Raw genomic sequence first — 111,792 nt, 5'->3', positions numbered from 1 at the left:
CCATCATCAACCTCGCATGATGCAGACGGGTCGATTTCAGATACTGGATCGGCGAGCTTTGAGTGACAGTTTTAAAATGCGCATGAAAAGTTGCCACGCTCATTCCCACCTCGCCAGCCAGATCCGCAACTTCCAGATGTTCGGCAAAACGGTTTTGCATAATATGCAGCGCCCGTGCGATCTGCGCAAAATATCCCTGCTGCGCCAGTGCCGCCCGCAGAGTTGCGCCCTGCCCGCCAACCAGCACGCGGTAATAGATTTCACGCAGCAACCCCGCACCCAGAACTTCCGTCTCCTGCCGGGAGTGGAGAACTTCCAGCAACCGGATAACGCTGTCGCCCAGCGCATCATCCAGCGGGGTAGAGAGCATACTCATCGGTTCACTGTGACGCACAACGGGTAATTTTAGGGTCAGCAACAGTGCTGCCAGCACCTTAAAATCCAGCCGCAGAGCTACCGCCAGCATAGGTTCATCAACAGAAGCTTCCGTCTGGCTGATAAACGGCAGCGGAACGGCCACGACCAGGCAGTGTTGTGCATCATAAATATATTCCCGATCGCCCAGAAAACCGCGCTTACGTCCCTGGCAGACGATAACGATCGAAGGCTCGTAGAGAACCGGCGTCTCGTCCAGCGGGATATCAGAACGCAGGAAACGCACATCCTCCAGCGCGGACTGAGTGTAGCCAGTGTTTGGCGCAAGAGGAGTAATCAGCGAGGCCATCTTACGGCGACGGGCTTCAGTCCGGGTGTCTGCGTTTTCTGCAGGGTGCTGTTCTGAGGGATTCTCTCCAAAGTCGGGCCTCTTATGCTCAGAGTCTGGAGTGATGTCCTCTGTTTTTTTAGCCATGCGATCCCCCGGTAAGCCTCAAACGCTGTTTCAGCTGATTGCGCGAATCCGTCAGTATCTGCTCTGCCTTAACCTCATCCTTAACCGCTCTGGCCAGCGCCATCGCCCCGATCATCTCGGCCTGCGCCGAGGTGGCCAACGCTTCTGGCCGCTCCTGGCCCATTGCCTTAAGTGAACGGGAGATCAGGCCGTGCATATCCTCAATGCCCAGCGTAAAGCGGTTTCTGGCCTCTTCCGGCAAACGGCTCGCCTCCCCACACAGAGAAGGCATTGGACAGCTCTGTTCTGGGGCATTCCGTGCTTCAGAAGAAAGGTAAACATCAATCAGACGGGAAAGGCGCTCTTCCCCTTCAGGCAGAGAAGAATAAGCCTGTAGTCGTTCCCTCGTCTCAATAAACATGCGATCGACAACGTTGGCCACCAGATCATCGCGCGAAGCAAAGTGCGCATAGAAACCACCGTGCGTCAGCCCCACCCGTTTCATCAAGGCGGCAACACCAATTCCTTCCGTACCGACCACCCGCATAATGGCTGCGGCTTCCTCAAGGATCCGCTGGCGGGTGCGCTCTTTATGGGTAATGAGTTCTGACATGGTGCCTCCTGAATGCGCTTTGACCTCTGACAGGGTGCCGCCGGGTGCGTAATAACTTCTGACAGGGTGCCCTTAAAAGGTGTCGAAGCCACCTCAGCCTTCGACAGAATATGACTATCATAATAATTATTATAGTCGTCATATACAAGGTGAGAGCTAATGCTCAATGGCTATCTGATTGATCTCTATATGATGTATCGAGAGGTCACTTTTACGAAATGAGCCTGAATGCAGTCCTTATGTCTTCCGCCGAAACAGAGAGGCTTGACAGCAAATATGATGGTCATCATATTAAACCCACGCACAGATGATAACCATCATATTTAAACGGCTCAGAACGCCAGCCTCATAGTCAGGAGAACCACATGTCTGCATTAACAGCTTCGAAAGGTACTGCAATGATTACCGGTGCATCCGCAGGAATTGGCGCTGTATACGCACAGCGCCTTGCTGAACAGGGCTACGACCTGTTACTGGTAGCACGCGATCAAACCAAACTGGATGCACTGGCCTCCAGACTCTCCAGCGAATATGGCGTACACAGCGAAGTGCTGGCAGCCGATTTGATCAACAAAGAGGATTTACGCCGTGTGGAACAACGGCTGGCGACGGACTCCACCCTCACCTTACTGGTTAATAATGCCGGGATGAGCGTAGCGGGTGACTTCCTGGAAAACGACATCGACAGCGTTGAAAATATGATACTGCTTAACGTGCTCGCCCCCACCCGTCTGGCTCAGGCTGCGGGCAATGCTTTTAAAGGGCGTGGCGCAGGCACCCTTATCAACATCGCTTCCGTATTGGGGCTGGTGCATGAAATGGGCAATGGCGCCTATAACGGCACTAAATCCTTTGTCCTGAACTTCAGCCGTTCGCTGGAAGCCTCATTAAAACCGTACGGTGTACGAGTCCAGGCCGTGTTGCCAGGCCTGACCCGCACTGAGATCTTTGAACGCTCTGGCCGCTCAGTCGACGAGCTCCCTGCCCATATGGTGATGGAAGTGGAAACCATGGTCGATGCTGCCCTGGCCGGCCTGGCGCTGGGCGAAAGCGTGACCATTCCTTCGCTTGAGAAATATGAAAACTGGGAAGCTTTCGATACTGCCCGCGCCGCGCTGCTCCCTGACCTGTCACTGAGCCAGTCTGCTTCGCGTTATCGTTAAGGGCTGGCGGCAGGCATTAAGCGGAAGAGTTTGTTATTCAAATGGTTGTGTTGGGTGACAACTGTGGAAAAAACGGGCAATCGGTTGATAACTGCTGGATTGCACCCCCGAGTTACATTATAATCCTGCGCCGCAGGCCCCTTAGCTCAGTTGGTTAGAGCACGCGACTCATAATCGCTTGGTCACTGGTTCAAGTCCAGTAGGGGCCACCAAATTTTACCTGTGAAATCAGGATATTAAGCCACCTTTCAAAGGGTGGCTTTTTTGTTGGCGTTTTTCAGTGGCGATGAAATGGCGATAGGTTTTTCTCACGCTTTAAGGCTACAGGCATAAAAAAACCCGCGTTCGCGGGCTTGTGAGCGTAGCTTGATTAATGAAGTAGTGAAGGTTGCTGCTCGTTATGAGTAAAGATTGGCACTCTGCTAACTTGACCTGGTGAAACGATCATTCCCGCTATGCTTTCGTGCGTTTTGAAAGTGCAGCTGCAATTGATGTTTTGGCACTGGTGATAGCGCTCTTTTGTTTCTTTGGAAATGTAGCGACTGCTTTTGGCATGGGCAGCGGTCTGGCAAAGCGGGCAATGCATCATTTTTTTCTTTCTCCCTGAAGACACCAGGCTTTAATACATGAATTTCACAAAAAGGGCAAAGAAATTCACTTATTGTGAATAATCTTTTTCTGAATCTTCCTCTGCTTCATATTCCACACTCGACAGCAACACCTCAAAATCAAGCGCCGTCGTGTAGCCGCTGCCGCTCAGGCTGTGCGTCACCTTACTGATAAGCCACGGCTGCGCATCGATCACCGCCTTGAACCCGCTGACCCTGACCGGCGTTTCCGGGAAGAGATCCGCCCGGCCCATCGCCAGCGTCAGCGAGAACTCGGCAACACCCCGCTGCAGCTTGTCCCATTTAGCCTTTGCAGCGCGCATCGCGGCGGCTTTGGTGGCGTAAACCGTGGTCAGTGTAAACACGTTATCTTCGGTGCCGGCAAGATAATCCCCCTCGCGTGCTTCCGGCGTTTTCGTAGCCGCCTTTTTCTTTTTCGCCGCCGGGTGCTCCAGAGCGCGCAGGTGTTTTTCTCGCGGCTTGCGTTTGACCTTCACCTTTTTCGGCTTCGGATCTCGGGTATGCAGCCAGCTGGCCGTCACGCCGGTATATGCGCCCCGGTCAGCGATGCTGAAGGTGTGGCGGTCGCCGTCCTGTCGTGTAATCGTCAGCTGTGGAATGGGTTTACCGCTGGCCGTGACGCCGCTCCCCGGACGCAGAAACAGCAGGCGACCGGCCTTGATGGCTGCCACCGCACCGTACAGCGAGGCAAGCCGCGTCAGAAACTTCGTGTCGGTTTCCTGCGTCTGGTCGATGTGACTGACCGGCAGCGTGGCAAAGCCTGCGGCCAGCATTGCCTTCAGGTTGTTGCGCTCAGCAATCTGCGTCACCACCGCGCCCAGGGTGGTGTCGTGATAAGAGACCTCACGCCGGGAGTTCAGCGTGCCGCGAAAATCCACGCTGCGCGCCCGGATGGTCATGGTGTCAGGTGCGCCGTGGTGCTCCACCTCGTCAACCGTGAATTCACCTTTGCCGATAAGCGTCTGGCCTTTCCAGCCCAGAAACAGCTTAATCACCGCCCCGCGCACCGGCATCGCCAGCTGTCCGTCGGCGTCGTCCAGCTCAAGATCAAGCTGGTCAGCGTCAAAGCCCCGGTTATCGGTCAGCGTCAGCGAAATCAGCCGGTCGCGGATATTGTCCGTCACGTCTTTTGCGTTCACGGTAAGCATAAAGTCAGGCTGTATCTGCGCGCCTGCCTGCACGGGTAATCCGGTAATCGTCATCCCGGCAGCCCGCCCACGGTGGAGATAATGCCGCTGGCGGCGGTTTTCGCGCTGCTGATGGCCGACGTGACCTGGCCCGGCAGGTTGTTTGCGCCGCTGACGAGCCCGTCAGCCTGCTTTTTCAGATCGCCAAACATCGAGGTTAACGACTCGTCAACGCGCTTGAGGCTCAGGGTAAACAGGATTTTTTGCGCGCTGCCGTTGCTCAGAAACTCGCTGTGCGTCGCCGAAAAGCTTTCCGCCACGTACATCCCGTAAATGGTGCCGTTGCCGCCAATCAGCGGCCATGCCCGTCCCTCGTCGGCCATCACCTTGAGCGTCAGCAGCGAAATGGCACCGCCCGTCACCTCCGGGCGCAGCTCGCCGGTCAGGGTTATTTTTTCATCCCCCACGCCGATAAACTGCGCCGACGCCCGTTGCCCGACGCGGCTGTTAGTGGGCCAGCGGTAATCCACGCTCTGCTGCAGTTCAGAGTAAGGCAGCGTCTGGCGCATAAACGACATCATGCCGTAAATCATCATCATTGTTATTCCCATCCCATTTTGCTGCGGTTCTGTGCCTGCCGGTTGCGGTCGTTGCGCGCCTGCTGCTGTGCAATCAGCGCCAGCGCGTCATCTTTGGTCATACCCGGATGCATGTGAATGTCGTACTGATAGCTGTTCTGGCTTTTGTCCTGATACCCGCCGTTCGCCGCCGGTGACGATACGGGCTGATAAGCCGGGCCGGTGTCGGCGAGGCTCCACGGCAGGCCGTTCGGTGCCACCGGATCGTGCTCAGGCACTTTGTGCTTCAACCCGTCAGACTTGCTGTCGATAACGCCGAGCTTATCCAGCACCCAGCGGATCCCGCCCATCAGCTGATCCAGCGCCTCACCCGGAATTTTCAGCCCTTCGGCCAGCGCGTTGCCGAACGCCTTACCCATATCTCCGGCATTTTTCAGTTCGGTCTGGGTGGATTTCACCGGCTCCAGCAGCTTTTTAAACCAGTTCCACAGGTCTTTCACCTTATCGGTCAGCCAGTTAAAGCCGGGCTGCAGCGAGATAAAGGCATCGCTTATCGGGCCTGCGGCGGCGGTAAAGCCCTCGGCGACGCCGGAAATAAACGCCTTTACCGGCTCCCAGTACTTGCGGATAAGCAGCGCACCGGCAACCACGGCGGCGACCACGGCCACCACCGGCCAGGTGATCGCACCCAGCGCCGCCACAATGGTGCTGCCCGCCACGCTGAATACGCTGCCCAGCAGGCCCGCGCCCGCAATAAGCGCATTCACTCCGGCCATCACCGGCCAGGCAACCAGTCCGATCGCACCCAGCGCGCCCACAAAAATCAGGCCCGCCATCGCCGCCTTGGCAATGCCCGCTGACAGCGCCGGATTTTTCTGTATCCAGTTATCCACGGTCAGCAAAAATTTCGTGCTGTCCTGGGTCAGCTTTCGCAGGCTTTCATCAAGTTCGTCGTACAGGTCGGTGCCGATGGCCTCCTGCGCCGACTGCAGCTCTTTAAGGTCGCCGCCGAGGTTGTCCTGCTGCACCTTGACCAGCTTCGCCGTGCTGCCGTCCGATCCCTGAAAGGTGCGGGTCAGGTCGTCAAGCAGCCCACTGGTGGCACCCTTCATCAGCGTCACCGCCGAGGAAGCGGCCTCTTCGCCGAAGATGGTTTTCAGGTACTCCGCCTGCTGCGCGGTGCCGAGCTTGTTTTTCTCAAAGGATTTCTGCATTTCCTTCAGGATGGTGAAGAACGGGCGCATATTGCCTTTGCTGTCAGCCGTTTTGACGCCCAGCTCTTTAATCGCCTTGAACGCCTCGCCAGTCGGTGCCTGCACGCGCAGCAGCATGGCGCGTACGCCCGTTCCGGCCATGCTGCCGGTGGTGCCTTCTTTTGCCAGCGCACCGATCATGGCCGTGGTCTGCTCCACGCTCACGCCCGCATTTTTGGCAACCGGCGCGATGTAGGTCAACGCATCGTTCAGCCCGTCAAAGTCGGCGGCGGTTTTGTTCAGCGTCGCCGAGATAACATCACCCAGGTGCGCGACCTGACTGTTAGCCAGTCCGAAAGCGTTCTTTGTGCTCATTAACAGCTTTGCGCTTTCTTCCATTGAACGGTTATTTGCCAGCGACATATCCAGCGTTACCGGCGTGGCAGCTTTGATGTCATCCACCGAGCCGCCCGATTTGGCGATAATGATCTGCGCCTGCGCGGCATCGTTCGCCGATGCAGCGGTATTGTCGCCGATGCTGCGCGCCTGGGTTCTCAGCGACTGAAAGTCAGCCGAGTTTTTATCAAGGCCGAGCGTTGCCTGCAGCGTGGAGTTCGCCAGCGCAAAGTCGTAGCCGGGGCGCAACACGGAAGTGGCCGCAATCGCGCCGACGGTTGCCGCCCCCACACCGGCCGCACCGGCATTACGCACCCGGCCCGATAATTCCTGGCCTTTGCGGTAGCGCTCGCTGATGTGGTTAAGCCGCTCCTGCTGCTGACCGAGGCGCTGCAGTTCGGTTTTCTGACGGCTCAGGCTGATAGTTGCCTGCGCAGACGCGGCTTTCAGCCGCTGCTGTTCGCTGCTCAGGCTTTTGGTGGAAATCCCCGCCGCGTTCAGCGCCTCGCGCTGCTGCTGCACGGACAGGCGGAGAGAATTGCTTTTGGTCTGCAGCTCGTTTGCCGCCTGCCGGGCTTTTTCCAGCGCGCGGGCCTGCGCCGTGGTGGGCTTTTCGGTGTTGCGAAACTGCACGGCCAGCGCGGCCGCTTCGGTTTTGGCGTCTTTCAGCTTCTGCTGCGTGACGGCAAGCTGGCCGCTGACCTTGCGGAAACCGTCAATCTTCGCCGCCTGAGCGTCGAGCACCTTAATGCTGTCCCGCGTTTCGCGGATATCGCCGGAAAGTTTGCGGGTCTGGTTCTGGATGGCTTTAAAGGGGCGTGTCGCCTGGTCTACCGCCTTAAGCAGCACCTGTAATTTCAGGTTGTTACTCATCGGTTTTTACTCCGCTGCGGATCATCGCCTTGTGCCGCCAGTCGATAAGCTCGGTCAGCGGCATGTCATACATTTCAGAGGGGGGCCAGTGGAACACGGTGGCGATATCGGCCATCAGGTCATTGACGGTCATCCCACCGGGCCAGCTTACTCGTCCGACTTCGGCGACAAAAAACCGATCACCTTACCGGCCAGCGCAATCAAATCGACCGGATCGAGGTTCAGGCATTCCGCCTTTGTCAGCGCGGGAAACGTGATGCGCGGCAGCACGGTAATCAGCGCATCCACGTCAGATCCTGCAATATCTGCGAGGCGGGTACCGCGCAGCGCGCCGGAATTGGGCTTAATCACCTCAACTGTGGTAATGGTCTGTTCGCCGCGCACTACCGGCGTTTCCAGGGTAACGGTGTTTTCTTTGTTTTCCATGTTTTTTCTCTGCGTAAAGTCGGGATAAGGCCAGCGCCGGGCGCTGGCTCCGGGGGTTAAACGAGGCCGATATTTTTACGGCGCTGCTCCAGACGGTCGGTGCCGTTGACCTTCTCCACCATGTTGATGGTGTCGATTTCAATCAGCTCTTTGCCGTTAAAGGTCATCTTGTAGTAAGTACATTTGGTGGTGATTTTGGTTTCGGTGTCCTCGCCCTGCTTGGCTTCACCAAAATCAAACGCCTGGTGTTTGCCGCGCACCTCAATCTCTACCGCGATTTCCTCGCCGGTATCATCGCGCTGATAAGAGCCGGTAAAGCGCAGCGGTACGGATGCGGCTCCCCACTGCGTCAGTACCAATTCATCCATGCCGCCGATGCTCCACTCCATATCCAGCGCGTCGTCGTCAAGACCCATATCAATATGCGCCGCGCCGCTCATACCACCGCCCCTGAACGGGTCAAGCTTGCGGGACAGCTTCGGCAGCGTGACGCTGGTCACGACGCCCTGATAGCTGTTGGCGTCGTTAAAGAGGTTCATCCCCTTGAGTTTTCTTGGCAGTGCCATTGTTCAGTCCTCAGCTGTTTACGGACGCGGCGAAGTTCGCCAGATAGGTGTCGGTGATGCGCTGGCGCAGCGTTAAATCTTCCAGCGGCGGTACCGGCGTGTAGTCATAGTCAATCGACAGTTTGCCCGCCTTCAGGGTCTCTTTGTCGTTGGCCGTTTCGTCGTACCAGCACGTTGCGCCCAGCAGATAACCGGCGCTGACCAGCTCGCGGAATTTGGCGTTGATACCCGCGATAATCTCGCGCACCAGTACCGGCGTCAGCGGCTTGTCATTGGCCCACATATGCGCTTCGGCCATCGTGTCGGCCAGCACCTGCGCGGTACGGGTGTAGTTCTCAAACGCAAACAGCGGATCGTCGCTGCAGGTGCGGTTACCCCAGAAGCGAAAGCCGTCCTTGCGGATAAGCGTGGTCACGCAGGCTTCATTGAGTAAATCGGCGTCGGTGCCGGTTTGCTGCAGATCCCAGAACACCCCGGCAGAAATGCCGGTCACGCCGTTCACGCCGACGTTAGAGAGCGTTTTGTGCCAGCCGGTGTCGTTGTCGATTTTTGCACGCAGACCCAGCGCACGAGCCGTGGCATACGCGGTTTCGGCGGCGTTGGCCGTGGTGTTCCAGGCGATGAAATCGGGCCAGATAACCATGATTTCGCGCTGGCTGAAGTTCTCGCGGTACTTCATCGCGTCGGAGACGGTTTTGCAGTTCCAGGCGGAGACGTAGCAGAAGGCACGCAGCTGCTGCGCGATACTGGCAAGTGCGGTCGCCACTTCCAGCGAGTCGAGGCCCGGCACGCCGAGAATGCGCGGCTTGACGTCGAGCTGCGTCTGCGCGCTCAGCAGCGCCTTCATGCCGGTATACTGGCCGTTCTCGTCGGTGGTACCGATGATATTGGAGATGGTTTCCGCTTCGGTCGTGCCTTCGGCCACGCGCACCACGACGGTGACGGGTTTAGCCTGATCGGCAATGGCCTGCAGGGATGCGGCCAGCGTGCCTTTTTTACCGGCTTTGGCGATACCGGCCTGCACGTTGGTTAACAGTACCGGCGTGTTCAGCGGGAACGCGGTGGCGTCGGCATCTTCGGCGGTACAGACCAGCCCGACGATTGCCGTTGATACGGTGGAAATGGTGCGCGTGCCGTCGTTAATTTCGACGACGCGGACACCGTGATGATAATCAGACATCTGATGCACTCCGTGTTATGGGTGCGCTCAGATTGCCCGCTCAGGCGGAAGGGTGCATTCTTTCAGGGTTTACTGGTCGGTGACAGGACAGAATCACGAAACACTGCGGCTTTTGGGCAGAAATGCAGAAACATTCCTGCCCTGGAAAACGGGCTAACGGATATCAATCAGTACCGGCTCGCCGCTTTCACCCGCGCCGAGCTGTTTTCCTTCGGGGATCTCCTGAGTTGTAAAAAACCAGTTGTCATCAGGGAGTTCAACCGCGCCGGTTATGTCATGAACGCCTGGTAGTACCTCGGTAAGAGATGCCGGATTAAAATATCGCACAGTAAACTCCTGATTAATTTGGTGGGCAGTAAAGCTGCCATGAAAAGCCATTACTTGACTGTTCGCCGCTTGCCATCTGGCAGCGGGCCTTAAATCCGGTAGTGGTGACCGTGTCGTCAAGGATCATCGAAGTATGCATGCGCTGTACCGATGCACCTGCATCTGTGGAAAGTCTTTCTGCGATAGAGATATAGCGAACGATCCTGGGTATGGATATCGGGAAAACAACCGTTGCCAGCCCGCTGGTAATGGTCGGGTTGTGACCGCTCATTTCTATCGCGCCATCTGACCAGATACTCCAGATGCCGTTAACGTTGCTGCCCCGACTGGTGACATATTTTGCATCGCCTAAACCCAGGCTTCTAAGAAACGCCGGGACGCTCTGAATATCGCTGCCGTTTTTCGCGATATCCATTTTTCCGGCCAGCGCATTCAGTACCGTTGCCGAAAAATTCGGATCGTTACCCAGCGCGGCGGCCAGTTCGTTCAGGGTGTCCAGCGCCGCCGGTGCCGAACCCGTCAGCGCGGCCAGCGCAGCAGCCACGAAAGCGGTGTTAGCCAGCTGCTGTGAGTTATCACCGGCGGCGGCCGTCGGCGCTTTCGGGATACCGGTAAAAACGGGGCTTTTCTTTGGGGCATACTGCGTATGCGGATCCGCTGCGGCAAGATGGCCCGCCATCACTTTATCGGTATAGGCTTTAACCTCAATCACTGCATCATCAACATATTTACGCGTTGCCAGCACCACTGACGGGTCAATCTTCAGCGTCACGGCGTCCGTACTGCTGACGATAATGATCATACGCACGGTCTGCGTGCGACCGCTCCCTTCCTGCAGCTGCGGCTTGTAGGTTTCCGCGCAGTTGGCAACGGCAATCATCACACCGTCAGCGTCAAACAGGCCAATCTCGCGTATCCAGAAACCGCCGTCGGTCTCCGGGATAATCTGCTCGGCGATAATCTGGCTGCTGTTGGCGGCGTCAATGCTCAGCTGATTCAGCGGGGCGCGGCGCTGCTCATTAATCAGCGCCGTCTGGCTGGCGTTGGGCGTGGGTAACGCGCCGCCGCCGTCACCGACGGCCATCTGCGTAATCTGCAGTCTGGTGCCGAGGGCAGCGGCGTTTGCCAGCTTTGCCGCGCCCAGATTGGTCAGCAGCGCATAATATTTTACGGTCATGCGTTCACTCTCAGGTTATCAATAATATGAACCGCCGCACCGGAATAACCCGGCCCGCTGACGGTGATGGTTTCAGGGGTATAGGGGTAAACGGTCAGCTCGTCGCCGGTATAACAGGCGGCGGCCACCGGCAGCACGCCGCTGGCGTCCAGGTTGACAGACAGACCGATCAGATGGCGGCTACACGGTTTCGCATCCGCTATCAGGCGCTCCAGCTCGTTATACATTTCCTCAGTGATGCCGGTATCCAGTACTCCCACATCAAGGCGGAACGTGCCTGGCTCCTCGTTTGTCTGCCACCACTCAACGATGCGGATCAGATAGCCGAGCGGTTCCACGACGCGACGGATCGAGCCGAGCGTCCCCTTGTGTTTATGCACGTACTGTGAGGCAGAAACGACGGCGCGCTTGGTTGACTCACTCCAGCCAGAATCCCAGCGGTCTACCGACCACGCCCACGCAAGATAGGGCAGCAGCTCCACCGGGCAGTCGGCAGCGCTCCAGAGCTTACGCAGCGGCACCGGCATGCTTTCGATTTGTGCGCAGGCTTCAGCGGCGGCAACTTCCAGCACTGACGAACCGACCGGCAGCAGGCGATCATTCATCCGACCCCCGACCGTAATCGCCCAGCCGGTGCAGTACGCGGCCTGCGTTTTATCCAGCACCACGTCAGCGGCAGGCTCCGCCAGCTCCACACGCTGCACGCCCTCAACATGCAGGGCCGCATATAAAGCCGACTTACGGATATCCCGGCCCAGACGCGCCTGGGTGCTGACGAACGCGGCAAGCTTTTCCTCAGCTGCGGCGCGTATTGGCTCAGCTTCCGGCCCCGGATAGAGATACAGGACGGCATCCACGGCGTAATCCACAATCTCCGCCGTCTGCACCGTGACCCGGTCGGCTACCGGGCGCACGTCTTCATCATTAAGCGCCGCATCCACCACGGCCAGCAGGTCGGCAGCGGCCACGCCATTTCCTTCCCGCGACAGCACGGTGACGGTCACGCAGGCAGGCGACGGGCTGATCGCTGACGCATCGGCCACGCGTCCGTCGGCGCTTTTTGCATGGAACTCATAAGCGCCGGACGGCCCGGCCACGCTCAGCCCCTCAAAGGCGGCAGCAATACGCAAACGAAAATCATCGTCGCTTTCCATCACGGCAGCGGTGGGCGGGATCGTGGTTTCATCCGCCGCCGTCAGCGTCAGACGGGTTACGCCGCTGTTTGCGCCGAGCTGGTCTAAATCATCCGCCAGGGCATACGCCACCATGACGGCGCTGGCCGCTTCGTTGACGCGCTGGCGCAGGATAACTTCGCGGTACGCGTTTTCCTGTATCAGCTTCACCACCGGTTCAGACTCCAGCGCCAGCGTGCGGGCGACGGCATCCTGCTGTTCAGCCGGATAAAGCGAAATCAGCGTGGCTTTGCGTTCAGCCAGAAGCGTTTCATAGTCCAGTATTTCCACCACGTCGGGCGCGGGTAGCTGGCTCAGGTCGATAGTTGCCATAGTTTCAGCTCACAGGGATGGTCAGGGAAAAATCCTGCGCGTTATCAGCGCGGGTGCCGGTGAGTTCAACCACCATGCCGCCATTAAACGCGGATTCGTAACTGATGCCGGTCAGCTTTACGCGGGGTTCCCACTGCAGGATCGCCATATAGCAGGCCGACATAATCTGCAGGCGCAGCGACTCGTTTTGCGGCTGGTCAATAAGTGCAGAAAGCAGTGAGCCATAGTTCCGGCGCATCACCCTGGTACCGAGGGGTGTCATCAGAATGTCACGCACCGACTGACGGATGTGATCGAGGTCGGTCAGCGCCCCGCCGGTTTCCCGGTTCATACCGGTATATTTTGCTGCTGTCATTGTGGGCCGTCCGTTCTGCTGCTGCCGCGCTGCACGCCACCGTGATTATGATCGTCAACGACAACGCCGTTAGAGCTGAAGCTGCCGCCGCTGTGCTTAACGCTGCCTTTCATCGTGCCGCCCTGGGTCACTTCCAGCGTGGCGGTTTTCAGCAGCGCCGAGCACTCAACCTCCGGCGAGTCCAGCAGGATTTTTACCGCTGCCTGAATGGTCGCGGTCTGGATGCCGGTTGCCTTCAGCGCACCGCTTTCCGGCTCGTACTCAATTACCGCACCGTCAGGAAATGACCAGTGCAGCGCATCGGCAGACGCCGACGGAGCCGGGTTATCGTCAGAGAACACGCCCGGCAGCACAAAGCCGGTATCAAGCTCACCGCCCAGGCACAAAACCAGCACCTGCTCGCCGACAGAAGGCGCATTCCATGAGCGGGTGCGACCGGCACGGGCGGTCAGCCAGTGCAGCCAGTTGGTGGTGTTGCTGCCGGTATCCACGCGACAAAGACCGTCTTCCAGATTGATAGCGGAAACGGTGCCGATGCGGATCAGGTTGCGCAGCAGGCGCAGGATTTCTGGGATTTGTGAGTTCATGCGAGGCATTTCACCTCGTATTGAAGCTGGCGACAATCAACAGCCGCCCGCTCAAAGATGGGCAAACAGATTTCAATAAACTTTTTTGATAATGTCCATCGCTGCTTTATGAGCTTCTTTCAAAGTCTCAAATTCTTTATTATAAAAATGGAAAAAAGCCACTTTGAATTTTGGAAGCTCCAAAAATATCAACTCGCCACTTTTATGAAAGAAATGCATATCAGGATTGGAGGTTTCAAAAACAACTAGGGAATTAGCCTCATAGATTTTTTGTTTTTTCATTAATCGTCGCCGAGCTTGCCTTACACCAAGGAGAATTCTATAAGGTGATTCCTCCCCTCCTCTGCGCATTATGCCTAATGGATAATCAGCTAAGAAAGGTATGTAAGGGCCATTTTTAGGTTTAATAAATTTCTGTCTTAGATCTAATACCTGCAACTTGAAACCAATCAACTCTAGCCACCATATAATCAAATCACATTCACTAAAATCATAATCACCGGGTTTTTTAGCCTGCAAAATACTTATTATTTTATCTTCAACTGAACTCAGCAGTACATTGTTACATCGGGCGCAGGCAGGAATAGTTGATTTGATATAAGACTGAGGGATATCATTTATGGTTGCGCTAAAAAATTTCTCAGGCTTCTTTTCAAAAACCCACTGAGGAATCATATGCTCCCTTGTAAGGCCATCTTCTACGCCACAAAAAAAACAAATATTTATATTATGATCAGCAAGAAACTTATCCATCACTACTTTCTGACTATCTCTGATTTTTTTCTCAACTCTCGCAGATAAAGCTCCATTATAGTTACGGCTCCAGCTAAAGGTTACTAAGGATAATATCTTCTACAATCTTTATGTCAGATTCTGAAAATCCTAGCAATGGTCTAGCCTCATACTGCACATCCTTTCCACCACGGGCTGGCCGGTCGCGCAGCCCGTAGTGATGCACGCGGGCCATGCGCTGCACGTTGCCGGTAAACTCAATAATGGCATCATCAGCGGTGCCTTTCGCCTTCAGGTATTTTGCTGTGCGCATTTTGGCGAACATCTCACGTTTTACCCGGCCTTTCTTTTTGCGCGCCGGTGCCTTACGCGGCTTAAACGGCGTGCCGTCCGGTGCCTGCTGGCGTTTGATATTTTGCTGCTGACCGGCACGCAGACGCTCTGCAATGGTGCGGGCCATCTCTTTGCGCGCCGCCGGTGACAGGTTGTTAATCAGCGCACCCAGCCGTTCGTCGAACGCCTGCAGCCCGTTCACGGCAGTAACTCGCCGATCAGCTCACCCTTAACGTACAGCTGCACCGGACGAGCATCGTTTTCCGGCAGGGAATTCTCGCCCACATGGGTGACGTGCAGCGCAGCGCCCTCCTGTTTCACTATCACGCGCTCTGTCAGCTGCAGGTCAATGCTGATATCGCACAGCGTGTCGCTCAGCACATCGGCTTTAAAGGTGAAGCCGGTGCGGCGTTTTTCTTCGGTTGCCATAATGTCGGGCTGATTCTCGCGCAGCCAGGCCAGCAGCGGCACCATCAGCAAATCAAGATTATCTCCGTAGTCAGTCACCACCAGATTCAGCTGATACTGGTATTCAAACGACAGCGAGCTGGCGAGCGTGGAAGCAATGCGCCCCCCGTCGATAAACATATTCAGGCTGTCAGGGTTTCGCTGTAGCAGCGGCACGCTGTCGGTCAGCGCCTGACGTAGCTGTTTCGGTTTCTGCATCGTGCTGCTCCTGACACTCTTTGATGATTTCAACCTGCAGCCCGCATGATGCAAGCGCAGCCTCTAACTGGCGGTTATCCGCCGCCAGATCGCCCTGAACCTGCAGGCTGTTGCCCGGCAGCGGGCAGCTTGTCACGCGCGGACAGCCAGTCCAGATAATCTCTGGCGTTATTGAACGCGGGCCGTGACTGCAGCCGGATAACATCAGCAGGCAAAGCAGCAGCAGACCAGTCACGCAGGGTCGGATTTGCATCGGTTTCTCTCTGTATGGTCAGTTCACGGTTAAGGGCAGCCGTACCGGCTCGCCCCTGCAGCAGTCGCAGCGTGGCTTCGCGCTTTGCTCCCTCCCGCGCTTCATCATTCAGGCGGGTAATCGCCTTGTCGCGGCTTTCAATCCCGGCGGACAGCGTGCCGATGATGCGCTGCGCACGGGTGAGATCGTCATTTACCGCATTCAGTCGCCAGCCAGTAAAGCCCAGCGCCATCAGTGCAGTGGCCAGCGCGAACGCAAACAGGCGCATCATGACGCCCCCTTTAAGCACCAGGCTTTTTCACGGGCGCGGCGGTTTTCTATCCCTTTGTTTCTGACGCCGTTCACGTACACCCAGCGGTCAAGCTGATCGCATGCCTGCCACCACTGATGGCGTTTGAGGTAACCGACAAGCGTTGACCGGCAGGCCGCACCGGCACCGACGTTAAACGAAAAGCTGACCAGCGCGTCATACACCGGCGCGGGCATTTCCACCGGTACGCAGATATCAAGCTGGCGCTCCACGCGCATCACGTCATAGACCAGATTAACCGCCGCCTGCCGTTCGCTGACCTGGCTTTGCGGCGTCACGCCTGCAGTGTGACCGATGCCGTTCGTCCAGACCCCGGCGCTGCACTGGTAAGGCGAGGTGCGGCACCCCTCGGCATCGGCGATAAGCTGCAATCCGCCTTCGGAAATCTTCAGCGTTTTAAACTGTGGCAGCAGCGCGGCGATTGCCACCACGGCCACCACGGCGCAACGCTTAGCGGCCTTCATCGCTCACCCCCTGCACATTCTGCCGCTGCAGCTCAAACGTTTTACGGCGGTAATGCCAGTTGATAAAAAACGTCGCCACGTTGATCACAAGCGTGACCACGGCAACCCCGGAACCCACCATAAAGGCGATATCCTGCGGCGTATGGCGGCCAAACCACATCAGCACAAGCCCGATCAGGTAGTTGATCAGCGAGTTGATTTTCTCCATCTTTTTCAGTCCCACAGGTTGACGGTTTCATCCGCAGACGTGGCGGGCAGATCCGGCAGCGTCACCTCGCAGCCGTGCATCAGTACCGGCCCGCTTTCAGCCAGCCCCGGATTGGCGGCATAGACCAGTTCGACGGCCTGCTGCGTGCGCCCGTACCAGCGCCAGCAAATCTGATCCACGGTGTCGCCCTGCTGCGCGTAAATAATCACAGCAGGCTCACAATGCAGCCGGAACGCCCGGCAATGCGGCTGATACTGAAACGGGCGTCGCGCCAGTATTCATCCGCGCTCGCCTCAACTTCAGCCCCTTTCTTGCCGCTGGCGTCATAGCCGCGATAGCGCTCGACGATAGTTGCGGCGGTAATGGCCGAAACGGCGGCGAAGTAGTGCGCAACCTTTTCACTTTCGCCGTCAAAGCTTTCCGCCGGGACGTCAGGCAGGGCTTTAAAGCCCGCCGCCATCTGCTCGGCCCGCCAGTCGTACAGCTCGGCGTTCACTTCTGAAATCGCCGTTTTCACCGCAAGGCGCAGGCGCTGCGCGGTCACGGTACCCTCATAACGCAGCGTGTCGCGCAGCTGCTGCAAATCCACATCAGGCCAGAAAAAGGTGTTCTTTACCGGCGGCTCGGCAGCATCTGCCGGTCGCGGGGCGGGTATCACAAGCATGTTCATAGTCGGCCTTAAAATAGGTGGGCGGTGGAGAGCCGCGCAGGCATTAAAAATGCGTTGCAGCTCTGCCGCCCGGCGCGGGGCGCGTTCGGTCAGCGGCGGGCAATGGCCTGCTTTTTCAGTTCAGTTGCCAGCCGCTCAATGTCTTTTTTGACGCCGCAGCCCTCGTGCAGCTGCAACGCCCTCGTTAAATGCTCCATCGCATCCAGAGTCCTGCCCGCATCGCGAAGAACGTACCCGGTAATTTTGTGCAGCTTGGCGCGCACCTGATCGGGCATGTCTTCGGATTTCGTCAGCTCAATCGTCGCCAGCAGCGGCCCGGTATCAACGGGCGCTTTCAGCGTCCAGGCGCGGGTCGCGGCTTCAGCAACTTCTTCAGCCAGCAGATAGCCCGTTGCGTCGCGCTTGAAGCCGGACGGCGGCACCAGACCGTGCGCCAGCGCGTACCGGGCAATCTCCAGCGCGCCCGGCACGTCGCCCGCATCCAGCCGCCAGATCATGACGGTCATCAGCACGGCATCCTGTGCGCCTTTTCCTTTAGCGAGCACGCCCGCCACCCACGGCAGATACTCCGGCAGCATGTCGCGCTTGAGTTCTGCCTTACGCTCTTTCGAGCGCACTTTCTTCAGGCGGCGCTTGTCGTCGTTAAGCTTCAGCAGCATCAGCTCATAGCCGTTCGCGTGGCGCAGCGGGTTACTGGCCTGCTGCGAGGCGGCAACCGCCTGCTGGCGCATAAGGTGACGTCGGGCAGGACTTAACATGCGTTATGCCTCCGGGGTTTCCGTTTCCGTTTCCGCTTCAGCGTCCGCCGGGGCTGTCGCTTTCTTTTCTTCCGGCAGATCCGACAGGGTGATTTTTTCGACCAGGCAACCGGCGGCGTAATCCTCAACCACGTAATCCTCGTTAATGGATTCGTAGTTTTCGATGCGGTCACGCTTCGCCACTTCGTCAATCAGGCGACGGTGCGTGCCTTCCTGGAAGTAAATTGACAGGTTATCCAGACGGGTGATCAGCAGCGCATCCGCCGGGAAATACGGCACGCGCACCGCTGGCAGGTTGCCGATACGTTTCTGGCTGACAATCAGATCGCCCGCCAGCGCTTCGGTGTTGGCCTGCGTCTGGTTAACCAGCGGGAAATACTTGTCGGCCAGCAGCTGGCGACCGCAGACAACGACCAGTTCCGGATCTTCCTGATACCACGGCTCGATCAGCTGATTGGTCGCATCCATCACCAGCGCGTCAAGGTTTACCCAGGTGCGGCCTTTCCCGACCAGCACGCCGTCGGTTACCGTGCCGTCTTCGTGCGTGGTGGTATTCATTACGCGTTCCGGCGCGTTGTTGCGGTACTTCTGCAGCCAGCCCACGGCCACGTCCTGCAGCATCGGATTTTTGGCGCGGTTAGAGGTTTTGGCACGGGACACACCATTAAAACCGATCATGATGCGGTCAAGGCTCTGGCGCTTGATAATGGCGTCACGCAGGCGGGCCTGAAAATCTTCATAGCGCGCCCACAGGTCGAGCGTGTTGTAGCGAATGTGGAAATCGTAGTTAACCTGCACACACTCATAGCCTTCACTGTCCAGCGCGGCAAAATCAGCGGTTTCGCGCTCGTCGCCGCCCGCCGTGTCGGTGGTGCTGGCAATCGAACCGGACACGCCAACGCCGATTTTTTCGCCCTTCATCTCGGACACCGGCACGATGTTGATGCGGGTCAGGAAATCAGAAGATTCTTGCACGCGGTTCATCAGCGTCTGCGTCACCGAGGGCTCAACGGTGAATTTCTTATTCATGTCGCCGGTTTCGACGTTGTTCAGCTCGGCCAGGCGGGTCATGAAAGCGTTAAATTTAAAGCGGGTGTTCTGGCGCATTTGCGCTCCTGTATACGGTTAAATGTTTTAATCAGCAGTCGGTCTGCACGCTGGCCTTGTTATCGCCGCCGGTTGAGGCCGGGCGGCGGTAAAAGCCGCCGTCGGTTTTACCCAGCTGCGACTCAAGCGCAGTAAAGGCGGAACGGTCTTCACCGGCCTGCAGCTCCAGCGCGTCGAGTCGCTCAGTCAGGGCCAGCTCCAGCGCCGACAGCTTTTGCGTCTGCTCGTCGCTGTTCTGCTGCACCTGCTCGGCAACGGCGGTCACGGCTGCGCCCATGTCGGCAAAAAGTTCGTTATCGGTTTTCTTTTTGCGGGAAAAAAGGCCGGTGACGTAGTTCAGTACGGACGGGGCCGGATCGGCTTCCTCGGTAAACTCAATCAGCGTTTCTTCGGCGGCGGTAAACAGGTTGTCTTTATGCTGCTTGCGGGAGGCCAGCGGGTTCGCTGACGCCCTGGCGCTGAAGCTAAGAATTTCCGTACCGAGGCTCGCCGGGTCGTCGGTAATCGCCAGGCCAATCAGGTACGCCTCGCCGGTGTCGGCAAACTCCGGGCGCACCTCAATGGAGGTGTAGATTTTCTGGCGGGCTTTGGTCAGTTCGACCAGCTCCGGGGTCGGGCTGATGTCAGCGTACAGCGCCAGCTTGCCTTTCAGCGGGCCGTCAGCGATTTCTTCCGCGCTCAGGGCGGTAACGTCGCCATAACGGCGGAACGGGCTGTCAGGGGTGTAACCCTTGATGTGCTCCATATTGATGCGGGCACCGTACATCGCCGGGTCATAGTTCGCGGCCATCTGTGAAATCCAGTCACGGGAAATCGTGCGGCCGTCAGTGGTTGCGCCTTCAGTTGCGATACGAAAACGCTTTGCTTTAAGTGTTGCCATTAACAGGCTCCGGTCAGTGAGTTGGTTCAGGTCGGGGCCAGTTTCACCGCCCCGGCCTGTCCGCTCAACGAAAGCCAGCCCGCTCAGCCATCAGCAAACAGGGACAGCAGGCGCGGCCATTTGCGCCCCGGTAGCCTTGTTGGCATGAATATGACACCGACCACCACCATCAGCGATCCGCGCCGTCAGGCTGCACTGCTTTACTGGCAGGGTTACTCCGTGCGCCAGATTGCGGAGACGCTTAACCAGAAAACACCGACCGTGCAGAGCTGGAAGCTCCGCGATGCGTGGGAAGACATTGCGCCCATCAGTCGCGTTGAGGCCAGCATGGAGGCGCGGTTAATCCAGCTCATCATGAAAGAGGTGAAAGGCAACGGGGATTACAAGGAGATAGACGCGCTGGGCCGTCAGATAGAACGCCTGGCCCGCGTGGAGCGCTACCGCAGTTCGGGTAACGAGGCGGATTTAAACCCCAACGTGCGCAACCGCAACAAGGGCGAGCGCCAGCCGATGATTAAAAACGTCTTCAGCGAGGAACAGACCGACAGGCTGACCGGCCTGTTTATGGATAACTGCTTTGAATACCAGCTCAACTGGCACAAGGCCGGGCTGACGCACCGCATCCGCAATATTCTGAAGTCCCGCCAGATTGGCGCGACGTTCTACTTTGCCCGCGAAGCACTGATTGATGCGCTGACCACCGGGCGCAACCAGATATTTTTATCGGCCAGTAAGGCCCAGGCGCACGTCTTCAAAAACTACATCATCGACTTTGCCCGGCAGGTTGACGTTGACCTGAAAGGCGATCCGATTGTGCTGCCGAACGGCGCACGCCTGATTTTTCTGGGAACCAACGTGCGCACCGCGCAGAGCTACACCGGCAACCTGTATCTGGATGAATATTTCTGGATCCCGAAATTCCAGGAGCTGCGCAAGGTCGCCAGCGGTATGTCACTGCACAAGAAATGGCGTACCACCTATTTCTCCACGCCGTCGAGCCTCTCGCACAGCGCCTATCCGTTCTGGTCGGGCGAGCTGTTCAATAAGGGACGCCGCAGTAAGGTCGACCGCATTGAGCTGGATTTGTCACACTCGCATCTGGCAAAAGGCGCGTTGTGCGGTGACGGCCAGTGGCGGCAGATTGTCACTGTTGAGGATGCGCTGACCGGCGGCTGTAACCTGTTTGACCTGGATCAGCTGTCGCTGGAATACAGCCCGTCGGAATACCAGAACCTGCTGATGTGTGAGTTTGTCGACGATGAAGCCAGCGTGTTTCCGTTCGCCGAGCTGCAGACCTGCATGATCGACAGTCTGGAAGAATGGACGGACTTTAACCCCTACGCGTTGCGCCCGTTTGATTACCGCCCGGTATGGATTGGCTATGACCCGTCGCACACCGGCGACAGTGCGGGCTGCGCCGTGATTGCGCCGCCGCTGGTTGCGGGCGGCAAGTTCCGCGTGCTGGAGCATCACCAGTGGCGGGGCATGGACTTTGCCGCACAGGCGAAATCCATTGAGGACTTAACGAAAAAATACTGCGTGGAATATATCGGCGTGGATGCAACCGGCATCGGCCAGGGCGTTTTTCAGCTGGTACGCCAGTTCTACCCGGCAGCACGGGAGATCCGTTACTCGCCGGAAGTGAAAACCGGGATGGTCCTGAAGGCAAAAGACACCATCGGCAGCGGGCGGCTTGAGTATGACGCCGGAAGCACGGATATCACGCAGTCATTTATGGCTATCCGCAAAACCATGACCGCCAGCGGTAACCGCTCAACCTACGAGGCGAGCCGCAGCGAGGACGCCAGCCACGCCGATGTTGCCTGGGCAATCATGCACGCACTGTTAAACGAACCGCTTACCGCAGCCAGCGGCGGCGCTAACCCTTCAATTCTGGAATTTTACTGATGAACAAACGCAGCCGTAAGGCATTTAAAGCACAGCCCCAGACCGTACCGGCTGCACCTCAGCAGGTTGAGGCGTTCACTTTCGGCGATCCGACGCCAGTGATGGATAAGCGCGACATTCTGGATTATGCCGAATGCATCGGTAACGGTCGCTGGTATGAGCCGCCGGTCAGCTTTCACGGGCTGGCGAAAAGCCTGCGCTCGGCGGTGCATCACAGTTCGCCGATTTACGTTAAGCGCAACATTCTGGCCTCAACCTTTATCCCGCACCCGATGATGAGCCAGCAGGAGTTCAGCAAGTTTGCACTGGATTATCTGGTTTTTGGCAATGCGTTTGCCGAACTGCGCCGCAACAGTCTGGGCAAGCCGTTCAGACTGGAAACCACCCCGGCAAAGTTTACCCGCAAGGGGGTTAAAGACGGTGAATACTGGTTTATCAATGACTGGAAGGAGCCGCACCAGTTTGCAGCCGGCAGCGTGTTTCATTTGATTGAGCCCGACATTAATCAGGAGCTGTACGGCCTGCCGGAATACCTCAGCGCGCTTAACTCCGCCTGGCTGAACGAGGCGGCCACGCTGTTTCGCCGCAAGTATTACCAGAATGGGGCGCACGCCGGTTACATCCTGTATATGACCGACGCGGCGCAGAGTTCCAGCGACGTTGACCGCATGCGTCAGGCGATGCGCGACACGAAGGGCCTGGGCAACTTTCGTAACCTGTTTATGTACGCGCCCAACGGTAAGCCGGACGGCATCAAGATTTTGCCGCTCAGCGAGGTGGCAACGAAAGATGATTTCTTTAACATTAAAAAGGCGAGCCGCGACGACCTGTTAAGCGCACACCGCGTGCCGCCGCAAATGATGGGAATTATTCCGGACAACTCCGGCGGGTTCGGGGATGCGGTGAAAGCGTCACAGGTGTTTGTACGTAATGAACTGACACCTCTACAGGAGCGCTTGAAGGAGATTAACGACTGGATGGGGGAAGAGGTGATAAATTTCAGCAAATACGAATTATGATGACCTCTTAAAAGCGGCCATCATGAAAAATTAAATTAATTTTAATAATTCTTCTGCAGATGGTTCTCTTTTATGCACATCATCATGACAGACGTTGCACAGTGTGATGAGGTTCTCTGCCGTATTTTCACCACCTTTAGCATGATGCTTGATATGGTGAAGTTCTAAGAGATGTCGGCGATCGTGAGGCCTGACGTCCTGATAACTCCAATTGCACATTTTGCAGCAATGGTTGTCTCTGTCCAGAACATCGATTCTAACTTTATCAGGGATTTTTCTGTCATGAGGCTCAGCCTGCTTATCTTCTTCTAATATGTAGGCGCCTACCGGCAAATCAGGTCTTCCAGAGCTTTTAGTTGCAATAGGCCAACCTTCTTCTGTCCTTAATTCTCTGCAGCGACGAGCCCATTCACTATTGCCATTAGCTAAGTATGCAATCTCTTCGCCAGTCACCACTTTACCGACATTTTTCCTGAAATATTCAATAATTTTTTCTTTCATGCCCACTTTTTTCTTGCGGATTTCGTTTGCAAGATTCCAGCGATGAGCTGCGTCCCTATCCTCTTCAATAGCCATCAAAACATAAGTATCAGTTTTTAATGAATTTAATGAGACAGCCTTGATCTCATCAAGCTTAATATCCCCTTCCTCAGCCATATCTTTAAGTACAGCACCGCTTAAAATTTGCCACCCAAACTGCACACGCAGTTCACGAATCCTGCGTGCATATTCACTAATTCCAGCGACAACCATTAATTCATCACCATGAATTAAGATTCTTGAATAGCGCAATAAATAAGCAAGAATTCTGTCTCTGGCTGAATTAACTTCTTCATCCCGAATTAAAGATCCACCTAAATCTCTTAAGGTATGGTTCGCGGGCACGAGAGCAAGGACCTGCTCCCTTAGTGCCCCCTCTTTCAACTTACTCTCGAAGGCTTCAATAAGTTGTAGCAACTCTTTACGCAGCTGTTCTGGATCTTTCCGTTTTGCTCTTCTGGCCATTGTTAGCTCTTAAATCCATTAAGTGTTTTACAAAGAGGGCGATATGTTCTGCAAGCTTCGGCGGCACGGCATTACCAATCTGCCGAGCAATTTCAGTTTTAGTCCCCAAGAAAATAAAATCATCAGGGAAGCTCATAAGCCGGGCAGCCTCACGATGAGTTATAGGCCGATGCTGGTCAGGATGAAGATAACGTCCTTTCTCCGGCTTGAAAAATTCAGTTCTGATAGTAACTGAAGGGCGATGCCACCATAAGCGGCCAAACAGATCCGTACCACCGGAAGTTTTCTTGATCCAACATGCGGGGGTTATATCCGGTCTGGCCTTTTGTAAGTCAAACCGGTTCCCTCCTAAAGGCACAACCTTATAACGCTCAAGCGATAGCGCCGTAGGATTTCTGCCAAAATGTAAATTTAGAGGAGGCAGCTCGTCCCTGATTTCTGTCCCAACAGGTTCAGGCAAATCTGAGATGAAATCTTTAACAGTTAGCCAGGCTGGTAAATCACCACCCTTTTCGGGCGCCTTATGAGTTGGATGCGGAGGAAACTCAGGTAAGTTTTCAACGACGAAATTGCTTTTTTTAACGCCAATAGCGATGGTTCGTTTTCGCGTTTGGGGGACGCCATAATCAGCTGTGTTAAGCACTTTAGGGTTAAGCAGAATAAAGCCAAGTTGCTCAGCTCTCTCATTGATACTAATGAATTCTTCGCTAGTAAGCAGGCCTGGAACGTTTTCCATAACAAAGATCGAAGCGCCAGATTTTTCTATAAAATCCATGTAGGGTTCCCAAAGCGCTCTACGAATATCTCCGGTACGGTTTTTGTTTAACAAACTAAATCCCTGGCAAGGCGGCCCGCCGATCACTACATCAGCAGCAGGAACTTCATGCTCAGTGAGCCACTCTTCAATGTTGACAGCAATGCCATGATCACCAAAGTTGGCGTTATAGGTCTTTATAGCGGCAGAATCATTATCAATCGCTAAGATACCTTCGAAAACATCTCCAGCCTGTCCTTTGAAAAAGCCCGTCGATAAGCCTCCCGCACCACAGAATAGATCTATTACTTTGATTTTTTTGCTTTTTATCATTGCGGGAAGCTCAGCTGTTAGCACTCATGAATGTATCAGTTACAAGCCTAATGCTGTATGAATTCACATGCAAGTCTTGACGTGCGAAAGTAGCAATCCATATCAATACAGTGAATGTATTAGCAATAAGTTAAAAAAGCCATAATCCCATCTGAGCCATCGTAGTAAATACTATTCATATCAACAAGTTAGATTGATTTTTCCGAAAAAAACCATATAAGAATTTATTTTTTATTCAGATATCAATAAAATAATATTAGTAAAAAACAACCTATCACCTTAACCAAATGCAATGGTTTACACAACCATCGTATCAAATCAAATCAGCCAACTTAGAAGAAAAAATACCAAGACCTAACGTCAGAATTAAATTAAATGCCATTTTACAATAATTTCTCTTTTTCTTCTTAACGTATTCTTCAATTAATCTCTCATCGCCTTTATTAAGTTTTAAATATGAAAGAGGAACATACCTATCAATTACGCCCTCAATATTTGAACCAAGAAACCTTGCAACTGAGGAGAAAATAAAAAAGCATGAAAAGAAAATAATTGAAAATTTTGCAATTTTTTCTGGTGATGCGCTTTCATTAACAAAAAGTTCAACGGAATTCATAGCCAGTAAAACTATTGACAAAGAAAATATAAACTTAAAAAAAGATGGTATGTAATGAGAAATAAACTGCAACTTATTCATTAAATTAAATGAGTTAGAGGCCCTTGAGCAACCCTCAGTCCATTCTTTAAAGGCTTCAATGAAAGTACGAGCAACGACATAGTCGGCGTACTCTACATCTATTTCTGCTGCATCTGCAAGCATGAAGGATATGAATCTCCCTCTCATAAATGGTGGGGCATCTTCCTCCATTTGCTTTTGCCATGCTATTCTTGAGTTAATTTTTAGAGTTACTGTGTATTGATTTGGCGTAACACGTCCAGTAGGTAAGATTGCAAAATTATATTTTAAAATAACATTTAAGGTCGGACTGGTAGTACTGCTGTTATAAATCTCAAATTTTTCGAAAGAGGTAAATTGCTCCTTCCTTTCTTTGGCATGAAAAACAGTAACTGTTTCGTTTTGAGCAATAATATTATGAATATTGCGAAGTTGGTTTATTTTAAAATGAAGCTGCTTAATTTCCTGCATATCGATTAGGAGGTTATCTGAGCAAATCTGCTTCATGTTTTCACTACGACCAGTGATATGTTGATACATTTGCTGATAAATTTGAAGGCTACTATTTATATCTCGGGAATTTGTTAATCCACCATTTTCATTATCCGATTCGCCAGAGTTGTCGATAACTATGCTCATTGTATTAATACCTGTAGGGTGACTTAAGAATATTCTTAAACAATTCTGAACATTAAGCAATAGCTCTACAAATATTATGTTTCTTTACGTTGCGCGCAATGCTATCCCCGCCACGCCTGCCCGCTTTGTGCATCACTTTTAATGCAGTTGCATGACCCAGCTGGAACCACGCCAGCTCAGGCCTTCAAAGGGATCCACCGACGGGATCAATGCATGCAAAACCATGCACCTTATGCATGCATGGCTGCTTACCTGTTTTGCTGACAGTTACCTAAAGCTATTTTTGACAAGGAACGGTCGAAAAAGCGACCGAAAAATTTCTATCTGAAAGCGTATTGTTAGCTGCGATCTCGGCAATCAGGTTTAATGCAATCTCTCTGTCCCGCTCTTTACAGACGCCCTCCGTAGTCAGCCGAGCTATCAACTCTACACGCTCAATCATTACCCGTTCTTGTAATTCATCCGCCATTTTACCCTCCCCAACGCTAAATACTGTACATAAATACAGTATAATTTTTCTGACAAATTGTGAACCACTTTTTACTTTTTCATAGGATTAATCTGGCAAAATCATTTCATTAAAGATGTTATGGACCAACAGTTTATAAATTTTTGGTTGCCGATTTTTGCTGGATAGCCGAAGTTAAATTGATTCCAAGCCCCCTCTGCTAGGAGAAGTAATCACTTTATCAAGAGTGTCAAAACTACTGCTGCCAATAGTCATCCTCCTGCAATCGTCCACTCCGGTAAAAAAGTCGCATTTTTGCTCCTGCATCCAGGCTACGGCCACTTACGAGCAGCCTGATTTCATCTTCACTCCCCTCAAAACCTCTCGTTTTAAGTTCCAGCTCTAATCGTCGGCGCTGTAGCCCCGTACAGTTATTGACAGAACTCCAAGGGGCGGCAGAGCCGCCATGAAAAGCAGCCTCCGCTGGCGCATCGGCCAGTTTGGCGACCTTTTCCCACTTGACCAGACGCGTGAGAACTTCTGAACCGGCAATGAATGGCGAGTAGATACCGTTAACACGCTGTACGTCTTCCGCATATTCATTCCCCATTTCGGTGATTTCATAGCAAAGGCGTATCACTAAATCGTCACGCGCAACCAGCGGGCCTCCCTGCGCCATAGTGTAAGAAGCCCAGCAGCTTGCGACAGAGGCGGACGCCAGCACGGCATCCATCTTGCTGTCAGGCAGACTGGCATCTTTGAGGCGACGCAATTCACGCCACACCGTGACCGGCGCACCGCCGATTTGCTGAAACTGGCGTATAGACCAGCGCGACGCCCAGGCTGAAACGGCTTTCGCCATATCACGCATGTTTGCACCGGTTTCATCGTCTTTCTCGCCGTCCATCGCGTAACCGTCAATGTTCTTTGAGATGTATTTAGCGATATAGCCCGTGGCGCTGCCCTTTGTCGGGTCAATAGCTTCAGCATGAAAACGTGCCTTACGTGCTTCAGGGGTAGTCATCTCGTGCGCATCTTCTGCACGCGCATAGCGGGCCATAATGTCGTACACGCGTTGTTTATGTTCAGGCTCCATAAACAGCAGCATGTGCCAGTGCGGAGTACCATCATGATGCGGCTCCACTACACGAAAACCGAACAGGTGAATGCCTTCACGCGAAAGTGCCGCGCGGATTTTTGACCAGACATTACACAGGTAACGCTGCGTGTCTTTCGGGCTTGATCCGTTCCACTGAGAGATAAAACCGCCCTGACTGTAAACCGCATGATATTTTGATGGTGCAGTCAGCGTATAGAACTCGCCCACGCAACCAGTTTCATTCGCAACATCCTCAAAGCCACGCATACGCGTCATAAGTTCACGACGGCGTATCGCCGGGTTAGCGACGCTGCGGTTAACCATTTCATCCAGCGCAATGCGATCCCCTTCTTTGTTGATCAAATCGAAGCGCTTAAAGAAATCCCGGTTGCGTTTCTTCTGCTCTATCCATTCGGCCAGGGTACTGCGCGATACATAGGGAGAGGCGGATTTCTGCACCTGCCCCACTGCTATTGCCATGTGCTCACGCTGTAAATCACGCATCTTTTTAAGGCGACCCCGCCACCACTCCGGGGCCATCATACGCAAGAGCCCTGACTGCGCTTTACGCAGAGCAAGCACACCCTTACCCGCCTGAAATTCAGACCAGTAAGGCGGAACAGTACCCGTCAGCGCGGTGAGTTGAGCAATATAGCGGTAGGCTGTCAGGGTAATGACTTCTTCATCAGCATCATCGGGAAGGGTTACAGCAGAGGTAAAATCAGCCACGTTTTGAGCCATAAACATGCCAACTTTATATGCCAGATCGCGGATATCCTGACGAGCCAGCATGGGGAGGCGTTGCAGTTGCTTAACAAATGGCAGTTCAAATGTGGCGGATTCAGAGAGCTTGTATCGCTCCTGAACCAGTTGCAGGCGTGGCAATACACTTTTGCCAATAGTCTGGCGTAAAAATGTATTGGCCCGACGGCGACCCTGCTTTTCATTTCCCAGCAGTCTGGCATAGCGTTCACCAAAATAACCAGCCAGAAAATCCGGCATGTCGTGCAGGTATTGGCTGCGCCAGTTATGGTCTGCGGCATCTTTGTGCCACAGCTTCAGCTCGGTCAGGGTGATATCTTTCGGCGCGCCGGACGCAAAAAACTCACGCCGCATATGGTTAACGGCGTGATATTCACCCTGCATTGGATTCAGCACGGTATCAGTCATGTGTGCCTTTTAAACCGGCAAGCGCCAGCTCTGTCAGCTCTGCCAGCCTGCGGGTTTCTGCGACATAGCTGCTGATGGTCTTCATGCCCTTACGCAGCACTTCATGCCCAATAGCGTCAGAGACCAGATCACGGGTCAGCATCACCTCATTGTCATACAGGGCCATGACGTCAAAAACCTGTTTGCGAACACCATCCACATCGCGCCAGGCGGATTTTTCCAGGGCAATAAGCCGGGGCTTGCCCGGCTGTTTTTGCTGCTGCACCGAAATGGCGTAACGGCCATCAATAACCTGCTTCAGACTCATTCCGAACCACCTTTGTGATACTGCTCTAAACGCTCCGCCATTTGCTGACACGCAACACAACGGGTAACGCCCTGAACGGCACGGCGGCGCGCTTCAGGGATCGGTGCGTCGCAGTCTTCACAGAAAGAGGCACTGACCGTAACCAGACGGTGAGTGACCTGAGCAATGTTGCGTGCAAGCATTTCTTCGGTGCGCTGCTGTACCAGGTCCATTGAATCGGCCATTAGTGCAGCTCCTGCGATTCATTGGTGTAACGCTCAGCTTCACGGCGGATAAGTTCGGCGGCCTCGGTACCGTTCATATCCTGCTGATGAATATGTACGGCCAGCTCAATCAGACGATCGGAAACGGCCAGCGCGCGGTCTTTACGTTCTTCAATACGGGCCTTGTTTAGCAGCGCGGTCAGGGCTTCTGTTTCACTGTCAAAATTACGGGTTTCGATATTTCTCATTTCTCTTTTTCCTGAACTCGGGCAAAGGGATGCCCGACGGGTTAACGTCATTTACTGAAGGGGTTATTTAATTAGGTAGAGTTAATCGTTTGGGAAATAAACTCACGACTGCACGAAAATGGTTCATAGCACGGACAAGCGCGTTTCTTTCATCAGTAGTCAGCTCATTGAAATCAAGCTCGTGGCGTTCTGTTTTAATGTGAGCCAGATAAAAAATTGCACTTAACGCCCGTTTGTTTTCCTGATAATTAATGTCCCTTACATCACGCATATCATCCAAAAAGCGGGAAATATCTTTTTCGCTGTTGTCACCCCAAAATCTGGAACGAACCTCAGCTACATGATTCAGCCCGGCAGCTCTGGCACCCATACTCATTGCAACCAGTGCGGAGTCAGCTTCAATAGCCATGTTTTACCTCTCTTACTTTCTTGATCGTTAAAAGCAGATTTATTTTCACTCAGTACAGGATGCCAGCGCTTACCACCCTCACCCATGATCCAGCCGTGACCATATGACGCTGATGGGCTTTGACGTTTAAGCAGAGAAGCCATTGAGATTGCCGTCATGTTTTCAGCTCAGCCCAATAGTTGCGCCGATACCGCTAATCGCATCTACCGTAGAAGCCATTGCAGGGTTGGCGTGGATACGAGCCTGAACTGTGAGAGCGGCAAGGGTAAGGCAACGAATGCCGGTATTTGCGTTCTGCATCAGGCTACGCTTGCAGCTATTAGAAAAAGTCTCAGCAGAGATCGCACTGGCCGCGAGTTGTCCTACTTCTGCAGTTGCCTTCATGACATAAACTGGCAACTTTTCGTTAGCTACTTCATTTACCGGCACGCACGGCAAGCACTGCAGCTGGGCCAACATGCCATCGATCAAAGTCGCATCTTCTGTAATGTCAGTCAGCAGCAAAATTTCCGTGATTGTTAGCTGATGTAGCTGCTCTGGGTTCAGTTTATTTCGCAAAGTTTGCACACGCATATCAGCGCTCTTTGCCAGTTCAGCCATGTTGTGAGCTAGCGCGAAACGGCGGCAGGCTTCATCGAAGTGTTTGTGTGTGGAAACCCGAAAATCAAACATATCCATATTTTCCCTATTCACTTAAAGTGAACTAAGCACCCACGATGATTTGAAAACGGGAATGTCCTAAGGCTTTACGCACCTGTGCTTCTTTCCACTGTAAGTACAGGATACGAACCTTACCGCCAGCACGTTGACATCCAGGACGGATCACACGTCTTTCGATGGGTAAGCGCGGGCTGTTGCCAGTCGTCCAACGGTAGACAGTTGCCATTGAAACGCGCTCAAGCAGTGCAAACTCTTTGGGATAAACAACTTCAGAAGGGATTTTGATAATTGTAATTTCGTTAGCCATAAAGCATCATTCCCATTTTGTTTAACATTGTCATCAATGCTCAAGGTTTATCAGGCATTGTCATTGATGCTCACTCAATATTGGCAATCTACCACCAATATTGGTTGCAATCAACATATCAAACCAAAAATGGTCACCATAAAATGTTAGATGAAACCAATTTCGACAATGAAAAACTGCTGGATCGTATCTGTACCGTTTACGGATTTTCACAGAAAAGCCAGTTAGCTAACCATTTTGGTATCGCAGCCAGTACCCTGCAAAACCGCTACAAGCGAGGCAATATGTCCTATGACTTTGCCGTGCATTGCTCACTGGAAACGGGCGCAGACATACGCTGGCTAATGACAGGACAAGGCGATCCTAAAGTGGGAACCGTGCCTGCGAGAGAAAACCAAATTGAAATTCACTCATTCACATTAAGTGAAGGTAAACTTTCAGAAATGGGTGTTTTGAGCATGAGCGGTAATTTCTTTACTAAAAAACCCGCTAACGCACAGTGTGTACGCGATGGTTCAGACGCCTACATAATTGAAAAAAGTGCCTCTTTATCAGACGGCACATGGCTTATCAAAATTGATGACGCTGTAAGCATCAGAGAGCTAACCGTGCTTCCGGGCAAACGCCTTCATGTTGCCGGAGGTAAGGTCCCGTTTGAATGTACTGTTGATGAGATAAGTATGCTTGGCCGGGTAGTGGGAATTTATAACGAGGTTAACTAATGTCGATCCGTAAGCTGCCTGCGGGCGGCTGGCTTAGTGAGCTATACCCTAATGGTGCAGGCGGAAAGCGCATCAGGAAGAAGTTTGCGACGAAGGGTGAAGCTCTGGCCTATGAGCAACACATGATCCAAACGCCCTGGTCGGAAGAAAAAGAAGACCGTAGGACCCTTAAAGACCTTGCTGATGCCTGGTATAGCGCCCACGGCATAACTCTTAAGGATGGCCTGCGACGTCAGGGCGCAATGCACCATGCTTTTGAATGTATGGGAGAACCACTTGCGAGGGATTTCGATGCTCAGATGTTCTCACGTTACAGAGAGAAAAGGCTTAAAGGTGATTATGCACGTTCAAACAGAGTTAAAGAGGTTTCACCTCGTACCCTGAATCTTGAATTATCATATTTTCGAGCAGTTTTTAATGAGCTAAACCGCCTGGGTGAATGGAAAGGCGAAAATCCGCTTAGAAATATGCGTCCGTTCAGAACGGAAGAATCAGAGATGGCTTTTCTCACTCTTGAGCAAATAGCCAGGTTATTGCAAGAGTGTGAACATAATGTAGACCTGAGCGGCGTGGTAAAAATTTGTTTGGCCACAGGCGCACGCTGGTCAGAAGCACAGGATCTAAAACCTAGCCAGTTGACCGAGTACAAAATCACCTTTACTAAAACTAAAGGCAGAAAGAATCGTACTGTGCCGATTAGCCATAATCTTTATGAACAATTACCCAAAGGCAAAAGGAAACTTTTCAACCCTTGCTATAATGCCTTTCGTACTGCGCTTAAACGGACCGGGGTCGAACTGCCTGCAGGACAACTTACCCACGTATTACGCCATACCTTTGCATCACACTTTATGATGAATGGCGGGAATATACTCGTGTTGCAACGAGTACTCGGCCATACAGATATCAAAATGACAATGCGCTATGCGCACTTCGCTCCTGACCATTTAGAAGAGGCTTTAAGGCTGAATCCACTTGATGGGAGTGGCGATAAAATGGCGATAGAAATGAATAACCCTGATAAAACTTGATAATTTATGACAATCTAACAGGTTGTTTTTTATAATAAATCATTGATTTTATTGATTAGCAGAACCTTCTCATAATCGCTTGGTCACTGGTTCAAGTCCAGTAGGGGCCACCAAATTTTACCTGTTAAATCAGGATATTAAGCCACCTTTGAACGGGTGGCTTTTTTAATGGCGCCAGGCTGGCAGGCAACGAGATGGCGGCAGATTTTTTGATGCCTACAAAAAACCGCCTGAGAAAATGTTCAAGTCTATATAGGCAATTCACGATGCAGGTGAAGTTCTCAAACTGGAAAAGAAGCTTGCCACACAGGGAGTGCAAATCCCGAAATCGAAGGCCATCATTGCGGATAAATTTGGTGATATCGTTTAGTTTTAATAGCTTCACAACCGTGCCCGTATCAGGAAATTATTGAATACATCCCCTGAAATGACGCTTCAGTAACAATTCCCATAGAGTGAAGCTATTTATCTATCCAGTACCCAGCTTCAGCAGCAGCAATCAACATCCCAACTGTCAAAGGGGCCGGGGAATGATGTTCGGTGCGGAGGTATTTTGGCAGAATCGCATTAGGGAGAAACCGAATCCCTTCATTGGGAAAATATCGGTTAAAACTGAACCCGGTCATATCCACACTCAACGTTTCAGCATATTCATTCAGAAACTCTTCGGCATCCTCAGGTAGTACTGGCATCTTCCCGGTGGTTAAACAGGCTTCATCTGGCATTTCCCAGAAGTGCTTACGTATCAGCACCCTCACACTCTCAGCTTTATCCATGATTGCGTTACTCCTTTTTGCCGGTAATCAACCTGAAGCGGTTGATCACGTTTCTGGTGATTATAGAGAGATCATAAACTGTCAGAACTGCCCCAACCCATGGAAGCCAGCGCCCCACATAAGCCGCCAGGCTGGTTGTATATGCCCACCGCCCACGCACCAACTGCCCCCAGGTAATAGTTTTTTGTCTGCTCTTGAATCTGTGCTTAATGAGTGAGCGGGTAGCCAGAGACAGCGGGCTGGTGCCACTGGTAGTGCTTATAGCATCTAATTTACCCCTGACGGGGATCACAGGAAGACTCAGTAACATTGAGGATACGGCCATAATATCTGTAATGCCGGAGAATGTTTTCCTGAACTCATCCAGAATTAACCAGAATATAAGTTCATCCTCATCAACACTCATTCCCTCAAAAAAATATTTACCATTAAGCTGTTCTACTGTATCCATACCGACTCCCTGTCTTTAGTGGAAAACTATCCTATCGCCGGACCAGAAAGCAGTCCAGATTCATATATATTTTCTGAGAAATAGTGATTAAGCCTGGGAATGGCAACAGCTTTTAATTGATCGCACAACGGCCCGTACAGCCCAGAGGTATAGTGGCAAGCTTTACTAAACCCATAAAAAAAGCAGCCCCAAAGAGCTGCCTTTTTATGCTAAGTCCATTTACCCACCCTTAAGTGCCTCAATCAGCTTTCAGGATGGTTCTTCCCTTCTTCAATAAACTCTTCATCTATCTCATCGGCGTTTTCACGGTTGTCGCGGCCGGAAAGGAGATTCCAGCAGGCGATAAACATCGCTGCAATCAGCGGGCCGATAACGAAACCGTTTATGCCGTAAATTTCCATGCCGCCCAGCGTGGCGATAAGGATCAGGTAATCTGGCATTTTGGTGTCTTTGCCCACCAACAGCGGGCGAAGGATGTTATCGACCAGGCCTATCACCACCACAAAGAATCCGACAATAAACAGTCCTTTCCACACCACGCCTGAAGCGAAGAAGAAGATGGCTGCCGGTACCCAGATAATCGCTGAACCTACAGCCGGAATCAGGGAGAGCAAGGCAATCAATGCGCCCCATAACAGAATGCCTTCAATGCCAGTGATCCAGAATGCCAGCGCACCCAATGCACCCTGCACCACGGCTACCACTACGGTACCTTTGACGGTCGCACGGGATACCGCAGCAAACTTCATAAACAGGTGATGTTTAACATAGCTGGATAACGGCAGCGCTTCGAGGATCAGGTTAACCAGATAGGATCCATCCTTTAACAGGAAGAACAGCAGGTAAAGCATGATGCCGGCGCCAACCACAAAGCTGAACGTCCCCTTGCCGATCAGGAATACGCTGCCTGCTACATACTGGCTGCCCTGCAGGGCAAACTGGGAAAGCTTCTGCTGAATGTTAGTAGCGGTATCCAGATGATGTTCTGACAGGAAGCTTCGTGCCCAGTCGGGCAAATGCTGCATCACATCTGCCAAAATCACCGGAAGCTGCGTGTTGTTGTTTTGGAGTTTGGTGTAAACAACGTTGAATTCAATCGCCATGGAGGAGGCAAGGACCACCAAGGGTGTGAAAACAATGAGGCAAATTATCAACAGTGTTAAGAATGACGCCAGCCCGTTTCTTTCGCCGGTCATTTCTCTTAATTTGGTTTTCATTGGATGGAAGATGACTGCCAGGATAGCTGCCCACAGTACAGAAGAGTAATAGGGCCCCAAAACATCCAGAAAAGCCACTGTCACAATAAAAAGGATCAGGATAAAAAATCCCTTTGTCAGGCCATTAAATCTCATTTCAGTCCCTCTACAGCGCAATTTTGCACCCGAAGCATAGAACGACTTCACCCTTTTGCAAAAAAGAGTTTTCTGGTACAGAAACCAGTGGATCTGATTTTCAGGACTGGAAGGCAATAAAGAAGGTGCTGCTGGATCATGCTGCAACATCCAACAGGCGGGAACAACTCCCGCCGTTGGGTTGCTTAACCTTGCGGCTTCGTTAGCCAGGCTAACTATGTTTTGCCAGGCATCAGGGCTGGCCTCACTCAGATTAACTTCAGATGGGCCTTTCTCTTTCTGTCGCTTATGCCAGTTTCACCGGCCACTGATTCAGGACAATCCCGCGTTTACGTGCGCCCTCGCCAAAATCCTTCAGCACGGCTTTAACATCCGGATCGATGTATTCGGCATTGTCATTTTCCACAATCACCACGCTGTTTTCCGGAATTTCAGCCAGCAACCCTTTCAGCCGCGGGTTATGCATAAAGGTGAGGTTTTGCTGGAAGCGCAGAACGAAGTGATCTTCATGACGCGTCAACAGCATGGCGCCACGATGGCTTTTATAGATGCTGAACAGGATCTGCGTTGCCAGACCAATCCCGATACCGGCCAGCATACCAAACACCAGGATGCCGCCAATGGTCGCCAGGAAAGGGACATACTGCTGGGTGCCCTGACGGAAATGCTCTACAAACAGGCGCGGTGCCGCCAGCTTGTAACCGGTATGCAGCAGTACAGCAGCCAGACTGGCGAGCGGGATGGCGTTCAGCAGCGTGCTGAAGTAAAGACCACAGATCAGCAAAAGCGCACCGTGGATCAGGATCGAGAGTTTAGTCTGCGCGCCGGCGCTGACGTTGACGGAGCTGCGCACGATCACGGCGGTGATCGGCAGTCCCCCCAGGAAGCCACTCAGCAGGTTACCAATACCCTGAGCACGCATCTCTTTATCCGGAGACGGGGCCGGCGTCTGTGAGCGCAGCTTTTTTAGCGCTTCCTGACTCAGCAAGGTTTCCAGGCTGGCAACAATGGCCAGCGTCACAGCAACCATATACACCGCGGGATTCTGCCAGGCGTTCCAGTCCGGACGTTCCAGCTCGCCGGTCAGCGCCTGAAGACTGTCAAAAGCAGGCAGGGAGATACGCGACAGGCTGCTGATAATCTCCGGGAACATTCTGCCGCCGACCAGGGTAGCCAGGCAGCCAACCAGCACGGCCACCAGAGGGCCCGGCATCCAGCTTAGCGCTTTGATGTTTTTCACGGTTGGCGTGGACCAGAACCAGAGAATAAACAGGCCAACCCCTGAGACGACAATAGCCGGGATGGAGACGCTGAACGCGCCACCGGTCACCCATGTCCCGAGGTCGCTCCCTTCCGCTGCGCCCAGCGCCACGGGGATCTGCTGGATAATAAGCAGGAGACCAATAGCTGCCAGCATTCCTTTAATCACGGTTCCCGGCACCAGGGTAATAAACCGCCCTGCCCGCATCACGCCCAGCAGGAACTGCAAAACGCCTGCGATCATCAGCGCGAACAGCAACGCCGAAAACGTCCCCAACGTTTCCATTGCGCCGGTAACAATGGTCACCAGGCCAGCCGCCGGGCCGCTGACCGCAAATTTAGACGGGCTGAAAGTGGTGACCACCAGCCCGCCAATCACACCGGTCAGCAGGCCAACAAAGGGCGGAAGACCGCTGGCCTGCGCAATTCCCAGACACAGCGGTAAGGCGACCAGAAACACGACCAGACCAGCCGGGATATCCCGACGAAGAGTATTCAGGTTCATGGCGATTTTTCCTCTGCACTTTGCTGGCTTAACTCTTTCAGATGCACGGAATGCAGGTTATACACGCAGCCGGAAACATCCAGTTCAACGCCGCGCTGCAAAGCCCAACTCCGGTTTTTTGCTAACTGGGGTTTTAGTGTCGTCAAAATACAGTCTCTCTTTCAGGACAACAGGAATAAACCTGGGCGCCAAATAAATGGAAATAAGTGTTAACAGAGAAGACACCTCCGCACTCAGTATGTACATAACGGCTGTAACAAGTTATGACATTTTAGCCCGACATTACTTATTAAGATTATTCCTGGCAAGAACGCCTGAATAGAAATGTAATTTTTATTAAATAAATCCTGACAGCATTGATTTTTATGTGATTGCTATTTCAGTTTACTAAATTTGAAAATGAATACTTATTAACCCATACATATCATATAGATAAAATCATGATGTGCTATTGATAAAATATCCGTCATAAGTATTTATTATATTTACGCCAGCGTAATAAAAAGACAGATGTCTCTTTTAAACACGGCGTTCTCATTCATTTAGCAGGCCTGAAAATTAATTAAGGGCGATACGGACTGGAAAGTTATTTATTTCTACCGGGACAAATGAGCGGGATAGTAATAACGCGGATTATCAAGAATCGTCAGAAATGGCTGGAAATTTTTATAAATCTTTACACATACTTCTGCTATTAATGATTTCGGATGAAGTGAGTTTAAAACCTGAATCTTTCATTCAAGGCCGGGTTTTACCCTAAAACCCGGCTCAGAAAAGCTGAATCAGTGAATGATGGCGTTGAGGATCAGGACGCCGCCCAGGCCCAGGAACGAAATTAACGTTTCCATAACCGTCCAGGTTTTCAGCGTTTCCACCACGGTCAGGTTGAAATAGCCTTTGAACAACCAGAAGCCGGGATCGTTAACATGCGAGGCAATAACGCTTCCGGAACCCACCGCCAGCACCATCAGCGCCGGATCGGTATGGGTGATGGCAATGATCGGCGTGACAATCCCGGCGGTAGTGATCGCCGCGACGGTCGCCGATCCAAGCGCAACCCTCAGCATGGCCGCTACGGTCCAGCACATCAGCAACGGCGACAGGGAGGACCCTTTCATCAGATCGGCGATGTAGTTGCCCACGCCACTGTCTACCAGCACCTGCTTGAATGCACCGCCACCGGCAATAATAAAGACGATCATGGCTATAGCGGCTATCGAGCTGCCGCACATCTCCATCACCTCTTCCATCTTGCGTCCGTTGCGCAGCCCCAGAGTCAGTACCGCCACCACTACCGAGATAAACAGCGCTACCGCCGGATTACCGACGAACTCGAAGAACTGACGCAGGGCATTTTCTTTCGGCATCGTCAGTTCGCATATGGCGGCGAGCGCCATCAGGATCACCGGGATCACTGCGGCAAAGATGCTGATCCAGAAACCCGGCATCTCGTGTTCTTCAAAGATTTTCGGATTGAACAACCCTTCCGGGGGTTCACGCTCGAAGCTTTTCAGGAAGCGGGAGAAGATGGGACCGGCGACAATCACCGTAGGGATAGTAATAATCAGGCCATAGAGCAGAGTGGTGCCGATATTAGCGCCAAAGATAGTCGCTATGGCCGTAGGGCCGGGATGCGGTGGCAGGAAGCAGTGAGTGACGGAGAGCGCAGCCACCATAGGCACACCGACATACAGCAGCGGCATTTGCGCCGCCGCCACAACGGTGAACACCAGCGGCAGCAGCAGCACGAAGCCCACTTCGTAAAACATCGCCAGCCCGACGATTAACCCGGTGACAACCAGCGCCCACTGCAGGTACTTTCTACCAAAGGCGGCAATCAGGGTGGTGGCGACGCGTTGTGCGGCACCGGTATCGGAGACTAACCTGCCGAGCATCGCCCCAAAACCCAGGATCAGCGCCAGGGTGCCCAGCGTGCCGCCGATCCCTTTTTGAATAGAAGCCACGACCGCCAGCGGCGTCATCCCTTCCGCCACGCCAACCACGGCCGAGACAAACACCAGCGCTATAAAGCCGTTCACTTTGAAGACGATCATCAGCACCAGAAGCAGGATCACGCCAACCGCTATGATGGTTACAGGCATTGTATTTCCTTGAGATAAGAGTCAGAGGATGAATTAGGTGTAGTTGCTTCTGGCCGCCCACGCCGCTTGTGAGCGCAAATACCTGGCGGCACATCACACTCCGGTTATCAGCACTTTGCGGATGGGCTTTTCATCGCTAAAGTAGAACTCATCCGACCACTTACTTTCAGGGTCCTATGTCGATTTCCTTGTTCTCTCCTCTTGATCTGGGCTTTACCCAGTTGAAAAATCGCGTGCTGATGGGATCGATGCACACCGGGCTGGAAGAGCATCCGGATGGGCCGCGTCGGCTGGCGGCCTTTTATGCCGAACGGGCAGCGGCAGGCGTGGCGCTGATTGTCACCGGGGGAATAGCGCCTTCGCCGGAAGGTGTGGTGATGGCTGGCGCTTCCGTGCTGGATCGCCGGGATCGGCTGGATCATCATCGTCTGGTAACCGAAGCCGTTCATCAGGCGGGCGGAAAGATTGCGCTGCAAATTCTCCATGCCGGGCGCTACAGCTATCAGCCCGGGCTGGTTGCGCCCTCGCCGCTTCAGGCGCCGATCAATCCTTTTAAGCCGCATGAGCTCAGAGAGGAGGAGATTTTCAGACTGGTCAGCGATTTTGCCCGCTGTGCTTCGCTGGCGAAAGAGGCGGGTTATGACGGCGTGGAGATCATGGGGTCGGAAGGCTATCTGATTAATCAGTTTCTCGCCGCGCGAACCAACCAGCGTCAGGATCGGTGGGGTGGCGATGAAACACGTCGTATGCGCTTTGCCGTTGAGATCGTCACTGCAGTGCGGGAAGCGGTGGGCCGTGAGTTTATTATTATTTTCCGGCTGTCGATGATCGATCTGGTGGAGCAAGGCAATACCTTGCCACAGACGATAGCGCTGGCCAGAGCTGTTGAGCAGGCAGGTGCCACGCTGATCAATACCGGCATCGGCTGGCATGAAGCCCGGATCCCGACTATTGCGACCTCTGTACCACGCGCTGCGTTTGGCTGGGTGACAAAACACCTTCGCCAGCACCTTAGCGTGCCGCTGATCGCCACCAACCGCATTAATCATCCTGATGTGGCACAGGCGCTGCTGGATGAAGGCTGTGCTGATATGGTGTCGATGGCTCGCCCTTTCCTGGCCGATGCCGGATTTGTAGCCAAAGCGCAGCAGGGCCGCAGCGATGAAATCAATACCTGCATCGGCTGCAATCAGGCCTGTCTGGATCAGATCTTCGCCGGGAAAATCACCTCCTGCCTGGTGAATCCCCGTGCCTGCCACGAAACGGAAATGCCTGTTCTGCCAGTTCAGCGCGTTAAGCGTCTGGCGGTGGTTGGAGCCGGTCCGGCGGGCCTGGCATTCGCGGTGAATGCGGCTTCGCGTGGCCATCAGGTCACCCTGTTCGATCGCGCAGGAGAGATTGGTGGACAGTTCACTGTTGCCCGGCAGATCCCTGGTAAAGAGGAGTTCAGCGAAACGCTGCGATACTTCCGCCGCCAGCTGATGCTGACAGGGGTGACGCTGCATCTGAATACCGGGGTGACGGCTTCGCAGCTGGCAGAGTTTGACGAGGTGGTGCTGGCCACCGGCGTGCTGCCAAGAACGCCAGAAATACCCGGCATCGATCACCCTTCGGTGCTGAGTTATCTGGAAGTGATCCGCGACAAAAAACCGGTGGGTCAGCGGGTCGCGCTGATTGGCGCAGGCGGCATAGGGTTTGATACCGCCGAATATCTCAGCCAGCATGGCCCTGCCACCAGCCTGAGCATTGCGGCCTTTTGCCTGGAGTGGGGAATTGACCAGACGCTGGAGCAGCCTGGCGGGCTGGTGCCACCGGTAAGGCCGGAAGCTGAACGCCAGCTCTGGCTGCTGCAACGTAAACCCGGCAAGCCGGGCGCGGGGCTGGGCAAAACCACCGGCTGGATCCACCGCGCCAGTCTGCAAATGCGCTCGGTGAAGATGTGGGGGGGCGTGCAGTATCTGAAAATTGACGATCGCGGGCTGCATATCCTGCGTGATGGCGAGCCAGTGTTGCTGGAGGTGGATAACGTGGTGATCTGTGCCGGACAGGAGCCAAACCGGGAACTGGCCGGTTCGCTGAAGCAGGCCGGTAAGCCTGTGCATATTATTGGCGGAGCAGATGTGGCGATGGAGCTGGATGCGCGGCGGGCTATTGCACAGGGTACCAGGCTGGCGCTGGCGATTTGAGAAGTGGAAAGGCCGAATTAACGTCTTTAAAAATTAACTTCTCCTCCGTAAAGTGGAGGCATTGTTCGCCCTACCGTAAAAAGGACCGGATCATGCCGCAAACCTGGCGCTCTCCCCTGCTCTCTTCTCTGCCCTGGCTCGATCACGCCTTCCTGCCTGCCGGGGTCCGTCCTCCTGAAGAGAGCCTGTATAATCACCAGCGTCACAGCCCTGACGTGGTGCTGGATACCGCTGCGCTGCCGGTCAAAAGCCGCGAGGCAGATGGTTTGATTGGCACCGGTACGCGCCCGGTTTCGGTCTATACCGCCGATTGCCTGCCGGTTCTGATTGCCGATACCCGCACAAAGCAGGTCGCCGCCGTGCATGCGGGCCTGAATGGCGCGCTGGCTGGCGTGCTGATCAATACGATCCGCCTGCTGTGCGAACGTGGCGCCACGCCAGAGAGTCTGTTTATCGCCATCGGGCCAGCGATTGGTCCCTGCTGCTATGAACTCGGCCTTGAGCGAATTGAGCGCATTCATCAGGAAAACCCCAATGACCTTGCCGGGCTGATCGCCTTCTCATCAGTGCAAGCGACCAACCCGCAGGCAGTTCGCGCGCAGGCGGTGGGTACGACTCAGGGCGTATGGTTTGATTTGCCGTTGCTGGCGAAAAGAATGGCGATGCGGGAAGGCGTGCCGGACGCACAGATAGAGTTGAGCCAGCTCTGTACCTACTGCATGGCAGAAGAGCAGGCCAGCTATCGCCGCAACAGCCATTTTGATCACGGTTATCAGCAGCGCTTTTCCTGGATCGGACGACGCAGCTGATCTCCTGCTTATGTGCATACCGCCTTATCAGAAGGCGACTCAGGTGCCTTAAAGCTGATAATAAAAAGGCCAGTCGTTTTCACGACCGGCCTCAAATTGCTGACGAACCCTAAAGCGATGGGAGCCTGCACTATGTCAATAACCCAAAGCCAGTCGTCTACACGACCGGCCTTTTCCCTGTCTTTCAGCGGAGGTGCTTAACGCAGTTTCACCGAGCGCAGGATCACAAACTTCTGGTTTGAAGCCACGGTGGTGCAGTTACCGAACAGCTTCTTCATTTTGCGGTAGTAATCCAGATGACGGTTACCCACGATGCGCAGCTCACCCCCGTACTGCAGGCAGCGACGTGCATCACGGAACATCTGCCAGGCGATGTAATCGGTCAGGGTGTTCTGCTGATGGAACGGCGGGTTACACAGCACCGCGCTGAAACTCTCAGACGGGAAACCAGCCAGCGAGTTGTTCACTGAGAACTGGCAGCGGTCGAGATCGTCCGGCCTGTTCACTTCCACATTCATCTCGCTGGAAGCCACCGCCATCCATGACTCATCAATAAAATGCACCTGCGCCGCCGGGTTCTGATCCAGTGTGGTCAGGCCGATAACGCCGTTACCACACCCCAGGTCGGCGATCTCGCCTTCAAGGTTGTCTGGCAGGTTAGCCATAAAGAAGCGCGCCCCGACATCCAGACCGCTGCGGGAGAAGACGTTGGCGTGGTTATGGATCTCGTAAGGGGTATCATCCAGCGGCCAGATTGAGGTCAGCGGCGCATCGGCCAGCGCTGGCAGCGTAGGCTGGCAGAAAATCAGCCGGGCTTTTTTCACCGCCAGAGAGGTGGTGGTGACGCCTAACACTCGCTCAAAAAGATTCAGCGTGGAGGTGTGGATATCCTTAGCTTTACCGGCAGCGATAATCTGCGTTTCCGGCGTCACAACACTGCGCAGGGAACGCAGCTGGTGCTCCAGCAGAGCCAGCGTTTTAGGGATTTTGATCAGTACGCGGGCTGGCGTGACTGGCAGTGGCGAGAGGCTGTTGATAAACTTCACGTCGCCTTCATCCATCGCATTTGCATTCAGGTTCTGGCGGGTGCCCAGCTCGCCCATCAGCGAGTCGCTGATGCTGTAAAGGTCTTCGCCAAACAGGCCGCAGGCCAGGGCGCCAAAGGTATCATTGAAGATAAAAGTCGGGCCGTTGACCTGGCTCTCCGCCACGTGTTGCAGCAGATATTCATCAGCGGCATCCCACGCCTGTAGCGGGCTCTCTTCGCGCGTCTGGGGAAAACGGTGCAGCGTCAGCGTGCGGTGGCTCAGTTCAAGTTCGCTCATGGGATCTCCGGCGTGGTAAAATTCCCGCGATTTATCCCCTAAAACGGGCTAACAGTAAACTTTTTTCTTTCCCGGAGTCAGCATGTCATCGCTTATTTACCTGCAGGGTTACCCTGAGTCCCTGCTGTCACAGGTGCAAACGCTGATTGAACAGCAGCGTCTGGCAGAGGTGCTGCAAAAGCGTTACCCCACCAGCCACACCATCACCAGCGACAAAGCGCTGTACGATTACGCCCTGACGCTGAAGAATCTTTCACTCAGAAATGCCCCACCGCTGAACAAAGTGATTTATGACAGTAAAATAAAAGTGATGAAGCACGCGCTAGGGCTGCATACCGCCATTTCGCGCGTGCAGGGCGGCAAGCTGAAGGCCAAAGCTGAAATCCGCGTGGCGACCATTTTTAAGCAGGCTCCGGAAGCTTTTCTGCGGATGATCGTGGTTCATGAGCTGGCGCACATTAAAGAGAAAGATCACAACAAAGCTTTCTACCAGCTCTGCTGCCATATGGAGCCGGACTACCATCAGCTGGAGTTCGATACCCGCCTGTGGCTTACCGAGCAGGCTCTGCGGGGACGCGAGGGATAGACGCTGGCAAAATAACAGCAGTGATGAAAATGCGGGAGGCGCGGTAACGCTCCCCCCGGTTTCAGAGGAAATCTTTGGCTTTCTGAATCAGGCTGGTTTTGGTTAACGCGCCGAGATACTTCTTCTCCAGCGGATTGTTCAGCACCGGCAGGCGCTCCAGCGTGACTCTGGCAAACGCTTCCCATCCTTCCGTGATAGTCTGATTTTCAAAAATATAGGGGAAGGAATCATCCATCACGCAGCTTACCGGCGAGTCCAGAGTGATCTCCTTATCCAGCACTTTTCGTGAGATATCGTGCATTGAGACGGCGCCCATAAACCTGCCGGTCTCGTTGATAACATAGACAAAACGCTCCCGCTTCAATGAGCTGACCGCCAGCGCTTTCCCCACCGTGTCCTCCGGCCTCAGCGCCGCGCCGGAGACGATAAACTGCGAGATAATGCCGTTATCGAAATCGAATTTCGCATCGGAGCGGCTGAAGTGATTCTTGATCACCGGATAGGTGCTGCTGGATTGCAGACGATAGACGGTCATTGAGGCCAGCACGCAGGCAATCATCGTCGGGAACAGCAGGCTGCTGTTCAGCGTCATCTCCAGCACCATCAGCATCGCCATCAGCGGGGCCTGGCTGACCGAGGCGAGCACTGCGCCCATCCCTACCGCAGCAAATACCAGCGTGTTGCTGACCGGCCAGCCAGCGAGGCTGGCCAGCGTTGCCACCACCACGCCAAGCACCGCGCCAATCAGCAACGACGGCGTGAAAAGCCCCCCTACCGCATTAGATCCCACTGAAACCGCTGTAGCGATCATCTTCAGTGCCAGCAGAATAAGCAGCCCCTTGAGCACAAAGCTCCCCGCCATGATCTCCACGATCACTTCGTAGCCGTTTCCCAGAATATTGGTGCTGCCCGTCGCCATTGTCCCCACGATCGCGCCGCCCAGCCCCAGCCGCAAAGGCAGGCTTTTTATCCGGCCAAAACGCTGCCGGCTCTGGTTGATCAGCCAGATCATCGCCCAGCCCACCAGGCCGGCCAGCAGCCCGACGATAATGGTCAGCAAAATATTACCCGGCGTCAGGTCAAACTGGGCATGAGAGAAGGGGTAGATCGCGGAGCGGTAGCCCAGCGTCCACATGGTCAGTACGGCTACCCCGGAGGAGATAATTAACGGGATCAGGCGCTGTAATGCCGAGATGCCGAAGGCAATCTCCGCCACAAAAATCGCCGAAGCCAGCGGCGCGTGATAAACAGAGGAAAGCCCCGCCGCGGCGGCCATTGCCACAATATCGCTGTTTTTCAGCGCCAGATTGCGGAAGCAGAGCCGCCCCATCAGGCTGCCGCTCAGCGCCGAGAGCTGCACCATCGGCCCCTCTTTACCGATTGAGGCACCGCTGCTGATACTGGCAATGGAGGAGAGCGCACGGAACAGCGAGGTTTTGGTCGGAACCGCATCCAGCCGGGCATTGATCACTTCCAGATAATCGGTGCGAACCGTCTCTTTCTGCTCTATCGCTGTGGCGTAGCGCAGGAAGAAACCCGCGATCAGCCCGCCGGTCCCGACAATCAGCGGCCAGAAATACCAGGAATAGACGCCAATAGCCTGGGTCACATCCTGCCGCGATCCAAACACGGCGGCGTTGATCAGTTCAATAGTCTGGCGAAATCCCAGCGTCACCAGCGTGGCCACCAGCCCCACCGGGATCGCTACCAGGATGCTGGTCCAGTTCAGTGCGTGTTTACTGCCCGTGCTCATTGTGTCTGCTCACCCCTGAGTGGCCGCCTTTTCTCTTATCGTGAAAGAGGATGCGTTAAAAATCAAACGCCATGATGCCGCATCCCGCCCCACAACGCCGGTGATAATCGTCATACTCAACCACTTTTTTTAGGCATTGCCCGTGCTGACTCTCGTGCTACTCTGATCAATAACGCCGTGGGCAGGCTAATGCACTGCCCTGACCCGTCCTGACCTGTGGAGACTGAAACCCGCCATGATCCGCTTCGCTATCGTAGGGACCAACTGGATCACCCGCCAGTTTGTCGACGCCGCGCATGAAACCGGCAAAATGAAGCTCACCGCCGTCTACTCCCGCTCGCTCGACCAGGCCCAGTCCTTCAGCAAAGATTATCGCGTCGAACATCTGTTTACTTCGCTGGAACAGATGGCGCAGTCGGAGGATGTTGATGCGGTCTATATCGCCAGCCCCAACGCCCTGCATTGCCAGCAGGCGCTGCTGTTTCTCCAGCATAAAAAACATGTGATCTGCGAAAAGCCCCTCGCCTCCAACCTGCGTGAAGTGGAAGCGATGATTGCCTGCGCGCGGGACAATCAGGTGGTGTTATTTGAAGCGTTCAAAACCGCCAGCCTGCCCAATTTTCTGATTCTGCAGCAGTCGCTGCCAAAAGTCGGCAAATTGCGTAAAGCGTTGATTAATTACTGTCAGTACTCTTCCCGCTATCAGCGTTATCTGGATGGTGAGAACCCAAATACCTTTAATCCGGCCTGGTCCAACGGCTCGATTATGGATATCGGCTACTACTGTCTGGCCACGGCGGTCAGCCTCTGGGGCGAACCTTATAAAGTGACCGCCACCGCTTCCCTGCTTGAAAGCGGCGTGGATGCTCACGGCACCGTGGTGATGGATTACGGCGATTTTGACGTCACGCTGCTGCACTCCAAAGTGAGCCAGTCCGTGGTGCCCAGCGAAATTCAGGGAGAGGAGGGATCGCTGGTCATTGAGCAGGTTTCTGAATGCCAGCGCGTCAGCTTTATGCCCCGCGGAGCCAGGGTGCAGGATCTCAGTCATCCTCAGCATATCAATACCATGCTTTACGAAGCTGAGACGTTTGCCAGGCTGGTGGAGAACCACGAGATTAACCATGCCGGGCTGGGGACCTCACGCGCTACGGCAAAACTGCTGACCGAAATACGTCAGCAGACGGGTGTCGTCTTCCCGGCTGATGGGCTGCCCGACGACGTCGCTGTGTAAATATTTCTAAATATTTCCAGTTATGATTGACCTGTGTCGCGCCGGACCGTATCTTCTGGCGCAGCATAGGGGAGTAACTTCAATGCCGATTGATCGTCAGCACGGTATCAGGTGATACCCGGTCGTCGGGCAACAGGGATCAACCCTGCTGTAAGTGAGACCTGGCTTGTTTCCGAAACGTCCGTTGATCCTCTGAGAGGTACAGCGACCGTTCCGGCCAGCCATTTTTCATCTTTACAGGATACTTCTATGCACTCTGTTGGCACGCCTCTGCTGTGGGGCAGCTTTGCCGTTATCGTGGTCATTATGCTGGCTATCGATCTCTTCCTTCAGGGCCGCCGCGGCTCGCAAACCATGTCAATGAAACAGGCTGCGCTCTGGTCATTGCTGTGGGTCACCCTTTCCCTGCTGTTCGCTGCCGGTTTCTGGTGGTATCTCGACGGCAATATCAGCCGCGAAGTCGCCAATACGCAGACCCTGGCTTTCCTGACCGGTTACGTGCTGGAAAAAGCGCTGGCGGTGGATAACGTCTTTGTCTGGCTGATGCTGTTCAGCTATTTTTCCGTGCCGCCTGCTATCCAGCGTCGCGTCCTGATCTACGGAATTCTGGGCGCATTTGTGCTGCGTACCATGATGATCTTCGCCGGCAGCTGGCTGGTCTCTGAGTTCAGCTGGATCCTGTATATCTTCGGTGCCTTCCTGATTTTCACCGGCATCAAAATGGGTATGGAAGGCAGCAGTGACGAAGCAGGCAGTATCGGAGATAAACCGATGGTGCGTTGGCTGCGCGGCCATCTGCGGATGACTGAAACGATGGAGGGCGAGAAGTTCTTCGTCCGCCGCAACGGCATTCTGTTCGCTACCCCGCTGTTGCTGGTGTTGATTATGGTGGAGCTGAGCGACGTGATTTTCGCCGTCGACAGCATCCCGGCGATCTTTGCCGTTACCACCGATCCCTTTATCGTGCTGACCTCTAATCTGTTCGCCATCCTCGGCCTGCGTGCGATGTACTTCCTGCTGGCTAACGTGGCGGAGCGTTTCCATATGCTGAAATATGGTCTGGCCGTGGTGCTGGTGTTTATTGGTGTGAAGATGCTGATAGTCGATTTCTACCATATTCCGGTCTCCATCTCGCTCGCGACAGTTGGCAGCATTCTCGGCATTACCCTGCTGGTTAACGCGTGGGTTAACTACCGCAACGACCAGAAGCAGCTGAGCAAGTAAAACCCGTGTTGATCAGGACTGGTGCCAGCCAGTCCTGGTTGACTCAGGTCACACCCTTTTTCATCAGCCCCGGATAAAAAGCAGCTGGGGCAGTTTTTCGCGACTTTTTCCTTCCCCTGACATCACATTTCCTTATACTCACCCGCGCAAACACACCGGTGTCGCATCTTTCAGCGCAACTGACGCTGAGGCACACCGCTATTTATAATTAAACTGGTTTTTAACTATGAGTATGGAAAAAAGTCGTCCCGGGCTGCTGCAGCGTCTGATGCAGGGAAGCCTGGTCACCCAGATTATGATTGGGCTGGCTGCGGGCATTGCCCTGGCGTGGTTCTCCAGAGACACCGCGCAATCCGTTGCCCTGCTGGGTACCCTTTTTGTCAGCGCGCTGAAATCGGTTGCGCCTCTGTTGGTCATGGTGCTGGTCATCTCCTCCATCGCTAACCATCAGCACGGCACCAAAACCAGTATCCGGCCGATTGTGATCCTCTATTTACTGAGCACCTTTTTTGCTGCGGTGGTCGCTGTGGTCTGCAGTCATCTGCTGCCGCAAACCCTGACACTGACCGATGCCAGCCAGGCTATCACCCCACCTTCAGGTATTCTGGAAGTGCTGAACGGCCTGCTGATGAGCATGGTTTCCAACCCGATAGACGCGCTGATCCATGCAAACTATATCGGGATTCTGGTCTGGGCCATTGGTCTTGGCTTTGCCTTCCGCCACAGTAGCGATACGACGCGTGCCTTCCTGAATGATGCTTCCGATGCCGTGACTTATCTGGTGCGGATTGTCATCCGTCTGGCACCAATTGGTATCTTCGGCCTGGTCGCATCGATACTTGCCACCACCGGCTTCTCGGCATTGTGGGATTATGCGCATCTGCTGGGGCTGCTGCTGGGTTGTATGCTGCTGATGGCGCTGGTCTTTAATCCAATCCTGGTGTACTGGAAGATTCGCCGTAATCCCTATCCGCTGGTGTTTACCTGCCTGCGTGAAAGCGGCGTGACGGCTTTCTTCACCCGCAGCTCTGCCGCCAATATTCCGGTGAACATGGCACTGGCGAAGAAGCTCAATCTTGATGAAGACACCTACTCGGTTTCGATTCCGGTGGGCGCCAATATCAGTATGGCGGGCGCATCAATAACCATTACCGTTCTGACGCTGGCAGCGGTGAATACGTTGGGGATTCATGTGGATATCAGCACGGCGATCCTGCTGAGTCTGGTGGCTTCAATCTGTGCCTGTGGCGCATCCGGCGTGGCGGGAGGTTCCCTGCTGCTGATCCCGGTGGCCTGTAATATGTTTGGCATCCCTAACGAGGTGGCAATGCAGGTTGTTGCGGTGGGCTTTATTATTGGCGTACTGCAGGACTCGGCAGAAACGGCGCTGAATTCCTCTGCCGATATTCTGTTTACGGCGGCTGCCTGTATGGCTGAAGAGCGCCGCGAAGAGCAACGCATCTGAATCTGACAGCAGTAACAGGCTCGCCACATTGCCGTGGCGAGCCTGATCCTTCCCTTCCCTACAGCGTCACGCCGCTTTTAAAAATCGCCAGCTCACGAAAATCATTGATCTCATTTCTGGTCTGACGGCCATTGGCGATCTCCACCAGCGTGTCGACGAAACTGTCCAGCAAGGCTGGCATCTCAGTGCCCTTGATCAACGCACCGGCGTCAAAATCAATCCAGTGGGGCTTTTTCGCCGCCAGCTCGCTGTTTGTAGCCAGTTTGACCGTCGGCACAAATCCGCCGTAAGGCGTGCCCCGCCCGGTACTGAACAGCACCATATGGCAGCCTGCGCCCGCCAGCGCACTGGTTGCCACTGCATCATTGCCCGGCGCGCTGAGCAGGTTCAGGCCCGGCTGACGCAGCCGCTCGCCGTACTTCAGCACATCCACCACCTGGCTTTGTCCGGCTTTCTGCGTGCAGCCCAGTGATTTTTCCTCCAGCGTGGTGATGCCTCCGGCTTTATTGCCCGGCGAAGGATTTTCATAGATCGGCTGATGGTGATCGATAAAGTAGCGTTTGAAGTCGTTGATCATACTGACCGTTTTCTCAAACGTCGCTTCATCCCGGCAGCGGCTCATCAGGATGCGTTCGGCGCCAAACATCTCGGGTACTTCAGTCAGTACGGTAGTGCCGCCATTGGCGATCATCCGATCGGAAAAACGGCCCAGCAGCGGATTTGCGGTGATCCCTGACAGGCCATCCGATCCGCCACACTCCAGACCAAATTTCAGCTCGCTCAGACGCCCCGGTTCACGCTGGTCGTGACGCATCACCTCATACAGACGGCGCAGATGCTCAAGCCCCGCTTCCACTTCATCATCGTGCTGCTGAAGCGCCATAAAAGCGGTGCGGTCAGCATCGTAGTCGCCCAGAGTTTCGCGGAACACATTCACCTGGTTGTTTTCACATCCCAGTCCAATCACCAGTACCGCGCCCGCATTGGGGTGTCGCGCCATATTTTGCAGCATGGTGCGGGTGTTTTCATGATCCTGCCCAAGCTGCGAGCAGCCAAACGGGTGGGTGAACAGATGCACGCCATCAATACCTTCGGCCTCGTTGCTCTCTTTCAGAAAGCGGTTCACCATCTGCTTCGCGATGCCGTTCACGCAGCCTACCGTAGGCAAAATCCACAGCTCGTTACGGATGCCGACATCGCCGTTACGGCGCCGGAAAATCTGCACTTCGCGGTCGCCGGCCTGCGGCGGAAGCGTGGCAAAATCGGGTTGATAGCTGTATTCATCCAGGTCGCTGAGATTAGTGCGGGTATTATGTGAATGCAGCGTTTCCCCGGCGGCTACCGGCGCTGTGGCATGTCCGATCGGCAAGCCGTATTTCAGCACCAGATCGCCCACTGCCAGAGGCTGAAGGGCAAATTTATGCCCACGTTCCATCACCTGCTTTAGCACCACATCCTGTTCCGGAAACACCACCGTTTCGCCCTCATCCAGATCCGCAAGCGCCACTGCCACATTGTCATCGGGATGAATTTTTATGTATCGCTGCATAGTTATTTCCTCAGTTTACGCGGCGCAAAGCTTCGCGCAGGCCATCGCCAACGATCCGTTGCAGGTGTTCGGTGACGGCGGCAGTTAATCCGGTGATGTGGTTAAGATCGCGTCCCCAGTGCTGAACGTCGCCCAGCACGGTTTCTACCAGTTGCTGTGGGGCGATGTTCCCGCACTCAACCTGAGACCAGAGCTGGCTGAAACGCTGTAGCCAGTGGGCATCGTCTTCCAGCAGATATTCTCCTTCGGCACGTTTACCACGATAGAACGCCAGCAGGGCTGCAAAGGCAAAGGTGAGACGGACCGGAGGGAGGCCCGGTCGCTGCGAGCAGGTCAGAGTTTGCGGCAGCAAGCGGGTGCGGAATTTGGTCATACTGTTCAGTGCAATGGCCTGAAGCTGATGCTGAATAAAAGGGTTACGGAACCGGTTCAGAACAGCATCGGCGAAAGCGTTCAGCTCCCCGGCAGGCAGATCCAGCGTGGGGATGATCTCCTGGCGTATTAATGCGTCGATATAGCCTGAGATCTCCCGATCCTGCATCGCTTCACCCACCGTATCCAGCCCGGCCAGAAAAGCGACCGGCACCATCGCCGTGTGCGCCCCGTTAAGGATCGCCACCTTCTGCTCCTTGAAAGGCCTGATATCCTCAACGATCCGCACATTCAGCGGGCAACGATCCAGGCATAGTTCCTGCTCCAGCCAGGCTGGCCCCTGAATCACCAGAAGATAGTAGACCTCCCCCGTCACCAGATAGTTATCCTGATAGCCCAACTGCTGTTCAATCTCTCCGGCATCCTGCGGATACCCGGTGACAATGCGATCGACCAGCGTCGAACAGAAGGTGTTGTGCTGCTCAACCCACCCGGCGAAAGCTGAGGGCAGATCCCACTCCCGTGCGTAGCGAAGGACCAGCGCTTTTAACGCCTCGCCGTTATTATCTATCAGTTCGCAGGGCAGGATGACCCAGCCTTTATCGCTGCTTCCGGCAAAATGCTGCCAGCGTTCCCACAGCAGGCGGGTGAGTTTGGCAGGGAATGAGGCAGGCGGCATCGCCTCCAGGCTATCTCCTTCGGCATATTGAATTCCGGCTTCGGTGGTATTGGAGAAAACAAAACGGATAGCTTCATTCCGCGCCAGGGCAAGAAACGCATCAAATTGCTGATAAGGATGGATTTCCCGGTTGACTGACCGAATCAGCCTTGGCTCGCTCACCACTTCTCCCCTGGCATCGATACCCCGAATCAGCGTGGTGTAAAGGCCATCCTGACTGTTCAGCGTCCTCGTGGTCTGGCTGTTACGGGGGCGAACTACCACCACGCCAGCATCCAGATCGGTTTGTTCGTTCAGCAGATCGAGTTGCCAGTCGATAAAAGCACGAAGAAAATTGCCTTCACCAAACTGAATTATACGGTCCGGATGATCCCGCCCTGGAAAATCCCTGCGATTCAGCAACAACATGGCTTCATCCTTAACCTGAAGTAAGAGGAAAAATCAGCGCTTAAGCTGCGGCTGATTGACTTCCTCCTGTTTAAAAGTTAACGCGCCAACTGTCCCTGCTGCCGCAGGGTAATTGCAATTCAGATCACAGAATCAGGGTTTAATACTGTATAAAAAACCGGGCTGCCCATTATTTCGCCAGGCTCTTTTTCCGCCTGACACAGTTTGTTGCCGTAAATACCCCTGTGAGTCCGGATTTTCCTCTAAAGCCGGATAAATGGACTTTTTCCTGCAATATCAGCGGGTCAGCTCAGCAGGAAAAAGTGGCAATTATGTCAGCCTGTGTAAAACTTCTTTGCGTGGACCTGCTGCCCCTGTAAAACATCGAAGGCACCCTGTTTCCGCTGTCTCCTTAACCGCAATTTTGTTACAGTTAAGCGGCTTTTTTTACCCTTTGAGACGGCATTAAGCTTAGCGTGCCATTTTTTGTTTTACCCTGAAGAAACCGTCCGTGTTCAGAGTCAGACCCGCACAAATAATAACGATTAACTCTCCGTGCAGGCCTTGTTCAGAACACCGCTAACAATGATGTTCGGGAACACCCAATGGATATTTTTAAAACCCTGGTCCAAGCGTTGTGGCACCAAGACTTCGCCACCCTGTCCGATCCCACACTTGTCTGGGCTATCTACTTTGTCCTGTTCATGATCCTCTTTCTGGAAAATGGCCTGCTTCCGGCCGCTTTCCTGCCGGGTGACAGCCTGCTGATTCTGGTTGGCGTGCTGATTGCCAAAGGCACTCTGGCTTTCCCAATGACGTTATTTATCCTGACCACTGCCGCCAGCCTGGGCTGCTGGGTCAGTTATATTCAGGGTAAATGGCTGGGGAACACTCCCACGGTGCAAAAGTGGTTATCGCATTTGCCTGCCCAATACCATCAGCGGGCGTATCATCTGTTCCACAAACACGGCCTTTCCGCGCTGCTCATTGGCCGCTTTATCGCCTTTGTCAGAACCCTGCTGCCAACTATCGCTGGCCTTTCAGGCCTGAGTAATGCCCGCTTCCAGTTCTTTAACTGGATGAGCGCACTGCTGTGGGTGCTGATCCTGACGGTGATCGGTTTTGCGCTTGGGAAGACCCCCCTGTTTCGTAAATACGAAGATCAGCTGATGTTTTGCCTGATGATGCTGCCGCTGGTGCTGCTGGTCTTTGGTTTGTTTGGCTCACTGTTCGTGCTCTGGCGCAAAAAGCGCAGCGTGGACAATGAGAAAGGAAACTCATAATGTCGGCTTTACTTAAAAAATATTACTCCACGCGGATGCTTTGTATCCTGCTGGTCTGTCTCTCCGCGCTGATGATGGTGGCGTTTTTACCCGGCATCTTTCGCAATGAGACGGCGCTTCAAATCCGCGTTTCCCGCCAGGGAACGTCGCTGCCGGACGGTTTTTATGTTTATCAGCGCCTGAATGCTGAAGGGATCCGTATTAAAAGCATCACGCCAGATAACGACTCACTGGTGATCCGTTTTGATACTCAGGAGCAGAGCACCGCGGCAGAGAAGGTGTTACACCAGCTGCTGCCCTACGGGTTTGATATCGGTCAGATGGATCCGTCCGGTTCTTCACAGTTAATGAACCGGCTCACTCTTCGCAAGCAATCTGTGGGTTAACTTCCCTGGGGTTGTCCAGGCTATCCCTAAGAATCTTCTCTCTTTTTGAGCTTTTCGGGATTTCTGACTATGCTTACTTAGCCAGAGAACCCGGTTAGCGTTTTTTCAGGATATCGGGTCGTCCCGCGGCCCAACACAATGGAAGGTAACGATGATGAAATACCGCACTCTTCTCGGACTGAGCCTGTTCACTCTGGCCACTTTTGCCCAGGCGGCGGATTCTCTGTGTCTGCAAAAAGAGCAGGAGATCCAGCATGAAATCGACCTGGCTAACAAGCACGATAATCAACGTCGTGTTACTGGCCTGGAGCGCGCGCTGACTGAAGCGAAAGCGGGTTGCACCGATGAAAAGCTGAAAGCGCAGCATCAGGAAAAAATTGCCGAACACAAACGGCAAGTGGCTGAGCGCCAGAAAGAGCTGGCTGATGAAAAAGAAGATGGCGATGACAGTAAAAAAATCGCCAGGCGTGAGAAGAAACTGGCTGAAGCACAACATGAATTGAAGGAAGTCGAGGCTGCACCTTACTAAGTGCTGTTCTGACTCTCATTACTGACCATCAAAGGAGTTTGTCATGTCAAAAGATACAACGTCTGAACATCTGCGCGCTGAACTGAAAACCCTGGCGGATACGCTGGAAGAAGTGCTGAGCAACACCGGCGAAAAATCTAAATCTGAACTGGACAAACTGCGCAGCAAAGCACAAAGCGCACTGAAAGATACCCGTGCACGCCTGGGTGATTCTGGTGACCGCATTGCTCAGACCTCCCGTGAAGTGGCCGATCATGCCGATGTATACGTGCGTGAAAATCCCTGGACCAGCGTAGGTATCGGTGCCGCCATTGGTGTGGTGCTGGGTGTCTTGCTGACGCGTCGTTGATAATGGCAGAGTCTCAACAAAGCCAGGGCCCCGGCAAAGGGGTCATTAACATCGGACAGCGCATTGTCACCACCATGGTGGGGATAGTGGAAACCCGTGTGCGACTGGCAGTGGTCGAGCTTGAGGAAGAAAAAGCCAATCTGATACAGATGCTGTTGATGACTGGCCTCACCATGCTCTTTACCGCTTTCGGCTTGATGAGCCTGATGGTACTGATCATCTGGGCTGTCGATGCACAATATCGCCTGATGGCGATTGGCATCACCACTGCGGTGCTGTTCGTCCTTGCAATCATCTTTGGCCTCTGGACGCTGGCTAAGTCCCGCCGTTCAACGCTGTTAAGCGCCACCCGTAAAGAGCTGAAGTCTGACCGTAAGTTGCTGGAGGATGAGTGATGAGCCGCGAGCGTGATGAGCGTAAAGCCGATCTGCTGCGTCAGGTTCAACAGCAGCGGCTCGATCTGAGCGCCGGTAAAAAGCGCTTTCTGGAAAGCACTGCCCGTTACGATCAGGGCTGGCTGACGCTGGTCAGTTTGCGACGCTATGCGGCGGTTGGCAGTGGCTTAATGGCTATCTGGTCCGTGCGTAATCCCCGCATCATCACCCGCTGGGCCAAACGTGGCCTCGGTTTATGGAGTACGTGGCGCGTAGTGCGCAACTTTATGCCTAACCGCTAACCCTTCCGGCATCCTCGCCGGGAGGGCTTCACCTCCTGATCCCCCCTGCTCCAGCCTTTTCCGGCCCTGAATCACCTGTTCAATTTTCCTGAAGAACATCGACAGTTTATCTCGCTTACAATGATTCCCTTTCAAGAATATTATCTTTTCCAACGAAGGGAACTGAGCGCCAGCACGCATCAGACCTGAACTCACAGAGGCGGACAACGTTGTTCGTCAAAAGAAACTTGTCAGGATTAATCATGAAAAAATTAGAAGATATTGGCTTTTTAGTTGCGCGTATTCTGATGCCAGTGCTGTTTATTGTCGCGGGTTGGGGAAAAATCACCGGCTATGCAGGTACCCAACAGTATATGGAACACATGGGCGTGCCTGGCTTCTTCCTGCCTCTGACTATTCTGCTGGAATTTGGCGGCGGTCTGGCAATTCTGTTTGGTTTGCTGACCCGCTTCACCGCGATTGTCACGGCTATCTTCACCCTGATTACTGCTTTCGTGTTCCATGCAGATTTCTCAGTTGATGGTAACTCCATCAACTTTATGAAAAATCTGACTATCGCTGGCGGCTACCTGTTGCTGTTCATTACCGGTCCTGGCGCATTCAGTCTGGATCGCATCCTGAACAAAAAATGGTAAGCAACACCCGCTATACTCAGTAGCATCGAAGCGGGAACCGTTAAGCCCTTAGCTTTCGCTTTGCCGCCTGCCCGGGCGGCAGATGAAAGCCAGGGGCTGCGCCCGTTTTAACCATTCAGGGATTCAGGAGGATTTATGGGACAACTGATAGACGGTGTCTGGTACGACAACTGGTATGACACAAAATCCACCGGAGGGCGTTTTAAGCGTTCCGAAGCGGCTTTCCGTAACTGGGTTACCGTTGATGGCAAAGCAGGGCCAACCGGCAAAGAGGGCTTTCGTGCCGAGGCTGGCCGTTACCATCTTTACGTGTCTCTTGCCTGCCCCTGGGCGCACCGCACGCTGGTCATGCGCAAGCTTAAAGGCCTCGATCCCCTGATTTCAGTTTCTGTCGTGCATCCACTGATGCTGGAAAACGGCTGGACGTTTGATGATGATTTTCCCGCCGCTACGGGCGACAGCCTGTATCAGAACGAATATCTCTATCAGCTCTATCTGCATGCCGATAAAGAATACACTGGCCGCGTGACCGTTCCGGTGCTGTGGGACAAGCAACAACACACCATCGTCAGCAACGAATCCGCCGATATTATGCGGATGTTCAACAGCGCCTTTGATGCCGTGGGCGCCCGGGCTGGCGACTACTATCCTGAAGATCTGCGCAGCAAAATTGATGCCGTGAACGGCTGGGTTTATGACACGGTTAATAATGGCGTGTATAAATCGGGGTTTGCCACTTCTCAGGAAGCTTACGATGAAGCCGTGACATCCCTGTTCAGCTCGCTGGAGCGGCTGGAGCAGATGCTGGGACAGCATCGCTATCTCACAGGCAATCATCTGACGGAAGCCGATATACGCCTGTGGACCACCCTGGTGCGATTTGATCCGGTATACGTGACCCACTTCAAATGCGATAAATACCGCATCAGTGATTACCTGAACCTGAATGGTTTCCTGCGTGAGCTTTATCAGATGCCGGGTCTGGCCGAAACGGTCAACCTTGAACACATCCGTCATCACTATTATTGCAGCCACAAGACGATTAATCCGAACGGGGTGATTTCCGTTGGTCCTGCCTTTAACTGGGATGAGCCTCACGGCCGCGAAGAGCGGTTCCGCTAAGCTTTCCGCTGGCGAAAAAAAACGGCTATCCCTTTGTGGATGGCCGTTTTCGTTTTCACACCAGTCAGCTGTTCCTGATGTGGGGTCTTTAGCCGTTTCGCTTCGCCAGAAGCTTTGGAATTTCGCGCAGGCACCAGGCTTTAGCTTCTCCCATGCTGTCGCGTCGCCACGCCATAATAATCTCAATTTCGCCGGTATATTCCGGGCTCACCACGCGTAAGCGCCCTTCTGCAATGTCTTTTTCGACCATCGGATAAGGCATAGAAGCGACGCCCAGACCAGCCAGCAGCGCACGGTGCTTGTCTTCAATAGTGCTGACCGTAAGGCGCTGCTGTTTATCCAGCAGTTGAACAGTCAGAACCGGACGCTCACGGGCCGTATCAGCCACGGCGATGCCACGGTATTTTACCCTGGTCACTTCTGACAGCGGTTCCGGCTCATTATGAATGGGGTGATCGGGGCTGGCTACAATCACGCTCATCATGCTGTAAAGCTTTCGGGTGTTGATCTCTGAAGAGGCGCGAAAATGCATATCCGGTGCGATAACGATATCGGCCCGCCCTTGCTCAAGGCGTTCCCAGGCGCCAGCCAGCACTTCAGTTACCAGCGAAATCTGCGTGTTGGCTTTATCAGCGAGTTTGTCGAGCAGGGGAAAGAGGTATTCGCTGGGCACCAGCGCTTCAGTCACGATGGTCAGGTGCGTTTCCCAACCGCGAGCCAGCGCTTCTGCATCGGTTGTCAGCTTGTCGGCGGCTTCCAGCAATACCCTGCCCCGCTCAAGCAGCATACGTCCTACGTTGGTAAATTTGGTGCGGTGGCCTGAACGGTCGAACAACACCACATCCAGCTCTTCTTCCAGCTTCTGCATGGTATAGCTCAGGGCGGAGGGTACCCGGCCCAGCTCGTCTGCTGCCGCCGCAAAACTCCCCCGACGATCAATAGCATCCATTACTCGCAGTGCTTCCAGCGTCAGGGCGCGATCTTTGGCCATAGCGATTCTCTGTCAGGAATTTTGAATATACCGAGCAGATTAACTGGCTAACAATCTGGCGTCCAGAAACTTACCATAGAAGGATAATAAACGGTCTCGGAAACTCAGCGATCGGGGAGGATATATGATTACCAGTCGCACCGCGCAGGCGTGTGGCATGGCTGATTTTGGCTGGCTGCAAGCGCGTTACACTTTTTCCTTTGGCCACTATTTTGACCCTAAATTACTGGGCTACGCGTCGTTGCGCGTGCTCAATCAGGAAGTGCTGGCACCAGGGGCTTCCTTTCAACCCAGAACCTATCCAAAGGTCGATATACTGAATCTGATTTTGCAGGGTGAGGCAGAGTATCGCGACAGCGAGGGCAACTACATCACTGCACGGGCAGGTGAAGCATTGTTGCTGGCTGCCCATCCAGGCGTCAGCTACAGCGAGCTTAACCTCAGTAAAGATCAGCAGCTTACGCGGATGCAAATCTGGCTGGATGCCTGCCCCGAGCGTGAAAACGCCGCTGTACAGCTTGTCACTTTGCCGGGCAGAGCCCGCCACACTTTGCTTGCCTCTCCGGATGGTGCCGATCAAAGTTTACAATTACGTCAGCAGGTCTGGGTTCATCATGTCCGCCTGCAGCCGGGCGAAAGCCAGACCATAAAGCTTCATGGGTCACGCGCCTATGTGCAATCGATTCATGGTGGTCTGAGTGCGGTCACCGGTTCGCTGGCTAAAGAAGTGCTGGTCTGTGGTGACGGTGCCTTTATCAGCCAGGAAGAGAGCGTGACGCTGGAGGCGGACACGCCTCTGCGCGCGTTGATTATTGATTTGCCAGTTTAAAATTACGCTGGCACCAGGGAAATTTTCACAGCATTAAAAAACCCCGCCAATGCGGGGTTTTTTATTATCAGAACCGGTTGAAGCCACCGGTTTACGCCATCAAAAATCCTTTTACAGCGAGTCCTTATCAGGCCCGGCGTGCCGATCGGCATCACCCCTGACTACTCTGCTGTACGCTGTGCTGACCAGTACTGGTAAATTTCCAGGGCTGCCTTGCGGATCGCCTGCTGGCTTTCTACATAGGCTTCCGGGGTCATTTGCTCAAGTCTTGGAAGATTGTCTTCTTTACCGTGCAGAGCGATGGTATCAAGCGCAGGAAGCAGGCTCTCCGGTAACGCCGACCAGTCATCCAGCTCCATGCCGCGAAGATAACCGTAACACCAGTCTTCCACCACCTCATAATCCTGCTCATCAATAGTCTGATAACCGAACAGAGGCTCAAACTGATCGGGCGCGGTAGAGAGCCGTTCAGCCGTATCATTCAGATGCTGGAAAATAAGCTCATTGAAGTGGGTTTCGTCGGCTTCACTCGGCCAGAGAGGGACATCCCCTTCTCCTCCCCATAAGGCCGTCAACCAGGCTCCTGAAGGGATTTTGTTGGGACTGGAAAGGATCGCGGTAAACATCCCGTCAAGCTCAGAGATATCCAGCACGGAGTCTTCATTTCCGTGGTTCATAAGAGCCTCATCCAGCCACTCAAGTTCTTCTTCGTTTAACGGTCCACTTTTCACAAGGTCTCTCCTCAGGTGCTTTAATCATTTCGTAACTGGCATACCTTAGCAGTTTACAAACCATAATAGTTGATGCTGACCATTAAGCCGCTTTCCTTTCATAAACAGCGTCGTGGACAGTCATTCATCGTGCCCTGAAAAGCAAAAACCCCGCCGGAGCGGGGTTCTTATTTAATAGTGAAGCTGACCGTTAAGCCGCTTTCCTTTCGTAAACAGCGTCGTGGACAGTCATTCATCGTGCCCTGAAAAGCAAAAACCCCGCCGGAGCGGGGTTCTTATTTAATAGTGAAGCTGACCGTTAAGCCGGGTTCTGTCGTGGACAGTCATTCATCTAGGCCAGCAATCGCTCACTGGCTCAAGCAGCCTACCCGGGTTCAGTACGGGCCGTACCTTGTGAACCCCTATTTGGCCTTGCTCCGGGTGGAGTTTACCGTGCCACGAACTGTTGCCAGCCGCGCGGTGCGCTCTTACCGCACCCTTTCACCCTTACCTGATCCCACAAGTGGGCCATCGGCGGTTTGCTCTCTGTTGCACTGGTCGTGGGCTTGCGCCCCCAGGCGTTACCTGGCACCCTGCCCTATGGAGCCCGGACTTTCCTCCCCTCTGTCTGTCTCCCCCTAAGGGGGACGGCAACAAAGCGGCGACTGCCTGGTCAGCTTCGGCGCGGATAATAGGGCATTCCGCGCGGTTTGTCACCCCTCTTGCTGCTCCAGGGCGTACTTATACAGCGCATTCTTTTTCACCCCGTGAATTTCCGCCGTTAATTGCGCGGCTTTTTTCAGCGGCAGCTCTTTTTGCAACAGCGCCAGAGTCCGCAGGGCTTCAGGGGGCAAAGCCTCCTCTTCAGCATGGAAACCCTCAACGATCAGCACCATCTCGCCTTTGCGGCGATTTTCATCTTCCAGCACCCAGGCTAACAGCTCACCCACCGGTGCGCCCTGAATAGTTTCCCAGGTTTTGGTGATCTCGCGCGCCAGCACGACATAACGTTCGGCTCCCCATACCGTCACCATATCCTGTAGACTCTCCAGCAGACGGTGGGTAGATTCGTAGAAGATCAGCGTGCGGGGCTCCTGTTCAAGGGCGCGCAACGTATCGCAGCGACCTTTGCTTTTGGCTGGCAGAAACCCTTCGTAACAGAAACGATCGGACGGTAAGCCGGCGGCGCTCAGTGCTGTAATGGCGGCACAGGCGCCCGGTAACGGCACTACGCGGATACCGGCTTCACGACAACGGCGAACCAGATGGTAGCCCGGATCGTTGATAAGCGGCGTGCCGGCATCGGAAACTAAAGCTATGCTTTGCCCTTCCTGCAGCTTAGCGATCAGCGTTTCGGCCTTGTGCTGTTCATTGTGATCGTGCAATGCGAACAGGCGCGCATTGATGGCGAAATGTTGTAGCAACAGCCCGGTATGACGTGTATCTTCCGCTGCAATCAGATCGACGCCCGCAAGCACCGTCAGCGCACGCTGGGTGATATCGCCCAGGTTACCAATCGGTGTTGGAACGATATAGAGCGTGCTGGCAGAAATATCATCGCGTTGTTTCATTGTTTGATCCGAATTGCCGATTTAATATTGAGCATCTTGAAAAAAACATCACTGGATACAGTATGCTTCCTTCGAAAGTCATTCATAACAAAGCAGGACGCTGCATGCCTGTTCTCCTGGCCGCCCTGTTCTTTGCCGGGTGTACCGGTCAGGGCCCGCAAACGCCACAGGCGAATGTGCAGGGCGCAGCTACGGGCACCTCTGACTACTATCTGCAGCAAATGCAGCAAAGTTCAGATGATAACAAGGTTGACTGGCAATTACTCGCGATCAAAGCGCTGTTAAATGAAGGGAAGTTCCCTCAGGCCAACGATCAGCTTTCCAGCCTGCCGCAAACGCTGAACGATACCCAACGCCAGGAAGCGCTGCTGTTACAGGCTCAGATGAAAATCATCCAGCAGGATGTGCATGGCGCAACTGACCTGCTCAAACAGGTGGACACCGGTTCACTGTCTAAAGATCAGCTGGCACGTTTCTATCAGTTGCAGATTGCCGCTAACCAGGGGCGTCCTTCTCTGGAAGTGCTGCGAGCCTGGATTGCTCTGGAGCCGCTGCAGCAAAATCCAGCCGATAAGCAGAAAAATATCGATGCGACCTGGCAGACGCTGGTGCAGATGACCCCACCGCAGATCAACAACATGGTGATCAACGCGGATGAAAACACCCTGCAGGGCTGGTTAGACTTGTTGAACGTGTATAACGCGAACAGCAAGGATCCGGAGATGCTGAAAGCAGGCCTCAGCGACTGGCAGACGCGCTACCCGAACAATCCGGCGGCGAAAATGCTGCCCACCGCGTTGAGTCAGGTGCAGAATTTCCAGCAATCTTCTACCGGTAAAATTGCGCTGCTGCTGCCGTTAAGCGGGCAGGCTCAGGTCTTTGCTAACGCCATTCAGAAAGGCTTCAACGACGCCAAAAACGGCGTTCTGACTCAGGCCTCAGCACCGGCTCAGGCTCAGGATGGCACCACGCCTCCTGCAGACGGCTCTGCCCAGCCCACTGACGCCACCAATCCAGCAGACCCCGCTGCGGCCGTCAGCCCTTCAGCAACCCCGATTGAAGCCCCTCAGGGCAACACCTCGCCGGAGGCTGATGCGAATGCAGGCCAGCAGACTGCCGCACAAAGTGGCAACGTAGCGCAAACGGCACCGCCTTCCAGCTCAACACAAATCCAGGTTTATGACACCAGCACCCAGCCGGTGGATCAGGTTCTGGCGCAGGCGCAGAAGGATGGCGCCACGCTGGTAGTCGGTCCGCTGATCAAAAGCGACGTAGAGAAGCTTGCCACGGTGCAGACACCGCTGAATATCCTGGCGTTGAATGAGCCGGAGTCAGTACAGAACCATCCGAATCTTTGCTACTTTGCGCTTTCTCCTGAAGACGAAGCCCGCGATGCCGCTCATCATATGTGGGACCAGGGCCGTCGCGCCCCCCTGCTGATTGTGCCACGCAGTTCGCTGGGTGACCGGGTCAGCAAAGCCTTTGCTGCAGAATGGCAGACGCTGGGTGGCAGCACGGTACTGCAACAGCAGTTTGGCTCGAAAGGCGAGTTGAAGCAGGGAATTAACAGCGGAGCGGGTATGCGCCTGAGCGGTACACCGATCGCCACGCAGCCGGCTCAACCCCAGGGTGTCACCATCGCGGGTCTGACCATCCCCGCCCCTGCTCAGGAGCCTGCGCCAGCCGCTGCTTCAGGGGATAACGGCAGTGTGGACTCAGTCTACATTGTGGCTACTCAGGACGAGATGGCGCTGATCAAGCCGATGATTTCAATGCGTGTCAGCAGCCGTAGCATGGTGCAGATCTATGCCAGCTCGCGCAGCTATCAGGCGGGTGCAGGTCCAGACTACCGTCTGGAGATGGAAGGGTTGCAGTTCAGCGATGCGCCGCTGCTGTCAGGCTCTGACCCGGCTCTGATGCAGCAGGCAGCGAAGACCTTCAACAACGATTATTCGCTGGTTCGTCTGTATGCCATGGGCGTGGATGCCTGGACACTGGCCAACCACTTTAACGAAATGCGCCAGATGCCCGGCTTCCAGATCAAAGGGGAAACCGGCAGCCTGAGCGCAACCCAGGATTGCGTCATCAACAGGAAGTTGACATGGAGCCAGTACCGTCAGGGGCAAATCGTTCCGGCAAACTGAGTCGCCAGCAAACGGGGGCGGGCTATGAGCAACAGGCCCGCCGCCTGCTGGAGAACGCAGGATTGATCTTTGTTGCGGCAAACGCCCGCTTTCGCGTCGGGGAAATTGACCTGATTATGCGCGACAGGCAGACATGGGTGTTTGTCGAGGTGCGTTATCGCCGCAATGCGCTGTTTGGTGGCGCGGCTGCCAGCGTGACCCGCTCCAAACAGCAAAAGCTGCTGCGTGCCGCCGCTCTGTGGCTCAGGGGACGCAACAGCAGTCTGGAAACGGCAGACTGCCGCTTTGATGTGATAGCGATAACCGGGACGCAGGTCGACTGGTTACCCAATGCCTTTACGGCTGAGTGAAAACTCTACGACATACCAGGTGAATGAAGTGCTGGAAAGAATAAAAGTGTGTTTTACCGAAAGTATTCAGACGCAGATTGCCGCCGCCGAGGCATTACCGGATGCCATCTCAAATGCGGCAATGACCATGGTGCAGTCGCTGTTAAACGGCAACAAAATTCTGAGCTGTGGCAATGGCACCTCCAGCGCCAATGCCCAGCATTTTGCCGCCTGCATGATTAACCGTTATGAAACCGAGCGCCCAAGCCTCCCGGCCATCGCGCTCAGCGCCGATAACGTGCTGCTGACGGCGATCAGTAACGATCGTCTGCACGATGAAATTTACGCCAAGCAGGTCCGGGCTCTGGGCCATGCGGGTGACATTCTGCTGGCCATCTCAACGCGCGGCAACAGCCGTGATATTGTGAAAGCCGTGGAAGCAGCAGTAACGCGTGATATGACGATCATCGCGCTTACCGGTTATGACGGCGGCGAGCTGGCCGGTTTACTGGGACCTCACGATGTGGAAATCCGCATCCCCTCGCACCGGAATGCGAGGATTCAGGAAATGCACATGTTAACTGTGAATTGCCTGTGCGATTTAATTGATAACACCTTATTTCCCCACCAGGACGTTTGAAGGAGCTTAAATGAAGGCATTATCTGCAATTGCCGTAGTACTGACCGCGCTGATGTTACAGGGCTGCGTGGCAGCAGTGATCGGCAGTGCTGCGGTTGCGACCAAAACCGCCACCGATCCCCGCACCGTTGGCACTCAGGTGGACGACGGCACCCTGGAACTGCGCGTCAGTAATGCGCTGTCCAAAGATGAGCAAATCAAAAATGACGCACATATCGTGGCCACCGCTTACCAGGGCAAAGTCCTGCTGACCGGCCAGTCACCTACTGCTGATATTGCCAGCCGCGCCAAACAGATCACTATGGGCGTAGACGGTGCTACTGAAGTGTATAATGAGATCCGCACCGGCGATAAAGCCACCTTTGGCACCGCCTCTTCGGATACCTGGATCACCACCAAAGTTCGTTCGCAACTGCTGTCGAGCGATCAGGTTAAATCTTCCAATGTGAAGGTCACTACCGAGAGTGGAGAAGTCTTCCTGCTGGGTCTGGTAACAGATTCTGAAGCGAAGGCGGCGGCAGATATTGCCAGCCGGGTTAGCGGCGTTAAGCACGTCACTACCGCGTTTACTATTCTGAAGTAGCCTGATTCTGCCCGTGCCTTTCCCGGCACGGGCTGTTCTGATATCTCTCCGCCCCCTCCCCAGTAGTTCAGCCCTGTTTACGGGGATTGCACTTTTCAACGTTCAGTGGTTACAACCGGCTTAAACAATCCATTGCCACCGCTTTAAAGCTGTCGAAATCGCCGCTATCCCGCAGGCGGGTCATCGCCCTTTCCCGCATAAAAGTGACGAACAGATCGTAAATAGCCATCGCCTCTTCATATTCGGTTTTGCTGATGGCCAGCAGGAAAATGACGTAGGCCGTTTCATCTCCCCAGGCGATGCCCTGTGGCGCCAGCACGGTGTAGACCACGGTTTTTCTCGCCAGCAGTCCCAGCGAGTGCGGCAGGGCTATCCCTTCCCCCAGCATGGTGCTGACAATAGCTTCGCGTTCCTCCACGGAATCACAAAAATCATTATCGACCACCCCTTCCTGTTCCAGCTGCTGGCAGAGCATCCGGAACAGACCGGCCTGAGTTACCGGCTCGTTAATGATGCGGAAGTGGCTGGCATCGAAGTACTTCTCCAGCATGTAAGGGCGGGTGCGATCCACCAGCACCAGCTTGCCAATTTGCTCCAGCTGATACTCCGTAGGGAACGGCGACATCACCACCACCGGCTTGTCTTTTTCGCTCAGGCGCGCGGTGGAAATCACGAAATCTTCTTCAATGCTCTCCTGCTGCTCATATTCACGCAGCGAGACGATATTGCCGACGATGATCTGCGGGTATTTTCGTGTCAGCATGGCCTGGATCATCCGTATCGTGGAGTTGCCGGTATCGCAGACCAGCAGGATCCGCGGATGACGCTGATAGCCGACGTTATAGTGCCGCTCAAGCCCGACACCGATATGCAGCACCAGAAAACCAATCTCATTTTCGCTGATCACATACGGGGTATATTTCCCCCAGCTTGAGACCGCCGCCAGCGTCACGTCGTAGGCCATAGGATAGTGCTGCTTGATGTTGGCCAGTAACGGGTTGGGAATGTTGATCTGATAGCGCACGCGGGTGATCATCGTTTTGATGTGCGTCAGCAGGTCTGCCCGGAGCTGAGCGTCGTTCTGCAGGTTGAAGTTGTAGTGCGTGTTGATGTAGCTGAGGATATAGTCCACCAGCGTCTCACCGTCATCCGGGCTGATGGCGCTGGGTGCCATCTCCTCTATACGCCGTGCAGCGATGTTCACGCGCAGATAGGCCTCTTCCGAAGAGGAAATGGCCTTGCCGGTAATGGGCCTCATCAGGTTGATGATATGCCGGGCTGCATCACGCACATCCTCCTCCACATCTTCTGCACTGAAGTCGGATAGCGGATAGCCCTCGCTGATACGCCTTACCGCCACCGCGCAATAGAGCCTCAGATAGAACTCGCTGTCATCCGTCATCCGGATATGAAAACGGCTGAAACAGAGGTGCAGCAACGGCTGAAGCGTTCCCAGCATTCCGCTGTTCAGCGCTTCCAGGTTCAGCAGCGGATCTTCGCTGTCCTCCTGAGCAATCTGGTACAGCAAATCCGTCAGGCAGGTGCGGATAGCCACTTCGCTGCCAAACAGTTTCATGCCATAACGCGGCTTGGTTTCTATCGCCAGCTGGTAACGAGCCAGCCACTCCCTCACTTCAGCCATATCGCTTTGCAACGTGGCCCGGCTGACAAACCACTCATCAGCCAGATCCTCCAGCTTCAGGGAGAAAGCTGAAGTGAGGAAACGGGTCAACAGATAGTGAACACGGGCGGTGGAAGTACGGGGGACGCGCAAATGTGAAGGCGACTGCTGTTGCAGCTTGCTGTAACGCTCAGCATCCTCAACTTTAAGCTGATAGCCCTCCCCCCGGTTCAGAACAAAACGTACGCCGTGATCGGCCAGCAGTTCATTCAGGGCGGTGATATCCGTGCGGACGGTGCGGGTTGATACGTCAAAACGTCGCGCCAGTTCATCCTGGGGCAACGTCTCGTTTTGTAATACATCAAACAGCTGGGCAAGGCGTTGGTTTGGGAATCTCACGGATGTTCCTTGTTATTAATCGGCTCGGGCATCTCCAGTGTGCAGGTGGAATCCTTTCCCTCCACTGATGCTGGCATGGTTTTCCGGCAAAGGGAAGGAGCATAAGAGTGCGGAAAAGGCGGGCATGACTGCCCGCCAGGGAGCCTTAACCGACCAGCTTCTTAGTCATCGCCAGCAGGGTGCTGACGTCAGCCGGACGGGTATTACCGGAATCTTTATCAATGATCGAACTGTAAACGTGCGGGATGATTTTGGGCACGCCCGCGTCCAGCGCGATCTGCAGGATCGCTTCATAGTTTTCCAGATCGATGCCGCCGGTAGGTTCCAGCCAGAAATCCTGTTCAGCACAGGCTTTGGCTACGGCTTTGAACTCATCGATAGATTTCAGGCCGCCCATCGGGAAATATTTCACCGAACTCGCGCCCATATCTTTGAGCATCGCAATCGCCGTTTCAACCGGCACGATGGCATCCGTAGCTTTGGAGCTTAACGGGCCGGTGGAGATCTTAACCTGACCTACAGTGCCGGTCGGCGAAATCAGCGCGTTAACCACGGTCTGGTTCTGCCCAAGCAGCGCCCGGCTGGTTGCCGCACCGGTGAACACCTGGTTCACATGCTGAGGCTGCACTTCAGCCGAGATGGCGCTGACCATCGCGGACTGGTTAGGATCGCCTGCCCCCAGACCGACGGAGAGCGCATTGTCGATCAGGGCGGCATACTCACGCATATCAGCCACGGCACTTTCCACGCTGTCATAGTTTTTCGACAGCACGCCCACCAGCACATGGCCTTCCGCAGCCTGCCAGATCTCACGGGCGTTCTCTTTGGAACCGGCCAGCACGTTCAGGCACACGCGGTCCTGGTAGAATTTTGGGGTCAGCGTCATGCTTTTTTCTCTCCTGCCAACAGTGATTTAATACAGAGATAAATGGTGTTCAGCTGCTCTGGCGTTACGCTGCGCACATCCACTTCCACGATGCCTTCATTGGCTTTATATCCACGGAAGTAGATAGCGATTTCGCCTGTCTTCAATGCCTGAACCAGGTCGCCCGTGGTGTGGCCGATAACTGCCTCATCAAAATGAATTTCAGTACGGGCAATGTCACGCCCTGCCGCGTCCCAGACCACGCGGGAAGTGATGCCAGCCAGCGAGTTAAGGTTGCTGATAAACGGCGTCATTTTTTCCACCATCTGTGCGCCGGAGACTTTCTCCTGCACCAGATAGTTTTCAATCGCCTGCGTCAGGCCAAGGATGCCCTCTTTGCCCACTTTCATCGCCCGGCCAATGCCCTGCGACTGACGCTTAACCCACTCAACGTGCTGTTTGCGGCCCATTACCAGCCCGCTGGTCGGCCCTTCAATGGCTTTCGCGCCGCTGTAAATCACCAGGTCTGCGCCGTACTGGTAGTAACACTGCAAATCCTCTTCCGCCGCCGCATCCACAATCAATGGGACGCCATGCTTACGCGCTACCCCGGCAGCCTGTTCGACGCTGAGATGGCTTTTCTGCACGCAGTGGTGAGACTTGATATAGAGGAGCGCGGCAGTCTGTGGCGTGATCGCCGCAGAAAGCTGATCGGCGGAGCATTCGTTGGCATACCCGGCCTCCACCAGACGACCACCGCCCATCGCGACCATAGTGCCCACTGGGGCACCGAAATTCACGTTATGGCCCTTAGGCACTACGATGTCGTGCGGCACGATCAAGGGCGTGGCGTGAAGATTTTCCAGCAGCCAGTCATCATCTTTGACAATCACTGCCGCCACGGACTGAGCGATACCGGCCGAGGCACAGGAGACCACTACCGCATCTTCCGATCCCAACAGTTTCGCAATATAGGCACCGGTCTTGTTGACCAGGTCTTTCATCTCAAAATAGTGATTCAGGCCATAATTGACCGTCTCAACCACGTCAGCGCTGGGGGTGGAAACACCCAGAATGGTCATGCGGCCGGAGGCATTAATGACCTGCTTCAGGCCATATTTTTCATAAATCGAAGACATGATGCTTTTTCCCTTCGTCGGTAGTGAACCACTGACCGCCAACCACGGCGGCCAGCGGAACCAACTGCTTTTCACCTGAAACCGACAGCCCTTCGGAGTCGGTAAACAGGCAGGTTTCCTCACTGACATCAAAAATAGTCAGGTCGGCATCCATTCCCACTTCCAGCCGCCCTTTACCCTGCAAACGCAGGCCATCCGCCGCTTTGCGGGTAACACAATCGATGATTTGCGGCAGGGTCATGCCCACGTTAAAGAACTTGGACATCACGTGGGCCAGAGTGTAAACAGGCCCGTTGAGGCGATTACGGCAGTAGATATCTGAGCTGATGCTGTGCGGAAGAATGCCCTGGGCAATGGCAGCACGGGCCACCTCAAAGCTGAAGCTGGCGCTGCCGTGACCGACATCCAGCCGGACACCCCTTTGGATAGCAAGCCTGACGGAAGCACGAAGCTCTCCGGCAGGCGTCAGGATACGGTTAGGTTTGCCGTTGTAGCAGTGGGTGATGATATCGCCGCCCGTCAACAGGTCAGCAATCTCATCCAGATCCGGCGGATTATTGCCGATGTGCACCATCAGGGGAAGATTGCCATTTTCCTGCTGGATCTCTTTCGCACGGATCAACGGATTAATGCCGTTGGCCCCCACCACGCTGCTGCTCATGCGCGCCTTAATACCCACGATAAAACCGGGCAGACGCTGTACGGCATCGCGCACGCCAACCTTGTCAATCTGGGTCATATCTGCCAGTTCATTCTGCGTGACAATCCCGGTGCGGGCGATGTTCAGCAGCGCATAAACCTGGGTGCTGGCCGACCGGGTGAGCTGATAAAACTCATCCACATCATCGGCACCTGTACTGCCAGCATCCACTACCGTGGTCACGCCAGTTTCCACCCCGATCCGGTCCGCTTCATCATGATAAATGGGCGACTTTGGGTAGCAATGCACGTGGGAATCAATCCAGCCAGCACTCAGCCAGTAACGCCCTGCCAGGTCATATTCCTGCACGGCTGGCCCCTGGACTTCACCCAGTGCGGCAATCTTTCCCTGTTTCAGGGCGATATCTGTCAGGTCGCCACCGGCCAGACGGGCACGGCGGATAATAAGATCAAACATTGCACACTCCTTATTTCACCGGAATGGGACATCCGTCAAAGCGGTTTGCCCTCTCCGGACAAACCGCCGTTACTTCAAAGCGCGACCGGGAAAATGGCACCCAGCAGCATTGCGCCCAGGATAGCGCCACCGGTGATCGGTTTGTTCCAGAGATAGAACAACAGCGCACCCACCAGCGATCCCAGCCCGATCGGAATAGAGGCGGTCATTGCCGAGAGGATGATCAAAGGCCCCAGGAACCGGCCAGATGAGTTACCTGCGCCCATCATCACATCGGCACCGTAGGTGGAGTCGCTGTTATTGATGGTGAACTTACGCGCCAGGATAATCAGATAGCCAATCGCCACACCTATCACCAGACCCGTGACCAGCGAAGCAGCAAAGTTCGCCACCGGGTAGATGATGCCTGCGCCCAGCAGCAGCGCTGGCACGCCCAGGCCAACACCGGTCTGGATTGCACCACCGATATCCAGGATCCCAACCAGCGATCCTTCGATGATACGGGCGAACAGGAAGCTGGCCCCAAAGGCCGCTACGGCACCGTAAACGCCCGTCTCCATGCCGGAACGCAGCATTGAGACGAAAGCCACTTCGTTAAAGGCTCCAAGGCCATAGGTGTAGTACATGTGTGTACCCGCAAACACCCCGGCAGAGAGCAGCCCGACAAAAATCGGGAAAGACCAGTCGGCATACCAGAAACCGCTTTTTGACTCTTCCATTATTAGGGTCCTCTTATTTACCGCTCAGGGAGTTGTGGATCATCTCCAGCCAGCCCGGAACACCCAGCTGGAAGGATTGCAGCATCTTCATATCAAAGCCGCGGAAGAAACCGCTCAACACGAATAGCAGCACGATTGCCGTCATCATGATTTTGGTAACTTTGTTCCAGCCGCTCTCTTCAACCCCTTTACCGATCAGAATACCCAGCACCAGACCCGGTACGGCGTTACCCATGATCAGCTGTGCCAGACCGCCAAAAATAGTGGCCCAGAAGCCCGATTTTTTACCGGCATCAATCGCTGCCAGCCAGAAAATCACCGGCATGATGGTGTTAACCAGCAGGTTCGCGGCAGGTACCAGCACTTTCACTGCGGTAACCTGTAGTGCTGCCGGCACTGCTGAAGCCGTAGAGTTAAGGAAGGCCACGACGATCATGCCGATGATGCCGCAGGCAATCGCCATCTTTTTCGGATTGTGCAGCGTGTCAGCAACGTTGCGGTTTTTCACCATCAACGCAGCCGCACCCCAGTGAGGAATGATGCGGTGATCAACGTCCTGAGTGAATGAACCAGCGGCCACGGAAGACGCCCAGGCGTTGAAGAAGAAACCCAGACCAAAAGAGAAGTGAGAAGCCGGATCGCCTTCACAGGAATTCAGTTCACCCAGTGTACGAAATGCCCCCATCCCCTGCGTAGTTGGTGCGTGAAACATGCGCGCCGCACCTGCGCCGACGCCCACACCGACAAGACCGCCGATGATGAGCGACTTTAAGAGAATAATTAAAAACATCAGTCTTTCCTTTCAGGCTTACGCCAACGTTTTTAAGTCATGGTTATTGCTGCCCGGACGGGCAGGGCTTTATTGCGTAACGAAATCGATCTTATCTGTGTCGATTACCGTTACGTTGACGGTAATATCCAGCTCCACGCTGTAACTCCGCCGCTCTCTCGCCAGGAAAAAGAATAAAAACTTCTCTTTTCTGACGCTCTGCCTGGCCTGAACCACCTTCACATCCTGAGGTTCAATCCGCAGCAGAACTTTGTTGGTCGCTTTCAGGACCGTGTTTTGTACCCGGCTCAACGCATCGGCAAAGGCACGCTCCCTGCTGTCGCCTTTGCCACTGACGTTCACCGTGGTGGTGAAGTTTTCCTTCATCGATCAGCTACCGTGCTTCTTGGTCCACGCCTGCACCAGACGCTCACCCAACTCTTCTTTGTCCATAAAGCCAAAGCCCAGCACCGTGGCGCCTTCGTTGATGGCGGTCACACCTTCATCAATTGAACGCATACCGTGTTTGGCTTTGTAGCCATATTTGTTTTGAGCGGTGATCGCACCGGCGCCGCCGCTGCCACAGAAGGAGATGCCGAATGAAGCATTTTCAGCTTTCATTACGTCGCCCAGTTTCATATCTGCCGCCACGCCTGGCACCACTACGGCTTTCCCACCGGCTTTCTCAACGCCTGCGGCAACTTTCTGGCCTTTACCTAAACGATCGCCGATTACTACGATGACTTGTGACATAGTCTGTTCCTCAATAGGGTCTTTCGAATCAAGTGTTGCAGCGGGCTAATCCCTCTGCGTATCAATGCTGGGGTTACTCGTTTTCTTTTGCCACTTCGAAGTGGACAGAGAGCAGCCATGCCTCTTCTTTTGGCAGGTTGCCAAACAGATCAACGACCTGCTGCGCCAGCGCCATCGATTCTTCAGAAATATCCTCAAACAGCTCTTCTTCCACTTCCGGCAGCGGTTCGCCGGTCAGTGAACGCAGTGCCATCGCTTTCACATGGGACGCCAGCATCTGTTGCTGCACTGCGTTGGGCACAATCGCTTTAGCTGCAAACAGACCCGCAATCTGCCCCATCACTTTGTCAGCCAGCGCCTGAATCGCCTGGTCACTGTCAGCCGTACTCACCGATAACGCTCCGTTATTCACCCTGCGCTCCTCATGTTTCGTTTCGGCCCTGGCCTGAAACGCAATTTTTTCGCGATGAAAATAAACTAACTTTCCGCGAGCCCGCTGTGTAGCCCGACTTTTTCCACTTCGAAGCGGAAATAGCGCCTCAGGATGTGCTCTGGCCCACAAAATCGTTATTTCGTGTAAAAAAGAGAATAAAACCTGACGAATATCACAATAAACCTCTCTTTATTGCTGAATTCATGCGGGAACAGGGGAAGTTAAGGGGGAATGGCGATGGGTTAAATAACTTAAGATAGGAAAAACTTATCTCACGGAAATGAAAACTCCACAGCCTGATAAAATTCCGGCGTCGAAGATGTTTTCAGCGTGGAAATAAAAAGCTGAAAATGAGATCCGACAGAATATTGACATTCTTACTCTGCGGACCCCGTTTAACCTGGAACGTTAACGAAACTTTTTATGATTCTCGTCGCGGGTGTCGGCAAATTTCTTTGCTTCCTGCTTTGCACCGTCCAGATTGCCCGCCTCTGCCAGCTTCATACTGGTGTCGATTTGGCCAGTCAGCTTGTCCAGACCCGCCCGGAAATCGTTCATCTGCGGACTGTCAGAAGGCTGACCTTTTAATTTATCCGGGGTTTGAGTCTTCGCGTCCTGCGCAGCGCTCCGCATATCGGTCAGGGCTTTTTTAAATTCGGCTATATCATCTGTTTTATTCAGCGTCCGCAGGCCGCCTTTCAGGACATCCATATCATCTTCCAGACTCGCCAGCGCCGAAACGCTGGTACAAAGCAGGGAAGCAGTTAACACCATCATTAACGTTTTACGCATCGCTCAGTTCCTTTATTTTTCTGTGAAAAGCACGACAAAAAAGGGTGGCCAAAAGGCCACCCCATAATAATACGCAAAAATGACGAATTTACTGCCCGGCAATTTTCATTTCGGGCAGCAGTACGGAACCGCACTGAATATTGCTGCGCAGCTCAATATCGCTGCCGACGGTGACCATATTGCGCCACATGTCTTTAAGGTTACCGGCAATAGTAATCTCACTGACCGGGTACTGAATCTCGCCGTTCTCAACCCAGAAGCCTGCGGCGCCACGCGAGTAGTCGCCGGTAATGCCACTGACGCCCTGCCCCATCAGTTCGGTAACCACCAGGCCGGTGCCCATTTTCTTCAGAAGCTGGTCAAAGCTGTCGCCCTGCCCGGCAATACGCCAGTTATGGATGCCACCGGCATGACCGGTGGTTTTCAGCCCCAGTTTGCGGGCCGAGTAGTTGGTCATCAGCCAGGTTTGCAGCACGCCATCTTTGATAATATCGCGCTGCTCGGTGCGCACGCCTTCGCTGTCGAACGGTGTGGAAGCCAGCCCTTTCAGCAGGTGCGGTTGCTCCTGGATGGTCAGCCATTCTGGCAGGATCTGCTGGCCCAGGGAGTCCAGCAGGAAAGTGGATTTGCGGTAGACGCTGCCGCCGCTGATTGCCCCCACCAGATGACCAAACAGGCCGGTTGCCACTTCTGCAGCAAAAATTACCGGGGCTTTCATGGTGGAGAGCTTACGGGGAGAGAGACGGGACAGGGTGCGGCGGGCGCACTCTTCACCGACCCACTCAGGCGATTTCAGATCTTCAAAAGCGCGGCCAATGGTATAGGCATAATCGCGCTCCATCTCGCCATTGACTTCAGCAATCACGCTGCTGGAGATGGAGTGACGGCTTGAGGAGTAGCCCTGAATCATTCCGTGGCTGTTTCCGAACACTTTCATGCCGACATGGCTGTTGAAACTGCCACCTTCGGTGTTGGTGATGCGCTTGTCTGATTTCAGTGCGGTCTGCTCGGCGCGGGCGGCCATTTCAATCGCGCGATCCGGATCGATATCCATCGGGTGGAAGAGATCCAGATCCGGCGCATCAAACGCCAACAGTTCCCGATCCGCCACGCCAGCAAAAGGATCCGGAGAGGTGTATTTAGCAATGTCGATGGCGGCCTGAACGGTGCGTTTGATCGCTTCAGGGCTGAGATCGGTAGAAGAAGCGCTGCCTTTACGGTTTTGATGATAGACGGTGATGCCCAGCGCACCATCGCTGTTAAATTCAACGTTTTCAACTTCGCCGTAGCGGGTACTGACGCTGATACCGGTCGTTTTGGTCACGGCAACTTCCGCCCCATCGGTGCTGACTTTAGCCAGTTCGAGTGCTGTCGCTACCGCCTGTTCGAGGGTTTTACGCTGTTCTGCAACTTGGGAGAGTAATTTCATCGACCTACCATATAATTAACAGAGGGCTTTGCTGGCCTGAATCAAAACGCCAGATTGCCACACTCTTTAGTGACTAAGGTTCATTTGAGTCTAACAGACTCAGAGAACAATTTCGCAGTAGCCTCGTAACCTGATAGCATGAGCCTCTTTTTTAGGGAGCCCCCCATGACCAAACAGCCTGATGACTGGCTTGATGATGTACCAGATAACGAAGAAGAAGAAGACGAAGAGATTATCTGGGTCAGTAAAAGTGAAATTAAACGTGACGCCGAGGAGCTCAAGCGCCTGGGTGGAGAGCTGGTAGAGTTAGGTAAAAACTCGCTGGATAAAATCCCGCTGGATGAAGATTTGCGTGCCGCTATTGAGCTGGCGCAGAAGATCAAGAAAGAGGGCCGTCGCCGTCAGATGCAGCTGATCGGTAAGATGCTGCGCTCACGCGATGAAGATCCGATTCGTCAGGCACTGGATAAGCTAAAGAACCGTCACAACCAGCAGGTTGCGCTGTTCCATAAGCTCGAAGTGCTGCGCGATCGTCTGGTAAATGTGGGCGATGATGCGGTACCGGACGTGCTGGCGTTATATCCTCAGGCAGATCGCCAGCAGTTGCGCTCCATGATCCGCAACGCGCAGAAAGAGAAAGCGACCAACAAGCCACCAAAATCTGCCCGCCAGATTTTTCAGTATCTGCGCGAACTCGCAGAGGCCTGATCGGCATGGGCGGAGTAAACTCCGCCATCAGAACAGGGCTTTTCAGCAGCATGGGCGGGACAGATTCCGCCCCTGAAGCTTATGCACTTTTCATCTGCAGGGCTGAGTGCTTCAATCCCCACACTTTTCAAACAGCTTCGACCCGCTGATTCTGACAATCACCGGGCCTTTTCTGTTACTTCGCCAGCCTGTCCAGCAGCTTTTGATGAATACCACCAAACCCGCCGTTGCTCATCACCAGAATGGTATCGCCCGGATGCGCGGTTTTGGCAATCATCTCCACCAGCGTATCCACTTCTGCACTCCAGTGTGCCGGTTGCACACAGGCATCCGCCACTTCAGACACCTGCCACGGAATATGGTGAGGCTGTAGCAGGAAGACTTCATCTGCCCGCGCCAGGGCCGGCGCCAGATCGTCCTTACTGATGCCCATCTTCATGGTATTGGAACGGGGCTCCAGTACCGCAAGAATACGGGCCGTGCCGCCAACCTTGCTACGGAGCGCGGTCATCGTTGCCAGGATCGCGGTGGGATGGTGGGCGAAGTCGTCATAGACCTTCACGCCATTGGCTTCACCGCGTAACTCAAGACGACGGCGGGCGTTGATAAAATCATTCAGCGCCAGGCCCGCATCTTCCGGCTTAATGCCAACGTGACGGGCGGCAGCAATGGCCATCATGCCATTGTGCATGTTGTGCTCGCCCACCAGCGCCCAGTTCACTTCTGCCACCAGCTCACCGTCCAGCCAGGCTTCCCAGCGTGAGGCATCCGGTGTCAGTTTCTTCGCCTGCCAGCGTCCGTGTTCCCCGACGCTTTCCTGCTCGCTCCAGCAGCCCATCGACAGGACCTGCCTGATGTTCGAGTCGTGCTCCGGCAGCAGGATTTTCCCCTGCCCCGGCACGATACGGACCAGGTGATGGAACTGGCGCTGAATGGCACGCAGGTCGTCAAAGATATCGGCGTGATCGAACTCAAGGTTATTGAGGATCAGGGTGCGCGGGCAGTAATGCACGAATTTGGAGCGCTTGTCGAAGAAAGCACAGTCATATTCGTCCGCTTCGATCACGAAGAATGGGCTTTTTCCTAAAGTTGCCGAGACGTCGAAATTGCCGGGCACGCCGCCGATCACAAAGCCAGGTTCAAGGCCACACGCCTGTAAAATCCATGCCGCCATCCCCGCCGTGGTGGTTTTTCCATGCGTACCGGCTACGGCAATCACCCAGCGATCGCGCAGCACGAAATCATGCAGCCATTGCGGGCCAGACAGGTAAGGAATGTTACGTTCAAGCACCGCTTCCACGCAGGCGTTGCCACGGGTCATGGCGTTTCCGATGATCACCAGATCGGGGGCAGGATCGAGCTGGGAAGCATCATAACCCTGAATCAGATCAATACCTTGCTGTTCAAGCAGGGTGCTCATCGGAGGGTAAACATTGGCGTCAGAGCCGGTGACCTCATGGCCTAAGGCGCGGGCCAGCACGGCCAGTCCGCCCATGAAAGTGCCACAGATTCCCAGGATGTGAATACGCATAAATGGTCCGTTAACAGGTAAGTCCGGCGCACAGTGTAGCGTCCTCATCGCAAGGAAGAAACGGATTTGCCCTATGTTCTTTAGCGTTCAATCGGCTAAACTGCGTACGCATACGTTGGCAGTTTGTTATTCAGGCTGCCGTTCAACCGCAGATTCAGGGATAGTGTTATGAAAACGTTAGGCGAATTCATCGTCGAGAAGCAACACGACTTTCCTCACGCCACAGGTGAACTGACGGCGCTGATTTCAGCCATCAAGCTGGGCGCGAAGATTATTCACCGCGATATCAACAAAGCCGGACTGGTGGATATTCTTGGCGCCAGCGGCGCAGAGAACATTCAGGGCGAGCAGCAGATGAAGCTCGATCTGTTTGCCAATGAGAAACTTAAAGCAGCATTGAAAGCGCGCGGGATTGTTGCCGGTATCGCCTCTGAAGAAGAAGATGAAATTGTGATCTTCGAAGGGGTGGAAAACGGTAAATATGTGGTGTTGATGGATCCGCTGGACGGCTCGTCGAACATTGACGTTAACGTCTCTGTTGGCACCATCTTCTCCATTTACCGCCGCATTACCCCGGCCGGTACCCCCGTGACTGAGGAAGACTTCCTGCAGCCGGGTAACCAGCAGGTTGCTGCCGGTTACGTGGTTTATGGCTCCTCCACCATGCTGGTTTACACCACCGGATGTGGCGTGCACGCCTTTACTTACGATCCGTCACTGGGTGTCTTCTGCCTCAGCGCGGAAAAAATGGAGTTCCCGGAGACGGGCTATACCTACTCCATTAACGAAGGAAACTATATTCGTTTCCCTCAGGGCGTGAAAAAGTATCTGAAGTTCTGTCAGGAAGAAGACCAGCCTACCCATCGCCCTTATACCTCGCGTTATATCGGCTCGCTGGTAGCGGACTTCCACCGTAACCTGCTGAAAGGCGGCATCTACCTCTACCCAAGCACCGCAAGTCACCCACAGGGCAAACTGCGTCTGCTGTATGAGTGCAACCCGATGGCCTTCCTGGCCGAGCAGGCAGGCGGTAAAGCCAGCGACGGTAAAAACCGTATTCTGGATCTGACGCCAGAAACGCTGCACCAGCGTTCTCCGTTCTTTGTCGGCAATACCGACATGGTGAACGATCAGGAGCGTTTCCTGCGCGAATATCCGGACGCGTAATCAGCACCGGAAGCAGGAAAGAGAAAGGGCGATCGCAGGATCGCCCTTTTTGTTTGTTTACGCGTTATCAGGCATGGCTGAGTTTAAACACCGCCATCGACTGCACCAGTTGCTGAGACTGCTCCTCCAGCGATTGGGTAGCCGCGGTAGCCTGCTCCACCAGCGCGGCGTTTTGCTGGGCAACCTCATCCATCTGCGTCACGGCCAGATTCACCTGTTCAATGCCACGGCTCTGCTCCTGGGAAGCGCTGGAGATCTCCTTCATCAGCGTGGTCACCCGCATCACTTCCGTAGCAATTTCGTCCATCGTCTCTCCGGCTCGGGTCGCCATCTGCGAGCCTTCACTGACCCGGTGTTGTGACTCGGCAATCAGCTCGCGGATCTCTTTTGCCGCTGTAGCGCTGCGCTGCGCCAGGTTGCGAACCTCGCTGGCCACCACCGCAAAGCCTTTGCCCTGTTCACCTGCGCGAGCGGCTTCCACTGAAGCATTCAGCGCAAGGATATTGGTCTGGAAAGCGATGCCGTCAATCACCCCAAGAATGTCGCCAATGCGTTTTGAACTGCTGGAAATTTCCTGCATCTTCTCCATCACATAGCTGACCACTTCACTGCCTTTGTCGGCGCTGTCTGAGACCGAACGGGCAAGCTGGTGGGCCTGGCTGGCATTCTCTGCATTGAGCTTAACGGTGGCCGTGAGTTGTTCCATACTTGCTGCCGTCTGCTCCAGAGAAGCGGCAGATTCTTCGGTACGCTGCGAGAGATTGAGATTCCCGGAGGAGAGTTCCCGACTGCCCGTGTCGATCTGCAGGCTGGCATCCCGCACCCGGCTGACCGAAAGCTGTAACGAAGTCTGCATTTCAGCCAGGGCGTTATTCAGGCGGCCAAGCTCGTTGTTGCCGCCTTCCGGCAGCGCCTGAGTCAGATCGCCCGCCGCAACAAATTCCAGATGCTCAATGGCTGACTCCAGCGGTTTAAGCAGAATGGCCCGCAACAGCATCCAGGAGAGAGTCAGCAGGATCACGGTCAGGATGCCGCAAAAAACGATCAGCATGGTCAGAACCCGCTCATTTCTGGTGGCCTCTTTGAGCTGGGCATCCGTTACCTGAGTGGCATACAGATTAAAATCTTCCACCGCCTTTGAAAACGCGGCATTCAGTGGCGTCAGTTTGCCTTCAAGCACCTGGTAATATTCATCAGTGTACTGTTTTTGCAGGGCTTCCATCATCGGATTAATGCCCTCTGACAGGTAGTGTTCATAGCTGGTGACTATGGCGTCTGCCAGGGTTTTACCGTGGGCGGTAACCGTCCCGGCGTCCACAAATCTTTTCAGTTCTTTGTGTGAGGTTTCAATATATTTGGCGGACCGTGCGGTGATAGCGCTGCCCTCATCAAGCAGGCCAATTTCTATTTTTCTCACCGATAAAGCCGCCGAGGTACGGGCGCGCAGTAAATTGTTGTTAGCCAGAAACAGGCTGTTCAGCTCAATTCCCTGAATACGGTTCACCACATCCAGCGACTTGTTTCCTTTGTTGATGGCGACAATGCCCATTACGCTGACCATTAACAGCATCAGCGTCATAAGCGCTAATAAAACTAATAACCCGGTTCGTATTGAAATTTTTGTAAGCATTGGCTGGTATACCCTAAGAAGGCTGATAATCCGTAATCCCCAAAAAGCGAAGAGATTATCGGCAGGGCTATTTAAATATTTAGCATCGGTAATGTAATCCCAGCCGGACGGACGGAACCTGACGGGTCAGCGAGGGTGAAAATGGCGTGTGAGGTCAGGATTAACACTATTTTTGTAATGTAAAAGTTGCTGATGACAGTGAATATCACTAACCAATCCCCTCCCTCACTAAAATGCTGAACAGTGGCAGATAAGGCAAATTCAGCCGGTTTTTGTGCCTTTATCTGCGCGACAAGCTGAAAAGGCGATCTTTCGATCGCCTTTAAACATCGTTATTGCTGAAGCCGGGATGCTCTGGCAATCAGCCGTGGCTGACTTTAAATACCGCCATCGACTGCACAAGATAGTCTGCCTGCTCCTGCAGTGACTGCGTGGCAGCCGCAGCCTCTTCCACCAGTGCGGCATTCTGCTGCGCTACGGCATCCATCTGCGTCACCGCCAGATTGACCTGCTCAATTCCCCGGCTCTGCTCTTCGGACGCCGTGGAGATCTCTTTCATCAGGGTCGTCACCCGCATCACTTCGCTGGAAATTTCATCCATCGTCGTCCCGGCTTTTGTCGCCATATCTGAGCCTTCGTTGACCCGGGTCTGAGATTCGCCAATCAGTTCGCGAATCTCTTTCGCCGCCGTGGCACTGCGCTGCGCGAGATTACGGACTTCGCTCGCCACCACCGCAAACCCTCTTCCCTGCTCACCGGCGCGGGCCGCTTCGACCGAGGCATTAAGCGCCAGGATATTGGTCTGAAACGCTATCCCATCGATCACCCCAAGGATGTCGCCAATACGCTTCGAGCTGTTAGAGATCTCCTGCATTTTCTGCATCACATAAGTCACTACGGCACTGCCGCGATCCGCGCTGTCCGAGACAGAACGCGCCAGATGATGCGCCTGGCCGGCATTCTCAGCGTTGAGTTTCACCGTGGCGGTTAGTTGTTCCATACTCGCCGCCGTTTCTTCCAGTGAAGAGGCTGACTCTTCGGTACGCTGCGACAGGTTGAGGTTGCCTGAAGCCAGCTCCCGGCTGCCCACATTAATTTGCAGACTGGCATCGCGCACCCGGCTCACCGAGTTTTGCAGCGAATCACGCATCTCTGTCAGCGCCCCGTTCAGTCGGCCAAGTTCATTTTTACCCGCCTGCGGCAGCGCCTGCGTTAAATCGCCGGCCGCAACGTATTCCAGATGCTCAATGGCGGTATCCAGGGGTTTAAGCAAAATGGTCCGCACCACACCCTAGGAAAAGCAGAGCAGAAACAAAGTCATCACGCCACAAAAAGCGATCAGCAGCGTGAGGACCTTTTCATTGTGTGACGCCTCACTCATCCCGGTATGGGTGATGCCGTTGGCGTACTCTTTGAAGGCTTCCACGCTTTGGCTAAATGCGGCGTTGAGCGGGCTTGTTTTGGTTTCAAGCAGCCGATAATAGGTTGCAAGATCCTGCTGTTGCAGCGCGACAAGCATCGGCTGAATGCCTTCGTCCACCAGTTTTTCGTAGGTGACAGTTATCTCATTCGCCAGCAATTTCCCTTTTTCAGTGACCGTACCCTGGTTGAGGAAAACCTGCATTTCACTGCGGGCTCCCTCAATGTAGCGGGCCACGCGTTGCAGATTCTTCTTCGCCTGTTCCGGATTCCCCTGTTCACTCTCCCTGACCACCAGCGCCGCGCTTGTCCTTGCCCTTAGCAGGTTGGCATTCACCTGAAACAGGCTTTGCAACTCCTCACCCTGAATCCGGTTAACCAGATACAGCGATTTCGTGCCTTTATTGATGGCAACAAGACCCATACTGCTGACGCTGAGTAACATCACTGTCATCAGTCCCAGCAGCACCAGTAAGCAAGTTCGTATTGAGATCTTTTTAAGCATAATTTTGTCTGACCTTTTAGTAGGCTGATATCCATGAAGCCTGTAGTGAACTGGATATCGACCTGTGGCCCCGTAGCTTTACCCCGGATCGCCTGCGTGCAGGCGTTAACTGGAAGTAAGTTGATTGAGATCAATCGAGGCGTCTCGCTATCACACAGGCAGATGTCAGACAGGATCAAATTGCTCGCTGAAGGAAGAATGCAAAGCGGCTTCCTGCACGGTTTTTGGCGTGGTGGGCTAAAAAGCGTCAGCCCGGCACTGGAGCATTCCTAAAGGCTAAAAAGGGGGGATACTTTCATATTCAGTTGGCTATAATGAGCGTCACTTGATTAAGACTGACTGAAGGAATTGACCATGAGTTTGAACCAGGTTCCAGCGGGTAAAGACCTGCCAGAAGATATCTACGTTGTTATCGAGATTCCGGCCAATGCCGATCCAATCAAATATGAAGTGGATAAAGATTCAGGCACCCTGTTTGTTGACCGCTTCATGTCTACCGCGATGTTCTATCCGTGCAACTACGGTTACATCAACCACACCTTGTCTTTAGACGGTGACCCGGTAGACGTGCTGGTCCCAACCCCGTATCCGCTGCAGGCAGGCTCAGTCATTCGTTGCCGTCCGGTTGGCGTGCTGAAAATGACCGACGAAGCTGGTGAAGATGCCAAACTGGTTGCCGTTCCGCACAGCAAACTGACCAAAGAGTACGATCACATCAAAGATGTGAACGACCTGCCAGAACTGCTGCGTGCGCAGATCACTCACTTCTTCGAGCAGTATAAAGCGCTGGAAAAAGGCAAATGGGTGAAAGTGGAAGGCTGGGACAACGCTGAAGCGGCTAAAGCTGAAATCGTCTCCTCTTTCGAACGCGCTGCGAAGAAATAAGTCGCCGCACGGATAAAAAAACACCGCTCACTGAGCGGTGTTTTTATTTGCAGAGACTTCAGGTGGGTTCGGTTACATTCCGCTGCAGCCAGTCGCCGCTGACGATCCGCGTTTTTCCCTCTACCGAACGCTGATAAACGTAAAGCCATGCGCTGCCGTAAGGCGTTTGCATCAGCTGACGTTTATATTCCCCACCTTTCGTTCTGAGCGCATCAAGCTCCCCCAGAGTGGAAGCATCAATGCGGTAAACTTCACAAAACACCTGCCCGTTACCCGCGATCACGCCGGGGTAAAGGCCCAAACTGTAAAGCTCATAACCGTCGATCAGATGATCGCCCAGCCACTGCCCGTTGGTCATCCAATGACTGTTGCCTTGCTTACGTCTTAAGGTGCCATAGACAATTATTCGCATTACTAGAACTCAAACTGATAGAGCAAATCCAGGGCCTGGTCGAGACCAGACACCGCTTCCAAATAGAGCTTGGGCATCAGGCGATAACGTAAGGTTAAGGTCGCCAGTGAATCAAATATGCCAACACCGTATTTTACCTGTAGACCTGGCAGAACGTAGCCACTGACCTGCACCTGCTGACTGTCACCGACGCCAGCCGTGTCCAGGGCCAGGTTACTCACGCCAAAGGTCTCCCCGATTTTACCCACAACCTGCCCACTTTGTGCAAGCCCCAATCCTACTAAAGCAGAGGTTACTGCACTGCTGTCGCTGCCATTTGAGTCCAGCCCCTGGCCGCGAAGCAGGTAAGATAAGGCTTCCTGCTGCGACATCGCCGGATCGGAGAACACTTCTGCTTTAGGTTCATCGGCCAGTCCGGTAACGCGAACACCGGCAGTAACGTCATTTTCGGTCGATTCCGGGTTACGTATCGCCTCAATATTCAGATAAGGCTGGTCCGGCGGCCCGGCAAATTGCAGTTCGCCTTTGCGAACGATCAGATCCTGACCATAGGCATGGAAGCGGCCCGACGGAATATTGATCTGGCCATTAAGGCCCAGACCGCGCTTATCCTGCACCAGCTTCAGATCGCCGTTGAGTTTGGCTTTCAGACCAAAGGCGCTGAGACGCACATCGTCGCCAACATGAATAATCAGATTGCTGTTGATCGGGATAGCCGTGGATTTTGGTGCTATTGGCTTAAGGTCTTTATCCAGCAACACTTCATCAGACGACACGCCGACGGCACTCTCTGGCACTTCCTGCACGTTGATACGCGCCCAGGGAATATCCACGCGCCCGTCCAGGTTGAACATCTGCGGCGTGGCTTCAAACACCAGATCCGGAGAGACGTCCATACGCACCATAGGTGGCACGGTGACGCGGATTTTATTGCCTTTCGCCGCGATCCGGGCACGCCAGGCATCCAGCACGCTCCAGTCGGCTCCGCCGCTCAGCGTAAGCTGCCCTTTAGACGTCTGGATAAGCCCGTCCAGGGTGGAACTCATGCCGTTAAAGACCATATTCAGCCTGGCGGCCGTGAGATCGACCGGCATGAAGCTGCCTTCAACGTCGACATCAGTCAGACCCAAATTACCGAAGACCTGCGGTTTTTGCAGGCTGCCGCCCAGGCGCAGGCTGGTATTAAGCATTCCGGCAACCTTTTCACCCTTCGTCAAAGCCGGATTCAGTAACGCCAGCGACAGCCGCGCAATATTCACATTACCCGACAGCGTGCGTTTGCCCTCGGGATCGGCAATCTGCACGCTGCCATCCAGCTGGCCGTTATTGGCGATGCGAATCAGCCAGTCCAGCTGAGCGCGTCCATTACGCAACGCAGCATTGAGGTTCAGCGTATCAAAAGCCACGGGCAAGGTATTGCCGTCCACATCCTGCGCAACTTTGACGCCGTTGCCCTTCAGCGCCACACGGCCCTGAGGTAAACCGCCGTCTGCCGTCCAGCTGACATCGGCATCGCCAGTAAACACGCCGCTGAGTCTGGTCGCGTCGCCAAGGAAAGGTTTAGCCATCGCTAAATCGAAGCGGTTAAGCACCACTTTCGCATGACCGGCCGGGCCAGCCTCAATAGTTTGCGGAACACAAAGCTCAGCGTTGGGGTTCTGCCAGCAGTGCGGCCCAATGCTGACCGTCTGCTTGCTGTTGAGGTAATCCAACGCTATCGCCCGGGTCAGCCGCCATTCGCCAACTGGCGTGTCGAAGCGGGTATTGTTCAGCGAGCCTTTCCAGCGCTGTTCTGCACGATCAAAGCTGCCGTTCAACGCAAGCTGGCCAGAGACGGGCTCACCCGTGACCACCAGCTTCAGCTGATGCTGTTTCTCACTGCCGCTGGCATCCAGCGTCAGTTGGGAAATCGCCAGGGCATCCTGTTTTAACTGATCCACACGCAGGGCCAGCTTGCCCTGAATCTGCTCGCCGGAGCTGACATCCCCTTTCAGCACCAGACGGGCAATGCTCAGCGCCTGCCAGCGAAGCCCGGTCGCGGTAAGATCGGCCAGTAGCTGTGGCGTTTTCAAATCGCCCCGTGCTTTAAGGGTGCCTTTTGCCACGCCACCCAGGCCCGGCAGAGCATTGTCCAGATGCTGGGCATCAATATCAGCATCCAGGTTGAGCTTGTCGCCCAGCGATCCTTTCAGGTTGATGTTGTTGCGGCCCAGCACCAGTTTCATACCAGGGATATCCCACTGATTGTAGCTGTTACCATAGAGCGAACCGTCGGCGGTGACGGCATTCTGCTTCACGTTGCCACGAAGTTTCAGCTCCGGTACCCGCATCTGCCAGCTACCGCCATACAGGCTACCGCGTGTGGTGATTTTACCTTCCAGCTTCGCTGGCCAGTCCGGGAACTGCTTCGCGGTATTGATGCCGGACAGCGTCAGCTCGCTGCGCCAGCTGATGGCTTTGCTCCAGTCCACCAGCGCCGTCAGGTCAGTATTCCCCTCAAGCGCCGCCAGCCGGAGCTTATCCAGTGAGAATTGCTCAACGTTGCCTTTACCGTCCAGCGACAGCGTGGCGGGCGGGATACCCTGCCCTTTCAGCCCGGCTTTCAGCGACATCACATAATCCGTCGCCTTGCCCTTGAAGCTGAAGTTCAGATTATCCGCCTGATACTGAATATCACCGGTCAGCGGCCAGCGCAGTTGCGGGCTTTCTACATTCATCGACAGCGGCAGGCCTGCCTCTGCCAGTCGGGTGTTTGCATCCAACTGCACACGCACCGGACCAGAGAGATTCAGCCCCAGGTTAAGCTGCTCGCGCAGGCCTCCATCCACTTTCATCCTGATCTTCTCGCCCTTGATCGGAGCGATATTCAGCGCGCTGTTCAGCGTGAAATCAACCGGCCAGCTACCGGTCAGCGTGGCCTGCCCCTGAGCATTGAGCTGCCCCTGCGGCGAGTCCACATCCAGCGTTTCCAGATGCAGAAGCTTGTCATGGGTTTTCGCTTTCACCAGCAGGCGCGTGATGGCGATATCGGTATCGCCCGTAATGCGCAGTTGCTCACCGAGGATCTGTTGAACATCCACATCCAGCGGCATATTGAAATCGGGCAGATCGGGCAGCAGCGGTTTGGCAAACATCGCCTTCAGCGTTTCGCCCAACGGAGGTTCGGCAACTTTCGGCTGCTCTACTTTAGGCTGAACCACCTGCTCATCCACCACTTTTGCCGCTTTCGGCAGCGCAATCAGCAGCCCCTGAATATGGGTCGGATTCAGCGTCAGCGCGCGCTCTTTCCAGCTAATCCCGGAGGTGAAATCCGCCAGGGAGATCGCCGTGTCGTCAACTTTTACGGTGATATTGTGCAGCGCAAGCTGGCGAAGGGTGATGGGGTAAGGCGTGCTGAGATCGCCGGTTGAAGATTCCTCTTCAACCGGGGCAGGCGCGGCAGGCGCCATCTTTTTACTGTCCACCACCACATTCACATCTTTCAGTGAGAGGTCGTTGACGCAGAAAGCGCTGTTTTTCAGGCAGCCCAGCTGTAAGGCAAGATGGAACTCCCCGGCATTGACCGAGACGCCGGGCATTTCATACTGCACGCCTTTCAGCGTGAGGTTGCGCCAGCCGCCATCAACCTGCTTGATTTCCAGCCCCGGAACCCAGCGCGATGCGCCATTCAGCAGCAGGTGTAACCCGGTAGTGGTACCTGTTAAAAATGCGATACCGCCCAGCAGCACCAACAGGAAAATCAGGATGCCAATAAGGACCTTTTTCCAGCGACTCATAGTTCAGGCCCCAGTCCGATATAAAACTGTATGTCTCGATCTTCGTCATCACCCACCGGGCGGGCTATATCCAGTTTGATCGGCCCCACCGGTGACTGCCAGCGCACGCCAAAACCGGCACCGGTTTTGAAGTTATCCTGCTTGATATCGTTCACGGCTTCACCGGAATCGATAAAGACCGCCCCCCACCATTTACCGGTGACGTTGTACTGATACTCCAGCGAGCCGGTGGCCAGCTTGGAGGCCCCGGTCAGCTTGCCGTCGTCATCGCGAGGCGAAATGCCTTTGTATTTGTAGCCACGGATGCTGCGATCGCCACCGGCGAAGAAACGCAAATCAGGCGGCACTTTGTCAAAGTCATTGGTTTCAATCCAGCCCAGGTTACCGCGCACTACAAAGCGGTGTTTATCCGCCAGGGTCCGGATCCAGACGTTCTGAGCCTGAACCACCGCAAAGTCGATATCGGAGCCCCAGGTCGTGTCGGAAACATCCAGAGAATAGCGCTGAGAATCGCCCCAGGTCGGCATCAGGCCGCCGCGCGAACGGGTGCGGTTTATGCTGACGCCAGGGTAAAGCAGCATGGTGGTATTGGTGACGTTACCCTGCGTAAAGTGATCGAGGCTCCAGCGCAGGTTGATGGCGCGCTGCCAGCCGGTTGAAGATTCCCAGTAGCGGGAGGCCGCAAGCGTTGAAGAATCCGCTTTGGTATCATTGAGATCGGTACGTTTCAGACCACCCTGCAGCAGGTAATACTGCTCAACAGGATTTTTCAGCAGTGGGATTTTATAGCTGAAGTTCAGCTGTTGCTCCGGCGCCGAGATGTAAGCACTGGTCGTCAGGCTGTGGCCGTAGCTGTTAACCCAGGGTTTTTTCCAGGTCGCTTTTACGCGCGGCCCGACATCCGTAGAGTAGCCCACACCCGTTTCAATGGTGTTCTCGGTGCGGGGACTGACCACGCCGTGCAGGGGCAGAATTTTGTTTTTACGGGATTTATCAAACTCTGGTGCCACTACCACGGAGTTAAACCATCCGGTGGCTGAGAGGCGGCGGTTCAGTTCAGCCAGATCGCGTGAACTGTAATAATCGCCTTTTTTAAAGGGCACCAGATTTTGCAGATACTCTTCACGAATTTGCGAGCCTTCAAAGCTGACATCGCCAAAGCGGTAGCGCTGGCCACTGTCGTAATCTATATCCCAGAAGGCTTCACGGCGCTCTACAGAAACGCCCAGCTGACTTTTGGCATAGTCCCCGTCAAAGTAGCCTTTGCGCAGCGCAAGGTTGCCCAGGGAGCTTTTAAAGCCGTCGTAGTCGCTGTGGTTCAGTATGCCGCCGATATGGGTTTTGCCTGCTTTGACCAGCGCCTGATAATCCTTATCCGTGCGGGCTTCGCCGCGAATGATCACCGTTTCGCCAGCCAGTTTCACCGGCTCACCCGCCGTCACTTTCGCGATCAGCAGCGGTCTTTTACCGCCAGCAGGAGGAGGCTGAAGATCGAATTCAATGGTCGGTTCGTAATAGCCTAAGGCTTTCAGCCCCTCTTTAACGGCATCACTGACGCGCGCGCGAAAACGACCATCAGCCGAGATTTCATCGGACGAGATGGTAGAAAGGCGTGCACGCACGTTTTTTTGTAAATCCCCGGATAACCCTGTGACCTGTAATCGCACTGTTGCCGCCTGGGCAGCCGGTGCAGCAGCTAAAAGCCCTAACATGCAATAAACATGAATTCGTGGCACGCTCACTCCTGATTATGTTGCCGGCCCTGATTCCAGCTGGGCACAACGTCTTCTTGATTTCATCCACTGGTTTGGGATCCTGTAAGCATGGCAAGCTTTTGCCGCTTATGGACCTCTATTTCCACGCAAACCCAAATTTTTTGACATATTGTGTGCAAAGTATCGACACGTTACAACACAGGATCGTGATCGAATGTTACCTGCGGCGTTAATAAGCAGGCAGACTCGGATTAATCTCATCCTGCCGATCGCCGCAATTGTAAGCATTGGTCTCCACAGCTATAATCCTCAGCACAGGCCGCCATCCGGCCTGTTGACTGATTTCTGCCCCGGCGACCTTGCCGAACAGGTGCAGACATTTTTGGCACGGATAGCCGAGCGTCTTCTCAGGGTACAGGATGCCCGCAGATCCTCATGCGCTGCCCAGGCCAAAAATGACAAGTTATCAACCCAAGGCCGGTTACAGACGCTGTTAGCGTGACCACAGAACCGAGCCATTTTATGGATGTTTTATGTTAGACAGCTTGCTTGTCATCTTTCTGCTGATTGCCATCAGTTCGTTTTTCTCACTGTCAGAAATCTCGCTCGCCGCAGCGCGCAAAATCAAGCTGAAGCTGCTGGCAGACAAGGGCCATATCAAGGCTCAGCGGGTTCTGAAGATGCAGGAAACGCCCGGCATGTTCTTTACCGTGGTACAGATCGGCCTGAACGCCGTGGCGATCCTTGGCGGTATTGTGGGGGACGCTGCGTTTTCACCCGCTTTTCAGGCCCTTTTTGAACGTTTTACCGATCCGGTTCTGGCAGAAAAATTGAGCTTTATCTGCTCATTTACCCTGGTTACCAGCCTGTTTATTCTCTTCGCCGATCTTTTCCCAAAACGCCTGGGCATGATCGCCCCGGAAGTGATAGCCCTGAAGATCATCAACCCGATGCGGATGTGTCTGTTTATCTTCCGTCCTCTGGTGTGGTTCTTTAACGGTGGGGCTAATATTATTTTCCGCCTCTTTAAGATCCCGCTGGTCCGCAAAGACGATATTACCTCTGACGATATTTACGCAGTGGTGGAAGCTGGTGCGCTGGCCGGAGTGCTGCGCAAGCAGGAACACGAGTTGATAGAGAACGTGTTTGAGCTTGAGTCACGTACCGTGCCCTCTTCTATGACCTCCCGCGAGAACGTGGTGTGGTTCAATCTGAATGAAGATGAAGCCAGCCTGAAAGAAAAAATCGCCAATCACCCGCACTCCAAATTCCTGGTGTGTAACGATGATATCGATCACATTGTCGGCTATGTCGACTCCAAAGAGCTGCTGTTAAGGGTGCTGGGGAATCAGAGTATGGCGCTGAACAGCGGCGTACAGATCCGCTCAGCGCTGATAGTGCCGGATACCCTGACGCTGTCAGAAGCGCTGGAAAGTTTTAAAACCGCAGGGGAAGATTTTGCGGTGATCATGAATGAGTACGCGCTGGTAGTGGGGATTATCACCCTGAACGATGTGATGACCACCCTGATGGGCGATCTGGTCGGCCAGGGGATGGAAGAGCAGATTGTCGCCCGTGACGAGAATTCCTGGCTGGTGGAAGGCGGCACGCCTGTTGATGATGTGATGCGGGTACTGGATATTGATGAGTTCCCACAGTCGGGGAATTACGAAACGATCGGCGGCTTTATGATGTTCATGCTGCGTAAGATCCCGAAACGCACCGATTTCGTGAAATTCCACGGCTATAAGTTTGAAGTGGTGGATATCGACAGCTATCGCATCGATCAGCTACTGGTGACGCGAATTGATGCCCGCCCGACTGCTGCTGCGGTGTTAGCGAAAATGGCTGAAGAGTAACGGCGGAAGGGATAGCAAAAAGGCGCGAATATTCGCGCCTTATTTTTTAGTTGAACTCGGTCTGTAATCGTAACACCTGGCGGTTCACTTCTGACATCACGCTATAATGTTGTTTATCTTTGATGCGTGGGATCAAAATCTTCCCTTTATCAAATTCAAATGCGCCTACGTCTTTAATGTAAATCCTGCCGCGAAACAGGGTTTTCACGTATTTGGCTACCTGCAGCGGATTATATCGCTGAAAGATTTTCATGTAGTTCTTACTCCTGAAAAAGATGTGCGCTGCGTCGTGTCCAAGTTCGGTACGAATCCTTGCAGCGCAAAGTGGATTCACTATAGACCAACATCGCCTTCCTGAAGTCCTAAAATTGAATTTTTTTACTGTTTTTACACATCATGACAGTGGTCTCTGTCATCAGGTAATGTCGGAACAGTATAAACCTTCAATTGAAAGAGATTTGTGTACGCTGTTGCAAAAATGTTATCTCAAAGCGACAGGCGCATTCTCTGCGCCTAATATTGCAGGAACATGACTAACTGGTCGGATCACATTAAAAAGGCATCCCCATGACTACCCTTCGCTGTTTTTTTGTTCTGGTCACCCTGATCTTCTCCCTGAACGTCAGCGCGCACGGCTTCGTCCAGGGTCAGCGGGTGCCAGCGGTTGGCATAACAGATAAGGGGGAGCTGATTTTAGAACAGCAGGAGTTCAGCTATCAGAACTGGAACAGCGCGAAGTTGCCTGGCAAGGTGCGGGTGATTCAGCATATTGCCGGGCGCTCTGCCTCGAAAGAGAAGAATGCGGCGTTGATTGAAGCCATTAAGGCGGCTAAATTCCCCCACGACCGTTATCAGACCACCACCCTCGTCAATACCGATGATGCCATTCCCGGTACCGGGATGTTTGTGCGCAGCAGTATTGAGAGCAACAAGAAGCAATATCCCTGGTCGCAATTTATCGTGGACAGTGAGGGTGTGGCAAAGAAAGCCTGGCAGTTAGAAGATGCTGGCTCGGCGATCGTGGTACTGGATAAACAGGGCAGGGTCTGTTTCGCCAAAGATGGCGCACTGACCCGTGAGGAGGTGAAGCAGGTCGTGATGCTGATTCACCGGCTACTGAGCGCCTGAAGCCCGCTCAGCCACCTCCCTGTGGCTGTAATTCGGTGAATTAAAAGATCGAGACGCGGAAACCCGGATTAAGGAAGGATTCGCGAGGCGTATAGCTCAGCGTTTTGCCCTGCCAGTCGTGAACATGCGCGCCTGCGGCAATGGCTACGGCATGGCCGGCGCCGGTATCCCAGATATTGGTAGGCCCGAAACGCGGATAAAGCTGGGCTTTGCCCTCTGCCACCAGGCAAAATTTCAGTGAAGAGCCGATAGCCGTGGTCTGATGCTCGCCCAACTGGCTGAGATAATCCTCCAGTTCGGTATCAGAATGGGAGCGGCTGACTACCACCAGCGGAGGATGCGCTTCACGCACCTGAATTTGCACATTGTGGCCGCCCTCCTCTTTCCATGCTTTACCTGCTGCAGCGGAATACATCACGCCCAGCACAGGAGCATAGACCACGCCCAGCACGGGTTTACCGTTCTCAATCAGCGCGATATTCACGGTGAACTCGCCGTTGCGTTTAATAAACTCTTTGGTGCCATCAAGCGGGTCTACCAGCCAGTAACGCTGCCAGTGTTGACGCACATCCCAGCCTGGAGGATCTTCTTCTGAGAGTACGGGAATATCAGGGGAAAGCTCAGACAGCCCCTGAACAATAACTTTATGTGCCGCAATATCGGCCGCCGTAACTGGCGAGTCATCGGACTTTTGTGAGACATCAAGCGGTGCCTGTCCGTTATACACCATCATGATTGCATCGCCTGCTTCCCGGGCCAGCTGGCAAATTTTGTCTAACATTTTCCACCTCTTGATTAGCATCTTGATGCCGGACACAGCCGGCAGGTGTGACATATCAGGCCGCGCTCTCCACTGCAAAAAACCTCTACTGATCATAGCAGTTGATTTTGACACTCAGGCCTGTGGCCCATTGCCGCCAGAGAAACAGCCGCTTCCTTAAGTAAAGTTGGGCTTAATTATCAAAAGCATACTGTATTTCACTCTGCAGAACCTGCTGTTTTTTACCGGCGGGACATAAGAGGTAATTATTTGTAGCAGATCACATAAATGTGAGACACAGGGTAATAGTTTCATAAAAGTTTGAGATGTTATGAGCTGATGGACTGCAAATTTACGGAGAAATGATGATTAAGCCCTGCCTTACCCTTGCGGCGCTGCTGGTAGCCACCTCGCTTCCTGCCGCCACGGTCGATTTCCGCCTGCTGGAAACCACCGACCTGCACAGCAACATGATGGATTTTGATTATTACAAAGACGCGCCCACGGAAAAATTTGGTCTGGTGCGGACGGCAACGCTGATTGAAGCAGCACGTAAGGAAGCCGCCAACAGTGTGCTGGTCGATAATGGCGATATTATTCAGGGCAGCCCGCTTGGTGATTATATGGCGGCGAAGGGGCTGCAACAGGGCGAGGTGCATCCGGTCTATAAAGCGATGAACACGCTGGATTACACCGTGGGCAACCTCGGTAACCACGAATTTAACTATGGTCTGGACTATCTGCATAAAGCGATAGCCGGTGCCCGCTTCCCCTATATCAATGCCAATATTATTGATGTTAAAACGGGGAAGCCGCTGTTTACGCCTTATCTGATTAAAGCCGTTAAGGTCACCGACCGTGAAGGAAAAACTCACCAGCTTAAAGTCGGCTATATCGGATTTGTCCCGCCGCAGATTATGGTCTGGGATAAAACCAATCTTACGGGAAAGGTAACGGTTAACGATATTACCGAAACCGCCCGCAAATGGGTGCCCGAAATGCGCAAAGCCGGTGCCGATTTGGTGGTGGCTATCCCCCACTCTGGCCTGTCAGGCGATCCCTATAAAGTCATGGCGGAGAACTCGGTCTGGTATCTCAGCCAGGTGCCGGGGATAGATGCGATTATGTTTGGCCATGCCCATGCGGTTTTCCCCGGCAAAGAATTTGCCAGCATCAAAGGCGCTGATATCCGGCAGGGGACGCTGAACGGTGTCCCGGCTGTGATGCCCGGCATGTGGGGTGATCATCTCGGAGTGATCGATCTGGTGCTGGATAATCAGCAGGGCCACTGGCAGGTTACCAGCGCCAGAGCCGAGGCCCGTCCGGTTTACGACAAAGCGGCGAAGAAATCACTGGCCGCAGAGGATCCGGCGCTGGTGAAGGTAATGGAGCATGACCATGTTGCCACTCGGGAGTTTGTCAGTAAGCCGATTGGGAAATCCGCAGATGTGATGTACAGCTACCTGTCACTGGTTCAGGACGATCCTACCGTGCAGATCGTTAACAACGCCCAGCGTGACTATGTTGAGCGCTACATCCAGGGCGATCCCGATCTGGCTAACCTGCCGGTGTTAACGGCGGCGGCACCTTTCAAAGCCGGGGGGCGTAAAAACGATCCCGCCAGCTATGTGGAAGTTGAAAAAGGCCAGCTGACCTTCCGTAATGCTGCCGATCTCTATCTCTATCCCAATACCCTTGTAGTGATGAAGGTGAGTGGTAAAGAGGTGAAGGAGTGGCTTGAGTGTTCCGCTGGTCAGTTCAATCAGATCGATACCCACAGCAGCAAACCTCAGTCGCTGATCAACTGGGACTTCCGTACCTACAATTTTGATGTGATCGACGGCGTGAACTACCGTATCGACGTGACTCAACCTGCCCGTTATGACGCTGAATGCAAGTTGATCAATGATCAGGCTTCACGCATCACAGGATTGACCTTCAAGGGTAAACCAATCGATCCACAGGCAACCTTCCTTGTTGCCACCAACAATTACCGCGCTTATGGCGGCAAGTTTGCAGGAACCGGCGAGGACCATATCGCCTTTGCTTCACCGGATGAAAACCGTTCAGTCGTTGCTGCTTACATCAGCGCGCAGACAAAAGCTCAGGGAGAGGTGAAGCCGCAGGCAGACAATAACTGGAAGCTGGCGCGCATTGAGAGTGCCACACCTCTGGATATTCGCTTCGAAACTGCGCCCACAGAGAAAGCAGCCGGCTTTATCCGCAGCCATGCTCAGTATCCGTTAGAGCAAAAAGGCACGGATGAGACTGGCTTTGCGATTTATCGGGTGGATTTACAGAAGAACTGACCAGGGAGAGCTGTTTTACAGATAGCAGGATGGAACCAGAGGAGATAAAGAGCGGGCCAGGCGTCCCTGGCCCCCGAAATCTTACAGGATTTCTAACAGCTCAACTTCAAACACCAGCGTGCTGAATGGCGGGATAGAAGCCCCAGCGCCACGCTCACCGTAGGCCAGTTCGTGAGGGATAACCAGCTCCCACTTTGAACCTACTGGCATCAGCGTCAGCGCTTCAATCCAGCCTGGGATAACGCCGCTGACCGGGAATTCAGCCGGTTCGCCACGCTGTACTGAGCTGTCGAACACGCTGCCGTCAATCAGCTTACCGGTGTAGTGAACGCGTACGCGATCCTGACGGGAGGGGATTGCACCTTCACCCTGAGTCATCACGCTGAACTGCAGACCCGTTTCAGTGCTGCTCACGCCTTCGCGCTTGCTGTTCTCTTCCAGGAATTTCTGACCTTCAACTGCCATTGTCTGCTGGCGCTCACGACGCACGGCATCTGCACGCTCATGGACTTCACGCAGCGCACGGTGAACAACGTCTACAGGTACAGCAGGGGCGTTCCCTTCCAGCGCATCGCGCAGGCCTGCCAGCAATGCTTCTGGCTGCAGACCCTGCAGTCCAGATTCCAGCAGCTGCTGGCCAACCTGTAAACCGATACCGTAACTTGCTTGCGCTTCTACGCTGTCAAAAGAAGGGGTAGTCATGGATTTTCCTTTCATCATTGATAAAACCGAAGACGAAGCATAACAGCGCAGGCTACAGGCGTAAAATGGCATCTTCTTAAGGTGACTTTTGGTTGTTAAAAGGAAACAATACCCGGATCCCACGGGCGGAATAAACTCCGCACGCACAATGCTTTATCAGCTATATTTTAGTCGAGGTCAAAATGGGCCATATTGCCCGCAGGCGAAGGAAGAGCCAGTCGCTTTCACTGAAGGGTTGGTTGCGCCGAAGCTCACTATTTGCGCGAAGTTCGCGCCAGGAGGACGACGCCATGCCCAAAGCGTCTTCAGAATCACGAGTACCGCAATTTTTCAGCCAGATCTGGCACCTGCCTGATTCCGTACGCTGGATGGATCCGCTGCCGCCCTTTCACCGTCGGGGCATTATTCTCGCTCTTATGGTGATGCTGCTGGCCTTTCTCTGGCCTGCCCCCACCCCCATGCAGGCGCCCAGGCCGATGACTTCCGGGCAGTCTTCCGATACCAGCGTGCCTTTGCAGGCGGAGATCAGTGATGAGAGTCCGCCTGCTCAGCCTCAGGTTACTAACGATACCCAGGGGACCTGGCACAGCTACCAGATTGCTGCGGGTCAGACGCTGGCGCAGTTATTCCGTGACAACAATCTGCCGGTCAATGATGTGTTTGCCATGGCGCAGGTTGAAGGTGACAGCAAACCGCTGAGTACCTTACATACCGGTCAGGCCGTGCGAATTCGTCTGAATGCTCAGGGTGTGGTGAATGGCTTAACGGTGGATACCGATAATGGGCAGATCCTGTTTACCCGCCAGCCAGATGGCACCTTTATCCGGGCGCAGTAGTCACAAAAACGCTTGAGGGGAGTGAAACAGACAAAAAAAAGGCGGTAGATAATCTACCGCCTTTTTTACTGACTGCCCTGGGGGTTACTCTTCGCCGCTTACGCGCTCGATATTCGCACCCATCGCTTTCAGCTTATCTTCGATGTGCTCATAGCCACGATCGATATGATAAATGCGGTCAACAATCGTTGTCCCTTCTGCGATACAGCCGGCCAGAACCAGACTGGCTGAAGCACGCAGGTCAGTAGCCATCACCTGTGCCCCGGAGAGTTTCTCCACACCGTGACAAATCGCCGTGTTGCTCTCGATTTCCGCATGTGCGCCCATACGAATCAGCTCAGGGATGTGCATAAAGCGGTTTTCAAAGATGGTTTCGGTAATCACACCGGTGCCTTCAGCGACCAGGTTCAGCAGGCTGAACTGCGCCTGCATATCGGTCGGGAAGCCCGGATGCGGCGCCGTGCGGAAGTTCACGGCCTTAGGACGCTTGCCGTGCATATCCAGGCTGATCCAGTCCTCGCCCGTTTCGATATCCGCACCGGCTTCACGCAGCTTAGCCAGCACCGCATCCAGCGTATCAGGCTGGGTCGCACGACACATGACTTTCCCGCCGGAGATAGCGGCAGCAATCAGGAAAGTACCGGTTTCAATACGATCTGGCAGCACGCGGTAAACACCGCCACCCAGACGTTCCACACCCACGATGGTAATACGATCGCTACCTGCGCCGGTGATTTTTGCCCCCAGCGTGTTCAGGAAGTTAGCCGTATCCACAATTTCTGGCTCGCGGGCCGCATTTTCGATAACGGTGGTGCCGGTTGCCAGCGTAGCCGCACTCATGATGGTTACGGTAGCGCCAACACTGACCTTGTCCATTACGATATGTGCGCCTTTCAGGCGGCCATCGACAGAAGCTTTAACGTAGCCCTCTTCGAGTTTGATCTCTGCACCCAGCTGCTCCAGACCCGTAATATGCAGGTCAACAGGACGGGCGCCGATAGCACAGCCGCCTGGCAGGGAAACCTGGCCCTGACCGAAACGCGCGACCAAAGGGCCAAGTGCCCAGATAGAAGCACGCATGGTTTTAACCAGTTCATAAGGTGCACAGTAGATATCAACTTTACTGGCATCCAGATGCACGGAGCCGTTGCGTTCAGCCTTCACCCCAAGCTGACCGAGCAGCTTCATGGTGGTATCAATGTCTTTCAGTTTCGGGACATTCTGAATCTCTACGGGCTCTTCCGCCAGCAGAGCTGCGAACAGGATCGGCAGCGCTGCGTTTTTAGCGCCGGAAATTGTCACTTCCCCGCTTAAACGGGTAGGACCCTGCACACGAAATTTATCCATTGCACCAGCTCTCTTTTTTAACAATAAATGACTGTCCGCTTCACCCCGTGTTGACCGTGGTGACCTTAGCGAAGCAGCTTAAAAACCGTTTAACTTACGGTCGCGCGCCCACTCATCCGGGGTAAATGTCTTGATCGATACTGCATGGATACGGTTATCAGCGATATAAGCCATCAGCGGAGCGTAGACGGTCTGCTGTTTCTTCACGCGGCTCAACTCGCCAAACAGATCGCCCACAGCGATAACCTGAAAATGGCTGCCATCGCCAGTAACGTGGACTTCCTGCAGCGGTAACGCGCCCATCAGCACGGATTGAATTTCACTATTTTCCATGAGGCTTCTAAATTCGGTTAATGATAAACAGGCACACATATTAGTGGAAAGTGCCGCTATCTTAAACAAGCAAAAAGCCCCTGTCGGGACAGGGGCTGGTTATGTTCAGTTTCAGGCCGGAATTTTACCCGTGCGAAACAATGATCTGCTGCAAATTGTAGAGGGTAATTAACGAACGTAGTTTGTCGTTGATGCCCGTAAACAAAGGCGCTTTGCCCTGTTGCAACGCAATGTGACGCAGATGCACCAGCAGCGCTAACCCGGCAGAATCCACCCTCTCCAGCGCTGAAACATCGATTGTATCGATCTGTTTCATCACCGTTTCACGCTGTGCCCAGAGCGCGGACAGCGTCTCACGCTCCAGTTCACCCGAGAGACATAACTGATTCGCCTCAAGATGCCAGCTCAGTTGTTCGCGCATTACTGCTGTTTATCCAGAGTGATGGGCTGATTTGCGTAAGACTTAAGCAACTGGGTCAGGCCATCTACGCCTTTCTGGCGCAGCGTGTCGCTCCATTCATTCTGCTTGGTGGTGATCATGGATACGCCTTCCGCAATCATGTCATAGGCCTGCCACTCGCCAGTGCGGCTGTTTTTACGCCACTGGAAATCGAGACGCACAGGAGGGCGTCCATTGGGATCAACAATAGTGACGCGGATAGCAATGATGGTCTTATCAGCATAAGACTGTTCGGGAGCAATCTGGTAAGTCTGTCCGTTATACAGCGCCAGCGCCTGACCATAGGCCTGAGCCAGATAATCCCCAAAAGCGTTGAAATAGGCTTCACGCTGGGCTGGTGTCGCTTCTTTGTAGTAACGACCTAACACCAGGGCTCCGGCGTATTTGACCTGTACATAGGGTAGCAGCTCTTCCCGCACAACCTGGCGCAGGTAGTCAGGATCCTGTTTGATTTTCGGCTGTTCAGTTTTAAGACGGGTAAAGGTTTTCGCTGCCGCCTCATTCATCATTTGATAAGGATTGGTTTTATCAGCTGCGGCATTGGCCGCTACAGGTGCAATAATCAGCATTGCCACCATCAGGAAACGTTTAAACATTACTTGTCCTCTTATGGATTAGTCGGGGCAGGCTGCCCGTTTGCTTCCGGTGCCACCGGTGAAGCTTCTTTCTTGTCGTTCCCATCGCCGCTCTTATACAAGAACTGGCCAATCAAATCTTCAAGCACCATTGCCGATTTGGTGTCCTGAAGGGTACTGCCATCTTTAAGCATAGCTGTTCCCATGTCAGGATCGTCAAAACCCACGTTCAGCGCCAGAAACTGCTCGCCCAGCAGGCCAGACGTTCTTATCGCCAGTGAGCTGGTGTCCGGCAGCTGATTGTATTTCTCTTCAATATCCATCGACACGCGCGGTAAATAGGTTTTTTCATCCAGCCCGATATCCGTTACCCGACCAATGACCACTCCCCCGATTTTAACCGGTGAGCCTGTTTTCAACCCGCCGATGTTGTCAAAAGTGGCATACAGCTTCCAGGTAGGTTCATTCCCCAGGGATTTTAAATCTGCCACACGCAGACACAGGAACAAGGCTGCACAAAGCGCCAACAGTAAAAATACCCCTACCCAAATTTCGCTTTTTTTCGTTTGCATTGAATCAGTTCCCAAACATCAGTGCAGTCAGCACAAAATCTAAACCGAGTACCGCCAGAGAAGCATGTACTACAGTGCGAGTGGTCGCCCGGCTAATCCCTTCCGAAGTGGGGATAGCATCATAACCATTGAACAGAGCAATCCAGGTCACCGTAAAGGCGAAGACGGCACTTTTGATCACGCAGTTAACAATGTCAGTGCGTACATCCACGGCGTTTTGCATCGCAGACCAGAAGAAGCCGCTGTCGATGCCTTTCCAGCTCACACCCACAATGGCACCGCCCATGACGCCAACGGCGACAAAAATCAGCGTCAGCAAAGGCATGCTGATAAAGCCAGCCCAGAAGCGAGGCGAGATAATTCTTCGCAGAGGATCGACCGCCATCATCTCCATACTGGAAAGCTGTTCGGTCGCTTTCATCAACCCTATTTCTGCCGTCAGCGCTGAGCCAGCCCGACCAGCAAAGAGGAGCGCAGTCACTACCGGCCCCAGTTCACGCAGCAGCGAAAGGGCCACCAGCATGCCGAGGCTGCTGTCCGCACCATAAGTGTTTAAAACCAGATAGCCCTGCAATCCCAGTACCATGCCGATGAATAAACCCGACACCACAATAATCAGCAGCGAAAGCACACCAATACTGTAGAGCTGTTTGATCACCAGTGGCGTATGTTTACGGAAGTGAGGAATGCCCACCAGCGCGTGAAAAAGCATTAATCCGGCACGACCAAAGGAGGCGCAGGTATTGATCCCCTGTCGTCCAAGCGCACGTAATAACATCAGTGTATTAACTCCCTGAACCGGTTAAATCTTGCAGATAGTCCCCTGCAGGAAAGCGAAAAGGTACCGGACCATCAGCGATGCCATCGATGAACTGGCGTACACGCGCATCTTCATTTTCCTTCAAAGCACTGGCCGTTCCCTGGGCGATAACTTTCTGCCCGGCAATAATATAAGCGTAGTCAGCGATACTCAGGACTTCCGGCACATCGTGTGAAACGACAATGCAGGTCATGCCAAGGGAGTGGTTCAGCTCATCGATCAGTTTCACCAGCACGCCCATAGTGATGGGATCCTGGCCTACAAAAGGCTCATCAAACATGATCAGGTCGGGTTCTAACGCGATGGCACGTGCCAGTGCGGCACGTCGCGCCATACCGCCCGACAGTTCGGAAGGTTTTAGCTGTGCCGCCCCACGTAGTCCCACCGCCTCCAGCTTCATCATCACCGTGCTGTGCAGCAGTTGCGGGGGAAGCCGGGTGTGTTCACGCAGCGGCCAGGCGACGTTATCGAAAACGGTCAGGTCAGTAAACAGCGCGCCAGACTGAAACAGCATGCTCATTTTTTTCGGGTTTCGTACAACCTGGAGCGGGACAGGCTGGGGATATTTTCACCATTAAACCAGATTTCACCCTTGTCCGGACGTAACTGACCGCCAATCAGGCGTAATAAGGTGGTTTTGCCAATGCCTGATGGCCCCATAATAGCCGTGACTTTTCCTTTTGGCACAGTCAGCGAGATATTATCAAATACAGGTCGATCCCCCCGGGCAAAGCTCACGCCCCGGACATCTACCAGATTCGTCTGCGGCTGGCTCATAGATACCTCTCCATATTTTCAGGCACAGTAATGACCTCAAATGGTAACGCATAACCTGTCGGACACGACACTTTTACAGAAACTTACCCCGAAGACGTGGCTAAAGCTGGCATAAGTTTTACTTTTTGCTTCCAGATCGTCAAAATCAACGCATTCACTTACCGCCCTTGCATTACACGTCGCGCAAGGCGAGCCGACGATTATACCCGATCAAAGGACAATTCATGCTCGTAGCTATAGCACTGTTGGTTATCGGTTTAGTTTTACTGGTATACGGTGCAGATCGTCTGGTCTTCAGCGCTGCTATTTTAAGCCGGGCGCTGGGTATGCCCCCCTGATTATTGGTATGACGGTGGTGGGGATTGGCACTTCACTGCCTGAATTGATCGTCTCTTTTTCTGCTGCGACACATGGTCAGATGGATATTGCCGTCGGCACTGCCATGGGCTCCAATATCACCAACATCCTGCTGATTGTTGGCGGCGCGGCGCTGCTTCACCCGCTTACCGTCCACTCCAATCTGGTGCGCCGTGAACTGCCTCTGATGCTGCTGGTGACATTATTGTGCGGCGTAATGCTGTTTGATAATACCCTCAGCCGTAATGATGGCCTGGCGCTGATCGCCATTGCCGCCGCTTATTTGCTGTTTATTATTAAAATTGCGCGCAAGGCTGAACGTGAAAACAGCGACTCTCTGACGCGCGAGCAGCTTGCGGAACTGCCGCGTGATGATGCTGGCAATACGGTTGCCTTTTTGTGGCTGGCCGTAGCCCTGATTATTCTGCCTATGTCGACGCGGATGGTCATTGATAACGCCACCGTCATCGCTGACTTTTTCGGTGTCAGTGAACTCGTTATCGGCCTGACGGTGATTTCTGTGGGTACCAGCCTGCCTGAGCTGGCCACGGTGATCGCCGGGGCGCTGAAAGGCGAAGATGATATCGCCATCGGTAACCTGATTGGTTCTAACATCTACAATATTGCTATTGTGCTGGGCGTGCCGGCACTGATTCATCCTGGTGATATTGACGCGCAAGCCTTTGCCCGTGACTACTGGGTCATGCTGGGCGTAAGCGCGCTGTTTACGTTGATTTGTCTGCAGCGCAGCCGCTGCATAGGGCGAGTGGCAGGAGCACTGCTGCTCACGGGCTTTGTGGCCTGGGTTGCCCTGATCTGGTGGCTGCCTTCAGCGACCCTCTGGTAAAAAAGGAATGGAAATTATGGCACCTGGCAATCATGCACCTGGCTTTGACTTTCAACAGGCCGGTATTGATGTCCTGACGATTGAACGACAGGGCCTTGAACAGCTGGACCAGTATATCAATGAAGATTTTACCCAGGCCTGTGAACGCATCTACAGCTGCCTCGGAAAAGTCGTTGTGATGGGGATGGGGAAATCAGGCCATATTGGCAAGAAGATGGCAGCAACATTTGCCAGTACCGGGACCCCTGCCTTCTTTGTCCATCCAGCTGAAGCCAGTCATGGCGATCTGGGTATGGTCAGCGCAGGCGATATCGTTATTGCCATCTCAAATTCCGGCGAATCCTCGGAAATCCTGGCGCTGATCCCGGTGCTGAAACGCCTGCACGTTTCGCTGATTTGCATGACCAGCAAGCCCGAGAGCGCAATGGGCCGTGCTGCTGATATCCATCTCTGTGTTAAAGTACCGCAGGAAGCCTGCCCTCTCGGTCTGGCTCCCACCTCCAGCACAACGGCAACGCTGGTGATGGGCGATGCCCTGGCGGTAGCCTTACTGAAAGCGCGGGGTTTCACCGCAGAAGACTTTGCCCTGTCCCACCCGGGCGGCGCGCTGGGCCGCAAGCTGCTGCTTACCGTGAACGATATTATGCACACGGGTGACGAGATCCCTAACGTCAGCCGCGATGCCTCCCTGCGCGATGCACTGCTGGAAATTACCCGTAAAAATATGGGCATGACAGTCATCTGCAACGACCTGATGAAGATCGAAGGTATCTTCACCGATGGTGACCTGCGCAGGGTGTTTGATATGGGAATTGATATTCATCATGCCAGTATTGCCAGCGTGATGACGCCAGGGGGAATCAGGGTGCGTCCAAACCTGCTGGCCGTTGATGCCCTTAACCTGATGCAAAGCCGGAATATCACCGCCGTAATGGTTGCCGATGGCGATACGCTGCTTGGTGTGGTGCATATGCATGACATGCTGCGCGCTGGCGTGGTTTAACAAGGAACAGAAGATAAATGAGTACTGCTTCAGGCTGGATTGAAACCTGTTATGGCGAAGTAAGTCAGGATGTGATGGCGCGGGCACGCAACGTCAGGCTGTTGATTTGTGATGTTGATGGCGTCATGTCCGATGGGGTGATCTATCAGGGGAACAGCGGCGAAGAGCTGAAAGCGTTTAACGTCCGTGATGGTTACGGCATTCGCTGCCTGCTGACCTCTGACGTGGAGGTCGCTATTATTACCGGCCGTAAAGCCAAATTGCTGGAAGATCGCTGCGCCACCCTGGGGATTACGCATCTTTACCAGGGACAATCAGATAAGCTTTTGGCCTTCCGTGAACTTCTGGATACACTAGCACTTCGCCCCGAGCAGGTGGCTTATATTGGTGACGACCTGATTGACTGGCCAGTGATGGCTGAAGTGGGTCTCAGCGTCACCAGTGGCTGATGCCCATCCGGTTCTGCTTCCCCGCGCCCACTACGTAACCCGTATCGCTGGCGGACGAGGAGCAGTGCGTGAAATTTGCGATCTGATATTGATTGCGCAGGATAAGTTTGATGAGGCCAAAGGGCAGTCTGTATGAGTAAAACCAGGCGTTGGATTACACTATTACTGGCTCTGATAGCCATAGTGCTGATTGGCTGGAATCTGGCCGGTCCGGATGACAGCTCTACTCCCATAGCAAGCAACGATCAGGAACCTACCTACACGAGCCAAACCTCAAATACGGTGGTCTATAACCCTGAAGGCGCCCTGAACTACAAACTCGTCTCTGACAAAGTGACCTATTTTTCAACGGAGGCGGTCAGCTGGTTCGATAACCCGGTGATGACCATGTACGATGAAAATAAAATAGCGACCTGGTCTGTCCGGGCGGACAAAGCAAAACTGACCAATGACCGTATGTTGTATCTTTACGGCCACGTTGAGGTCAACAGCCTGACGCAAGATGCTCAACTTGAGCGGATCAAGACCGATAATGCCGTAGTAAACCTCGTCACTCAGGATGTCACATCGGAAGATCAGGTGACCCTTTATGGCCGTAGCTTTACCTCTACCGGGATGAAGATGCGTGGAAATTTACGGAAGAAAACTGCCGAGTTGATTGAAAAGGTCAAAACCTCTTATGAAATCCAAAATGAAAAATAACCTTAAGTTTCTGACGCTCAGCTTGCTGTTGGCGGCCAGCCTGCCCGCTTTCGCGCTGACAGGCGACTCAGAGAAGCCGGTCAACGTTGATTCAGAAAATCAGGCGCTGGACATGCAGGGCAACGTCGCGACCTTTACCGGAAACGTGATCGTGACCCAGGGCTCAATCAAAATTACTGCAGATAAGGTTGTGGTTACCCGTCCGGGCGGCGACAGCAACAAAACGATTGTTGATGCCTATGGTAATCCTGCCACTTTCTATCAGCTGCAGGACAATGGTAAACCCGTAAAAGGTCACGCTCAGAAAATGCACTATGAGCTGGCAAAAGACTTTGTCGAGCTGACTGATAATGCTTATCTGGAGCAGCTCGACAGCAACGTGAAAGGCGATCGTATTACCTATCTGGTGAAAGAGCAGAAGATGCAGGCTTACGGCAGCTCAGGTAAGCGCGTGACGACCATCCTGGTTCCTTCTCAGTTGCAGGACAAAGGCACCCAGTCAACCGGACCAAAAAAGAGTAACTAATCAGCTATGGCTACTTTAATTGCGGAAAACCTGGCGAAGGCTTACAAAGGCCGTCGCGTGGTCGAAGATGTCAGCCTGCAGGTCAAATCCGGTGAAATTGTTGGCCTGCTTGGCCCCAACGGTGCAGGCAAGACCACCACTTTTTACATGGTCGTGGGCATTGTCCCGCGTGATGCGGGTCGGATCATCATTGATGATGAAGATATCAGTATCCTGCCGCTGCATGCCCGCGCGCGACGCGGTATTGGTTATCTGCCGCAGGAGGCGTCGATTTTCCGCCGCCTGAGCGTTTACGATAACCTGATGGCCGTGCTGCAAATCCGCGACGATCTGACCACAGAACAGCGTGAAGATCGGGCGAATGAGCTGATGAATGAATTCCATATTGAGCATCTGCGCAACAGCATGGGCCAGGCACTCTCGGGCGGCGAACGCCGCCGTGTTGAGATAGCCCGCGCCCTGGCTGCAAACCCTAAATTCATTCTGCTGGATGAGCCTTTTGCAGGTGTTGACCCCATCTCCGTTATCGATATTAAGAAAATTATCGAACACCTGCGTGACAGCGGATTGGGCGTGCTCATCACTGACCATAACGTGCGTGAGACGCTGGCCGTTTGTGAGCGTGCTTACATCGTCAGCCAGGGACATTTAATTGCGCACGGCACTCCTGGAGAGATTCTGGAGGATGAACAAGTTAAGCGAGTCTATTTAGGTGAAGAGTTCAGACTCTGATAAGGTGTTAATACCCGGTAAGATTTTCAAGGAATCAGTATCCTGAATATGAAGCAAGGTTTGCAACTCAGGCTCAGCCAACAGCTTGCCATGACGCCACAACTGCAGCAGGCTATTCGTCTTCTGCAGCTCTCTACGCTTGAACTCCAGCAGGAAATTCAGCTGGCGCTGGAAAGCAATCCGTTGCTTGAGCAAACCGACATTCATGAAGAAGTGGACGCTCGCGAGTATCAGGAGAAAGAAGCGCTGGATACCCGTGAAGCGCTTGAACAAAAAGATATGCCGGAGGAACTTCCTCTGGATGCGACATGGGATGAGATCTACACCGCTGGTACTCCTTCAGGCACCGGGACGGATTATCACGACGATGAGCTGCCGGTGTATCAGGGAGAGACAACACAGACGCTTCAGGATTACCTGATGTGGCAGGTTGAACTCACGCCCTTTACGGAGACGGACCGGGCTATAGCCACTTCCATTGTTGATGCGGTTGATGACACCGGGTACCTCACTGCCTCGCTGGATGAGATTCTGGACAGCATTGGTAACGACGAACTGACCATGGATGAAGTGGAAGCGGTGCTGAAACGCGTGCAGCGCTTCGATCCGGTCGGCGTCTGCGCCCGCGATCTGCGGGACTGCCTGCTGGTGCAGCTTTCACAATTTGTCCCGGATGTACCAGGCTTAAAAGAGGCCCGGCTGATCGTCAGTGAACATCTCGACCTGCTGGCTAATCATGATTTTCGCAGTCTGATGCGGGTGACTCGCCTGAAAGAAGATGTGCTGAAAGTAGCGATGCAGGTGATTCAGTCCCTTGATCCTCGCCCCGGTCAGTCCATCAATACCAGCGAGCCAGAGTACGTTATTCCGGATGTGCTGGTGCGTAAAACCAGCAACCGCTGGGTGGTGGAACTTAACTCTGACAGCGTTCCAAGACTGAAAATTAATCAGCACTATGCCTCACTGGGCGGTAACACACGTAATGACAGTGACAGCCAGTTTATCCGCAGCAATCTGCAGGAAGCGAAATGGCTGATTAAAAGTCTGGAAAGCAGAAATGATACGCTACTGAAAGTGACCCGCTGTATCGTCGATCAGCAGCAGGCTTTTTTTGAGCAGGGCGAAGAATTTATGCGCCCCATGGTGCTGGCGGATATTGCCAGCGCCGTTGATATGCATGAGTCCACTATTTCCCGCGTGACCACGCAAAAGTATCTGCACAGCCCACGCGGTATTTTTGAATTGAAGTATTTTTTCTCCAGCCACGTCAACACCGAGGGCGGAGGCGAAGCCTCTTCCACGGCGATACGCGCGCTGGTGAAAAAATTAATCTCGGCGGAGAATCCCGCCAAACCTCTGAGCGACAGCAAGCTCACCACCCTGCTTTCCGATCAGGGGATTATGGTGGCACGGCGGACTGTAGCGAAGTACCGAGAGTCTTTATCCATCCCGCCCTCAAATCAGCGAAAACAGCTGGTCTGAACGAACAGATAAGGAAGACCCTATGCAACTCAATATTACCGGGCAACACGTTGAAATCACCGATCCTCTGCGTGATTTTGTGACAACCAAATTTGCCAAACTGGAGCAGTATTTTGACCGGATTAATCAGGTCTATATTGTTCTGAAGGTCGAAAAGGTCACCCAAATAGCGGATGCCACGCTCCATGTAAACGGCGGTGAGTTGCATGCCACCTCGGAAGATAAAGATATGTACGCGGCGATTGACGGCCTGATAGACAAGCTGACGCGCCAACTCAATAAACACAAAGACAAGCTGAAGCAGCACTAAATTTCACTCAAACATTGATTATTTCTTCGCCACCCTTATCTAAGGATATGAGGTGACGTAAGATAACCGGCTCGCCCCTCTCTACGGGGGGCGAGCCGTTAATTAATCAGGCAGGCTGAGCAGTCGACTGATGACTCTACGCGTCCCCTTTTTAAACATGGGGTTCGACACGGTCATTTTGCCAGGCAGAAGTGAACACGTAAGTGAAACTATGATGAACAATGAATTAAAACTGGAACTGAGCTCGGTACTGAATGTCTCCTGCACCCGCAGCGGCGTTCATTGCCAGAGTAAAAAGCGGGCGCTGGAAATTATCAGCGAGTTAGCGGCCAAACAGCTTAACCTTCCGCACCAGACCATCTTTGAAGCGATTCTGACTCGCGAACGCATGGGAAGCACTGGTATCGGCAATGGTATTGCTATACCGCATGGTAAGCTGGTTGAAGATACACTGCGTGCAGTGGGCGTGTTTATCCGTCTGGATCAGCCAATTGCTTTCGATGCCATTGATAATCAACCGGTGGATCTGCTTTTTGCCTTGCTGGTGCCGGCCGATCAGTGCAAAACACACCTGCATACGCTGTCGCTGGTCGCCAAACGTCTGGCAGATAAAACTGTCTGTCGCCGCCTGCGGGCAGCACAGACGGATGAAGAGCTCTTTGGGATCATGGCTGAAAGCCCTGAAGAGAGCCACTGATTCATCTGAGCCAGCTTGTACTGGCTCATTGTAAAGCGTGTGGCCCTGCGCGGTGTCCACACCGGCCAGACCACGAACAGGCCTGTCAGGAGAAGAAGTCATGGTGCTGATGATAGTCAGCGGTCGATCGGGATCGGGTAAGTCTGTCGCATTACGGGCACTGGAAGACATGGGTTTTTACTGCGTCGATAACTTACCTGTGGTGTTACTGCCTGAACTGGCGAACTCCCTGGCCGATCGTAATATGTCGGCGGCGGTAAGTATTGACGTACGTAACATGCCTGAGTCACCAGAAATTTTTGAAAAAGCCCTGACCAGTCTGCCCGAAAGTTTTTCGCCGCAGCTACTGTTTCTCGATGCCGATCGCAATACGTTGATCCGGCGTTACAGTGATACCCGTCGCCTGCACCCGCTTTCCAGCAAGAACCTCTCTCTGGAGAGCGCCATAGACGAAGAGAGTGACCTGCTGGAGCCGCTGCGCTCACGGGCGGACCTGATTGTTGATACCTCTGAGATGTCGGTTCATGAGCTGGCAGAGATGCTGCGTACCCGCCTGTTGGGTAAACGTGAGCGTGAACTGACGATGGTATTCGAGTCATTTGGCTTCAAGCACGGCATTCCGATAGATGCTGATTACGTTTTTGACGTGCGCTTTCTGCCAAACCCACACTGGGATCCTAAATTGCGGCCAATGACCGGGCTCGATCGTCCGGTGGCAGCTTTCCTCGATCGCCATACGGAAGTACATAATTTCATCTATCAGACCCGGAGCTATCTGGAGTTGTGGTTACCGATGCTGGAAACCAACAACCGCAGTTACCTTACTGTGGCTATTGGCTGTACCGGGGGCAAACACCGTTCCGTCTATATTGCTGAACAGCTGGCAGACTATTTCCGCTCTCGCGGTAAAAATGTTCAGTCACGTCACCGCACGCTGGAAAAACGCAAATCATGACAGTCAGACAAACGGTAGAGATAAAGAACAGGCTGGGCATGCATGCCCGTCCTGCGATGAAGCTTTTCGAGCTGGTCCAGAGTTTTGATGCTGAAGTGTTATTGCGAAATGAGAGTGGAACCGAAGCCGAAGCCAGCAGTGTTATTGCACTGCTGATGCTGGATTCGGCCAAAGGCGGCCACATCGAAATTGAAGCTACCGGCCTGCAGGAAGTGCAGGCATTAAACGCAGTTATTGAGCTGTTTAACGCTGGTTTCGACGAAGATTGAGCGTTTAATAATTTAATATGTTTTAAACGCCAGTTTGGCTCAGGCCCGGCACTGTACTGCCGGGCCTGACAGTGCCTACCTCAGCTTATGTTCCCGCAGAAACCCCTCTCCCCCAAGCTGGCGCATCTGGCGCATTATCCATTGCTGACGCTGACGGATATACCCCGATGGCGCACTGGCTTTAAACCGGATGGGATTAGGCAGTACAGCAGCAAGCAGGGCGGCTTCTGACATCGTTAACCGGCTTGCCGGTTTATGGAAATAGCGCTGCGAAGCTTCCTCCACCCCAAACACACCTTCACCGAATTCAGCCACGTTCAGGTAGACCGTCAGGATACGCCTTTTAGTCCAGACCGTTTCAATTCCCACGGTCAGACCCGCTTCCAGCCCTTTTCTCACCCAGCTTCTGCCATCCCATAAGAATACGTTCTTGGCTGTCTGCTGCGAAAGCGTCGAGGCGCCTCTGATCCGCCCCCCTTCCTCGTTATCCAGTACCGACTGAATGGCCTGAACGTCAAACCCCCAGTGAGTGGGAAACTTCTGGTCTTCAGATGCCATGACTGCCAGTGGCATCCAGGGAGAAATCTCATCCATTCCTACCCAGTCTGAATGAGCGACATAAGTGAAATCACCGTGAAACCATGCCGAAAGCTGTCGTTCAGCCATGACTGCAGAAAAAGGAACCGGCAGGAACGAGAACAGTAAAATGCCGGCAATCCAGACGCCAGCCAGGGTTAAAACCGCGCGCAACGCCCATCCCCTGATACGTTTCAAACCCTTTTTATTACGCTGTTTCATACATTAATATCCATGACTATCTTATCAATTCCTGTAATGGGATGATTACTCACTGTTCTTAACTCTCAGGGATAACTTCCAGCCAGCCAGTAATAAAAAAATGGTACTTTTAGACGTAAAAATGCTTAAAATTCCCAAATGTACTATTCCCTTCAACCACTTCCGCGCGTCCGGAATCGGTTCCATAAGAAAACCGACTTGTAAAACAGGGTTAAATGAAAGCGAAAGTGCCAAATGACGTCTAAACTAATTGTTTCGCGTTGCTTATAAATTTCGCGCGTAAGCTTTTGCAAAATTTACCTTACCCGTCTCTGATAAGTGCCATAAGGCGGAATAATCTCTACAGAAACCGGACAGGAACACAAGATTATCCAGCAACATCCAATTATCAAATTCTGGGAATCGATAGGAGAAAACTTGCAAAAATGCTTTTACTCCATCCCTGATAAGAGGATTTGCATGCGAGACGCCAATCTCAGAAAAATAAGTTGTTATACAATCAGTTAAAGTTTTTAATAATGCCGGATTTTCAATTAGCATTGCTGCTAGCGGCCTCAACAGCTGACGATGACAGCAGGTCAAGGCCGCAGTGCTCAAAATCCTCACAATTGGTCAAATAAGCATCATATTAACGCGATTATTCATTTCCAGCTTGACTGTGTTATCAAATTAATGTTTTCTATCTGAAATCGCTGCTCAACATCACACATTTTAATGAATCTGGTAACATGTGATGTAGGATTTGCTAATGTAGTTCCTGAGCGTTTT

At 53.8% G+C, this 111,792-nt stretch carries 117 protein-coding genes, 1 tRNA gene, 1 other RNA gene and 7 pseudogenes (2 of these 126 running past the window's edge); 43 read left to right on the top strand and 83 right to left on the bottom strand.

Annotation, left to right across the window (positions count from 1 at the left end; all coding sequences use genetic code 11):
• Together VRC33_RS03025 and VRC33_RS03020 are read right to left on the bottom strand one after the other, a co-directional pair.
• A protein-coding gene (locus tag VRC33_RS03025; RefSeq protein WP_338560713.1) for an AraC family transcriptional regulator crosses the window boundary here: on the bottom strand, positions 1-850 show its 5' portion. The gene continues 167 nt to the left of window position 1, outside the view; 850 of the gene's 1,017 nt are visible here — the first part of the coding sequence; it begins with the start codon at positions 848-850; its stop codon lies off the left edge, out of view.
• Positions 843-1,442, bottom strand: a complete 600-nt coding sequence (locus VRC33_RS03020; RefSeq protein WP_338560710.1) for a TetR/AcrR family transcriptional regulator — start codon at positions 1,440-1,442, stop codon at positions 843-845. Before VRC33_RS03020 ends, VRC33_RS03025 begins: the two co-directional genes overlap by 8 nt.
• A 365-nt stretch (positions 1,443-1,807) precedes the next feature.
• Here VRC33_RS03020 and VRC33_RS03015 point away from each other — a divergent pair, with 365 nt between their 5' ends.
• Both VRC33_RS03015 and VRC33_RS03010 read left to right on the top strand, forming a co-directional pair.
• Positions 1,808-2,605, top strand: a complete 798-nt coding sequence (locus tag VRC33_RS03015) for an SDR family oxidoreductase (RefSeq protein WP_338560708.1) — start codon at positions 1,808-1,810, stop codon at positions 2,603-2,605.
• A 135-nt stretch (positions 2,606-2,740) separates the two neighbouring features.
• Positions 2,741-2,817 (top strand) — tRNA-Ile (locus tag VRC33_RS03010).
• 158 nt (positions 2,818-2,975) lie between these two features.
• Here VRC33_RS03010 and VRC33_RS03005 read toward each other — a convergent pair.
• From VRC33_RS03005 to VRC33_RS02880, 26 genes and pseudogenes are all read right to left on the bottom strand, one after another.
• Positions 2,976-3,194 (bottom strand): ogr/Delta-like zinc finger family protein, encoded by a 219-nt coding sequence (locus VRC33_RS03005; RefSeq protein WP_301253080.1) that lies wholly within the window; start codon positions 3,192-3,194, stop codon positions 2,976-2,978.
• Between the two features lie 69 nt (positions 3,195-3,263).
• On the bottom strand, positions 3,264-4,436 hold the full coding sequence (locus VRC33_RS03000; protein WP_338560704.1) for a phage late control D family protein: 1,173 nt from the start codon (positions 4,434-4,436) through the stop codon (positions 3,264-3,266).
• Complete coding sequence (locus VRC33_RS02995; RefSeq protein ID WP_338560702.1) at positions 4,433-4,960, bottom strand: phage tail protein; 528 nt, start codon at positions 4,958-4,960, stop codon at positions 4,433-4,435. The genes VRC33_RS03000 and VRC33_RS02995 overlap by 4 nt, the downstream gene beginning before the upstream one ends.
• A gap of 2 nt (positions 4,961-4,962) precedes the next feature.
• A complete protein-coding gene (locus VRC33_RS02990) occupies positions 4,963-7,401 on the bottom strand; it encodes a phage tail tape measure protein (protein ID WP_338560700.1) in 2,439 nt (812 codons plus the stop codon).
• Positions 7,394-7,516 (bottom strand): GpE family phage tail protein, encoded by a 123-nt coding sequence (locus tag VRC33_RS02985; protein ID WP_338564009.1) that lies wholly within the window; start codon positions 7,514-7,516, stop codon positions 7,394-7,396. The genes VRC33_RS02990 and VRC33_RS02985 overlap by 8 nt, the downstream gene beginning before the upstream one ends.
• 32 nt (positions 7,517-7,548) lie before the next feature.
• Positions 7,549-7,827, bottom strand: coding sequence for a phage tail assembly protein (locus VRC33_RS02980; RefSeq protein ID WP_338560698.1), 279 nt, complete (start codon positions 7,825-7,827; stop codon positions 7,549-7,551).
• A 56-nt stretch (positions 7,828-7,883) separates the two neighbouring features.
• Positions 7,884-8,393 (bottom strand): phage major tail tube protein, encoded by a 510-nt coding sequence (locus VRC33_RS02975; protein WP_338560696.1) that lies wholly within the window; start codon positions 8,391-8,393, stop codon positions 7,884-7,886.
• Positions 8,394-8,403: 10 nt separating this feature from the next.
• A complete protein-coding gene (locus VRC33_RS02970) occupies positions 8,404-9,573 on the bottom strand; it encodes a phage tail sheath protein (protein WP_338560694.1) in 1,170 nt (389 codons plus the stop codon).
• A gap of 153 nt (positions 9,574-9,726) precedes the next feature.
• Positions 9,727-9,900, bottom strand: coding sequence for a hypothetical protein (locus tag VRC33_RS02965; RefSeq protein WP_186821347.1), 174 nt, complete (start codon positions 9,898-9,900; stop codon positions 9,727-9,729).
• A gap of 13 nt (positions 9,901-9,913) precedes the next feature.
• Positions 9,914-11,077: a phage tail protein gene (locus tag VRC33_RS02960; protein WP_338564671.1), complete on the bottom strand. Its 1,164-nt coding sequence runs from the start codon at positions 11,075-11,077 to the stop codon at positions 9,914-9,916.
• On the bottom strand, positions 11,074-11,682 hold the full coding sequence (locus tag VRC33_RS02955; protein ID WP_338564008.1) for a phage tail protein I: 609 nt from the start codon (positions 11,680-11,682) through the stop codon (positions 11,074-11,076). Before VRC33_RS02955 ends, VRC33_RS02960 begins: the two co-directional genes overlap by 4 nt.
• A gap of 3 nt (positions 11,683-11,685) precedes the next feature.
• A pseudogene (locus VRC33_RS02950) lies at positions 11,686-12,582 on the bottom strand (baseplate assembly protein); the annotation flags it as partial.
• Between the two features lie 4 nt (positions 12,583-12,586).
• Positions 12,587-12,937, bottom strand: coding sequence for a GPW/gp25 family protein (locus tag VRC33_RS02945; RefSeq protein ID WP_070135713.1), 351 nt, complete (start codon positions 12,935-12,937; stop codon positions 12,587-12,589).
• On the bottom strand, positions 12,934-13,524 hold the full coding sequence (locus tag VRC33_RS02940) for a phage baseplate assembly protein V (RefSeq protein WP_338560687.1): 591 nt from the start codon (positions 13,522-13,524) through the stop codon (positions 12,934-12,936). The genes VRC33_RS02945 and VRC33_RS02940 overlap by 4 nt, the downstream gene beginning before the upstream one ends.
• A 72-nt stretch (positions 13,525-13,596) precedes the next feature.
• The gene (locus VRC33_RS02935) at positions 13,597-14,277 is read right to left on the bottom strand and encodes a hypothetical protein (RefSeq protein ID WP_338560685.1); all 681 of its coding nucleotides are present in this window, start codon (positions 14,275-14,277) and stop codon (positions 13,597-13,599) included.
• A gap of 73 nt (positions 14,278-14,350) precedes the next feature.
• A complete protein-coding gene (locus VRC33_RS02930; protein ID WP_338560683.1) occupies positions 14,351-14,791 on the bottom strand; it encodes a phage virion morphogenesis protein in 441 nt (146 codons plus the stop codon).
• Complete coding sequence (locus tag VRC33_RS02925; protein ID WP_338560681.1) at positions 14,788-15,255, bottom strand: phage tail protein; 468 nt, start codon at positions 15,253-15,255, stop codon at positions 14,788-14,790. The genes VRC33_RS02930 and VRC33_RS02925 overlap by 4 nt, the downstream gene beginning before the upstream one ends.
• A complete protein-coding gene (gene lysC / locus VRC33_RS02920) occupies positions 15,188-15,508 on the bottom strand; it encodes an Rz1-like lysis system protein LysC (protein WP_338560679.1) in 321 nt (106 codons plus the stop codon). Before lysC ends, VRC33_RS02925 begins: the two co-directional genes overlap by 68 nt.
• A pseudogene (locus VRC33_RS02915) lies at positions 15,429-15,740 on the bottom strand (LysB family phage lysis regulatory protein); the annotation flags it as partial. The gene lysC and the pseudogene VRC33_RS02915, both read right to left, overlap by 80 nt.
• A gap of 35 nt (positions 15,741-15,775) precedes the next feature.
• A complete protein-coding gene (locus tag VRC33_RS02910) occupies positions 15,776-16,282 on the bottom strand; it encodes a lysozyme (RefSeq protein ID WP_338560677.1) in 507 nt (168 codons plus the stop codon).
• Positions 16,269-16,490, bottom strand: coding sequence for an HP1 family phage holin (locus tag VRC33_RS02905; protein ID WP_070135682.1), 222 nt, complete (start codon positions 16,488-16,490; stop codon positions 16,269-16,271). The genes VRC33_RS02910 and VRC33_RS02905 overlap by 14 nt, the downstream gene beginning before the upstream one ends.
• A 5-nt stretch (positions 16,491-16,495) precedes the next feature.
• The gene (locus tag VRC33_RS02900) at positions 16,496-16,699 is read right to left on the bottom strand and encodes a tail protein X (protein WP_070135675.1); all 204 of its coding nucleotides are present in this window, start codon (positions 16,697-16,699) and stop codon (positions 16,496-16,498) included.
• On the bottom strand, positions 16,696-17,160 hold the full coding sequence (locus VRC33_RS02895; protein WP_338560672.1) for a head completion/stabilization protein: 465 nt from the start codon (positions 17,158-17,160) through the stop codon (positions 16,696-16,698). Before VRC33_RS02895 ends, VRC33_RS02900 begins: the two co-directional genes overlap by 4 nt.
• An 89-nt stretch (positions 17,161-17,249) precedes the next feature.
• A complete protein-coding gene (locus VRC33_RS02890; protein ID WP_338560670.1) occupies positions 17,250-17,918 on the bottom strand; it encodes a terminase endonuclease subunit in 669 nt (222 codons plus the stop codon).
• Positions 17,919-17,921: 3 nt separating this feature from the next.
• On the bottom strand, positions 17,922-19,025 hold the full coding sequence (locus VRC33_RS02885) for a phage major capsid protein, P2 family (protein ID WP_338560668.1): 1,104 nt from the start codon (positions 19,023-19,025) through the stop codon (positions 17,922-17,924).
• 31 nt (positions 19,026-19,056) lie between these two features.
• Positions 19,057-19,905, bottom strand: a complete 849-nt coding sequence (locus tag VRC33_RS02880) for a GPO family capsid scaffolding protein (protein WP_338560666.1) — start codon at positions 19,903-19,905, stop codon at positions 19,057-19,059.
• Between the two features lie 144 nt (positions 19,906-20,049).
• Between VRC33_RS02880 and VRC33_RS02875 the strand changes: the two genes are divergently transcribed.
• Positions 20,050-21,813 carry a terminase ATPase subunit family protein gene (locus VRC33_RS02875; RefSeq protein ID WP_338560664.1) on the top strand — a complete coding sequence of 588 codons (1,764 nt, stop codon included), beginning with the start codon at positions 20,050-20,052 and terminating at the stop codon, positions 21,811-21,813.
• On the top strand, positions 21,813-22,832 hold the full coding sequence (locus VRC33_RS02870; protein ID WP_338560662.1) for a phage portal protein: 1,020 nt from the start codon (positions 21,813-21,815) through the stop codon (positions 22,830-22,832). The genes VRC33_RS02875 and VRC33_RS02870 overlap by 1 nt, the downstream gene beginning before the upstream one ends.
• Before the next feature lie 30 nt (positions 22,833-22,862).
• On the opposite strand, the gene VRC33_RS02865 is transcribed toward VRC33_RS02870, so the two are convergent.
• From VRC33_RS02865 to VRC33_RS02810, 12 genes are all read right to left on the bottom strand, one after another.
• A complete protein-coding gene (locus tag VRC33_RS02865) occupies positions 22,863-23,837 on the bottom strand; it encodes an HNH endonuclease (RefSeq protein ID WP_338560660.1) in 975 nt (324 codons plus the stop codon).
• Positions 23,794-24,924: a DNA cytosine methyltransferase gene (locus VRC33_RS02860; protein ID WP_338560658.1), complete on the bottom strand. Its 1,131-nt coding sequence runs from the start codon at positions 24,922-24,924 to the stop codon at positions 23,794-23,796. The genes VRC33_RS02865 and VRC33_RS02860 overlap by 44 nt, the downstream gene beginning before the upstream one ends.
• A 313-nt stretch (positions 24,925-25,237) precedes the next feature.
• The gene (locus VRC33_RS02855; protein WP_338560656.1) at positions 25,238-26,239 is read right to left on the bottom strand and encodes a hypothetical protein; all 1,002 of its coding nucleotides are present in this window, start codon (positions 26,237-26,239) and stop codon (positions 25,238-25,240) included.
• Positions 26,240-26,516: 277 nt separating this feature from the next.
• Positions 26,517-26,708, bottom strand: coding sequence for a hypothetical protein (locus tag VRC33_RS02850; protein WP_338560654.1), 192 nt, complete (start codon positions 26,706-26,708; stop codon positions 26,517-26,519).
• Positions 26,709-26,943: 235 nt separating this feature from the next.
• Positions 26,944-28,956, bottom strand: a complete 2,013-nt coding sequence (locus tag VRC33_RS02845; RefSeq protein ID WP_338560652.1) for a replication endonuclease — start codon at positions 28,954-28,956, stop codon at positions 26,944-26,946.
• Positions 28,949-29,263 (bottom strand): DUF5405 family protein, encoded by a 315-nt coding sequence (locus VRC33_RS02840; protein WP_338560650.1) that lies wholly within the window; start codon positions 29,261-29,263, stop codon positions 28,949-28,951. The genes VRC33_RS02845 and VRC33_RS02840 overlap by 8 nt, the downstream gene beginning before the upstream one ends.
• The gene (locus VRC33_RS02835) at positions 29,260-29,487 is read right to left on the bottom strand and encodes a TraR/DksA family transcriptional regulator (protein WP_338560648.1); all 228 of its coding nucleotides are present in this window, start codon (positions 29,485-29,487) and stop codon (positions 29,260-29,262) included. Before VRC33_RS02835 ends, VRC33_RS02840 begins: the two co-directional genes overlap by 4 nt.
• Positions 29,487-29,714 carry a DUF2732 family protein gene (locus tag VRC33_RS02830; RefSeq protein ID WP_338560646.1) on the bottom strand — a complete coding sequence of 76 codons (228 nt, stop codon included), beginning with the start codon at positions 29,712-29,714 and terminating at the stop codon, positions 29,487-29,489. The genes VRC33_RS02835 and VRC33_RS02830 overlap by 1 nt, the downstream gene beginning before the upstream one ends.
• 67 nt (positions 29,715-29,781) lie before the next feature.
• Complete coding sequence (locus tag VRC33_RS02825) at positions 29,782-30,123, bottom strand: DUF5347 domain-containing protein (RefSeq protein ID WP_338560644.1); 342 nt, start codon at positions 30,121-30,123, stop codon at positions 29,782-29,784.
• Complete coding sequence (locus VRC33_RS02820; protein WP_338560642.1) at positions 30,087-30,281, bottom strand: phage filamentation protein Fil family protein; 195 nt, start codon at positions 30,279-30,281, stop codon at positions 30,087-30,089. The genes VRC33_RS02825 and VRC33_RS02820 overlap by 37 nt, the downstream gene beginning before the upstream one ends.
• A 4-nt stretch (positions 30,282-30,285) precedes the next feature.
• Complete coding sequence (locus tag VRC33_RS02815) at positions 30,286-30,795, bottom strand: phage regulatory CII family protein (protein ID WP_338564006.1); 510 nt, start codon at positions 30,793-30,795, stop codon at positions 30,286-30,288.
• 31 nt (positions 30,796-30,826) lie between these two features.
• Positions 30,827-31,090 carry a hypothetical protein gene (locus VRC33_RS02810; protein ID WP_338560640.1) on the bottom strand — a complete coding sequence of 88 codons (264 nt, stop codon included), beginning with the start codon at positions 31,088-31,090 and terminating at the stop codon, positions 30,827-30,829.
• A 143-nt stretch (positions 31,091-31,233) separates the two neighbouring features.
• On the opposite strand from VRC33_RS02810, the gene VRC33_RS02805 reads away from it, so the two are divergent.
• Positions 31,234-31,812 carry a phage repressor protein CI gene (locus VRC33_RS02805; RefSeq protein WP_338564004.1) on the top strand — a complete coding sequence of 193 codons (579 nt, stop codon included), beginning with the start codon at positions 31,234-31,236 and terminating at the stop codon, positions 31,810-31,812.
• The gene (locus tag VRC33_RS02800; protein WP_338560638.1) at positions 31,812-32,843 is read left to right on the top strand and encodes a tyrosine-type recombinase/integrase; all 1,032 of its coding nucleotides are present in this window, start codon (positions 31,812-31,814) and stop codon (positions 32,841-32,843) included. The genes VRC33_RS02805 and VRC33_RS02800 overlap by 1 nt, the downstream gene beginning before the upstream one ends.
• A gap of 461 nt (positions 32,844-33,304) precedes the next feature.
• Here the strand turns inward: VRC33_RS02800 and VRC33_RS02795 are convergent, their stop codons facing one another.
• The 6 genes and pseudogenes from VRC33_RS02795 to VRC33_RS02770 all read right to left on the bottom strand — a co-directional run bounded on the left by VRC33_RS02795 (position 33,305) and on the right by VRC33_RS02770 (position 39,289).
• Positions 33,305-33,619 (bottom strand): DUF1493 family protein, encoded by a 315-nt coding sequence (locus tag VRC33_RS02795; RefSeq protein WP_338560637.1) that lies wholly within the window; start codon positions 33,617-33,619, stop codon positions 33,305-33,307.
• Positions 33,620-33,626: 7 nt separating this feature from the next.
• On the bottom strand, positions 33,627-34,070 hold the full coding sequence (locus tag VRC33_RS02790; protein WP_338560635.1) for a hypothetical protein: 444 nt from the start codon (positions 34,068-34,070) through the stop codon (positions 33,627-33,629).
• A gap of 242 nt (positions 34,071-34,312) precedes the next feature.
• Positions 34,313-35,422: an AI-2E family transporter gene (locus VRC33_RS02785; protein WP_338560632.1), complete on the bottom strand. Its 1,110-nt coding sequence runs from the start codon at positions 35,420-35,422 to the stop codon at positions 34,313-34,315.
• A 286-nt stretch (positions 35,423-35,708) separates the two neighbouring features.
• Positions 35,709-37,187, bottom strand: a complete 1,479-nt coding sequence (locus VRC33_RS02780) for a SulP family inorganic anion transporter (protein ID WP_338560630.1) — start codon at positions 37,185-37,187, stop codon at positions 35,709-35,711.
• A pseudogene (locus VRC33_RS02775) lies at positions 37,184-37,300 on the bottom strand (carbonic anhydrase); the annotation flags it as partial. The pseudogene VRC33_RS02775 and the gene VRC33_RS02780, both read right to left, overlap by 4 nt.
• Positions 37,301-37,969: 669 nt before the next feature.
• Positions 37,970-39,289 carry a gluconate:H+ symporter gene (locus tag VRC33_RS02770; RefSeq protein ID WP_338560628.1) on the bottom strand — a complete coding sequence of 440 codons (1,320 nt, stop codon included), beginning with the start codon at positions 39,287-39,289 and terminating at the stop codon, positions 37,970-37,972.
• Between the two features lie 176 nt (positions 39,290-39,465).
• Between VRC33_RS02770 and VRC33_RS02765 the strand changes: the two genes are divergently transcribed.
• Complete coding sequence (locus VRC33_RS02765) at positions 39,466-41,475, top strand: NADPH-dependent 2,4-dienoyl-CoA reductase (RefSeq protein ID WP_338576883.1); 2,010 nt, start codon at positions 39,466-39,468, stop codon at positions 41,473-41,475.
• A 92-nt stretch (positions 41,476-41,567) separates the two neighbouring features.
• Positions 41,568-42,284, top strand: a complete 717-nt coding sequence (locus tag VRC33_RS02760) for a polyphenol oxidase family protein (protein WP_338560626.1) — start codon at positions 41,568-41,570, stop codon at positions 42,282-42,284.
• Positions 42,285-42,481: 197 nt separating this feature from the next.
• On the opposite strand, the gene rlmG is transcribed toward VRC33_RS02760, so the two are convergent.
• Positions 42,482-43,609: a 23S rRNA (guanine(1835)-N(2))-methyltransferase RlmG gene (gene rlmG, locus VRC33_RS02755; RefSeq protein ID WP_338560624.1), complete on the bottom strand. Its 1,128-nt coding sequence runs from the start codon at positions 43,607-43,609 to the stop codon at positions 42,482-42,484.
• An 82-nt stretch (positions 43,610-43,691) separates the two neighbouring features.
• Between rlmG and VRC33_RS02750 the strand changes: the two genes are divergently transcribed.
• Positions 43,692-44,195: a M48 family metallopeptidase gene (locus VRC33_RS02750; protein ID WP_338560622.1), complete on the top strand. Its 504-nt coding sequence runs from the start codon at positions 43,692-43,694 to the stop codon at positions 44,193-44,195.
• A gap of 61 nt (positions 44,196-44,256) precedes the next feature.
• Here the strand turns inward: VRC33_RS02750 and VRC33_RS02745 are convergent, their stop codons facing one another.
• The gene (locus VRC33_RS02745) at positions 44,257-45,948 is read right to left on the bottom strand and encodes a chloride channel protein (RefSeq protein ID WP_338560620.1); all 1,692 of its coding nucleotides are present in this window, start codon (positions 45,946-45,948) and stop codon (positions 44,257-44,259) included.
• 235 nt (positions 45,949-46,183) lie between these two features.
• Between VRC33_RS02745 and VRC33_RS02740 the strand changes: the two genes are divergently transcribed.
• From VRC33_RS02740 to sstT, 3 genes are all read left to right on the top strand, one after another.
• The gene (locus VRC33_RS02740; protein ID WP_338560617.1) at positions 46,184-47,182 is read left to right on the top strand and encodes a Gfo/Idh/MocA family oxidoreductase; all 999 of its coding nucleotides are present in this window, start codon (positions 46,184-46,186) and stop codon (positions 47,180-47,182) included.
• A gap of 249 nt (positions 47,183-47,431) precedes the next feature.
• Entirely contained in the window at positions 47,432-48,406 is a 975-nt protein-coding gene (locus VRC33_RS02735) for a TerC family protein (RefSeq protein WP_338560614.1), read from the top strand.
• A gap of 232 nt (positions 48,407-48,638) precedes the next feature.
• Complete coding sequence (gene sstT / locus VRC33_RS02730) at positions 48,639-49,871, top strand: serine/threonine transporter SstT (protein ID WP_338564002.1); 1,233 nt, start codon at positions 48,639-48,641, stop codon at positions 49,869-49,871.
• A 58-nt stretch (positions 49,872-49,929) separates the two neighbouring features.
• On the opposite strand, the gene VRC33_RS02725 is transcribed toward sstT, so the two are convergent.
• Complete coding sequence (locus tag VRC33_RS02725; RefSeq protein WP_338560612.1) at positions 49,930-51,420, bottom strand: altronate dehydratase family protein; 1,491 nt, start codon at positions 51,418-51,420, stop codon at positions 49,930-49,932.
• 10 nt (positions 51,421-51,430) lie between these two features.
• A complete protein-coding gene (locus tag VRC33_RS02720) occupies positions 51,431-52,879 on the bottom strand; it encodes a tagaturonate reductase (RefSeq protein ID WP_338560610.1) in 1,449 nt (482 codons plus the stop codon).
• A 584-nt stretch (positions 52,880-53,463) separates the two neighbouring features.
• On the opposite strand from VRC33_RS02720, the gene VRC33_RS02715 reads away from it, so the two are divergent.
• The 8 genes from VRC33_RS02715 to VRC33_RS02680 all read left to right on the top strand — a co-directional run bounded on the left by VRC33_RS02715 (position 53,464) and on the right by VRC33_RS02680 (position 57,838).
• Positions 53,464-54,141 carry a DedA family protein gene (locus VRC33_RS02715; protein WP_338576881.1) on the top strand — a complete coding sequence of 226 codons (678 nt, stop codon included), beginning with the start codon at positions 53,464-53,466 and terminating at the stop codon, positions 54,139-54,141.
• On the top strand, positions 54,141-54,527 hold the full coding sequence (gene mzrA, locus VRC33_RS02710; RefSeq protein ID WP_338560607.1) for an EnvZ/OmpR regulon moderator MzrA: 387 nt from the start codon (positions 54,141-54,143) through the stop codon (positions 54,525-54,527). Before VRC33_RS02715 ends, mzrA begins: the two co-directional genes overlap by 1 nt.
• Positions 54,528-54,681: 154 nt before the next feature.
• Complete coding sequence (locus VRC33_RS02705; protein WP_338564000.1) at positions 54,682-55,056, top strand: DUF1090 domain-containing protein; 375 nt, start codon at positions 54,682-54,684, stop codon at positions 55,054-55,056.
• A gap of 43 nt (positions 55,057-55,099) precedes the next feature.
• Entirely contained in the window at positions 55,100-55,405 is a 306-nt protein-coding gene (locus VRC33_RS02700) for a YqjD family protein (protein ID WP_338560605.1), read from the top strand.
• A 2-nt stretch (positions 55,406-55,407) separates the two neighbouring features.
• Positions 55,408-55,800 carry a phage holin family protein gene (locus VRC33_RS02695; protein ID WP_338560603.1) on the top strand — a complete coding sequence of 131 codons (393 nt, stop codon included), beginning with the start codon at positions 55,408-55,410 and terminating at the stop codon, positions 55,798-55,800.
• Complete coding sequence (locus VRC33_RS02690) at positions 55,800-56,081, top strand: YqjK-like family protein (protein ID WP_338560601.1); 282 nt, start codon at positions 55,800-55,802, stop codon at positions 56,079-56,081. The genes VRC33_RS02695 and VRC33_RS02690 overlap by 1 nt, the downstream gene beginning before the upstream one ends.
• A gap of 242 nt (positions 56,082-56,323) precedes the next feature.
• On the top strand, positions 56,324-56,716 hold the full coding sequence (locus VRC33_RS02685; protein ID WP_338560599.1) for a DoxX family protein: 393 nt from the start codon (positions 56,324-56,326) through the stop codon (positions 56,714-56,716).
• Between the two features lie 135 nt (positions 56,717-56,851).
• On the top strand, positions 56,852-57,838 hold the full coding sequence (locus VRC33_RS02680) for a glutathione S-transferase family protein (protein WP_338560597.1): 987 nt from the start codon (positions 56,852-56,854) through the stop codon (positions 57,836-57,838).
• 88 nt (positions 57,839-57,926) lie between these two features.
• Here VRC33_RS02680 and VRC33_RS02675 read toward each other — a convergent pair whose 3' ends face one another.
• Positions 57,927-58,829 (bottom strand): LysR family transcriptional regulator, encoded by a 903-nt coding sequence (locus VRC33_RS02675; protein WP_338560594.1) that lies wholly within the window; start codon positions 58,827-58,829, stop codon positions 57,927-57,929.
• Positions 58,830-58,953: 124 nt separating this feature from the next.
• Here VRC33_RS02675 and VRC33_RS02670 point away from each other — a divergent pair, with 124 nt between their 5' ends.
• Complete coding sequence (locus VRC33_RS02670; RefSeq protein ID WP_338560592.1) at positions 58,954-59,658, top strand: pirin family protein; 705 nt, start codon at positions 58,954-58,956, stop codon at positions 59,656-59,658.
• Positions 59,659-59,819: 161 nt separating this feature from the next.
• Here VRC33_RS02670 and VRC33_RS02665 read toward each other — a convergent pair whose 3' ends face one another.
• The 3 genes from VRC33_RS02665 to rsmI all read right to left on the bottom strand — a co-directional run bounded on the left by VRC33_RS02665 (position 59,820) and on the right by rsmI (position 61,939).
• On the bottom strand, positions 59,820-60,389 hold the full coding sequence (locus VRC33_RS02665) for a UPF0149 family protein (protein ID WP_338560588.1): 570 nt from the start codon (positions 60,387-60,389) through the stop codon (positions 59,820-59,822).
• A 283-nt stretch (positions 60,390-60,672) separates the two neighbouring features.
• Positions 60,673-61,049, bottom strand: an RNA gene (gene rnpB / locus VRC33_RS02660) — RNase P RNA component class A.
• A gap of 32 nt (positions 61,050-61,081) precedes the next feature.
• Complete coding sequence (gene rsmI / locus VRC33_RS02655; RefSeq protein WP_338560586.1) at positions 61,082-61,939, bottom strand: 16S rRNA (cytidine(1402)-2'-O)-methyltransferase; 858 nt, start codon at positions 61,937-61,939, stop codon at positions 61,082-61,084.
• Positions 61,940-62,001: 62 nt separating this feature from the next.
• Between rsmI and VRC33_RS02650 the strand changes: the two genes are divergently transcribed.
• From VRC33_RS02650 to dolP, 4 genes are read left to right on the top strand one after another with little or no spacing between them, the layout of a single operon-like run.
• Complete coding sequence (locus VRC33_RS02650; RefSeq protein WP_338576879.1) at positions 62,002-64,083, top strand: penicillin-binding protein activator; 2,082 nt, start codon at positions 62,002-62,004, stop codon at positions 64,081-64,083.
• Positions 64,041-64,433 (top strand): YraN family protein, encoded by a 393-nt coding sequence (locus VRC33_RS02645; RefSeq protein ID WP_338560583.1) that lies wholly within the window; start codon positions 64,041-64,043, stop codon positions 64,431-64,433. The genes VRC33_RS02650 and VRC33_RS02645 overlap by 43 nt, the downstream gene beginning before the upstream one ends.
• A 28-nt stretch (positions 64,434-64,461) precedes the next feature.
• Positions 64,462-65,052, top strand: coding sequence for a DnaA initiator-associating protein DiaA (gene diaA / locus VRC33_RS02640; protein ID WP_338560581.1), 591 nt, complete (start codon positions 64,462-64,464; stop codon positions 65,050-65,052).
• A 10-nt stretch (positions 65,053-65,062) separates the two neighbouring features.
• Positions 65,063-65,635 carry a division/outer membrane stress-associated lipid-binding lipoprotein gene (gene dolP / locus VRC33_RS02635; RefSeq protein WP_338560579.1) on the top strand — a complete coding sequence of 191 codons (573 nt, stop codon included), beginning with the start codon at positions 65,063-65,065 and terminating at the stop codon, positions 65,633-65,635.
• Between the two features lie 109 nt (positions 65,636-65,744).
• On the opposite strand, the gene VRC33_RS02630 is transcribed toward dolP, so the two are convergent.
• From VRC33_RS02630 to pmbA, 11 genes are all read right to left on the bottom strand, one after another.
• Positions 65,745-67,655: a PRD domain-containing protein gene (locus tag VRC33_RS02630; protein WP_338560577.1), complete on the bottom strand. Its 1,911-nt coding sequence runs from the start codon at positions 67,653-67,655 to the stop codon at positions 65,745-65,747.
• Positions 67,656-67,800: 145 nt separating this feature from the next.
• Positions 67,801-68,541 carry a KDGP aldolase family protein gene (locus tag VRC33_RS02625; protein WP_338560575.1) on the bottom strand — a complete coding sequence of 247 codons (741 nt, stop codon included), beginning with the start codon at positions 68,539-68,541 and terminating at the stop codon, positions 67,801-67,803.
• Entirely contained in the window at positions 68,538-69,659 is a 1,122-nt protein-coding gene (locus tag VRC33_RS02620; protein ID WP_338560572.1) for a DgaE family pyridoxal phosphate-dependent ammonia lyase, read from the bottom strand. The genes VRC33_RS02625 and VRC33_RS02620 overlap by 4 nt, the downstream gene beginning before the upstream one ends.
• On the bottom strand, positions 69,643-70,776 hold the full coding sequence (locus VRC33_RS02615; protein WP_338560570.1) for an amidohydrolase/deacetylase family metallohydrolase: 1,134 nt from the start codon (positions 70,774-70,776) through the stop codon (positions 69,643-69,645). Before VRC33_RS02615 ends, VRC33_RS02620 begins: the two co-directional genes overlap by 17 nt.
• Before the next feature lie 74 nt (positions 70,777-70,850).
• Positions 70,851-71,495 (bottom strand): DUF4310 family protein, encoded by a 645-nt coding sequence (locus VRC33_RS02610; protein WP_338560568.1) that lies wholly within the window; start codon positions 71,493-71,495, stop codon positions 70,851-70,853.
• 13 nt (positions 71,496-71,508) lie between these two features.
• Positions 71,509-72,285: a DUF4311 domain-containing protein gene (locus VRC33_RS02605; protein ID WP_338560566.1), complete on the bottom strand. Its 777-nt coding sequence runs from the start codon at positions 72,283-72,285 to the stop codon at positions 71,509-71,511.
• A gap of 69 nt (positions 72,286-72,354) precedes the next feature.
• Positions 72,355-72,651: a DUF4312 family protein gene (locus tag VRC33_RS02600; RefSeq protein ID WP_338560563.1), complete on the bottom strand. Its 297-nt coding sequence runs from the start codon at positions 72,649-72,651 to the stop codon at positions 72,355-72,357.
• A gap of 3 nt (positions 72,652-72,654) precedes the next feature.
• On the bottom strand, positions 72,655-73,017 hold the full coding sequence (locus VRC33_RS02595) for an SFCGS family glycine-rich protein (RefSeq protein WP_338560560.1): 363 nt from the start codon (positions 73,015-73,017) through the stop codon (positions 72,655-72,657).
• A gap of 73 nt (positions 73,018-73,090) precedes the next feature.
• A complete protein-coding gene (locus VRC33_RS02590; RefSeq protein WP_338560557.1) occupies positions 73,091-73,429 on the bottom strand; it encodes a glycine dehydrogenase in 339 nt (112 codons plus the stop codon).
• Positions 73,430-73,858: 429 nt separating this feature from the next.
• Complete coding sequence (cybC, locus tag VRC33_RS02585) at positions 73,859-74,242, bottom strand: cytochrome b562 (protein WP_338560555.1); 384 nt, start codon at positions 74,240-74,242, stop codon at positions 73,859-73,861.
• Between the two features lie 88 nt (positions 74,243-74,330).
• Positions 74,331-75,671 (bottom strand): metalloprotease PmbA, encoded by a 1,341-nt coding sequence (pmbA, locus tag VRC33_RS02580; protein WP_338560552.1) that lies wholly within the window; start codon positions 75,669-75,671, stop codon positions 74,331-74,333.
• 165 nt (positions 75,672-75,836) lie between these two features.
• Here pmbA and yjgA point away from each other — a divergent pair, with 165 nt between their 5' ends.
• Entirely contained in the window at positions 75,837-76,379 is a 543-nt protein-coding gene (gene yjgA / locus VRC33_RS02575) for a ribosome biogenesis factor YjgA (protein WP_338560550.1), read from the top strand.
• Between the two features lie 175 nt (positions 76,380-76,554).
• Here yjgA and mpl read toward each other — a convergent pair whose 3' ends face one another.
• Positions 76,555-77,910 carry a UDP-N-acetylmuramate:L-alanyl-gamma-D-glutamyl-meso-diaminopimelate ligase gene (gene mpl / locus VRC33_RS02570; RefSeq protein ID WP_338560548.1) on the bottom strand — a complete coding sequence of 452 codons (1,356 nt, stop codon included), beginning with the start codon at positions 77,908-77,910 and terminating at the stop codon, positions 76,555-76,557.
• A 168-nt stretch (positions 77,911-78,078) separates the two neighbouring features.
• Here mpl and fbp point away from each other — a divergent pair, with 168 nt between their 5' ends.
• Positions 78,079-79,077, top strand: a complete 999-nt coding sequence (fbp, locus tag VRC33_RS02565) for a class 1 fructose-bisphosphatase (protein WP_338560545.1) — start codon at positions 78,079-78,081, stop codon at positions 79,075-79,077.
• A 67-nt stretch (positions 79,078-79,144) separates the two neighbouring features.
• On the opposite strand, the gene VRC33_RS02560 is transcribed toward fbp, so the two are convergent.
• On the bottom strand, positions 79,145-80,707 hold the full coding sequence (locus tag VRC33_RS02560) for a methyl-accepting chemotaxis protein (protein WP_338560543.1): 1,563 nt from the start codon (positions 80,705-80,707) through the stop codon (positions 79,145-79,147).
• A 361-nt stretch (positions 80,708-81,068) separates the two neighbouring features.
• Positions 81,069-82,631, bottom strand: a pseudogene (locus VRC33_RS02555) (methyl-accepting chemotaxis protein).
• A 354-nt stretch (positions 82,632-82,985) separates the two neighbouring features.
• Here VRC33_RS02555 and ppa point away from each other — a divergent pair.
• Positions 82,986-83,516, top strand: a complete 531-nt coding sequence (gene ppa, locus VRC33_RS02550) for an inorganic diphosphatase (protein WP_338560541.1) — start codon at positions 82,986-82,988, stop codon at positions 83,514-83,516.
• A 58-nt stretch (positions 83,517-83,574) separates the two neighbouring features.
• Here ppa and VRC33_RS02545 read toward each other — a convergent pair whose 3' ends face one another.
• Genes VRC33_RS02545 through VRC33_RS02535 form a run of 3 tightly spaced genes read right to left on the bottom strand, consistent with a single transcriptional unit; the run spans position 83,575 to position 89,416 of the window.
• Positions 83,575-83,928, bottom strand: coding sequence for a gamma-glutamylcyclotransferase (locus VRC33_RS02545; protein WP_338560538.1), 354 nt, complete (start codon positions 83,926-83,928; stop codon positions 83,575-83,577).
• A gap of 2 nt (positions 83,929-83,930) precedes the next feature.
• Positions 83,931-87,704, bottom strand: a complete 3,774-nt coding sequence (locus tag VRC33_RS02540) for a translocation/assembly module TamB domain-containing protein (RefSeq protein ID WP_338560535.1) — start codon at positions 87,702-87,704, stop codon at positions 83,931-83,933.
• Positions 87,701-89,416, bottom strand: coding sequence for an autotransporter assembly complex family protein (locus VRC33_RS02535; protein ID WP_338563998.1), 1,716 nt, complete (start codon positions 89,414-89,416; stop codon positions 87,701-87,703). Before VRC33_RS02535 ends, VRC33_RS02540 begins: the two co-directional genes overlap by 4 nt.
• A 536-nt stretch (positions 89,417-89,952) precedes the next feature.
• On the opposite strand from VRC33_RS02535, the gene VRC33_RS02530 reads away from it, so the two are divergent.
• Entirely contained in the window at positions 89,953-91,278 is a 1,326-nt protein-coding gene (locus VRC33_RS02530) for a hemolysin family protein (RefSeq protein WP_338560533.1), read from the top strand.
• Positions 91,279-91,324: 46 nt separating this feature from the next.
• Here VRC33_RS02530 and VRC33_RS02525 read toward each other — a convergent pair whose 3' ends face one another.
• A complete protein-coding gene (locus VRC33_RS02525; protein ID WP_246760837.1) occupies positions 91,325-91,531 on the bottom strand; it encodes a DUF1107 domain-containing protein in 207 nt (68 codons plus the stop codon).
• A gap of 314 nt (positions 91,532-91,845) precedes the next feature.
• Here VRC33_RS02525 and VRC33_RS02520 point away from each other — a divergent pair, with 314 nt between their 5' ends.
• Positions 91,846-92,406 (top strand): YtfJ family protein, encoded by a 561-nt coding sequence (locus VRC33_RS02520; protein ID WP_338560528.1) that lies wholly within the window; start codon positions 91,846-91,848, stop codon positions 92,404-92,406.
• Positions 92,407-92,446: 40 nt separating this feature from the next.
• On the opposite strand, the gene cysQ is transcribed toward VRC33_RS02520, so the two are convergent.
• The gene (cysQ, locus tag VRC33_RS02515) at positions 92,447-93,187 is read right to left on the bottom strand and encodes a 3'(2'),5'-bisphosphate nucleotidase CysQ (RefSeq protein WP_338560526.1); all 741 of its coding nucleotides are present in this window, start codon (positions 93,185-93,187) and stop codon (positions 92,447-92,449) included.
• Between the two features lie 344 nt (positions 93,188-93,531).
• Here cysQ and VRC33_RS02510 point away from each other — a divergent pair, with 344 nt between their 5' ends.
• On the top strand, positions 93,532-95,475 hold the full coding sequence (locus VRC33_RS02510) for a bifunctional 2',3'-cyclic-nucleotide 2'-phosphodiesterase/3'-nucleotidase (RefSeq protein WP_338563996.1): 1,944 nt from the start codon (positions 93,532-93,534) through the stop codon (positions 95,473-95,475).
• An 81-nt stretch (positions 95,476-95,556) separates the two neighbouring features.
• Here the strand turns inward: VRC33_RS02510 and fklB are convergent, their stop codons facing one another.
• Positions 95,557-96,177 carry an FKBP-type peptidyl-prolyl cis-trans isomerase gene (gene fklB / locus VRC33_RS02505; protein ID WP_338560524.1) on the bottom strand — a complete coding sequence of 207 codons (621 nt, stop codon included), beginning with the start codon at positions 96,175-96,177 and terminating at the stop codon, positions 95,557-95,559.
• Positions 96,178-96,467: 290 nt separating this feature from the next.
• On the opposite strand from fklB, the gene VRC33_RS02500 reads away from it, so the two are divergent.
• Positions 96,468-97,013, top strand: a complete 546-nt coding sequence (locus tag VRC33_RS02500; protein ID WP_338560523.1) for a LysM-like peptidoglycan-binding domain-containing protein — start codon at positions 96,468-96,470, stop codon at positions 97,011-97,013.
• Between the two features lie 84 nt (positions 97,014-97,097).
• On the opposite strand, the gene murA is transcribed toward VRC33_RS02500, so the two are convergent.
• From murA to mlaF, 7 genes and pseudogenes are all read right to left on the bottom strand, one after another.
• Positions 97,098-98,360 carry a UDP-N-acetylglucosamine 1-carboxyvinyltransferase gene (murA, locus tag VRC33_RS02495; protein ID WP_338560522.1) on the bottom strand — a complete coding sequence of 421 codons (1,263 nt, stop codon included), beginning with the start codon at positions 98,358-98,360 and terminating at the stop codon, positions 97,098-97,100.
• 78 nt (positions 98,361-98,438) lie between these two features.
• Positions 98,439-98,693, bottom strand: coding sequence for a BolA family iron metabolism protein IbaG (gene ibaG / locus VRC33_RS02490; RefSeq protein ID WP_338560520.1), 255 nt, complete (start codon positions 98,691-98,693; stop codon positions 98,439-98,441).
• 124 nt (positions 98,694-98,817) lie between these two features.
• Complete coding sequence (gene mlaB, locus VRC33_RS02485) at positions 98,818-99,114, bottom strand: lipid asymmetry maintenance protein MlaB (RefSeq protein ID WP_338560518.1); 297 nt, start codon at positions 99,112-99,114, stop codon at positions 98,818-98,820.
• Positions 99,114-99,749: a phospholipid-binding protein MlaC gene (mlaC, locus tag VRC33_RS02480; RefSeq protein ID WP_338560516.1), complete on the bottom strand. Its 636-nt coding sequence runs from the start codon at positions 99,747-99,749 to the stop codon at positions 99,114-99,116. The genes mlaB and mlaC overlap by 1 nt, the downstream gene beginning before the upstream one ends.
• 11 nt (positions 99,750-99,760) lie before the next feature.
• On the bottom strand, positions 99,761-100,300 hold the full coding sequence (gene mlaD / locus VRC33_RS02475; protein WP_338560514.1) for an outer membrane lipid asymmetry maintenance protein MlaD: 540 nt from the start codon (positions 100,298-100,300) through the stop codon (positions 99,761-99,763).
• Between the two features lie 4 nt (positions 100,301-100,304).
• Positions 100,305-101,078, bottom strand: coding sequence for a lipid asymmetry maintenance ABC transporter permease subunit MlaE (mlaE, locus tag VRC33_RS02470; RefSeq protein WP_338560512.1), 774 nt, complete (start codon positions 101,076-101,078; stop codon positions 100,305-100,307).
• A 7-nt stretch (positions 101,079-101,085) separates the two neighbouring features.
• Positions 101,086-101,897: pseudogene (mlaF, locus tag VRC33_RS02465) on the bottom strand (phospholipid ABC transporter ATP-binding protein MlaF).
• Between the two features lie 224 nt (positions 101,898-102,121).
• Between mlaF and VRC33_RS02460 the strand changes: the two are divergent.
• The 11 genes and pseudogenes from VRC33_RS02460 to npr all read left to right on the top strand — a co-directional run bounded on the left by VRC33_RS02460 (position 102,122) and on the right by npr (position 110,226).
• A pseudogene (locus tag VRC33_RS02460) lies at positions 102,122-103,101 on the top strand (calcium/sodium antiporter).
• Between the two features lie 16 nt (positions 103,102-103,117).
• On the top strand, positions 103,118-104,104 hold the full coding sequence (gene kdsD, locus VRC33_RS02455) for an arabinose-5-phosphate isomerase KdsD (RefSeq protein WP_338567489.1): 987 nt from the start codon (positions 103,118-103,120) through the stop codon (positions 104,102-104,104).
• A 17-nt stretch (positions 104,105-104,121) separates the two neighbouring features.
• A pseudogene (kdsC, locus tag VRC33_RS02450) lies at positions 104,122-104,689 on the top strand (3-deoxy-manno-octulosonate-8-phosphatase KdsC).
• Positions 104,686-105,255 carry an LPS export ABC transporter periplasmic protein LptC gene (lptC, locus tag VRC33_RS02445; protein WP_338560506.1) on the top strand — a complete coding sequence of 190 codons (570 nt, stop codon included), beginning with the start codon at positions 104,686-104,688 and terminating at the stop codon, positions 105,253-105,255. Before kdsC ends, lptC begins: the two are co-directional and overlap by 4 nt.
• A complete protein-coding gene (lptA, locus tag VRC33_RS02440) occupies positions 105,233-105,781 on the top strand; it encodes a lipopolysaccharide ABC transporter substrate-binding protein LptA (RefSeq protein WP_338560502.1) in 549 nt (182 codons plus the stop codon). Before lptC ends, lptA begins: the two co-directional genes overlap by 23 nt.
• A 6-nt stretch (positions 105,782-105,787) precedes the next feature.
• Positions 105,788-106,513, top strand: a complete 726-nt coding sequence (gene lptB / locus VRC33_RS02435; RefSeq protein ID WP_338560499.1) for an LPS export ABC transporter ATP-binding protein — start codon at positions 105,788-105,790, stop codon at positions 106,511-106,513.
• A 48-nt stretch (positions 106,514-106,561) separates the two neighbouring features.
• Positions 106,562-107,995 carry an RNA polymerase factor sigma-54 gene (rpoN, locus tag VRC33_RS02430; RefSeq protein ID WP_338560497.1) on the top strand — a complete coding sequence of 478 codons (1,434 nt, stop codon included), beginning with the start codon at positions 106,562-106,564 and terminating at the stop codon, positions 107,993-107,995.
• A gap of 22 nt (positions 107,996-108,017) precedes the next feature.
• The gene (hpf, locus tag VRC33_RS02425) at positions 108,018-108,305 is read left to right on the top strand and encodes a ribosome hibernation promoting factor (RefSeq protein WP_338560495.1); all 288 of its coding nucleotides are present in this window, start codon (positions 108,018-108,020) and stop codon (positions 108,303-108,305) included.
• A 214-nt stretch (positions 108,306-108,519) separates the two neighbouring features.
• Positions 108,520-109,002 (top strand): PTS IIA-like nitrogen regulatory protein PtsN, encoded by a 483-nt coding sequence (gene ptsN, locus VRC33_RS02420; protein WP_338563993.1) that lies wholly within the window; start codon positions 108,520-108,522, stop codon positions 109,000-109,002.
• A 100-nt stretch (positions 109,003-109,102) separates the two neighbouring features.
• Positions 109,103-109,957, top strand: a complete 855-nt coding sequence (rapZ, locus tag VRC33_RS02415; RefSeq protein WP_338560493.1) for an RNase adapter RapZ — start codon at positions 109,103-109,105, stop codon at positions 109,955-109,957.
• Positions 109,954-110,226 (top strand): PTS phosphocarrier protein NPr, encoded by a 273-nt coding sequence (gene npr / locus VRC33_RS02410; RefSeq protein WP_338560491.1) that lies wholly within the window; start codon positions 109,954-109,956, stop codon positions 110,224-110,226. The genes rapZ and npr overlap by 4 nt, the downstream gene beginning before the upstream one ends.
• Before the next feature lie 75 nt (positions 110,227-110,301).
• On the opposite strand, the gene mtgA is transcribed toward npr, so the two are convergent.
• Positions 110,302-111,024, bottom strand: coding sequence for a monofunctional biosynthetic peptidoglycan transglycosylase (mtgA, locus tag VRC33_RS02405; protein WP_338560489.1), 723 nt, complete (start codon positions 111,022-111,024; stop codon positions 110,302-110,304).
• Between the two features lie 641 nt (positions 111,025-111,665).
• A protein-coding gene (locus VRC33_RS02400) for a hypothetical protein (RefSeq protein WP_338564666.1) crosses the window boundary here: on the bottom strand, positions 111,666-111,792 show its 3' portion. It continues 110 nt past the right edge of the window; 127 of the gene's 237 nt are visible here — the last part of the coding sequence; its start codon lies beyond the right edge, outside the window; the stop codon is at positions 111,666-111,668.

The organism is Erwinia sp. E_sp_B01_1, assembly GCF_036865545.1.
Lineage (GTDB): Bacteria > Pseudomonadota > Gammaproteobacteria > Enterobacterales > Enterobacteriaceae > Erwinia.
The sequence above is the reverse complement of the archived record's forward strand: the minus strand, read 5'-3'. Positions and strand labels throughout refer to the sequence as shown.

Excerpts from the sequence above, each read along its gene's own strand:
- murA (WP_338560522.1), bottom strand. The coding sequence starts at position 98,360 with ATGGATAAATTTCGTGTGCAGGGTCCTACCCGTTTAAGCGGGGAAGTG.
- VRC33_RS02745 (WP_338560620.1), bottom strand. The coding sequence starts at position 45,948 with ATGAGCACGGGCAGTAAACACGCACTGAACTGGACCAGCATCCTGGTA.
- VRC33_RS02595 (WP_338560560.1), bottom strand. The coding sequence starts at position 73,017 with ATGTCACAAGTCATCGTAGTAATCGGCGATCGTTTAGGTAAAGGCCAG.
- VRC33_RS02985 (WP_338564009.1), bottom strand. The coding sequence starts at position 7,516 with ATGGCCGATATCGCCACCGTGTTCCACTGGCCCCCCTCTGAAATGTAT.
- VRC33_RS02880 (WP_338560666.1), bottom strand. The coding sequence starts at position 19,905 with ATGGCAACACTTAAAGCAAAGCGTTTTCGTATCGCAACTGAAGGCGCA.
- VRC33_RS02650 (WP_338576879.1), top strand. The coding sequence starts at position 62,002 with ATGCTTCCTTCGAAAGTCATTCATAACAAAGCAGGACGCTGCATGCCT.
- ppa (WP_338560541.1), top strand. The coding sequence starts at position 82,986 with ATGAGTTTGAACCAGGTTCCAGCGGGTAAAGACCTGCCAGAAGATATC.
- mlaE (WP_338560512.1), bottom strand. The coding sequence starts at position 101,078 with ATGTTATTACGTGCGCTTGGACGACAGGGGATCAATACCTGCGCCTCC.
- fklB (WP_338560524.1), bottom strand. The coding sequence starts at position 96,177 with ATGACTACCCCTTCTTTTGACAGCGTAGAAGCGCAAGCAAGTTACGGT.
- VRC33_RS02645 (WP_338560583.1), top strand. The coding sequence starts at position 64,041 with ATGGAGCCAGTACCGTCAGGGGCAAATCGTTCCGGCAAACTGAGTCGC.
- VRC33_RS03005 (WP_301253080.1), bottom strand. The coding sequence starts at position 3,194 with ATGATGCATTGCCCGCTTTGCCAGACCGCTGCCCATGCCAAAAGCAGT.
- mlaC (WP_338560516.1), bottom strand. The coding sequence starts at position 99,749 with ATGTTTAAACGTTTCCTGATGGTGGCAATGCTGATTATTGCACCTGTA.
- VRC33_RS02820 (WP_338560642.1), bottom strand. The coding sequence starts at position 30,281 with ATGACGGCAATCTCAATGGCTTCTCTGCTTAAACGTCAAAGCCCATCA.
- fbp (WP_338560545.1), top strand. The coding sequence starts at position 78,079 with ATGAAAACGTTAGGCGAATTCATCGTCGAGAAGCAACACGACTTTCCT.
- VRC33_RS02675 (WP_338560594.1), bottom strand. The coding sequence starts at position 58,829 with ATGGCCAAAGATCGCGCCCTGACGCTGGAAGCACTGCGAGTAATGGAT.
- VRC33_RS02605 (WP_338560566.1), bottom strand. The coding sequence starts at position 72,285 with ATGTTTTTAATTATTCTCTTAAAGTCGCTCATCATCGGCGGTCTTGTC.
- VRC33_RS02905 (WP_070135682.1), bottom strand. The coding sequence starts at position 16,490 with ATGGAGAAAATCAACTCGCTGATCAACTACCTGATCGGGCTTGTGCTG.
- VRC33_RS02770 (WP_338560628.1), bottom strand. The coding sequence starts at position 39,289 with ATGCCTGTAACCATCATAGCGGTTGGCGTGATCCTGCTTCTGGTGCTG.
- mzrA (WP_338560607.1), top strand. The coding sequence starts at position 54,141 with ATGTCGGCTTTACTTAAAAAATATTACTCCACGCGGATGCTTTGTATC.
- VRC33_RS02815 (WP_338564006.1), bottom strand. The coding sequence starts at position 30,795 with ATGTTTGATTTTCGGGTTTCCACACACAAACACTTCGATGAAGCCTGC.
- VRC33_RS03000 (WP_338560704.1), bottom strand. The coding sequence starts at position 4,436 with ATGACGATTACCGGATTACCCGTGCAGGCAGGCGCGCAGATACAGCCT.
- VRC33_RS02510 (WP_338563996.1), top strand. The coding sequence starts at position 93,532 with ATGATTAAGCCCTGCCTTACCCTTGCGGCGCTGCTGGTAGCCACCTCG.
- VRC33_RS02695 (WP_338560603.1), top strand. The coding sequence starts at position 55,408 with ATGGCAGAGTCTCAACAAAGCCAGGGCCCCGGCAAAGGGGTCATTAAC.
- pmbA (WP_338560552.1), bottom strand. The coding sequence starts at position 75,671 with ATGAAATTACTCTCCCAAGTTGCAGAACAGCGTAAAACCCTCGAACAG.
- VRC33_RS02925 (WP_338560681.1), bottom strand. The coding sequence starts at position 15,255 with ATGCAGAAACCGAAACAGCTACGTCAGGCGCTGACCGACAGCGTGCCG.
- VRC33_RS02910 (WP_338560677.1), bottom strand. The coding sequence starts at position 16,282 with ATGAAGGCCGCTAAGCGTTGCGCCGTGGTGGCCGTGGTGGCAATCGCC.
- yjgA (WP_338560550.1), top strand. The coding sequence starts at position 75,837 with ATGACCAAACAGCCTGATGACTGGCTTGATGATGTACCAGATAACGAA.
- VRC33_RS02560 (WP_338560543.1), bottom strand. The coding sequence starts at position 80,707 with ATGCTTACAAAAATTTCAATACGAACCGGGTTATTAGTTTTATTAGCG.
- rpoN (WP_338560497.1), top strand. The coding sequence starts at position 106,562 with ATGAAGCAAGGTTTGCAACTCAGGCTCAGCCAACAGCTTGCCATGACG.
- VRC33_RS02545 (WP_338560538.1), bottom strand. The coding sequence starts at position 83,928 with ATGCGAATAATTGTCTATGGCACCTTAAGACGTAAGCAAGGCAACAGT.
- VRC33_RS02700 (WP_338560605.1), top strand. The coding sequence starts at position 55,100 with ATGTCAAAAGATACAACGTCTGAACATCTGCGCGCTGAACTGAAAACC.
- lysC (WP_338560679.1), bottom strand. The coding sequence starts at position 15,508 with ATGCAAATCCGACCCTGCGTGACTGGTCTGCTGCTGCTTTGCCTGCTG.
- VRC33_RS02760 (WP_338560626.1), top strand. The coding sequence starts at position 41,568 with ATGCCGCAAACCTGGCGCTCTCCCCTGCTCTCTTCTCTGCCCTGGCTC.
- VRC33_RS02890 (WP_338560670.1), bottom strand. The coding sequence starts at position 17,918 with ATGTTAAGTCCTGCCCGACGTCACCTTATGCGCCAGCAGGCGGTTGCC.
- rlmG (WP_338560624.1), bottom strand. The coding sequence starts at position 43,609 with ATGAGCGAACTTGAACTGAGCCACCGCACGCTGACGCTGCACCGTTTT.
- VRC33_RS02680 (WP_338560597.1), top strand. The coding sequence starts at position 56,852 with ATGGGACAACTGATAGACGGTGTCTGGTACGACAACTGGTATGACACA.
- VRC33_RS02725 (WP_338560612.1), bottom strand. The coding sequence starts at position 51,420 with ATGCAGCGATACATAAAAATTCATCCCGATGACAATGTGGCAGTGGCG.
- VRC33_RS02520 (WP_338560528.1), top strand. The coding sequence starts at position 91,846 with ATGACTACCCTTCGCTGTTTTTTTGTTCTGGTCACCCTGATCTTCTCC.
- VRC33_RS02840 (WP_338560650.1), bottom strand. The coding sequence starts at position 29,263 with ATGAGTCTGAAGCAGGTTATTGATGGCCGTTACGCCATTTCGGTGCAG.
- VRC33_RS02805 (WP_338564004.1), top strand. The coding sequence starts at position 31,234 with ATGTTAGATGAAACCAATTTCGACAATGAAAAACTGCTGGATCGTATC.
- sstT (WP_338564002.1), top strand. The coding sequence starts at position 48,639 with ATGGAAAAAAGTCGTCCCGGGCTGCTGCAGCGTCTGATGCAGGGAAGC.
- VRC33_RS02845 (WP_338560652.1), bottom strand. The coding sequence starts at position 28,956 with ATGACTGATACCGTGCTGAATCCAATGCAGGGTGAATATCACGCCGTT.
- VRC33_RS02940 (WP_338560687.1), bottom strand. The coding sequence starts at position 13,524 with ATGAACTCACAAATCCCAGAAATCCTGCGCCTGCTGCGCAACCTGATC.
- VRC33_RS02860 (WP_338560658.1), bottom strand. The coding sequence starts at position 24,924 with ATGATAAAAAGCAAAAAAATCAAAGTAATAGATCTATTCTGTGGTGCG.
- VRC33_RS02810 (WP_338560640.1), bottom strand. The coding sequence starts at position 31,090 with ATGGCTAACGAAATTACAATTATCAAAATCCCTTCTGAAGTTGTTTAT.
- VRC33_RS02835 (WP_338560648.1), bottom strand. The coding sequence starts at position 29,487 with ATGGCCGATTCAATGGACCTGGTACAGCAGCGCACCGAAGAAATGCTT.
- kdsD (WP_338567489.1), top strand. The coding sequence starts at position 103,118 with ATGGCACCTGGCAATCATGCACCTGGCTTTGACTTTCAACAGGCCGGT.
- VRC33_RS02615 (WP_338560570.1), bottom strand. The coding sequence starts at position 70,776 with ATGTTTGATCTTATTATCCGCCGTGCCCGTCTGGCCGGTGGCGACCTG.
- VRC33_RS03020 (WP_338560710.1), bottom strand. The coding sequence starts at position 1,442 with ATGTCAGAACTCATTACCCATAAAGAGCGCACCCGCCAGCGGATCCTT.
- VRC33_RS02765 (WP_338576883.1), top strand. The coding sequence starts at position 39,466 with ATGTCGATTTCCTTGTTCTCTCCTCTTGATCTGGGCTTTACCCAGTTG.
- VRC33_RS02870 (WP_338560662.1), top strand. The coding sequence starts at position 21,813 with ATGAACAAACGCAGCCGTAAGGCATTTAAAGCACAGCCCCAGACCGTA.
- rsmI (WP_338560586.1), bottom strand. The coding sequence starts at position 61,939 with ATGAAACAACGCGATGATATTTCTGCCAGCACGCTCTATATCGTTCCA.
- VRC33_RS02895 (WP_338560672.1), bottom strand. The coding sequence starts at position 17,160 with ATGAACATGCTTGTGATACCCGCCCCGCGACCGGCAGATGCTGCCGAG.
- VRC33_RS02500 (WP_338560523.1), top strand. The coding sequence starts at position 96,468 with ATGCCCAAAGCGTCTTCAGAATCACGAGTACCGCAATTTTTCAGCCAG.
- mpl (WP_338560548.1), bottom strand. The coding sequence starts at position 77,910 with ATGCGTATTCACATCCTGGGAATCTGTGGCACTTTCATGGGCGGACTG.
- VRC33_RS02535 (WP_338563998.1), bottom strand. The coding sequence starts at position 89,416 with ATGTTAGGGCTTTTAGCTGCTGCACCGGCTGCCCAGGCGGCAACAGTG.
- VRC33_RS02875 (WP_338560664.1), top strand. The coding sequence starts at position 20,050 with ATGAATATGACACCGACCACCACCATCAGCGATCCGCGCCGTCAGGCT.
- VRC33_RS02865 (WP_338560660.1), bottom strand. The coding sequence starts at position 23,837 with ATGGCCAGAAGAGCAAAACGGAAAGATCCAGAACAGCTGCGTAAAGAG.
- VRC33_RS02800 (WP_338560638.1), top strand. The coding sequence starts at position 31,812 with ATGTCGATCCGTAAGCTGCCTGCGGGCGGCTGGCTTAGTGAGCTATAC.
- cysQ (WP_338560526.1), bottom strand. The coding sequence starts at position 93,187 with ATGTTAGACAAAATTTGCCAGCTGGCCCGGGAAGCAGGCGATGCAATC.
- VRC33_RS02740 (WP_338560617.1), top strand. The coding sequence starts at position 46,184 with ATGATCCGCTTCGCTATCGTAGGGACCAACTGGATCACCCGCCAGTTT.
- mlaD (WP_338560514.1), bottom strand. The coding sequence starts at position 100,300 with ATGCAAACGAAAAAAAGCGAAATTTGGGTAGGGGTATTTTTACTGTTG.
- VRC33_RS02785 (WP_338560632.1), bottom strand. The coding sequence starts at position 35,422 with ATGAGATTTAATGGCCTGACAAAGGGATTTTTTATCCTGATCCTTTTT.
- VRC33_RS02990 (WP_338560700.1), bottom strand. The coding sequence starts at position 7,401 with ATGAGTAACAACCTGAAATTACAGGTGCTGCTTAAGGCGGTAGACCAG.
- VRC33_RS02935 (WP_338560685.1), bottom strand. The coding sequence starts at position 14,277 with ATGGATAAGTTTCTTGCTGATCATAATATAAATATTTGTTTTTTTTGT.
- VRC33_RS02540 (WP_338560535.1), bottom strand. The coding sequence starts at position 87,704 with ATGAGTCGCTGGAAAAAGGTCCTTATTGGCATCCTGATTTTCCTGTTG.
- rapZ (WP_338560493.1), top strand. The coding sequence starts at position 109,103 with ATGGTGCTGATGATAGTCAGCGGTCGATCGGGATCGGGTAAGTCTGTC.
- VRC33_RS02780 (WP_338560630.1), bottom strand. The coding sequence starts at position 37,187 with ATGAACCTGAATACTCTTCGTCGGGATATCCCGGCTGGTCTGGTCGTG.
- VRC33_RS02795 (WP_338560637.1), bottom strand. The coding sequence starts at position 33,619 with ATGGATAAAGCTGAGAGTGTGAGGGTGCTGATACGTAAGCACTTCTGG.
- VRC33_RS02690 (WP_338560601.1), top strand. The coding sequence starts at position 55,800 with ATGAGCCGCGAGCGTGATGAGCGTAAAGCCGATCTGCTGCGTCAGGTT.
- lptC (WP_338560506.1), top strand. The coding sequence starts at position 104,686 with ATGAGTAAAACCAGGCGTTGGATTACACTATTACTGGCTCTGATAGCC.
- VRC33_RS02970 (WP_338560694.1), bottom strand. The coding sequence starts at position 9,573 with ATGTCTGATTATCATCACGGTGTCCGCGTCGTCGAAATTAACGACGGC.
- VRC33_RS02705 (WP_338564000.1), top strand. The coding sequence starts at position 54,682 with ATGAAATACCGCACTCTTCTCGGACTGAGCCTGTTCACTCTGGCCACT.
- VRC33_RS02530 (WP_338560533.1), top strand. The coding sequence starts at position 89,953 with ATGTTAGACAGCTTGCTTGTCATCTTTCTGCTGATTGCCATCAGTTCG.
- npr (WP_338560491.1), top strand. The coding sequence starts at position 109,954 with ATGACAGTCAGACAAACGGTAGAGATAAAGAACAGGCTGGGCATGCAT.
- VRC33_RS02975 (WP_338560696.1), bottom strand. The coding sequence starts at position 8,393 with ATGGCACTGCCAAGAAAACTCAAGGGGATGAACCTCTTTAACGACGCC.
- VRC33_RS02955 (WP_338564008.1), bottom strand. The coding sequence starts at position 11,682 with ATGAATGATCGCCTGCTGCCGGTCGGTTCGTCAGTGCTGGAAGTTGCC.
- ibaG (WP_338560520.1), bottom strand. The coding sequence starts at position 98,693 with ATGGAAAATAGTGAAATTCAATCCGTGCTGATGGGCGCGTTACCGCTG.
- VRC33_RS02980 (WP_338560698.1), bottom strand. The coding sequence starts at position 7,827 with ATGGAAAACAAAGAAAACACCGTTACCCTGGAAACGCCGGTAGTGCGC.
- lptA (WP_338560502.1), top strand. The coding sequence starts at position 105,233 with ATGAAATCCAAAATGAAAAATAACCTTAAGTTTCTGACGCTCAGCTTG.
- VRC33_RS02830 (WP_338560646.1), bottom strand. The coding sequence starts at position 29,714 with ATGAGAAATATCGAAACCCGTAATTTTGACAGTGAAACAGAAGCCCTG.
- VRC33_RS02715 (WP_338576881.1), top strand. The coding sequence starts at position 53,464 with ATGGATATTTTTAAAACCCTGGTCCAAGCGTTGTGGCACCAAGACTTC.
- VRC33_RS02525 (WP_246760837.1), bottom strand. The coding sequence starts at position 91,531 with ATGAAAATCTTTCAGCGATATAATCCGCTGCAGGTAGCCAAATACGTG.
- mlaB (WP_338560518.1), bottom strand. The coding sequence starts at position 99,114 with ATGCGCGAACAACTGAGCTGGCATCTTGAGGCGAATCAGTTATGTCTC.
- VRC33_RS02855 (WP_338560656.1), bottom strand. The coding sequence starts at position 26,239 with ATGAGCATAGTTATCGACAACTCTGGCGAATCGGATAATGAAAATGGT.
- VRC33_RS02735 (WP_338560614.1), top strand. The coding sequence starts at position 47,432 with ATGCACTCTGTTGGCACGCCTCTGCTGTGGGGCAGCTTTGCCGTTATC.
- VRC33_RS02995 (WP_338560702.1), bottom strand. The coding sequence starts at position 4,960 with ATGATGATGATTTACGGCATGATGTCGTTTATGCGCCAGACGCTGCCT.
- VRC33_RS03015 (WP_338560708.1), top strand. The coding sequence starts at position 1,808 with ATGTCTGCATTAACAGCTTCGAAAGGTACTGCAATGATTACCGGTGCA.
- mtgA (WP_338560489.1), bottom strand. The coding sequence starts at position 111,024 with ATGAAACAGCGTAATAAAAAGGGTTTGAAACGTATCAGGGGATGGGCG.
- VRC33_RS02825 (WP_338560644.1), bottom strand. The coding sequence starts at position 30,123 with ATGGCTATTGAAGCTGACTCCGCACTGGTTGCAATGAGTATGGGTGCC.
- VRC33_RS02885 (WP_338560668.1), bottom strand. The coding sequence starts at position 19,025 with ATGCGCCAGAACACCCGCTTTAAATTTAACGCTTTCATGACCCGCCTG.
- VRC33_RS02850 (WP_338560654.1), bottom strand. The coding sequence starts at position 26,708 with ATGGCGGATGAATTACAAGAACGGGTAATGATTGAGCGTGTAGAGTTG.
- VRC33_RS02790 (WP_338560635.1), bottom strand. The coding sequence starts at position 34,070 with ATGGATACAGTAGAACAGCTTAATGGTAAATATTTTTTTGAGGGAATG.
- VRC33_RS02945 (WP_070135713.1), bottom strand. The coding sequence starts at position 12,937 with ATGACAGCAGCAAAATATACCGGTATGAACCGGGAAACCGGCGGGGCG.
- lptB (WP_338560499.1), top strand. The coding sequence starts at position 105,788 with ATGGCTACTTTAATTGCGGAAAACCTGGCGAAGGCTTACAAAGGCCGT.
- VRC33_RS02685 (WP_338560599.1), top strand. The coding sequence starts at position 56,324 with ATGAAAAAATTAGAAGATATTGGCTTTTTAGTTGCGCGTATTCTGATG.
- VRC33_RS02750 (WP_338560622.1), top strand. The coding sequence starts at position 43,692 with ATGTCATCGCTTATTTACCTGCAGGGTTACCCTGAGTCCCTGCTGTCA.
- ptsN (WP_338563993.1), top strand. The coding sequence starts at position 108,520 with ATGAACAATGAATTAAAACTGGAACTGAGCTCGGTACTGAATGTCTCC.
- cybC (WP_338560555.1), bottom strand. The coding sequence starts at position 74,242 with ATGCGTAAAACGTTAATGATGGTGTTAACTGCTTCCCTGCTTTGTACC.
- VRC33_RS02960 (WP_338564671.1), bottom strand. The coding sequence starts at position 11,077 with ATGACCGTAAAATATTATGCGCTGCTGACCAATCTGGGCGCGGCAAAG.
- VRC33_RS02610 (WP_338560568.1), bottom strand. The coding sequence starts at position 71,495 with ATGGAAGAGTCAAAAAGCGGTTTCTGGTATGCCGACTGGTCTTTCCCG.
- VRC33_RS02720 (WP_338560610.1), bottom strand. The coding sequence starts at position 52,879 with ATGTTGTTGCTGAATCGCAGGGATTTTCCAGGGCGGGATCATCCGGAC.
- VRC33_RS02670 (WP_338560592.1), top strand. The coding sequence starts at position 58,954 with ATGATTACCAGTCGCACCGCGCAGGCGTGTGGCATGGCTGATTTTGGC.
- VRC33_RS02625 (WP_338560575.1), bottom strand. The coding sequence starts at position 68,541 with ATGACGCTGACCCCAAAATTCTACCAGGACCGCGTGTGCCTGAACGTG.
- hpf (WP_338560495.1), top strand. The coding sequence starts at position 108,018 with ATGCAACTCAATATTACCGGGCAACACGTTGAAATCACCGATCCTCTG.
- VRC33_RS02600 (WP_338560563.1), bottom strand. The coding sequence starts at position 72,651 with ATGAAGGAAAACTTCACCACCACGGTGAACGTCAGTGGCAAAGGCGAC.
- dolP (WP_338560579.1), top strand. The coding sequence starts at position 65,063 with ATGAAGGCATTATCTGCAATTGCCGTAGTACTGACCGCGCTGATGTTA.
- VRC33_RS02620 (WP_338560572.1), bottom strand. The coding sequence starts at position 69,659 with ATGTCTTCGATTTATGAAAAATATGGCCTGAAGCAGGTCATTAATGCC.